The sequence below is a fragment of the Nocardiopsis sp. M1B1 genome (assembly GCF_052466615.1).
The window spans coordinates 229,058-340,463 of record NZ_CP196194.1; the positions used below are offsets into that span (position 1 = coordinate 229,058).

Consider the following 111,406-nt stretch of genomic DNA (forward strand, 5'->3'; position numbering starts at 1 on the left):
TTCGACATCCCCGCCGACCTGCCGGTCGGGCTCCGGACGCAGCTGAGCGACCTCGCCCTGGGCGTGTTCGAGGCGGTCGGCTGCTCCGGTCTGCTGCGCGTGGACTTCTTCCTGCGCGGGGGCACCGAACCCGTCGTCAACGAGGTCAACACCCTGCCCGGGTTCACCGCGCACTCGCAGTACCCCCAGATCTGGCGGGCGGCGGGCCTGGAGTACCCCGAGCTGCTGGACAGCCTCATCCGGACCGCGCTGGCCTGAGGGCCGCGCACGTTCCGGGCAACGCAGGGGCCCGCCACGCGTGTGGCGGGCCCCTGTCCGTGGCTGTGGGGGAGCGGGCTCAGTCCTTCCCCGGCTTGCGCAGGTGGTGCACCCACGCGGGCGGGACGTTGGCGAACACCTTCTCGGAGCCGATGCCGTAGCGGTCGATCCACTCCTGGACCAGCCAGCTCGTGCGGGCCTGGCGCAGGTAGTCCTCGCGGCGGGCGATGACCGCCTTGACCTCCTTGGTGTACAGGTACCCGTAGAAGGACATGGTGCCGCCCGGTTCGAGTACCTCGAAGTAGTAGTCCAGGATCTCCCGGACGGCGTCGGCGGTGAAGTTCGCGAACGGCAGGCCCGACACGATCACGTCGTAGGACCGGTCGGTGCCCATGTCGTTGACGAGTTTGGCGTGCACGCGGGAGGCGTCGGCCACCCGCGACATGACCGGGTCGGTCTTGAGCAGCCCCTCCACGTGCGCGGCGAACTCGGGGTTGGCCTCCACCAGGTCCAGGGTGTCCCCCGGCTGCATCGAGGCGGCGATCCCGCGGCTGATCGCGCCGGTCCCGGCTCCGGCCTCCAGGATGCGCAGCGGGCGGTCGGGTTCGGGTCGGCGCCGGACGTACTCGGCCATCGCACGCGCCAGCGCACCGCTGCTGGGGAGGATGGAACCGGTGGCGTGGAAGGTGCGCAGCGCCTGGCTGAAGAACAGTCGGGTGTCACGCAGGCGCTCGTCCAACCTCAGGGAGGAAAGGGGTCCGGCAGGGCTGTGGGTCTCGGACATACACGCACGCTAACGCCTCACCCCTCCCCGAAGGGAGTCGGCACGGCCGCGTTCTGGGAAAACCCAGGTGAAACCGTGTGTGTCCATACCCACCGCGCGAAGGGGAACTCCGGCGCGGAGGGGAGCGCCGCGCGGACCGGGGCGCCGCCGCGCGCCGCCGCGCGCGCACGCCGGTCCGGCGCCCGCCGGGGTCCCTGTCCCCGCGACCGGCGACGGCCTACCCTGGGGGGATGAGCGAACCGGCCAGCACCTCCGAGACCCCCGCCCACCCACGGACCGCGCTGGTCACCGGGGCCTCCACCGGGATCGGCGAGGAGTACGCCCGCAGGCTCGCCGAACGCGGCTACTCCCTCGTCCTCGTCGCCCGCCGGGGCGAACTCCTGGAGGCCCTCGCCGAGGAGATCGGCGGACGCTACGGGGTCGGCGTCCAGCCCCTGCCCGCCGACCTGGGCACCGACGAGGGCCTCTCGCTCGTCGTCGAACGCCTGTCCGCCGACGGTGGCGGCGACGAGGCCCCCGTGGACCTGCTCGTCAACAACGCCGGGCGGGGCGACGGCGGCCCCTTCGTCAAGCAGGAGCCCTCCGAGATCGACGCCATGATCGACCTCAACGTGCGCGCGGTCCTGCACCTGACCCGCGCCGTCCTGCCGGTCCAGATCGCCCGCCGCGGGAGCCTGCCGAGCCGGACCAGGCTCGGCGTCATCAACCTCTCCTCCGTCGCGGGCGAGATCACCGCCAACCCCGGCGGCTCGGTGTACGGGGCGGGCAAGAAGTTCGTGTCCCTGTGGAGCGAGAGCGTGGCCGCCGAGGTCGCCGAGCACGGCGTGCACGTCACCGCGGTCCTGCCGGGCTTCGTGCGCACCGACATGACCAGGGGCGTCCAGGAGAGCGGGATGCCCGCGTTCGCGTTCGTCCCCAAGGAGCAGGTCGTGCGCGAGTCCCTCACCGCCTGGGCGGCCGGGCGCTCCAGCGTCGTGGCCGGGGCCCAGTACAAGGCGGCCACGGGGCTGCTGCGCTTCATCCCCAAGCCGATCGTGCGCGCCGCCGCCCGCAGGGTGTGGTGAACCGGGCGAGGGCGCGGCGGACCGGGCGCGACGGCCGCCCCGCGCCGGGACGGTCCCGGCGGGGCGCGGCCCGGTGTGGCGCACGCCGCCGCCCACATGATGAGACATCCCCGCGAGGGTGCGGCATCGGGGCGCCGGACCGCCTACGCTGGTAGCGCATCTGTCTGTCGAGGAAAGACACCATGAAGACCTTCGAAGAGCTGTTCGCCGAGCTGTCCGAGAAGGCGCGTTCCCGCCCCGAGGGCTCCGGGACCGTCGCCCAGCTCGACGCCGGCGTCCATGCCATCGGCAAGAAGGTCGTCGAGGAGGCGGCGGAGGTCTGGATGGCCGCCGAGTACGAGTCGGACGACCAGGCAGCCGAAGAGATCTCGCAGCTCCTCTACCACCTCCAGGTCCTGATGCTGGCCCGCGGCCTGCGTCTGGAGGACGTCTACAAGCATCTGTAGGCCGACGCGCCGCCCGCGCGCATCCGGCCACCGACGCCACGTCCCCGTACACGCAGCCACGAGAAAGCCGTGAACATGCCCGACATGCTGAGAATCGCCGTGCCCAACAAGGGCCAGCTCTCCGAACCCGCCGTGGAGATGCTCCGCGAGGCCGGGTACCGGCAGCGCAAGAGCAGCCGCGACCTGGTCATGATCGACCCCGACAACGACACCGAGTTCTTCTTCCTGCGCCCCAAGGACATCGCCGTCTACGTCGGCGAGGGCATCCTCCAGGCCGGGATCACCGGCCGCGACATGCTGCTGGACTCCGGCGCCGCCGTGGACGAGGTCCTGCCGCTGGGCTTCGGCGGCTCCACCTTCCGCTTCGCCGCGCCCGGCGGCGCCGGCATGAAGGTGTCCGACCTCAACGGCAAGCGCGTCGCCACGTCCTTCGACGGCCTCCTGCGCTCCTACCTGGACGAGCAGGGCGTCGACGCCCGCGTCATCCACCTGGACGGCGCGGTCGAGAGCTCCGTCCAGCTCGGCGTCGCCGACGCCGTCGCCGACGTGGTCTCCACCGGCACCACCCTGCGCCAGGCGGGCATGGAGACCTTCGGCGAGCCGATCCTGGTCTCCGAGGCGGTGGTCATCCGTCCGTCCGGGGCCCCCGAGAACCCCAAGTTCGACACGCTGGTGCGCCGTCTGCGCGGGGTCCTGGTCGCCCGCGACTACGTGATGATGGACTACGACGTGCACGCCGAGCAGCTGGAGGCGGCGGTCGCGCTCACCCCTGGCATGGAGGGGCCGACGGTCTCCCCGCTGCACCGGGAGGGCTGGGTCGCGGTCCGCTCGATGGTGCGGAGCAAGGACGCCCAGCGGATCATGGACGACCTGTGGCAGCTCGGCGCCCGCGCCATCCTGGTCACCGACATCTACGCCTGCCGCCTGTAGGCGGTGTCCTGAACACCGGAGCGGCGGGGGCCGGCGGCTGTGCCGGCCCCCGCCGCTCCCGCGCGTTCCGGCGGATGTCCGCGCGCGGTGGCGTCGCCCCTCAGCTCGACGCGGCCCGTCAGTCCGTTTCCGCCCGTCAGTCCGGCTCCGTCCCGGTGCGCCGCTGACGGCGCGCGCGGGCGAGGCCGTGGGCGGTGCGCAGCAGCTCCCGGACCGCCTCCCCGGTCCGCGGCCCGGGGTTCACCACGGAGAGCCAGCCCAGGCCGCCGTAGACGGGGTGCGCCACCACCGTGTCCGCCGCACCCGGGTCCTCGCCCGGGTCGGCCGGTTCGCGCGGCTCACGGCCCGTCCAGCTGACGAAGGCCTCCCTTCCGGCGGCGACGTTCAGCCGGAAGACGCCGGGCCGGTCCAGGCGCGACGCCCGGTCGTCGGGGTAGTCCTTCGTCACGACGGTCGCGAAGGGCTGGGTCGCGGCGGGGACGGCGCCGTCGGGCGCGTAGTAGAAGAACGTGTCGCCCCAGCTGATCTCGGGCGAGCCGTCGCCCGGCCCCGGTCTGAGGGTCAGCACGCCCTCCAGGCTCCCGAGGAACGCGGTGATCTCTTCGATGCTCATGCGTTCCAGCGTTACATTCATGTGGTTGTGGAGACTTTTCCCCGAGGAGTGCGAGGTGGGGGAGTGGGAAGTCGCAAATCGACCGCCATGCGCACGGTCGACGTCGCCCGGCGCTCGGGGTACTCCGTCCAGCAGGTGCGCAACCTCGAACGCGACGGCGTGCTGCCCCCGGCGGCGCGCACGGCCTCGGGTTACCGGGTCTACGCCGAGGTCCACGTGTGCTCGGCCCTGGCCTACCGGGCCCTCGCGGCCGGGACCGGCCCGGTCGAGGCCGGGCGGATCGTGCGCGCCGCGCACGGGTACCCGGCCTCGGACCTGCTCGCCCTCCTGGACGCCGCGCACGCACGGCTCCACACCGAGCGACGGGAACTCGGGCTGGCCAGGGAGGCAGCGGAGGCGATCGCCGCGGAGCCGGTCGGGGACGTCCGCCCGGCGGACTCCATGGGCGTCTCCGAACTCGCCGCCGCGCTCGGTGTGCGGCCATCGACGCTGCGGCACTGGGACGCCGAGGGGCTCGTCGTGCCCGGCCGGACCTCCCCCGGGGGAGCGCGGAGGTACTCGCCCGCCGACGCCCGGGACGCGCGGATCGTCCACCAGCTGCGCATGGCCGGGTACCGCGTCGCACCACTGCGCACCCTGGTGCCGCAGCTGCGCCGCGCGCACCGGTGGGACGAGGTGACGGCCGCGCTGGCCGCCCGGGACGCGAGCATCGACGCCCGGTCGGCGGCCCTGCTCGAAGGCGCCGCCGCGCTCGGCGCCCTGCTGCGGTCGGCTCGGGCCCCGGGCACGGCGCCCGGGGACACGGATGTCTCGGGCACGGGAGCCGGGGACCCGGAGCCCCCAGGCGCGGAACCCGGGCCCGCGGGCCCTCACTCCGGAGCCTCCGCCAGGGGCCGCAACCCGACGGCGAACTCCACACCCCCGTCGTACTCCGACTGACGCAGGGCGCCCACGTCGGCGAACATGCCCTCGACCTCGTGCCCGAACAGGTGGGTCAGCGCCAGGGTGAGGCCGCCCAAGCTCTCCCGGCCGGGCATCAGCAGCCGGACCTCGGAGCCCTGCGCGTACTCCACCAGCTCCACGCCCTCCGGCAGCGGGGACGGGGAGGGCCCGGCCTCCGCGACCGGCACGCACACCCGGTAGCCCGCTTCGTCCGCCCCCGGCTCCAGGCTCTTCCACCACCGTCCGTCGGCGCGCCACCCGCGCTCGTCGGCCAGCGCGCCGAGCCGCTCGGCCAGGGCGTGCACCTCGGCGCGCGCCCGGTCCAGGTCGAAGTCCCCGTCCGGGGAGAGCGCGGTCACCCCCGTGAGGGCCGTGCGCGCCCGCCGGGGCCGGACCTCCACCTCCGGCTCCCACGCCAGGACCGCGAGGGCTTCCGCCAGCGCCCGGTCCTGGTCCTCCCGCTCGCGCCGGAGGTCCTCGGCGTGCCGGCGCAGCGCGTCCGGGGCCAGGCCGGGGTCGTCCACCACGCGTCGGACGGTGTCCAGGCCCATGCCCGCGCGGCGCAGGGTGACGATCTGCCCGGCGCGCTCGATCTGGTCGACGGTGTACCAGCGGAACTGCGTGTCCTCGTCCACGCGGGCCGGGACCAGCAGCCCGAGGGAGTGGTAGTGGCGCAGCGCCTTGTGTGAGAGGCCGGTGAGTTCACTGAAGGAACCGATGGGAAGCATGGTTCCACTGTGGCTCCTCCCCCAAGGGGAGGGGCAAGCGGGCGCTCCGGGCCCGGCGGCGCCCCGGCGCCCCGGCGCGGGCCACCGCCGGTCAGTCCTCCCGGTCCCCGCGGCGGGCCTGGAGGGCGGCCCAGACGAGCGGGATCTGGAGCGGAACGCGGCCCCAGGCCACGAGGCGGTTGTCGGCCGGGCCCCGGAGCCTGCCCGTGCCCGAGTCGAGGGCCATCTGGACGTTGGCGGGCCACACGGCGAGCAGCAGGGCCGCGCTCGCCGGTCCGGCCCACGCCCTGCGCGTCAGCAGCCCCGCGCCGCAGACCAGCTCGGCCGCGCCGCTGCCGTAGACCCACGCGCGCGGCGCGGGCAGGGAGCGGGGCATGATCGCCTGGAAGGGCCCGGGCGCCCCGAAGTGCAGCACGCCCGAAGCCACGAACAGGCCGCCGAGGGCGTAGGGGGCGGCCCCGCGCACCCGGTCGAGCAGTCCGCCGCGCCCGCGCTTCACCCGCATGGAGTCCTCCTTCGGTGGGGTGGATGCCGACCCTACTCTTCGGTAACCCCGCGATTCGCGACGACCCCCCGGGCGGAGCGCCGTCCGTCCCCTCGACGGGAACGCGGGCGCGTGCGCCGGGCGGGCACAATGTGGGGTATGGACCAGCCGACGACGTACACCGCCCCCGCCTTCCGTGAGCCCGAGGAGGAGACCGTCACGCTGGCGAGGGTGACCGGGGAGACCGGCGGCGACCTCGTGCTGCGCCGCGTGGGCGCGCACTACGAGATCTACTCCAACGGCGTCTTCCTCATGGACACCCGCGACGGCACCTCCGAGCGCGAGATGGTGCGCGCCGCTCTCGCCGCCCTCCCCGCGGGCCGCTCGCGCTCCCGGGTGCTCATCGGCGGCCTGGGCGTGGGCTTCTCCGCCCGAGAGGCCCTGGAGCACCCCCGGGTGGCGGTGGTGGACGTGGTGGAACTCGAACCCCACGTCATCGCCTGGCACGACGGGGAACTGGGCGAGGCCGCCGAGTACGTGCACCGGGACCCGCGGTGCCGGGTGGTCAACGCCGACATCGTGGCCTGGCTGGAGGAGGCGTCCTCGGCCGCGGACCCCGTCCGCTACGACGTGGTCTGCCTGGACACCGACAACGGTCCCGACTGGACGGTGGTGGAGAACAACAACCGCCTCTACGAGGCGGCCGGGCTGGAACAGCTCACCCGCCTGCTCGCCCCCGGCGGGGTCCTGGCCTTCTGGAGCGCCAACGCGGTGCCCGCCTTCGAGGAGTCGCTGCGGGACGGGTTCGCCTCGGTGGAGGTCATCGAGGTGCCGGTCGCACGCGGTGTGCCCGACACCGTCTACCTGGCGCGCGAGCCGCGCTGAGGCGGGCGGCCGCGTTCGCGGCGGTGCCGCCCGCGGGCGGCACCGCGGGGCGGCTCCCGCCGGGGGCTCAGCTCCTGGTGTCGGACATGTAGGCCGTGAACTCGTCCAGGGTGATCAGCCCGTCGCCGTCCTGGTCCATGGCCTCGATCGCGCCCAGGGCCTGCTCCTCGGTGCAGCTGTCCCCGAGGCGGTGCATCAGGTCGGCGTACTCCTGCGCGGAGATGCGGCCGTCGCTGTCGGCGTCGACGAACGCGAAGGTCGTCGCGTACTCGTTGGTGTCGGGCATCTGCGTTCGTCTCCAGGGAGTCGCGGTGGCGGGTCCGGCGCAAGATTACCGGTGAGGGGGCGGTTCGGGAAGCCGGCGGGACGCCGGCGCCCGCAGAGCCGAAGGGGCCGCGCACCGGAGGACTCTCCGGCGCACGGCCCCTCGGGGTCGGGTCGCTAGCGGCTGCCCACGGAGGCCCGCGAGCCGATCCACCGCGCGATCACGGTGAACAGCAGCACCAGCAGGAACAGGCACAGGGCGGCGCCCCACGCGCGGTCGATACCGGCCTCGAAGGGCTGCATGGCGCCCCGGTACAGCTGCATCGGCACGGCGCCCTGCGGCTCGCCCTGGAAGGCGGTCACGACCAGGCCGGTGCCGAACGCGGTCAGCAGCAGCGGGGCGGTCTCGCCGATGCCGCGGGCGACGGCCAGCATCGAACCGGTGGTCAGACCGGGGGCGGCGGCGGGCAGCACCGTGTGCACGATGGTCTGCCACTTGCGCGCGCCCAGGCCGTAGCTGGCGTTGCGCATCTCGTTGGGCACGAGCCGCAGCATCTCCTCCGCGGACCGAGTCACGATCGGCAGCATCATCATGGCGATCGCCAGGGCGCCCGCGAAGGTGCCGAAGCCCATCTGGCCCCAGCCGATGACGATCAGGCCGTACACGAACAGACCGACGAAGATCGAGGGGATACCCGTCATCACGTCGGTGAAGAAGCGGATCGCGCCGGTCAGGCGGTTGGGGCCGTACTCCACGACGTAGACGGCCGTGGCGATGCCGAACGGGATCGACATCACGACCGCGAGCGCCATGATGTAGAGCGTGCCGAAGAACCCGGCGGCGTAACCGCCGCCCTCGCGTCGCGGCGGGGGCTCGGTCGCGGTGAAGAACTCCAGGTTGACGACGCCGATGCCGCGCCGGGTGACCTCGAAGATGATGAGGACCAGCGGGATCATCGCCAGGACCATCGCGGCGGTCAGTGCCACCGACGCCGAGCGGTCCTTGAACCTGCGAAAGCCCGAGCCGGGCGGGCGCTGGCTCAGGGGGGTGTGCCGGGCGTCCGGAGGAGTGGTGGTTGCTGTGCTCATACGGCGGAGTCTCCCGTGAACTGCCCCAGGCGCCAGACGATGACGCGGGCCAGGATGTTGACGATCATCGTGACCAGGAAGAGGGCGACACCGATCGCCATCAGCGCCGTCCGGACCTCGGGCGAGGCCTCACCGAAGGACGCGGCGATGTGCGAGGCCATGCTGCTTCCGGTGCCGAACAGGCTGCCGCTCCACCCCTGGGTGCCGCCGATCAGCATCAGCACGGCGATGGTCTCGCCGAGGGCGCGGCCCAGCCCCAGCATGGCCGCGGCCACGATCCCGGAGAAGCTGGCCGGCAGGATCACCTTGGTGATGACCTCCCACCGGGTGGAGCCCAGGGCGTAGGCGGCCATCTGCTGCTCGATCGGCTGGACGACGACGACCTCGCGGATGAGCGCCGTCATGATCGGCAGGATCATGATGGCCAGCACGATGCCCGCGGGCAGGTAGCCGACACCGCGCACCGGTCCCTCGAAGAGGAAGAACCAGCCGAACGTGCTCTCCAGCCAGACGAAGAAGGGCCGCATCACGTTCGGCAGGAACCAGTGCAGGCCCCAGAGGCCGAAGATGACGCTGGGCACGGCGGCGAGCAGCTCGACCGTGTACGACAGCGGCTTGGCGAGGCGGCGCGGGGCCAGGTGGGTCAGGTAGACGGCGACCATGATCGCCAGCGGCAGCGCGATGACGATCGCGATGGTCGCCGTGACCAGGGTGCCGTAGATGAAGGGCCAGGCGCCGTAGACGCCGGTGATCTCCGTGCGCGAGCCGCCGCTCTGCCAGTCCTGCCCGAGGAGGAAGCCGAAGAAGCCCTCCTTGGCGAAGACCGGCCAGGCCTCGCTGGTGGTCCGGATGACCATCAGCGCCAGGATGATCAGGACGAGGGTGCCGCAGGCCGCGACGGCCCACTTGAAGATCGGATCGCCCAGGCGCCCCTTGCCGGACTTCAGCGTCCCCCGCCGGGAGTCCTCGGGGGCCTGGGGGGCCTCACGGGCCTCGGTGGACATGTGCTTCTCCTCTGTGGCTTTCGTGGGGAGTGGAGAGCGTCCCGCCCCGGGGCGGGGGCGGAGGTTGGGAAGAAGGCGTGCGGGGCCGGGACGACTCTCCCGGCCCCGCGGGGCGTTCCTACTCGGTGGTGGCTTCGGCCTCGGGAGCGCTCTCCTCGGCGCTCTCCTCGGCTCCGGCCTCCTCCTCGGCACCGGCGTCGGCGCCGCCCTCAGCGCCGCCCTCGGCGGAGTTGGTCTTCTCCAGCTCGGCGACGACGCGGTCGGTCAGCTCCTGGCCCAGCGGCGCGTAGCCCAGCTCACCGGCCAGGTCGCGGGCGCCCTCGTCGGTCAGCGCCCAGGTCCAGAAGTCGATGATGGCGTCGGCGTTGGCCTGCTCGTAGCCGCAGGTGTAGGTGAAGATCCAGTTGGAACCGGCGATCGGGTAGCCCTCGCCGCCGATGTTGTCGATCGCGAACTGGAAGTTCTCCGGGATCTCGGCCTCCTCGGAGGCCGCGATGGTGGACTCCAGGGTCGGCTCGATCGGGTTGCCGTCCTCGTTCACGATGTGGGCGACGGACAGGCCCGCCTCCTGCGCGAAGGACTGGTTCACGTAGCCGATGCCGCCGGGGTTCTGGGTGATGCCCTGGGCGACGCCGTCGTTCTGCTGGCCGCCGACCAGGCCGTCGGCCCACTCGATCTCCTTGCCCTCGCCGTACTCCTCGGCCCAGGAGTCGACCTCGGTGCTCAGGTAGTGCGAGAACACGTAGGTGGTGCCGGAGCTGTCGGAGCGGTGGACGGGGATGATCTCGTCGCCGGGCAGCTCCATGTCCGGGTTGAGCTCGGCGATGGCCGGGTCGTCGAACGTGGTGATCTCGCGGTCGTAGATGGCCGCGATGGTCGCCGGGTCCAGGACCAGGCCGTCCAGCTCGGGGTTGTTGAAGGCGATGACGACCGCGCCGAAGACGACCGGGAACTGCACGGCCTCACAGCCGCGAGCCTCGGAGGCGGCCGCGAGGTCCTCCTCGTTCAGGGGCTCCTCGGAGGAGCCGAAGTCGACGGTCTGCTCCAGGAACTGCTCCACGCCGGCACCGGAGCCCACGCTCTGGTAGTTGACGCTGACGCCGGGCTGGACGTCGTTGGAGTAGGTGTAGATCCAGTCCTGGAACAGGGGGTCGGGGAAGCTGGCGCCGGCACCGGTCAGGGAGGCGCTGAGGTCGCCCCCGCCGCCGCCGGAGCCGTCACCGGCGGTGTCGCCTCCGCTGCTGCACGCCGCCGCGAGCAGGGGGATGGCCGCCAGGACGGCGAGCTTGGAACGCCCGTTGCGCATGTCGTAGTTCTCCTCGTTGAATCACCGCTGTCGGGGCTGACGTGAAACGACAGTAAGTGCGCAGGAAGACGCGGTGTCATCGAAATGAAGGCGGGATGGTAGAAGAAGGGTGAATGCGAAGTGAATGGCGGTAACCATCTGATAACGGGTTCGTGTTTTCGGCTCCGCGCGGATTCTGTCATGTTCCAGGGACAGGCGGTGATGACCTGCGGGTATGGCCGTGGATGCCGGGGCGGGCCGGTGGTTCCCCGGTGGTGGAGGTGACACGTCGGATTGTTCGGCGGTTCATCTTCGCGTTCGTCTCGGACCGAGATGACGTGAAGATGAACAAGGGGTCTCGTCGGCATCACCGAAAGGACCCGGCGGAGGGGAATTCACGAACCCCGTCCCGCGCTTTCCCTCCGCTCAGGAACCGTTCGCCGTGTCCAGCCGGTAGCCGATTCCGCGGACAGTGTGGATGAACCTGGGCTGTGCCTCGGAGTCACCCAGCTTGTGCCGCAGGCGACGGATGTGCACGGCGATGGTGTTGTTCACCGGAGGCAGCGGCTTGTGCCAGACCTCGGTCCACAGTTCCTCGCGGCTGACCACCCTGCCGCTGTGCCTCAGCAGGAAGTCCATGATCCCGAACTCCCGCAGCGCCAGGTTGACCGGGTTGCCGTCCACGAAGAGCCGGTGCCCCAGCGCGTCCAGCTCCAGGGCGCCCGAACGCAGCGCGGTCGAGGAGACGGTGCCGTCCGGGCCGCCGTCCGGTCCCGGGAGGGAGCCGCGCAGCAGCGCCGCCAGCTCCGGAATCCGGTAGGGGCGGTTGACGCACGCGGTGGCTCCGGCCGCCAGCGCGCGCATCGCCCGCTGGGAGTCGCCGGGGCCCACCCCGATGAGGATCGGGATGTCCGTCGCCCGCCGGGTCACCCGCACCAGCGTCTCCAGGTCCACCTCGGGCGGAGTGGCGCTGGTGACCAGGGTGTCCGGTCGCATCATCCCCACCCGCAACAGCGCCTCGGCGCCGTCCACGCACACCGTGATGTCCACGTCGTGCCCGCTCAGCGACAGCACCAGCTGGTGCGACTGCTCCGACTCGGGCTCCACCAGCAGGACCCGGAGCGGTCCCTCCGACCGTTCCGAGCGCTCGACCAGTTCGTCCTCGACCGGGGTGCCCGGAAACGGGACGGATGCGGACGTTGTGAGCGCGGGCATGGGAGGTCCACTTCGTCGGAGGAACAATGGGGCGGATCCCCGGGAGGGTGCTCCGGCCTGACCGAAACGGCCCTCCGGTCGGCGGTCGCGACCGGAGGGCCCGCGGCCGTTGGAGAGCCGAAGGTCAGCGGTTTAGCCGAAGCGACCCCACCGATCAGCGGTCCCGGTCCGTGGGAGAGCCGAAGGTCAGCGGTTTAGCCGAAGCGACCGCTGATGTAATCCTCGGTCCTCTGGTCGGACGGCTTGCTGAAGATCGTGGCGGTCTCGTCGAACTCCACCAGGCTGCCGTAGCGGTCGCCAGCGTCGTCCACACCGGCGGTGAAGAAGGCCGTGCGGTCGGACACGCGCGCCGCCTGCTGCATGTTGTGCGTGACGATGACGATGGTGTACTCGCTGGCCAGCTCGTACATCAGGTCCTCGATCTTGAGGGTCGCGATGGGGTCGAGCGCCGAGCAGGGCTCGTCCATCAGGATCACCTCGGGGTTGACCGCGATGGTGCGCGCGATGCACAGGCGCTGCTGCTGGCCGCCGGAGAGGGCGAAGGCGCTGTCCTTGAGCTTGTCCTTGACCTCGTCCCACAGGGCGGCCTTGGTCAGCGTCTCCTCGACCAGATCGTCCATGTTGCCGCGGACGCCGTTGATCTTGGGGCCGTAGGCCACGTTGTCGTAGATCGACTTGGGGAACGGGTTGGGCTTCTGGAAGACCATGCCGATCCGGCGGCGCACCTCGATGGGGTCCACCTCCGAGGCGTACAGGTCCTCGCCGTGGTAGGTGACCTTGCCCTCGATGCGGGCGCCGGGGATGAGGTCGTTCATGCGGTTCAGGGTCCGCAGCACGGTGCTCTTGCCGCAACCGGACGGCCCGATCATCGCGGTGATCTGACGGGGGCCCACCTTCAGGTCCACGTCGCGCACGGCCTTGTTGGAGCCGTAGTAGATGGAGAGCCCGGAGACGTCGAAGACGGGGTCGCCCAGGTCGGGAACCTCGCGGTTGTACCGGACGGTGTCGGGGGCGACGCCGCGACCGGTCTCGGTGCCGCGAGGGGAGGCGGTGTTGCTGACAGACATGAGGCCACTTCCGGATCGGACTGTGCGTGCGCGGGAGGTGCGCGGCCGGAGCCGCGGAGCGCGGTCGAACCCATGCAAATATGTCCGTATGAAGCAACGGTGAACGAACCCCGTGGCGAAGGTGAACGTGGGCGGTGAACTCGGAGGCGTGGCGATCGCGAGGCGTTGTCCTCCCGTCACCGAAGGAGGTGCGGACCGCCTCTGGAGTGCGGTTCCTCCCGTCCGGGGGGAGCGGCCCCCGGGCGGGCCGAAACCCGCTGGGCGGGTGGACAGGTGACCGGCCGCAAACCTCTTGATGACTTTTCGGTCTTCCCAATCCCACCTTTTCGGTCCTACCGGGGCGGGGGTCCGGTCTCCTGCCGGGACGGGGCGGCGCCCCGCCCGGAGGCCGCCGCCGCGCCCGTCCGGCCGGGCCCCGTCCGGACGCGCGAACGCCCCGGACGCCACCCTCCGGGGAGGGGGCGTCCGGGGCGCGCGGAACCGGTTCTCGCCGCTCCGGGGAGTGCTTCCCCGGGAAGTGCTACTCCGGGGAGCCGCCCTGCTCGGCGATCTTCTCCCGCACCTCGTCCATGTCCAGCTCCTTGGCCTGCGTAATGAGGCTCTCCAGGGCCTCGGAGGGCAGGGCCCCGGGCTCGTTGTAGATGACGGTGCGCTCGCGCACGATCATCAGGGTCGGGATGGACTGGATCTTGAACTCGAAGGCGAGTTCGCGCTGCGCCTCGGTGTCCACCTTGGCGTGGACGATGTCGGTGTGCTTCTCCGAGGAGGTCTCGAACACCGGGGCGAACTGCCGGCAGGGACCGCACCAGTCCGCCCAGAAGTCGATGAGGACGAAGTCGTTGTCCTTCAGCGTCTCCGCGAAGTTGTCCTTGGTGAGCTCGACCGTGGGCACGTGGTCTCCTGTATCTGTTCGTTGGTTGGTGTCGACCGTCGGCCAACCGCCATCTCTCAGTGCTACAGCGGTCGTGCCCGTTCGTTTGTTCCGCATGCCTGCCTCGGCCGGTGAACCACCCCTCAACCCGGTTGTTTTACGCCATAACACGCCTTACATACCTGTTTGGGAGGAAAGAGGGACGACGGCTAGTGTCGACTGGAGGGACGCGGGCCCCACGGGGCGGGCCCGGCCCGGTTCGGGGTCGAATCCGGGATCGTCCCTGGTGAAAGGGGGTGCGGGATGGGTTCCGAAGCCTCTCCGCGGGACGCGGAGGGTCCCGTGGACTACCGGTTCACCCTCGCCAACGAGCGGACCTTCCTCGCCTGGGTGCGCACCGCGCTGGCCCTGCTCGCCGGCGCCGTCGCCGTCCTGCACCTGCTCCCGCTGGGCTGGGCGGAGGGGCCGCGCACCGCGGTCGGCCTGCTGCTGGCGGTGCTGGCCGGGGTCATCACCGTCTACGCCCCGCTGCGCTGGTACCGCGTGCAACGGCTCATGAGCCGTGGCGCGGCCCTGAAACTGAGCGCGCTCCCGCTCGTCACCGCCCTGGCGGTGGGGCTGGTGTGCGCCCTGGTCCTGCTGGGCCACCTGCTGTGACCACTCCCGTCGAACGCGACCCCGGCATGCAACCGGAGCGCACCCTGATGTCCTGGCACCGCACGATCGCCCTGCTGGTCGTGGTGGGGCTGCTTTTCCTGCGCGGCTCCCTGGCCCCCGGCGACGACACCTTCCCGCAGGCTCCGCCCGAGGTGCGCGTGGCCACCACGGTCGGACTGCTGCTCCTGGCGGGGGTGCTGGCCGCGCACGTGTGGCTGAGGTGGCGGGCCGGCGGGCACGGCGCGCCCGTTCCGGGAACCGGTCGGCCCTCGCCGTCCGTGGCGGGCCCGTGGGCGATGGCGCTCCTGTGCGCGGGCGTGCTCGCCCTGAGCTGTGTCCTGGTGGTGTCGGTGCTGCTGGCGCTCTGAGGACCCGGCCCCCTCGTCCGCGCCGCCCGGAGGCGGACGCACCCGTCCATGCCCTCGGCGGGCCCGCGGTCCACCGGCGCCGGTCGCCCTCGTGCGGGCATGGGGGAGCACCGGGACCCGGCCGGGACGCGCGACCGTCCCGTCGGGGGAAGGGCCGGAGCCGTGGCCCTTCGTCGTCCTGTCTCGTGTCGGTCGGCCGAGGCGGAGAGGGCGCCCCGGACCGGTCCCTTCCGGTTCGGTTACGCCGGCTGCGGTACGGAGCCGACCGCGCGGCGGTGCTCCATGATCGAACGGATGATGTCGTTGAGGTCGCGCTCGGGGCGGTACCCGATCAGCCGCGCCGCCAGCGAGGTGTCCGGGTAGCGGCGCTGCATGTCCTCGTAGCCCTCGCCGTAGGCCTCCTCGTAGTCGACGTAGGTGATCGCGCTCCTCGAACCGGCCAGCTCCACGACCCGGTCGGCCAGGCCCTTGATGGAGACCTCCTCGTGCCCGCCGAGGTTGACGGCCTGGTTGTAGGCCTCGGGGGTGTCCATCAGCCGCAGGAGCGCGGGCACCACGTCGAACACCGAGCCGAAGCAGCGGCGCTGCGTCCCCGTCCCGTACACGGTGATGGGCTCGTCCGCCATCGCCTGTTCCACGAAGCGCGGGACCACCATCCCGTACCGGCCCGTCTGGCGGGGGCCGACCACGTTGAAGAAGCGGGTGATGACGCACGGCACGCCCGACTCGACGCCGTGCACGTAGGCGACGAGCTCGTCCAGCCCCTTCGCCGCGGCGTAGGACCAGCGGCTCTTGGTCGCCGGACCGTAGACGCGGTCGTCGCCCTCCTTCAGCCCGGCGGCGTCGTTCTTGCCGTAGACCTCGCTGGTCGAGGCGACCATGTAGGGCACGCGGTGCGCCACGGCCGCCTCCACCACGTTCTCCGTCCCGTGCAGGTTGATCCGCAGGGAGCGCAGCGGGTTGTCGACGATGTTGTACACGCCCACGGCCGCCGCGAGGTGGAACACGGCGTCCGCCGGGGCGACCAGGGAGTCGACCAGCTCCCGGTCCAGGACGTCCCCCTCCACGAACCGGAACCCGGGCGAACCCTGCGCCTGGGCCAGGTTCGCCGGGGACCCGGTCGACAGGTCGTCCAGGACGGTGACCTGATGGCCCCGGGCGATCAGGTGGTCGCACAGGTGCGAGCCGATGAAGCCGGCTCCTCCGGTGACTACAGCCTTCATGGTTTCCCCTCCACTCGGTGTTCTCTCTCGCCGCTCCCCGACGGGGAGCGGCGTGTGTGCGCGGTCGTCGCGGCCGCGCGCACGGTGGGGCGGCGCACGGCACCGCCGACCGCGGTCTCGGGAGCGCTCAGGCCAGGCAGCGCAGCACGTGGAAGCCCTCCCCGAGCGCCACGCCCGCCTGCATGCCCCGCAGGACGGCGAGGCTGCGCAGGGTGGGCTCGGAGCGCGTGTGCGGGTGCTGGTGGGACTGGGAGCCGTACAGCTGCATGCCGTGGAGCTTGTCGACCACCTGCACCTCGTCCAGCTCGACGATGAGGTTGGGCGGGCACAGCGGCTCCGAGCGCCAGTGGTCGGCGGCCTCCTCGTAGGCCAGGGCCAGGCGCGGGTGGTGGCGCAGCGCGGTGTTGGACGGGCGCAGGGCGGTGTGCACCGCCTCGGCCACGGCCCGGTGGTCCTGGTTGTAACTGGAGTGGTGCGGTCCGAGCACCACGGTCGGGCGGAGCCGCTCGATGGACAGCGGGCTCTCGCGCTCGATCAGCTGGGCGAGGTCCACCCGGGCGACGGAGTCGAGCCTCAGGTGGTACTGGTCGCCGGGCAGGGCCATGTGCCAGTCGTCCCAGCGGAAGTGGTCGGCGACCTTCTTGATCTCCGCGTAGCGCTCCTCCGCCGTGGAGAAGCCCTTGGGAGACATGTCGGCCGTGTCCCCGACGGTGAGGAACTGGACGAACACCTCGGCGCCGGCCGCCTTGGCCTTGCTCATGAGGCCGCCGCAGCCGAGCGTCTCGTCGTCGGGGTGGGGCGCGAACACCAGGATGCGTTCCTGGGACCAGTCCGTCGTCATACCGTTTCCCGTCCTTTGCCTAGAGAGCGATCGGGTTTTTCCCGAGGAGCGGCGCCGCGCCCGGTGGCGCGGCGCTGTGGTGGACCCGTGTCCGGGTCAGCTCTGGGTTCTCGCCTGCCTGAGCACGTGCAGTGCCTCCGGGCCGGTGTTGAGGAGAAGGTCGATCGCCGACAGACGGGGGACGAAGTCGGCCGGGGCACGCCCGTGCTGCGGGTACACCGGGTGGCGGAAGTCCTGCCACCGGACGCCGATCCCGTAGCGGCGCAGGGTCTCGGGCTCCAGGTAGTCCCGGGCGCCGTCGCCCGAGAGCATGGTGTGCGCGCCGGTCTTGGCGCAGATCTGGGCGAGGAGCTCGCTCTTGCGGCCGGGGAAGTCCCCGATCTCACTGGCCAGCAACAGCGGCGTGTCGATCCCGAACCACCGCATCAGCATGCGCGTGGTCGCTACGCACAGGTCCGCGAGACCGTCCCACTCCTGTTCGTACAGGTGGGCGATTTCGTCGCGGTAATCCTTCCAGTAGGGCGCTTTGCGGTAGCAGTGTTCCGCGAGTGCCTTGTAGTGTCTTGACTTCCATTTCTGACTGTTGTCAACAACCTTGTCCCGTATGAGGTCGTTCCGGCTGCCCTGGACGACCGGAATGGTCAGCAGGACGGGTTTTCCGCCGCCGCCGACGTAGTTGCGGTTCTGCCATCCGCGGCGCTCGAACTGGACGTTGTCGAGGATGATGAAACGGTCGGAACGGTCAATTTTATCCAAAAGCCCCAGCCACGGAAGGTAGTGCGGCTGGTGCAGTGCCACGGTGCGTGACGCACCGTCCTGGCTGCTCATGGCGGAGTAACCCCCCGGGCTGGTGGCCTGTGGGATTCGAGTGGAACCGGATGAGGATGAGGACGGAACGCCGATCACTCCGAGCATTCTCCTTCTCTCCGCTGGTCACTTTCCGCAGATTTTTCCAGAATCTGGACAATGTTGGACAAACCACAGACGAGCCGTAGCTACTGCTCACAAATATCCTCTTATGGTTACCATCTTCCGCAAGCCCGTGTATACGATTTGCGTGGCCTACATAGGACAGCGAACCCGGGTGAACCTCTCGGTGTCGTAGGGCGTCAAGCTAACACCGACTTTGCGGGTTGATGTCGGTCCGAAACCGAGAACTTCGGAGGGTCCTAGCGCTGTGCGTACCGCACGTTTCATAGGCGGCCTGCTGATCGGGCTCATCGCCCTCGCCCTGGCCGCGGCACTCTTTGTCTACTGGTTCGGCTACGCGACGGACGTGGCCGAGGCCTCCGGCCTCGGCGCCCTGGGTTACGTGTTCCTGTGGTTGGCCTTCGGCGCCAACCTGCTGCTGTGGACCGTCGTCGGACTCGTGCGCCTGGGCGAGGACTCGGTGCGCGCCGTGCTCCGGTCACCGCGCGCCGGACACCGCGGCGCCGTCGGGGGCGGGGCCCGCGAACGCGTCCTGGTGGGCGCGGGCGGTTCCGGCGGCACCGCACTCGCCGAGCGGGGCGGCGACGCCTCCGAGGGGGGCGCCTCGGCCGCGGTGGCGGCCCGGACGGCGGATCCCGGGCGGGAGGTGTCCCTGGCCGTCATCATCCCGGCGCACAACGAGGAACCCGTCATCGGCGGCGCCATCGCCTCCGCGACGGGGCTGTTCGACCGCTGGGACGTCTACGTGGTCTCGGACTCGTCGAGGGACTCCACAGCCCAGATCGCGGCCAAGACCGGCGTGAACGTCCTCGAACTCCTCACCAACCGCGGCAAGGCCGGGGCCATCGAGGCGGTCATCGAGGAGTTCTCGCTGACCGACAACTACGACGGCGTCCTCATCCTGGACGCCGACACCGAGCTCGACCCCGGGTACGTGGAGGGCGCCCGGCGGCAGCTGGCCGACCCGTCGGTGGCGGCGGTCGCGGGCTTCGTCGTCTCGGAGTGGAAGCCGAAGGAGCGCGGCTTCGTCGGCCGGATGATCTCGGCCTACCGGGACCGCCTGTACTTCATGCTCCAGTACCTCATGCGTTTCGGGCAGACCTGGCGGCACGCCAACACGGCCTTCATCGTGCCGGGCTTCGCCAGCGTCTACCGCAGCGAGGCGCTCAGGGAGATCGAGGTCAACCCCAAGGGGCTGGTGATCGAGGACTTCAACATGACCTTCGAGGTGCACCACAAACGCCTCGGCAGGGTCTCGATGAACCCCGACACCAAGGCCTACAGCCAGGACCCGTTCACCTTCCGGGACTACTACAAGCAGGTCACCAGGTGGACGCTGGGCTTCTGGCAGACCGTCCGGCGCCACCGGGTGTGGCCGAGCCTGTTCTGGGCCTGCCTGGCGCTGTACATCCTGGAGGTCGTCCTGGTCTCCGCCGTGCTGTTGGTCACCACCGTGGTCGGCCTGTTCGTCCTGGCGGGGACGCTGGGCGGCGAGTTCTTCCTGAGCCTGCCGTTCGCCGGGGAGGCCTTCACGGCGGTGACGGCCTTCCTGCCGCTGCTGGCGATCGCCATCGGCCTGTTCATCCCGGACTACATGCTCACCTGCCTGATGGCGGCCATCCGGCGGCGGCCGTCCTACCTGGTCTACGGCCTGCTCTTCCTCCCGATCCGGCTCGTGGACGCCTATCTCGCGCTGCGGATGATCCCCAAGGCGTGGACCACCGAGTCCGACGGCCGGTGGAGCAGCCCGGACCGCGTCTCGGGCAGGTGACCCGACCTGCGGTGATGTGAGATCGTCCGGCCCCGGGTACCCCGGGCGCCCGGGGTACCGGACAGCGTTTAGGCTGATTTCCGCCCGCCCGCGGACCTGTCCCGCCGGAGCGGGGACGCAGTCGTCTGAGGGGGATCAGCCGTGGACAAGAGGCGCGTGTCGTTCGCGTTGTACCGGGTGCTCGCGTACGTGACCGGAGTCTTCCTGCTGGGCCTGACCTTCGTGGCCATGCCCGCCAAGTACCTGGTGGGAGAGACCGCCCGGTTCTCCCTGGTGGGCGCGCCGCAGGGCCTGGAGCACTGGTTCGGCCCCGAGTCGCCGCTCATGCTCTACATCGCGATGCCGCACGGCTACATCTACATGGCCTACGTCTTCGTGGTCCTGTGGGTCGCCCTGGACCGCCGCTGGAGCGCCTCCCGCACGCTGGGCGTGGCGCTCGCGGGCACCATCCCCGTGCTCGGCTTCGTGGTCGAGCACCGGATCGTGCGCTCGGAGCAGGCCAAGGACCGCGAGGCCGGACGGGCTCAGGAGCCCGCTACCGCGGGCTGATCCTCCCGGGAGCCGCCCTCGCGCAGCTCCCGGCGCATCAGCAGGACCCAGAAGACCACGGCGGAGACGCCGAACATCGCCCACTGCACGGTGTAGCTGAGGCTGCGCCAGTTGACGGTGAACCCGGTGGGCGGCTCGGGCGGCGGCGCCGGGACGAGCGAGGCCGTGGCCGGGTCCGTCTCGGGCAGGGTGACGTAGCCCTCGTAGAGCGGGTGGTCCCACTCGTTGACGAGCACGGACGTGGCGATGCGCTCGACCTGGCCCTCGGAGACGTCCACCGGCACGACCCCCTCCGAGCCCGCCGGAGGCAGCAGCCAGCCGGTGACCGTGACCTCGCCCCCCGGCGCGGGCGGGATGTCCTGGCCCTCCTCGGCCCAACCCCGGTTGACGGTGACGGCGGCGCCGTCGTCGGTGACCAGGGGGACGATGACGTCGTAGCCGAGCACGCCGTCCACGACGCGCGGCACCAGCAGCTGGGCGTCGGCGTCGTAGCTGCCGCTGGCCTCCACCGCACTGTTGGCGAAGGAGTCCGGGTGCATGTACTGGCCCGGTTCGAGCAGGTCCGAGACGGGCACGGCGCCGGCCAGGTCCTCGACCGGGTTGGTGATGACCTCGCGGTCGGGCTCGAAGGCGCGGACGAACTGCCAGGCGGTACCGGCGACGCAGACGACGCCGACCAGCACGGCGAGCAGGTGGATGCCGAGCCACCGTGGGCTGAGGAGCGGTGATCTCACCAGACCAGGCTAAGCGCGGTCCCCGAGCGCCCCGTCATGACCCCGGTTTGACGCTGCGCACACACGCTTGGCCCGCCGCCTGCCGAGGAATGACGATCACTTTAAGTAGTTCCCCGTGACTCAGGGTTGTTCTTCGAGGGTGTGGTGGGTAGTGTCTCCATCAACGCGGAACGACCGGGTCGTTTCCGCGGCAGGCCTTCAAGGCCGCGACTCCAGGGGGGAGGAGTCGCCGGCCGCTTCCCAGCGCGAGGGTCGCTTCCGTACTTTGAGGGGGGATGCGGAAGCGACCCTCGCCACCTCGTAACCGGGGGCGTTCCCACAGGTCAGTGGGGGCGCCCCCGTCGTTTCCGCTGTCCGGGCGGCCTTTCGGAACGCGGATCTCAGCGGGGGCGTGCGCGGAAGTCGCTCCAGAGGTCTACGGCCTGTTCGAGGTCCAGAGCCGCCACCTTCTCGGGAGCTATGCCGACGCTGTGGACGAGGCGTTCGGCCAGCCATTTCGGGACGGGTTCCCTCGGGGGAACCGGTTCGTGGGCCACGCCGCCCGCCGGTTTGCCGAGGCGCTCGATGACGGCCGCGAGTCGCCGGGCTACGGGGGTCGCGTTCGACGCCTCCCGAACCCGTAAGGAGGCTTCGGCGTAGACCTGGGCGTCCGCACGCTCGCCCACGGCCCAGACCTCGCAGATCTCCACGTCTTTCCCGTCGGTCACGCGGTACACGACACGCCAGGTGTTGCGTCCCACGACCAACTTGCGGAACCCCGTGAGTTCACCGCCCAGGGGGTACCCGGCTTCCGGGTTCTCCTCCAGGAGGAGAACCTTCTTCAGGACCTTGGGCACCGCGTCCGGACCGAGTCGCCGCAGATCGTCGATGGCGGCGTCGGTGAAGGAGATCTCGGCCATCAGTCCTCGGGAAGTTCTTCGAGCGAGGCACGGCTGTGCCCGAAAGCGTTCAGGACGTCGTCCAGGGAGGTCCGCCGCCCGCTGTCGGTGAGATCCCGTGCCATGACCAGAGCGAGGTCTCTGAGGTCTGCTTCGGCCTGCTCCAGTTCTGTGAGCCGGGAGAACGCGACCACGGCCGCGACCGGCTCACGCCTCCGGGTCACGATGACCTCGGACCCCTGTTCCGCGTCGTGGACGATGCCGGCGACGCCGCGTCTCGCCGCGTCGGTGACGCTGATCTCCTGGGTGTGCTCGAGAATCGCCATTCCTCAACTGTACAGAAAAATATACAGAAGGGCGGCGGTGGGGAACTGGACTCTCTGCTCCGTGAGTGTTCCCCGCCGCCGGTACCGCCCGGAAACCGGGTCGGGTGAGCGGCCTCGTCAGCCCATGCTCTTCTGGCCGTCCAGGGCCTCGCGCAGGATGTCGGCGTGCCCGCAGTGCTGCGCGGTCTCGCGGATGATGTGCAGCAGCACGTCGCGGGCGGACCAGGAGGCGCCCTCGGGGAACCACGGCGCGTCCGGGAGCCGGTGGCTGACCTCCAGGTCCGGCAGGCCGTTGACGAACGCCTCGGTCTCCCGCGCGGCCAGCGCGTAGTCGGCCAGGACGCCGTCGAGGGTCTCGCCCTCCAGCAACCGGAAGCTGTCGGCCTGCTCCTCCCAGGTGGCCGGGTCCTCGTAGTCCGTCTTCGGGTAGACCTCCCCGTCGCGGACGAACCCGATCCAGTTGCGCTCGGCCCGGGTCACGTGCTTGACCAGTCCGCCGAGGGTCAGTTCGCTCACCGTGGTGCGCCGCGCGGCCTGTTCGTCGTCCAGGCCCCGGACCGTGAGGCGCAGGAAGTCGCGCTGGTCCTCCAGGAACCGCAGGAGGCTCGCGCGCTCCACGTCCACCGTGCTCGTCGTCGTGACCACCATGACCACCGCTTTCTCGCCCTGTCCGACTCGGTACACGAGGACTCTAGGAAGTGTGGAGGTCAGTTACGGTCCTCCACTGGACGGAAAACGGGAGAAAGGGTGCGGCCCCGAACGGGACTCTGCCGATAACCTGGCGTTCTGGCGACTCGGAGGTTCCATGACCTTGATTCCGCTCCAGTACCGGCTCGACGGTCCCCGGCACGCGCCCGTCGTACTGCTCGTGCCGCCCTTCGGCACCACGATGTCGATCTGGGAACCGCAACTGCCCGAACTCACCTGCGACCACAGGGTCCTGCGGGTCGACCACCGGGGGCACGGCTCCTCTCCGGCCCCGGAGGGCCCCTACACCCTTGAGGAACTCGCCCTGGACCTGCTCGGCGTCCTGGAGGCCCAGGGGCTGACCCGGGTCCACGCGGTGGGCGCGGGGCTCGGCGGGGCGCTGCTGGTGTGGATCGCGGCCAACTCGCCGCGCACCCTGGAACGCCTCGTGCTGCTGGCCGCGGCGCCCCGCACCCCGCGGACGCACCGGTGGGACCTGCTGGCCTCCCGGGTGCGCTCGTCGGGCCTGGAGTCGGTGACCGCGGATGTGGTGCGGCCCTGGTTCACCCCGGACATGGGCGAGGAGCGGCCGCGGGTCGTGGCCCGGCTGGCCGAGGAGTTCGGCGGACTCGACCCCGAGGGCTTCGCCGCGGTGTGCGACGCCGTGGCCGGGATGGACCAGCGCCACCTGGTGGCCTCCGTGCGGGTGCCGACCCTGGTGGTGTCGGCCGCCCACGACCCGATGCTGCCGCCCGGCCACGGCCGCAGGCTGGCGGACGGGATCCCCGGCGCCCGGTTCGAGGTCGTCTCCGGCGCCGCGCACCTGCTCGGGGTCGAGCGCGCGGACCGGGTGAACGAGCTGGTGGTGGAGCACCTGTCCGGCTGAGGGGAGCCCGTCCGGGGAGGCGGGATCAGACCTCCGCCACGGGGATCAGCGGGCTGTTGATCTCCAGCAGGTAGCCGTCGGGGTCGCGGAAGTGCGCCGCGCGGATGCCCCAGGCGGTCCAGTCACGCGGCTCCATCACCTGCCGGGCGCCGTCCGAGACCAGTCTGGCGGCCGTGGCGTCGACGTCGTCCACCTCGAAGATCACCGCGAACCGGTCCTGGTTCGGCAGCGCCGGGTCGGCGGTGTCGGTCTCCAGGGCCTCCGCCATCACCTCGCGCTGGTTGATCGCCAGCCGAGTCCCCGACTCGACGTCGAACTCCGCGTAGCGGCTGCCCTCGTCCCCGCGCAGCACGGGGAGCTTGAGCACCTCGGAGTAGAAGCGGAAGCAGGCCTCGTAGTCGTTGACGAGGAGCCTGATGTAGCTGCAGCGCATGGGGTCTCCTGCCGTTCGGCGTCGTTGTCGGCACCATTGTCCCGTTCCGGGAGCCGCGTGGGGGGTTGTCCACACCCGTTTTTCCTCTTCCCCGGCACCGTGTTCGAAACGCGTTCTCCGCGTCGCGGCTCGGCTCCCCGCTCGGGGGCGGTCCACCGCGTTCCGTGGTCCGCCTTCGACCCCGCCCTGTATCCCCTGTTATTCAGGATGTAGTATATGTACTATCAATAGCAGCAGGAGGATGACGGAACGGAGGATCGATGTGATGAGTGCGGATGCCCGGTCGGGCGCCGAGGCGGTCCGGGAGAGGGCGGTGCGGAGTGTCCGCTGAGAGCGGCGGGGCGGCCGGCCGCCGCCCCAGGGCCGCGGCCGGAGGCGGCGAGGCCGTCTACAACCGGATCGCGATGCTGCGGGCGGAGCGCGGCGTGTCCCGCCGCCAACTGGCCGAGGCGCTGGGCGTGCACTACCAGACGGTCGGCTACCTGGAACGGGGCGAGTACAGCCCCAGCCTCCACCTCGCGCTGCGCGTCGCGCGCTACTTCGAGGTTCCGGTGGAGGTCGTCTTCTCCACCGAGCCCTTCCCCCGCATCGGTCAGTAGCCCCCCAACCCGAGGAGAAACCCGCATGTTCGTCAGCAAGCCCGGTTCGCAGAAGCAGGAGCGGCTGCGCGCCTACATCGAGAACCCGCGCCGTCGCCGTTTCTGGGCCGCGCGGTCCCGCCGCCGCCTGACGGTGGCCGTGTTCACCCTCGTCACCGTGCTGGCCGCGGCGTCCTTCGCTGTTGGGCTCATGGGCGAGGTGTCCGGGTCTTACGTGCCGTTGACGCTCTACGGCCTGCTGCTGGTGGGTTCGGCCCTGCTCGCCACGCACGTCAACGTCGCCGTGCGCTGGGTGGGCGGTTACGAGGGGCTGGACGAGTTCCAGCGCGCCGAGATGGACCACGCCGCCCGTGTGGGACACAACGTGACCATGGTCCTCCTCTGTGTCCTGCTCGTGGTGGGCGGTGTCTTCGGCAGCTGGGTCAGCAACCTGGAGCTGAGCGCACGGCTCCTCATGGCCGTCCTCGTGCCACTGGTGGTCCTCACGACCATGTGCCACGCGGCCTTCCCGGCCTGCTACCTGGCCTGGACCCGCCCCGACGAGGTGCTCGACGACACGGACGACGAGGAGGTCTGACGGCCGGGGATCGCGGAGAACCCCTGAGCCCTTCCCCGTATCGGTCAGTGACCCGAAGGAGACCCCCGATGTTCCTGTCCAACATCCTCCCGAAGCTGCGCTCCACCCAGATCCGGGAGGACCGTGAACGCGCCGCCCGGCTGAGCGCGGAGAACCCGGGGCGCCGCGGGTTCGAGGAGAAACCGAAGCTCCGCAGGCTCCGGGCCTCGCGGTCCCGGCGACGAAACCACACGGTCCTGCTCGTGTTGGTCTTTCTGGCCGCCACGGTGCTCCTGACCGCCGCCCTGTTCCAGCCCGGCACGACGCTGACGATGACCGTGCTGCTGCCCGCCTTCCTCGTGCTCCTCGTCGCGGCGGTGGTGGTCAACACGCGACTGAGCCGGGCCACTGGGGTGAGGGCCGGTTACCGCAACATGGACGAGCGCCAGCGCGCCGAGCTGGACCGGGCCACCCGGACCGGGCACGGGGTGACGTCGGCGCTCATCCTCGCAGCGTTCCTCGCGGTCGCTGTACTGGAGGGGCCAACGCCCGATCACCTGTACTTCCCGGAGGAGCTGTTCCTGCCCGTGCTGTGGGTGATCTACATGGCCCACGTCGCGGTTCCCACCCTGTACCTGGCCTGGACGCAGCCGGACGAGATTCCTGACGACGACGAGGTCTGATCAGAGGATGTCCGGGCCCGCCCAGCCGTAGGTGTCGCGCTCGCGGACCCGGGCCAGCTCGTCCTCGGACAGCACACGGGGCTCGCCGAGCTGGCGGGCCCTCAAGTACGCGCCGCTGAGCCAGTCGAGCAGCCGCAGGTTCTCCAGCGCGTGCCCCAGGTCGCGGCCCAGGGCGAGGCCGCCGTGGTCGGCGAGCAGCGCGGCGTCGCGGCCCTTGAGCGCTTTGACGGCGTGGTCGGCGATCTCGCCGGTGCCGTAGGTGGTGTACGGGGTGACGGCGACCGCCCCGCCCAGACCGGCGGCGCGGTGGTGGATGGCGGGCAGCTCGGCCAGGACCGAGGACACCGCGACGGTGTCGGTCGTGAACGCGTTGACCACGGCGGTGACGTCGCGGTCGTGCTCGGCGGACAGGCGGTGCACGGCCATGTGCAGGGTGGCCTCGGCGGCGGGGTCGCGCCTCCCCTCCAGCACGCGGTCGTCGAGCGACATCACCGGGCAGTCGGCGGGCTGGATCTGGTCGAGGCGGACGCCGTGGGGCGTGACGACCACCAGGTCGCCGCTGCGGACGCTGACGGTCCCCGACTCGCCGGGCGCGGTGTCCGGGTCCGCAGCGAGGGCGCGGGCGGTCAGGCAGACGTCACGGCGTTCCTGTTCCAACAGCATGGGCGGTTCCTCAAGGGGTGCGCGGTGGGCGCGGTCCGTGCCGCGGGGGCTCGGGAGTCCGGACGAACCCGCTTAGGTATGCCTCAACTAAGGGCACACCTCAATGTACGTCAAACTCTCGTCCCCGTCTTCCCCAGGCGCGGGTGTTCCGCCGCTCCCCCGATCGTCACCCCGAGTAGTTGTTGGCCCGGGTGTGACGCGGGCCGGACCACGGGCGACCCCGCTGGTCGGGTCGTTCGCGCAGATCAGTCCGGTCTCCAAGGCGGACATGGCGGAAGATTCGGATGAGACGAGGCTGTTTGTGACTAACGATCCGGGGCAAACCGGACCCGTGAACGAGCTCTACGTAACCCTTCCGTCCGTGCCTTACCTGGCGGAACCGGGGTCGGCGACGGCCACCAGCCTCTACATCGACGGCCGGTGGCGGGCGGCCGGCAACGGCCGGGTGCGGGAGATCCTGAACCCCGCCGACGCCTCCGTCCTGACCATCGTCAGCGAGGGCGGAAGGGCCGACTCCGAGGAGGCCATCGCCGCGGCCCGCCGCGCCTTCGACGGCGGGGAGTGGCCCCGCACCCCCGCCGGGGAGCGCGGACGCGTCCTCGACCGCATCGCGGACCTGCTCCAGCGCGACCGCGAGGAGATCGCGGTCATGGAGTCCCTCGACACCGGCAAGACCATCGAGGAGGGCGGGATCGACGTCGACGACGTCACCGGCGTCTTCCGCTACTACGCCGGTCTCGCCGACAAGGACGCGGGCCGCCTCGTCTCCGCGCCCGAGGGCGTGCACAGCAAGGTGGTCTACGAGCCCGTCGGCGTCTGCGGCATGATCACGCCCTGGAACTACCCGCTGCTCCAGCTCGCCTGGAAGATGGCCCCGGCCCTGGCCGCGGGCAACACCATGGTGGTCAAGCCCAGCGAGATCACGCCGGTCACCACCGCCAAGCTGGTCGAGCTCACCACCGAGGCGGGGGTCCCGGCGGGCGTGGTCAACCTGGTCACGGGCAGCGGGCCCGACGCGGGCGCCCCGCTGTCCGAGCACCCCGACGTGGACCTGGTCTCCTTCACCGGCGGTCTGGCCACCGGCAGGCGGATCATGGCGGCGGCCTCCGAGACGGTCAAGAAGATCGCCCTGGAACTCGGCGGCAAGAACCCCAACATCATCTTCCCGGACGTGGACCTGGACACCGCCGTGGACTACGCGCTCAGCGCCGCGTTCTTCCACTCCGGACAGGTCTGCTCGGCCGGGGCCCGCCTCATCGTGCACAACGACGTCCACGACGCCTTCACCACCGAACTCGCCCGCCGCGCCGAGGCCATCCGCATCGGCCGCGGCCAGGACGAGGGTGTGCGCTGCGGCCCGCTGGTGTCAGCCGAGCACCGCGCCAAGGTGGAGGCCGCGGTCGCGCGCGGAGTCGAGGAGGGCGCCCGGATCATCGCCGGGGGCAGGCGGCCCGACGACCCGGACCTCGCGCAGGGCTACTTCTACCGGCCCACCGTGTTCGTGGACTGCGACCGCGCCATGGACATCGTCCAGACCGAGGTGTTCGGCCCGGTCGTGACCGTGGAGCGCTTCGAGACCGAGCAGCAGGCCGTCGAGCTGGGCAACGACACCGACTACGGCCTCTCCGGCGGCGTGTGGACCGACGACACCGCCCGCGGGGAGCGCGTCGCGGCGGCCCTGCGCCACGGCACCGTCTGGATCAACGACTACGGCCCCTACTTCCCCGGCGCCGAGTGGGGCGGCTACGGCCGCAGCGGGATCGGCCGCGAACTCGGGCTCGCGGGCCTGGACGAGTACCGCGAGGCCAAGCACGTCTACCGCAACCTTTCCCCCGAACCGCAGCGCTGGTTCGGCTGACGGTGACGAGCGACGAGAGGAACCGGACCGTGAACCCGACCGAGAGCACCTATGACTACGTGATCGTGGGAGGCGGCACCGCCGGATCGGTGATCGCCAACCGGCTCACCGAGGACCCCGGCACCACCGTGTGTTTGGTCGAGGGCGGTCCCGACGACCGCGGCCTGGAGCACGTCCTGCGCCTGCGCGACTGGCTGAGCGTTCTGGACGGGGAACTCGACTACGGCTACACCACCGTCGAGCAGCCGCGCGGCAACTCCCACATCCTGCACTCGCGGGCCCGCGTGCTCGGCGGGTGCTCCTCGCACAACACGCTCATCAGCTTCCGGCCGTTCGCCGAGGACCTCGACGACTGGGTCGCGGCGGGCGCCGAGGGCTGGGACAACGCCACCGTGCAGTCCTACGCGGACCGGATCAAGTGCAACATCGTCCCGGTCGCCGAGAAGGACCGCAACACCATGGTCAAGGACTGGGTGGCCTCGGCGGCCGAGGCGGCCGGCGTCCCGGTGGTGGAGGACTTCAACGCCCTGACCTCGCACGGAGGCGGCTTCGCGTGCGGGGCGGGTTTCCTGTCCATCGCCTACGACCCCTACACCGGCCACCGCTCCTCGGCCTCGGTGGCCTACCTCCACCCGATCATGGACGTGCGCGACAACCTCACCGTCATGCTGGAGACCTGGGTGGACCGGCTGCTGTTCGACGGCGACCGCGCCACGGGGGTCAGCGCCACGGCCGCGGACGGCACGCGCACCACCGTCAGCGCCCGCCGCGAGGTGATCCTGTGCGCGGGGGCGGTCGACTCGCCCCGGCTGCTCATGCTCTCGGGGGTCGGCAACGCCGGGGAACTGCGAGAGGTGGGCGTCGAGCCCCGCCACGACCTGCCCGGCGTCGGCGAGAACCTGCTCGACCACCCCGAGTCGATCATCATGTGGGAGACCAGCAGGCCGGTCCCGACGAACACGGTGATGCACTCCGACGCGGGCCTGTTCGTGCGGCGCGACGACTCCGACCCGCGCCCGGACCTGATGTTCCACATCTACCAGGTCCCCTTCGACGACAACACGAAGCGGCTGGGCTACGAGTCCCCGCCCGACGGATACGCGGTCTGCATGACGCCGAACATCCCCCGCGCGCGCTCGCGCGGCAAACTCCGCCTCACCAGCGGTGACCCCCGTGAGAAGCCCGCGCTGGACTTCCGGTACTTCACCGACCCCGAGGGCTACGACGAGAGGACGATCGTGGACGGCCTCAGGATCGCCCGCGAGGTCGCCGCCACCGAGCCGTTCCGGTCCTGGATCACTCGGGAGGTCGCCCCCGGCCCCGGTGTGCGGAGCGACGAGGAGCTGTCCGAGTACGGCCGCCGCGCCGCCCACACCGTCTACCACCCGGCGGGCACCTGCCGGATGGGCGCCGCCGACGACGACGGCGCCGTGGTCGACCCGCGCCTGCGCGTGCGCGGGCTGCGCGGCCTGCGGGTGGCCGACGCGTCGGTGTTCCCCACGCTGCCGACGCCCAACCCCATGGTCATGGTCCTGGCCCTGGGCGAGCGCGCCGCCGACCTCATCCGCCAGGACGCCCTGGCCGGGGAGGACCCCGCGGGCCGCTGAGCAGGCCGAGCGGAGCGGCCGGGGCAGGGGAGGACCCCCGCCCCGGCCGCTCCGCCGTGGTTCCACGATCCGACGGCCCGCAGGATCGGCAAGCTCCTGGGCATCTCCGGCACGGGCGACATCGTGGACGCCATGGTGGTCCTGGTCGCCATGGAGACGGGGGCGACGGTCCTCACCTCCGACCCGGTGGACATCGGCAAGACCGCCGAGGCCGTGAAGGCACGGATCCCCCTGGTCACCGTCTGAGCAGCCGGTGAGCCGCTCCGCGCCGGGGACGGGGCCCGTGCCCCCGCCCCCGGCGGCACTTCCGGGAACCGGTACCGCTTGACCCCCTTGCCACGGCGGGCGCGGAACATGAGAATTCCTCGTGTCCACCGAGGAAGCGGAGGGCCATGCGCCGGGACCTGCTCGCCGCCGCCGTCGGGACCGTGCTGCTCCTGGACGCCCTCCGGGTGTTCCTGCCGTCCCTGATCACCGTGTTCGGTCAGGCCGGGACGACCGATCCCGCGCCGATGGGCGCGTTCGCGCTCGCCTGGTTCCTGGCCCCGTTCCCCTTCGTCCCCCTCGCCCGCCGGATCCCTCCCACGGCCCTGGCGGGCGCCGCCGCCGTGGTGATGGCGGCGGGGCGTCTGGCGCTCCAGGCCACCGAGGGCGGCGACCCGCAGCTGTACGTCTCCGCGGCCACGGTCGGCGCGGGAACCGTGTGGCTGGTGTGCACCGCGACGGCGTCCGCCGTCGACGGACGCCTGCGCGGACGCGAGGTGGTGACCGGGGTCGTGGCCGCGATCGCGGCCACCGCGGTCGTACGCTCCCTCTTCGGCGTGATCGACCTCGTGTGGTGGCCGACACCCCTGGCGTGGGCGCCGGTCACCGCGGAGGTCGGGTTCCTCCTGCTCCTGCTGCTCAACGTCCGGGACACCGCCCCGGAGCCTGCCCGTCCCGTGCCGCCCCGGGCATGGCTGGTGCTGGGGCCCCTGTTCTTCCTCACCGGCCTGTACACCGCCAATCCGGCGGTGGGCCAGACCCTCGCGGGGTCACCGCTGGGCGCCGCGGCCGTCGCCACGGGCGCCGTGCTGTCGGTGGGCCTCGTCCGGCGCCCGCTCCTTCTGGGCCGGAGCCGGTGGTCGGCCCCCGCCGTGCTCCTGGCCGCGCTGGCGTGGCTGGCGTGGGCCTCCTCGGACGGTGCGTCCCCGGGGGCGGCGGCCCTGCCGTCCACGGCGGCGCTGGTCGCCGGTCAGCTCGCCCTGGCCGCCTGCGCGGGCCGGGCCGTGCTCGCCGGGCCCGAGCGGGCGTCGGCGGCGCGCAGCGGATTGGCCGCCGCGTCGGGCCTGCTGGCGTTCGTGGTACTGGTGTTCGCGTTCTACTCCGCCTACGACCTGTACGTGCCCAACGCGTACGTGCCCTTCCTCGCCGCGGTCCTGCTGCTGCCCGCCGTGTCCTCCCCGGTTCCGGAGACCGGTGGGCCTCCGCGCCCGCGCGCACTCGCGCTGACCGCGGGGGCGGCCGCGCTCACCCTGGCGGCCACCGCTCTCTGGCCCGGGTTCGCGGCCCGGGCGTTCGCGCCCGCGCCCGCGAGCGGGGCCGAGGGGCTGCGCGTGGCCGCCTACAACGTGCGGATGGGCTTCGGCATGGACGGCCGGTTCTCCGTCACCGAGCAGGCCGAGGCGCTGCGCCGCCTGGACGCCGACGTCGTCGTCCTCAGCGAGGTGGACCGGGGCTGGCTGCTCAACGGCGGCAACGACGGGCTGTCCCGGCTCGCGCTCGAACTCGGCATGGCCGCACACTGGGGACCGGCCGACGGGCCGCTGTGGGGCGACGCCGTGCTCACCTCCCTGCCGGTCACCCGCGAGCGGCGGCACCCGCTCACGCCGAGCGGCCCCACCGGCGCCCAGGCGCTGGAGGTGACCGTGGACCACGGCGGCACCGCGGTCACCGTGGTCTCCACCCACGTGCAGCCCGCCGATTACGACTTCCGCGCCGAGTCCTCCCGGCGCCAGCTGAGCGAGATCGCGGAGATCGCCCGCCGGGCGGGGGAGCGCGGAACGCCCGTCGTGGTGGCGGGGGACCTCAACATCGAACCGGACGACCCGGCGTGGGGCCTGCTCACCGAGCACGGACTGCTCGACGCGTTCCGGGACGCGCGTCCCTTCCCCACCCTGCCGGGGGAGACCGGCTCCGACCAGCAGATCGACCACGTTCTGCACACGGGCGACCTGGCGCCGAGCGATCCGGCCAACCCGGACGTGCCGCACTCCGACCACCGGCCGGTGGCCGTCACGCTGACCCCGGTCGCCTGACCGTCAGGGGGAGCGGTGCTCGTACCTGCGGCGCCTGGACACCCAGTACACGTTCACGCACGCGGCGACGAAGCCCGCGCCGAGCAGGACGACCAGCCAGACCTGGTCGGTCCACACGTACGCGGCGATCGCGCCGAACAGCAGTACCAGGGCGCCGAACACGGCCAGCACCGCACGGAAACCCAGGGCGCTCGCCGGACGCTCGTGGCTGCCCAGGGGACCCTTCAACCTGCCGCGTCGCATGACACGCGCTCCCTTCCGTCGCCGTACGCTCCCGGTTCCCGCGTGGGACCCGGTCTGCCGGTTCTTCCCGGTCCCCTACCCAGCCAGCGGCAACCACGCGGAAAACCTCCTCCGGGCGCCGTACACGAAGACGCGGGAGCGGCCACCGGTTCAGGGAGGGACGTCCTGGACCGTTACGTCTCCGCGCTGGGCGGGACCCTGGTGATCGTCGCCGACTTCGGTGACGAGCAGATGAGGGTCGGCTGAGACGACGCGGCGGGGACGCCCCGAAGGACGCCCCCGCCGAGAACGGTCAGTGTCACACGCCGTCCATCAGGGCGGGCAGGGCCGCCTCGTAGGAGGCGCGCAGGTCGGTCAGCGCGATCTCCACGGCGCCGCCGGGGTGGGTGACCGACAGGGCCTCGCCGCCCACGACGCCGATCTGCTCCACCGGAACGCCGTGCTCGTTGGCCAGCGCCACGAACGCCTCCTCCTCGCCCGGCCGCACCGCGACGACCGCGCGTGCGCCGGACTCGCTGAACAGGGCGGTGAACACGTCCCCGTCCACGGTCACCCGCACGCCCCGGCCGCCGCGCATCGCCGACTCGGCCAGCGCGACCGCCAGGCCGCCGTCGGACAGGTCGTGCGCGGCCTCGGCCAGGCCCCGCTCGGCGGAGGCGGCCAGCACCTCGCCCAGGGCGGCCTCGGCGGCCAGGTCCACCCGCGGCGGCAGCCCGCCCAGGTGGGCGTGGACCGTGTCGGCCCACGCCGAGCCGCCGAACTCCGGCCGGGTCTCGCCCAGCAGGAACACCCGGGCGCCGTCGGTCTCGAACGCCGTCCGCAGCCGGGTGCGCACGTCGTCGATCACGCCGAGCACACCGATCACCGGGGTCGGGTTGATCGCCACGTCACCGGTCTGGTTGTAGAAGCTCACGTTCCCGCCGGTCACCGGAGTGCCCAGCTGCTGGCAGGCGTCGGCCAGGCCGCGGGTGGACTCGGCGAACTGCCACATCACCCCGGGGTCCTCGGGCGAGCCGAAGTTGAGGCAGTTGGTCACCGCCAGCGGGCGCGCGCCCGTCGCGGCGACGTTGCGGTAGGCCTCGGCGTAGGCCAGCTGCGTGCCCGCGTACGGGTCCAGCCGGGTGAAGCGGCCGTTGCCGTCCGTGGACAGGGCCACGCCGCGCTGGGAGTCGTCGGAGACGCGGATCATCCCGGCGTCGTGCGGGGTGGAGACCACCGTGTCGCCGCGCACGTAGCTGTCGTACTGCTGGGTGACCCACGCCGGGTCGCCCACACCCGGGGCGCCCAGCACGCGCAGCACCTGCTCGCGCAGCTCTGCGTCGCCGGAGGGCCGGGGCAGCTTCCCGGCGTCGTCGGCCTGGAGCGAGTCCTGCGAGGCCGGGCGCGCGTACGGGCGCTGGTAGACGGGGCCCTCGTCGGAGGCGGTCCGCGGCGGCATGTCCACCACGGTCTCGCCGTGCCAGGTCATCACCAGGCGGCCGCCGCGCTCGGCCTCCTCGGGGGTCACGTCGGTGACCTCGCCGATCTCGGTGGCCAGGATCTGCCACTTGTCGCAGATGGCCAGGAACTCGTCCAGCTTCGCGGGCTCGACGATCGCCATCATGCGTTCCTGCGACTCGCTCATGAGGATCTCCTCGGGAGTGAGCCGGTGGTCGCGCAGCGGGACCCGGTCCAGCTGGACGCGCATGCCGCCGGTGCCGCCCGCCGCGAGCTCGGTGGTGGCGCAGGACACGCCCGCCGCCCCCAGGTCCTGGATGCCGACGACCAGGTCCTTCTCGAACAGCTCCAGGCTGCACTCGATGAGCAGCTTCTCCATGAACGGGTCGCCGACCTGCACGCTGGGCCGCTTGGCGTGCGACTCGTCGTCGAAGGTGGCGCTGGCCAGCACCGAGGCGCCGCCGATCCCGTCGGGGCCGGTGGTGGAGCCGAACAGCACCACCTTGTTGCCCGGGCCGGGCGCCTGCGCCAGCTTGATGTCCTCGTGCCGCATCACGCCGATGCACAGCGCGTTGACCAGCGGGTTGCCGATGTACCCGGCACCGAAGCCGATCTCACCGCCGATGTTGGGCAGCCCCAGGCAGTTGCCGTAGAAGGAGATGCCCGACACCACGCCGGGCAGCACCCGCTTGGTGTCGTCGGCGTCGGCCGGGCCGAACCGCAGCGCGTCCATCACCGCGACGGGGCGGGCGCCCATGGTGAGGATGTCGCGCACGATGCCGCCCACGCCGGTGGCCGCGCCCTGGTGCGGCTCCACGTAGGAGGGGTGGTTGTGCGACTCGATCTTGAACGTGACCGCGCGGCCGTCGCCGACGTCCACCACGCCCGCGTTCTCGCCCATGCCGACGAGCAGGGCGTCGTTCTCGGGCGCCTTCTCCCCGAACTGGCGCAGGTGCACCTTGGACGACTTGTAGGAGCAGTGCTCGCTCCACATGACCGAGTAGATGGCCAGCTCGGCGGAGGTGGGACGGCGGCCCAGGATCTCGCGTACCCGCTCGTACTCGTCCTTGGCCATGCCCAGTTCGGCGTACGGCTGGGGTGTGTCGGGGTTGTCGTGCGCCACGGCGACGGTGTCGAGACCAGGTGCTTCAGACATGCGTGGTTCCGTTCGGGATGTGCGGGTGGAAGCCGGGCCGTGGCGTCCGACCAACGGCGCGGAAGGTCGGGTCAGGGCGTTTGGGGCCCGCTCGCGTCGCCGAGCATCAGCGTCGCCGGGGACTCGGACTCGTCGTGGGCGGAGGTGTCGGCCAGCATGTGTTCGCCGTCGCTGAGGAAGACCTGCTCCGCGGGCGCTCCCTGGGGCTCCTGCTCCTCCCAGCCCCGGCTGAGGAGGTGGGAGACCACCGTGTCGACGGTCTCGCGCGAGTCCTCGGTCAGCTCACCGTCCTCGGTCATGACCATGACCAGCCGGACGCACTCGGTGCCCTCGCAGTAGACGTCGGCCTCCGGGTCGGAGACGTAGCTCAGACCGGAGGGCGCCTGGCCGAGCACGTCCACGTCCGGCGGCGGGTTCTGGGACGGGGCGCCGCCCCGGCCCCCGTCCTGCTGGCCCTGGGGAGGGGGCGGTGAGGCGACGGGCGCAGAGCCGATGGCGTTGAACAGGCCGATGCCCGCGGACACCACCAGTCCGACCACGACCAGCCCCACGAGGACGAACATCGTCCTTCTGGAGCGCAGCAGCCCCATCATCGGCCAACCCTCCAGTTCGGGATGCGACTCAGGCGTTCACCGGCGAACCGGCGGCCAGGTGGGCGAGGATCGAGGAGAAGAAGCCCAGGCCCTCGTCGGAGGGGCCGGTGAGCGCTTCGACGGCGTGCTCGGGGTGCGGCATGAGGCCGACGACGTTCCCGTGCTCGTTGGTGATCCCGGCGATGTCGCGTCGGGAGCCGTTGGGGTTGCCGCCGACGTAGCGGACCACGACGCGGCCGGTGGCCTCCAGCTCGTCCAGGGTGTGCTCGTCGGCGACGTAGCTGCCCTCACCGCTCTTGAGCACCACCAGGACCTCCTGGCCCTCGGTGTAGGCGCCGGTCCACGCGGTGCCGGCGTTCTCCACGCGCAGCACCTGGTCGCGGTTGACGAACCGCAGCGAGGAGTTGCGGGTCAGGGCTCCGGGCAGCAGGTGGCTCTCGCACAGGATCTGGAAGCCGTTGCAGATGCCCAGGACCGGCAGCGCGCCCGAACGGGCGGCCGGGACCAGCTCCGACATCAGGGGGGCGAACCGGGCGATGGCCCCGCAGCGCAGGTAGTCGCCGTAGGAGAAGCCGCCGGGCAGCACCACGGCGTCGACGCCCCTGAGATCGGCGTCCGCGTGCCAGAGCGAGACGGGTTCGGCGCCCGCCAGCGCGACGGCGCGCGCGGCGTCCTTGTCGTCGAGGGAGCCGGGGAAGGTGACGACGCCCACACGGGCTGTCATGAGCACACTCCGAGAGATCGGGTCGAGTCCGTCCCCGCGTGCACGGGGAGAGTGCGGCGAGGGAGACGCCGCTGCCTGGCCCCGTCCCTGGGGACGGTGCGTCCGCACTCCGCAGCGTACCCGCTCACCTGTGGTCGGGTACGACGGCGGAGCCCCTCGGGGGCCTTTTCCTTGGAGGAAGCTCCGAACTCCCGCGGTCACCCGCCGCGTTCCGGTGTGGCATTCCACAGGCGGAACCGGCGCTGCGGGCAGCGCCCTGTGTGATGCGTCACGGGGTGGCCCCCGCTCGCGGCGGGGCGGTGGACACGCGCGCCGTCGGCGCGGTCTCGGCCCTGGCCGCTGGCCGCCGCGTCCCGGGGCCGGGGGACACGCGGCTCGGCCTGCTCACATCAGGGCGTAGCGCTGGGCCGGCACCTGCTCGGCGGCGCTGTCCTCCGGCGGTCCGTCACAAGCCGTGAGCCGCTTGCGCAGCAGGACCGTCGTCCTTGGTTCCCCCTCGAAGGCGACCTCGTCCATGAGGTAGCGCATCAACAGAATGCCCCTGCCCGATTCCGCTTCCAGACCGGGGAGGGGCGTGTGGTCGGTGGTGAACCGCTCCGCGAGCGCCACGGGATCGGGCGCTCTCCCGGTATGGGATATCCGCAGTTCACACCATCGCCCGCCCATCTCCGCCTCGACCCTGTAGTCACGGGCCGGTCCGCCGTGGTCGATCGCGTTGGCACAGGCCTCGGAGACGGCCAGGAGGATGTCGTCGACGCAGTCCCGGCACACTCCCGCGCGAACGAGGAGGGTGCCCAGGACATCGCGTGCGACGGCGACCGTGTACGCCTGCCTAGGGAGGGAGATCGAGAAATCGGCGTCCATTCGTACACCTCTCGTGCTCCGTTGTCGTGTTCATCCCGGCATGTTAGGAACCTTCCCCGAGGGCGGACGGAGTAAAACGAACAGCCGCGTCCCCGGCGGGGGACACGGCCGTTCTCTCCGGCGCTTCAGGCACGTCGGACGCCGTGCGGACGAATTCCCGCGGATTTCTCCGCGGGTTTCCGGCGGCGGCGGATTCCGGGAGGGGCGCGGCGCGAGGAGTGCTCCGGATCACACGCTCGGAGGTCAGTCCTCCACGCGCACGCTGTACTCCTCGATGACGGTGTTGGCGAGGAGGGTCTCGGCCAGGCGGCGGACGTCGGCGAGCTTGGCCTCGTCCACCGCGCCCTCCACCTCGACCTCGAAGCGCTTGCCCTGGCGGACCTGCTCGATCCCCGCGAAGCCCAGCCGGGAGCAGGCCCCGGCGATGGCCTGGCCCTGGGGGTCCAGGATCTCGGGCTTGAGCATGACGTCAACAACGACGCGGGCCACAGGGTCCTCCACAAGGAAAAGGGGTGTGCCGCACGTGCCTGCGGCGGGCGGGCCGCCTCCCCGGACCGGCGGGGAGGGGAACGTCGCAAGCGTACGGCACGCGCAAACGGGTAGGCATCCTGACCAGGAGGCGCGCCGGGCCTTTACCTCACGTTGGACAGTGCAGGTGACTGTTTCGGGGGTCCCGTGACTCGTATCACGCGGATTGATGTCATCATTGGAGGCCTTCGGCGGCGTCTTACAGAGTGGAAGTGACCGTCCGGTCGTCCTGAGGGGGAATCTTGACGACTATCGAAATGGACCAGGCCTCCACGACCGGTGAGACCCGCGACGGGGAGCAGACGCTGGACTTCGCCACCGCGGTGACACCGTTCGCCGACCAGCTCTACCCCACGGCCCTGCGGATGACCCGCAACCCCGCCGACGCGGAGGACCTCGTGCAGGAGACCTTCGCCAAGGCCTTCGCGAATTTCCACCAGTTCCGCGCGGGTACGAACCTGCGAGCCTGGCTTTACCGGATCCTGACCAACACCTTCATCAACAGCTACCGCAAGAAGCAGCGCGAACCGCGCCAGGAGACCACCGACGAGATCAAGGACTGGCAGCTCGCCGCCGCCGAGGCGCACACGTCGTCCGGCATGAGGTCGGCCGAGAACGAGGTCCTGGACCACCTGCCCGACTCCGACATCAAGCAGGCGCTCGCCCGTCTGCCCGAGGAGTTCCAGGAGGTCATCTACCTCGTCGACATCGAGGGCTACGCCTACAAGGAGGTGGCCGATCGGATGGGGACGCCCCTGGGGACGGTGATGTCCCGGCTGCACCGCGCCCGCCGCCAGCTCCGCGAGATGCTCGCCGACTACGCCCGCGACCGCGGCATGAGGGTCCCCGCCTCCAGGGCGCACGCCGCCGCCGGGTAACCGGCCGCGAAGGGCCCGCCCCCCCGAACCCGGAGAGCGGGTGCGCCCCGGGTCCGACGCTCCCGTCCGGTACCCGAGCCGGGCCCGTGGACAGGGCCCGCCTTCCCCCTGACCGATCACGCGTTCCGTTCCGCCGGGGTCGGGGCCGACTCCACGGGGGTCGCCTCCGGTCCCGTCCTTCGCGTGCGCAGCCACACCACGGCCGTGACCGCGACGAGGAGGACGCAGGGCACGAGCATGACGGGCGACCCGGCGCCCATCGACCGGTCCATCCCCTCCATGACGTCGGTGCGCGTGATGACGGTGATGAGGAAGGCGAGCGTGTTGTTGACCGCGTGGATGACCACGGCGATCTCCAGACCGCCCGTGCGCCACGTGACGAGAGCGAGGGTGACGCCCATCGTGAAGTAGTACAGGTTGAGCCACGGGTCGAAGGCCAGGTGGGCCAGCATGAACAGCAGACTCGACACGAGGACGCCGAGGACGAGGCCGGTGCGCGCGCTCCGGCCCCAGCTCGCGGCGACACGGAAGACGAGCCCGCGGAAACCGTACTCCTCACCGGCCGACTGCAAGGGCGCCAGCAGCAGGATGACGGCGAACATGGCGATGAGGTCGGTGAACAGCCAGGATGTCTCGGGATAGGGCGTGAAGACCGAGAACACGGCCAGATAGACCGTCCAGACGGGCAGGATCACCAGGAGGGTCCGCCCGAACACGTCGGCCCGGAAGAGCGACCGCACCGAGTGCAGCGAGGCGCCCCGCACACCGTAGAGCCACCGTTGGATGAGCATGCTCCACGGCAGCAGCAGGGCGAGCCCGAGCAGGGCGGAGGCCTGGGCGACGGGGGTGAACTCGTCCCCGCCCAGCATCACGCTGGAGCGGCCGAGCGCCAGGTCGACGAACGCGCCGAGGAGCCCGGCGGCGAAGGAGAAGACCAGCATCCCGCCGACGAAGAGGACGAGGGCGGCGATGCCGCGCCAGACGCGCCGCTTCTCGTGGGCGAGGACGCGGTGGTAGGGCACACCCGGCGGGACCGGGCGGGGGCCGCGCCGCCTCTTGGTCCCGGGAGGCGGGTTGGTCCCGGGTGGCGGGTACTCGGCGCCCGGGGCCGGGGGAGCCGTCCGGGTCGGCTGTGCGGAGGGGTGTTCGTCGTCGCGGTCCATGTTCCGAACCTACGTTTCGGCGGACGACGCGCAGTAGTACCGCCGATCATCCGGTTCTTCCGCGTTTCACAGCGATCGTCGCATGACGGATGTCATGCGGGCGGGTCCGGAGGGGCCGCGGAACGACGACTCCCCGACGGTGCCGGAGAGCCGGATGCGTGGTTCCCCGCGTCCGGGGCGGCCGGTCTCCGGCGTGTCGCGGCCACGCTCTCGAAAAGTCGTTGGAAACCCTTGTAAGTGCTAGGAAGCCCTGGTAATCGCCCTGGTCGTCGATCGGGGATCATGGGGCCCGCAGCTGAAAAGGTGACGCTGAGGGCTTGCGCTCTCCATGGTGAGGTCTGTCACGATATGGAGAGGGCTGTCCAACTCCCGCCCACCACCCCGGGTGGGACGAGGACCGTGATTCGGCCGATCAGCGTTCACCCACGCGAATTCGGCCCCGAGAACCCGAGGGAGCAACGTGTCGGACACGACCGTGCACGAGGAACCGGAGCTGATCCAGCTCCTGACACCGGAAGGGGAGTTGACGGGGCACCCCGACTACCCCCTGGACATCAGCGCCGAGGAGATCCGCGCCCTTTACCGCGACCTGGTCCTGGTGCGCAGGTTCGACAGCGAGGCGGTCTCCCTCCAGCGCCAGGGCGAGCTGGGCCTGTGGGCCTCGCTGCTGGGCCAGGAGGCCGCGCAGATCGGCTCCGCGCGCGCACTGGGCGCGAAGGACATGGCGTTCCCCTCCTACCGCGAGCACGGCGTCGCGTGGTGCCGGGGCATCGAGCCCCGCGAGCTGCTCGGCATGTTCCGCGGTGTCACCAACGGGGGCTGGGACCCCCACGAGCACGGCTTCCACCTGTACACGATCGTCATCGGCAGCCAGGCCCTGCACGCCACCGGCTACGCCATGGGCGTCCAGCGCGACGGCGCCGTCGGCGAGGACGGCACCGCCGTCATCTCCTACTTCGGCGACGGGGCCACCAGTCAGGGCGACACCAACGAGGCGTTCAACTTCGCCTCGGTCAACAACGCCCCGGTGGTCTTCTTCTGCCAGAACAACCAGTGGGCGATCTCCGAGCCGCTGGAGCGCCAGGCCCGCGTGCCCATCTACCGGCGCGCCGCCGGGTTCGGCTTCCCCGGCCTGCGCGTGGACGGCAACGACGTCCTGGCCTGCCTGGCCGTGACCCGCGCCGCGCTGTCCAACGCCCGCGAGGGCAACGGCCCCACGCTCGTGGAGGCGTTCACCTACCGGATGGGCGCCCACACCACCAACGACGACCCCACCCGCTACCGCGCGTCGGCCGAGCTCGACGAGTGGAAGGCCAAGGACCCGATCCTGCGGGTCCGCCGCTACCTGGAGCGGGGCGGCCACGCCGACGAGGAGTTCTTCGCGTCCGTGGACGCCGAGGCGGACCGGCTGGGCGAGCAGGTGCGCACCGAGTGCCGGTCCCTGCCCGACCCCGAGCCCCTCGACATCTTCCACGAGGTCTACGCCGAGCCCAACGTCCACATCGACCAGCAGCGGTCCGAATTCGCCGACTACCTGGCCTCCTTCGAGGGCGCGGGCGCGGAAGGGGGCCGCTAGGCCATGGGAACCAACCTCACCATCGGCAAGGCCATCAACGCCGGCCTGCGCGCCGCCATGGAGCACGACCCCAAGGTCCTGGTCATGGGCGAGGACGTCGGCAGGCTCGGCGGCGTCTTCCGGGTCACCGACGGCCTGCACAAGGACTTCGGCGCCGACCGGGTCATCGACACCCCCCTCGCCGAGTCCGGCATCGTCGGCACCGCGATCGGCATGGCCATGCGCGGCTACCGACCCGTGGTGGAGATCCAGTTCGACGGCTTCTTCTTCCCGGCCGCGAACCAGACCTTCACCCAGCTTGCCAAGATGCGGCGCCGCTCGGCGGGCACGCTCAGCATGCCCGTGGTCATGCGCATCCCCTACGGCGGCGGCATCGGCGCGGTCGAGCACCACAGCGAGTCCCCGGAGGCCTACTTCACCCACACCGCCGGGCTGCGCGTGGTGTCGGTCGCCAACCCCGAGGACGCCTACTGGATGATCCAGCAGGCGGTGCGCTCCGACGACCCGGTGATCTTCCTGGAGCCCAAGCGGCGCTACTACGAGAAGGCCGAGGTCGACACCGGGGCGTCCATCGCCGAGGCCGCCCCGATGGGCGCCGCGCGCGTGGTCCGTCCCGGCACGGACGTGACCCTCCTGGCGTACGGGCCCATGGTCAAGACGGCGCTCCAGGCCGCCGAGGCCGACACCGACCACTCCGTCGAGGTCGTCGACCTGCGTTCGCTGTCCCCCGTGGACTACCCGACCCTGTTCGCCTCGGTGAAGAGGACGGGACGCCTGGTCGTCGCCCACGAGGCCCCCCTCTCCGGCGGCCCCGGCGCGGAGATCGCCGCCCGGGTCACCGAGGAGTGCTTCTACCACCTGGAGTCGCCGGTCATCCGCGTGGCCGCGTTCGACACCCCCTACCCGCAGTCCCGGCTGGAAGAGCACTACCTGCCGGACCTGGACCGGGTCCTGGACGGGGTCGACCGGGCGTTCGCGTACTAGGGATCGGGGAAACCGAAGGACATGGCGATTTCCAAGAACGCACCCGCCGTCGGCGGAGTGCAGTCGTTCAAGCTGCCCGACGTCGGGGAGGGCCTGGTCGAGGCCGAACTCCTCACCTGGTACGTCAAGCCGGGTGACGAGATCACGGTCAACCAGATGATCTGCGAGATCGAGACCGCCAAGGCGGTCGTCGAACTCCCCAGCCCGTTCGCGGGGACGGTGCGCGAACTGCTGGCCGAGGAGGGCCAGACCGTGGAGGTCGGCGCGGTGATCATCACCGTGGACGACGGCTCCGGCGGTTCCGCCCCGGAGGCCGCCCCGTCGGCGGACTCCGAGGAGCGGGAGAAGCCGCTGGTCGGCTACGGCGAGAAGGCGGCCTCCACCCAGCGCCGCCCGCGCCGCCGCCCGGGCCCCTCGGCACCGGCGTCGCCGCCCGTGCCGCGCGTCAGCGAGCCCGCGCCCGCCAACACGCCCGCGGTGCGGGAGACGCAGGCGGCCCCTGCCCCCGCCCCGGCCCCGGGATCGGGCCGCCCGCTCGCCAAGCCGCCGGTGCGCAAGCTGGCCAAGGACCTCGGCGTGGACCTGGCGTCGGTCACCCCCACGGGGGAGAACGGCGTCGTCACCCGCGAGGACGTGCGGGCCGCGGTCGGTCGGGCTCCGGTGGGCCCGGAGGCCGCGGAGACGGCGGAGACCGTGGAGGCCGCCCCCGCGGCGGCCGTGGACCGCACCGCGCGCGAGCGGCGCGTGCCCGTCAAGGGTGTGCGCAAGCACACGGCCGCGGCGATGGTCAACAGCGCGTTCACCGCTCCGCACGTCACCGAGTTCCTCCAGGTGGACGTCACCAGGACGATGAAGGCGGTCGCGCGCCTGCGCGAGCGGCCCGACTTCGCCGACGTCCGGGTGTCCCCGCTGCTGCTGGTCGCCAAGGCCCTGCTCATGGCGGTCCGGCGGCACCCGGAGGTCAACGCCTCCTGGGACGAGGAGAACCAGGAGATCGTGGTCAAGAACTACGTGAACCTGGGGGTCGCGGCGGCCACCGAGCGAGGCCTGGTGGTGCCCAACATCAAGGACGCCGACGCCATGACCCTGCCGGAGCTGGCGGCGGGGCTGAAGCGGCTGACCGACACCGCCCGGGCGGGCAAGACCAGCCCGGCGGACATGTCCGGCGGCACCATCACCATCACCAACGTCGGCGTGTTCGGCGTGGACGCGGGCACCCCGATCCTCAACCCGGGCGAGGCGGCCATCCTCGCCTTCGGGCAGATCCGGGACATGCCCTGGGTGCACAAGGGCAAGCTCAAGGTCCGCAAGGTGACGACCCTGTCGCTGTCCTTCGACCACCGCCTGGTCGACGGGGAGCTGGGCTCCAAGGTGCTGCGCGACATCGGCACGGCGCTGGAGGACCCGGAGCTGACCGCCCTGGCCTGGGGGTAGGGGCTTTCGGGACAGCGGGAAGGGGGCCGGTGCGAGATCGTCGCACCGGCCCCCTTCCGTGCGCGGAGCCCGTCCCCGGAGGGCCTGGGAGGGCTACGGGGTGCCGTCCCCGCAGTCGACGTAGTCGGCGATGCTGGCCGTGTACTCCTCGTGGGAGTCGAGGGTCTCCCAGAACTCCTCCATGTAGGCGTCGACGATCTCCTCCCCTCCGATGGGTTCGCCACACCAGGCGACCTCTTCGAAGTTGATGGCGCCGTGCAAGGATCTGTCGATCATCGTGGTGCCGCCGACCTCGTCGTCCTTCCATGCGTCCTTGTCGAACTCGACGAAGTACCTGTCCTCGCCCTCCTTGAGGATGTGGGCTTCGAAGAGGGTGTTCGGACTTTCGGTGATGTCCTCGACGTCTTCCGCCGGTTCGTTCTCGATGAGCATGCGGTCGAGGACATGCAGCATGACCTCCCGTTCGACCCATGAGCGGGAGACGTAGCCGGGCGGTAGCCCCCCCATGTCCGGTTCCTCGGGCTCGGGCGTGGAGCACGCGGTCAGCGCCGCGCACATGGCCAGAGCGGCTACCAGGTATGCAGGTGTACGGCCCTCACGACGATTCAACGTTCCTCCGAGGTGGGTCGGGGTGGGAACGGTGCGGTGGCCCGCGATTTCATTACTCCTCGGATTCACTTTCTGGTTTGTCGAAGCCTTCGACATCACCATTGAAGTATTCTCGTGTCGTGTCGTAGGCATCGGTGTATTCCCGCGTGAAGTCATCCACCCACTTGTCGCTGGGATCGTCTCGCTCGACAAGTTGGCCGAACGGGTCAACGTACTCTCCACGGATGTGTGTCGTGTCCATGATGTTCAGTAGGGCGTCGTCGACGTTATGGCGATCGTCGGCTACGAACTGTGACCAGTCGGTACTCTTGTCGACGCTGACCGTGACACCTTGATCGAAGGTGAAATCGTTGGTGATGTCGGAGGCGCTGAGTACCTGCCCGTCGCGTTCGATGGTCACGACGCCGCTGTCTACTAGAACTCTGAAATCGCCCCGTTGGGTTTCCTGGAAAACTTGAGGGTTGTTCTGTGTCAGGTGGTCGAGAGCTTCCACCTGGAAGTCCCGTTGAATGGTGTCATTGCTGGTGTAGAGGAGAGATCGGGGCGAGACTTCGTACTCGCCGTTGATGACCGCGTTAACGATACTGTCCTGGCCGAGTTCCAGTCCCATGGCCACGGCTGTTCCGATGGTCGGAATCTTCTCGGATAGTCCTGCCGCCTCACCGACCACGAACTCTGCGATCTGTGTCTTGCGCTCGATGGTTTCGTCCAGGTCGGCGCTGCGGTCCTGCGACTCCAGCCACAGGGCCCGTTCCAATAGCCCCTGGAGCTGCCCGGCACCACCCGCGGTGGTCGTTTCGTTTCCGTTTTCCAGAAAAGCGATCGACTCGAGCTGCTGGTAGGTGTGCACGGAGCTGAAGACACGCCCGGCGGTCTCGTCGTTGCCCATGAGGAGTTGCATGTACATGGCCCGCTCGTCGGGCCCCATGTTCACGAAGCTCTTGTCAGCCTCGAACTTCCCGATACCTGAGTTCGGCACGTCACCGCCGTCGAGCACCTCACCGTTGGCGAAGCTGTAGATGTGCGCGTCGAAGACGTCGGCGAGGCTGTCGGCCAGCTCCCCGTTGAACTGGGTGAACGAGGCGTCGGAGTACTCGTTGTCCCCCTCGGTCACGTCCACGCCGGTGTTGACGAGGGCCGTGTGCATGTCCTTGTCGGTGATGGTCTCCATGAACCCGGCGAAACCGTCCCCGGCCCGCTGGCGCACGTCGGGGTCCTCGCTGTGGATGTCCTCGGCCAGCCAGTCGGTGAGCTGGCGCGCGGTGCGCCCGTCGTCGTGCCACTCGTGGGTGAGCGTGCCCTCCAGCGCCCGCGTGCGCAGGTCCTCGTCGCCGTGGTCGACGCCCTCCTCACCGTTGAGGTGGTCGCCGGTGAGCATGTAGTAGTTGGCGTCGGTGTTGCGGCTGGCCACGTCGATGATGTGGGAGACCTGCTCGGAGTCGGGCAGCACCCCGTCGGGGTCGGGGTCGTCGCCCCAGGCGTCGAGGAACGCGCCGGTGGTCAGGTGCAGGTTGGTCGACAGCCCGTAGCCGCCCTGGAGGCCCTCGTCCGTGTGCTCCATGAAGGCGGAGAGCGCCTTCATGTCCATCCCCATGCTCACGGGCGTGCCGGGGAGCTTGTTCTCGGCGTCGGGGTTGATCCAGGAGCCCTCGACGGCGTACCGGAAGCTCTCGGGCAGGTTGTCGTACCCTCCGCCGAGCGCGGGGTCCGAGAGCGCGAGCAGCCCGTTGCCGAGGACGCCGAGGGCGTCCTCGCGCTCCTCGTCGCTCATGTCGGACTCGGCCATGAGCTCGGGGTAGACCATGATGCCCGCCCCGGCCCCGTCCCTGCGGTAGGGCTCCTCCAGCTGGGCGTAGAACTCCTCCAGGAACGCGATCTCCTCGGGACTGAGCTGCGTGCCGTCCTGCTGGTTCTGCCGGGCGCCGGTCCCCACCATCGTGAGCACGAGCATCATCTCGTGGTAGCGGTCGTCCAGCGGCTTGTCACCGGACCAGTAGGCGGCGAGCTCGTCGGCGTACTGCTCGGCGTTCTCGGGCGTGAGCTCGCTGTCGTCGATGAGCGAGGAGTACCGGGAGGGGTCGAGGTTGAGGAACGCCCAGCTGGCGTTGCCCGAGTCCATGAGCTTGCGGACGTTCTCCGGGGTCGGCCCCTGTTCGAGCATCGTCCGGATCTCCTCGGCGCCGTCTTGGAGCTTCTGCCAGTTGGTCTGCTCCCGGCTGATGAGCCCCTCCTGCACGGTGACGAGCTCGTCGTAGAGGGCCCTGCACCGCGCCTCGTCCCCCGCGCCCCAGTCCGTCCACAGGAAGCCGTCGGCCTGCGGGTGGGACGCGGTGATGTGGTCGTCCTGGTACTTGGAGGGGACGGCGTTCTCCTTCGCCGTCCTGCTGCTCTCCCACTCGGTGATCTGGGCGTCGCGCTCGTCGTGGAAGGCCTTGACGACGTCCCCCCACCTCTCGGCGGCCGACGCGGCGTAGGTGACGGAGACGGCGGCGTCCCGCCAGTTCTGGAGGTCCTCCTCCGACAGGCTGCGGACGTCCCAGGCGATGACGTCGGTGAACTCGCCCGCGGCGGAGTCGAAGCTCCCGTTGAGGTCGTCGGCCCGGCCGAGGACGCGCGCGTTGAGGATCTCCAGGTCCGCCGCGCAGTCGTAGACGGGCTTGGAGTCGTAGTAGAAGTCGCGGGGGACGAAGATGACGGAGAAGGTTGCCACGGTCTTCCTCGGAGGGCTGCGGGCGGGGCGAAGGGGGGAGGGGCGGGTCGGCGGGGGAGCCGTCAGCCCTGGAAGTTGATGTCGCGGTGGGACTCCCATGGGTGGTCGAAGTCCTCCGAGCTGTCCAGGTCGTTCTGCGCGATCTCCGCCGCGCCCGCCTGGACGTTGTCGGCCAGCGTCAGCCCGAGCGCCTGGACGTCGATGAGGGCCTGGGCGGTGTTCTCCTTGAACGTGCTGAACCCGGCCCTGACGTCGTCGTGGCCCGAGGCGCTCTCGGCGTCCTCCATGAGGAGGTCGAACGCGTCGGCGAGTCCGGCCATGGCGGCCGCGAGCGTTTCGGCGTACTCACCGCCCCGCATCCCCTCGATCGGGTTGCCGCCCGCTTCGTTGGTCATGTGGGGGTCTCCTCTCCTCGAACGCGGAACCCGCGGGGAGGGGCACGACGCCCTCCACGCACGGAAGGCCCGCTCGCGGCCGTGGAGGCCACTGGAGCGGGTCCGGATGACGGGTGGGACGCGCGGCCGGGGGCAGGAGTTCCGCCGTTCCCCTGAACTGTGGGGATGCTACCCGGAGAGACGCCGCGTGTGTACCTTTCGCCTCGGTTCGTTAGCTCCTGTTCAGCTGGAGCCGGGGCCGGAGGCGGGTCCGGAGCCAGGACGGGGCTCCGGACCCGGGCCCGCTCAGGACACCAGCCACACGAAGCCGTACTGGGCCCCCGTCAGGATGACGGCCGTCGCGGCCAGGACGACCAGCGAGAGGTGGATCCGCCCGGCCGGGCGCAGCCACCCCCTGACCCAGGCGGTCACGGCCACGGCCGCGGTGGCCAGGGTGAGCGGGACGGCGACGGCGAGCGGCAGCGTGAGCGCGGGGGACTCGCTGAAGATCCACTGCTGCAGCGTGTGGCTGTCGAACAGTCCGTACACGACGAGCCCGACGGCGACGAAGCAGCTCAGCGCGGTCAGCGAGGCCAGCACGCGGGCCAGGACGGTGAACCGGTCCGGTGCTCGGCGGAACTGCACGAACGCGGTGAACAGGACGAGCAGCCCGGCGGCGGCGACCACGCCGTGCGTGATCGGGCTGGTCAGCGGGGTGGTCCGCTCGTAGACCTGGGTGGCGTTGGTGTCCGTGGCCAGGGCGACGACCTCGCCGTCCTCCTCCAGGAAGGTCAGCCGGTCCGCGCCGTTCTCCGCGGACATCCGTCCCCCGCCGAGGGGCAGCCAGCGGTCGTCCGCCGCCATCGAACCGCTGACGGAGAGGGTCCCGTCCCCGGCGTCGCGCACGGTCATGTTGTCGAAGAGGGAGACGATCTGGCCGGGCCCGCTGGCGGCGCGGCGGCTGCTGACGTAGGTGCCCGTGTAGGCGCCGAGGTCGGCGCCGGTGTCGGCCTCCCCGGTCGGCGCGGCCTGCGGGTCGAACGTGTCCCAGAACTCCTGGGCCACCGTCATCCGCAGGTCCTCCAGGGGGTTCCCCGGAACGGAGTCGTCGCCGTTGACCGCGACGAACATCCCGGCGTCGATCCCGGGGATCAGGGTGTAGGCGGTGTGCATGCCGTCCAGGTCGCCGGCGTGGCCGATGACCGGGGAGTCCCCTCCCCGCCACTGGTAGGTGCCGTAGCCCACGGCGGGGGCCTCCGGGTGGGACTCGTGCTGGCTCGCCAGCATCTGCTCGGCCACCCCGGCGGGCAGCACGCGCTCGCCGCCGATCTCGCCGTCGCCCAGCAGGGCCAGCATGAACCGGGCCATGTCGTCGGTGGAGGCGAGGGAGGCGCCAGCGGGAGCCTGGGAGACGTGCAGGTCCCCGGCCGTGCTGCCGTCGGGCAGGTGGAACGTCGGGACCTCGTAGACCTCGCGGGCGTCGTAGATCTGGAGGAACGCGCTCCTGTCCATGCCCAGCGGCTCGAACAGGTTCTGGGCGACGTACTCCTCGAACGGCTGGCCGCTCACCTCCTGGACGACGTACCCGGCCAGGCCGTTCCCGTGGTTGGAGTAGGCGGTGAACCGGCCGGGCTCGTAGAGCTCCTCGGGCTTGAGGGTGCTGTACACCTCCTGGAGGCTCATGTGCCGTTCAGTGTCCCCGGCCGAGGGGAAGTCGAGCACGTCCGCGAACCCGGCGGTGTGGGTGAGCAGGTGGTGCATCGTGACGCCGTCCATGGGCAGCCGGGCTGCCTCGGGCAGGTAGGCGTTGACGTCCTCGTGCAGGTCGATCTCCCCCTCCTCGGCCAGGAGGAGGGCGGCGGCCGCGGTGAAGGACTTGGACACCGAGCCGGTGGGAAGCGTGTGGACCGTGTGGTCCATGGGGGTCTGGGTGGCGAGGTCGGCGTACCCGTGGGAGGCGGAGGCGACCTGCTCGCCCCCGGCCACGACGGTCACGGCCACGCCGGGCGCCCCGTGCTCCTCCAGCAGTTCGGCGACGCGGGTGTCCACGAACTCCCGCGCGGTCTCGGGGTTGAGCGGCACGGCCTCGGCCGGGGCGGTCGACGGGGCGGTGGGGGCGCCGGGCGCGGCGGCGGCCGAGGCCGCCCCGGGCGCCAGGAAGGCGGCGATCATCAGGGGTGCGGCCAGCATCGGCAGGACGCGTGGAACTCGTGGCATCAGGGGCTCCCGGGGTGTTTTCGCTACCCCTCGAACCTAGGATTCGGCGCTGTTCGGAGCACTGGTGCGGACGGGCGTTCCGGTACTACAGCCAGCTGCACCACCGGGGGTCCCGGGCACGGAGCGGAGGGGGAGCGGGCGGGTGCGGCCGGGGAGGACCTACCAGCTGGTCGCGGTGTTCGCCGCGCTGCCCGGCGGTCTCGGGAGCCCGGCGCGGACTCCGCCCCGGCTCACCCCAGCAGGAAGGTGACGGTGAGCAGCGCGGGGATGGTGAGGAAGGTGGTCACGAGCACCACCTCGCGGACCATCACCTCGCCGGTGCGGTACTGGGTGGCGTAGTTGAAGACGTTCTGGGCCGTGGGCAGGGCCGCCAGCACGACCACGGAGAACAGGCTGGAGGCGTCCAGGTCGAAGACCAGGGCGCCCAGGGCCCACGCCACCAGCGGCTGGACCGCGGACTTGAGCGCCACGGCGAACAGCATCGGCACCCGTTCCGGACCCCGGCCGGGGAACGGGCTGCCGTGCAGGGAGATCCCGAAGGCCAGCAGCATGGCGGGGACGGCCATGCCGCCGATCAGGTGGAAGGGCTCCATCAGGGGTTCGGGCGGAACCCAGCCCGAGGCGGAGACGGCCACGCCCGCCAGGGACGCGATCACCACGGGGTTGCGGACCGGCGTGCCCAGCGCCCGCCGGAAGACGGGGCCCACCCCCCGCACGTCGCCGTCGGCCAGGTCCAGGAGGGTGAGGCCGACCGGGGCCAGGATCAGGAGCTGCGTGAGCAGGATGGGCGCGACCAGGGACGCGTCGCCGAGCACGTAGACGGAGATGGGGATGCCCAGGTTGCCCGCGTTGACGTACGAGGACGCGAGCGCGCCGACCGTGGTCGGGCCCACGCCTTGGCGCCGGACGAGCCCGAACACGACGAAGGCCAACGCCACGACGGCCACGCTGATGACGCTGACCACGACGGGCCCGGACACCAGGACGGAGAGGTCGACGTCGGCCAGGATCGTGAACAGCAGCGCGGGGCTGGCCACGTAGAAGGCGAGTTTGCTGAGCACCTCCCTGGCCCCGGGTCCGAGGAGGGGGAGGCGCCCGAGCATGTAGCCGATGACGACGACACTGGTGATGACACCGAAACCGATCAAGACCCCGGACAAGAGGCGCTCCCACTGCACACGCGCGACACAACCCGAAGACGCTATCCGAGGACGGGTTCCGGCGATACGTCGCAGATCACACCGGTGCGGGTGGATCCGGCGGACCAGGACGCCGCTCGGGGTGCGCGGCGGGGGTCCGGGACGCGGCCGCTCCCGGGCCGGTCCGGGTTCCGGCGCGGCGCATCATTCCGCGGGCTCCTCCGGATCGGGGGACGGCGAGGGCTCCTCCTCGGCGGCCTCTTCCTCCTCCGCCTCCCGGGCGGCCTCCTCCTCCGCGGCCTCCTCCTCGGCAAGGCGCTCGGCCTCGGCGCGGTCGGCGGCGCGGGTCGTGCAGACCTCCTCGGCGGCGGACGCGGAGCCGTCCACGGCGATCACCGTGAAGCAGTACTCCATGCCCGTGTAGCCGGTGGTGACCTGCGCGGTCACCACTCCGGGGCCGGTCCGGGCCAGGGTGGCGGCCTCGTGGCCGAAGGGGCCGCCCAGCACGAAGAAGGAGGCGGTGCCGCCGCTGTTGTCGGTCCAGCTGAGTTCGACGGCGTTGAGGCTGTCCGCCAGGAGGACGCCGGTCGGCGCGGAGACCTCGGGCGGCGCCGAGGGGTCGACGACCGGTTCGGCGGCCTCCTCGTCGGCCGCTGGTTCCGGTTCGGCCTCCTGTTCGGCGGCCGCGACCACCGGGGCCGGTGACTCCAGCGCGGCGAACACCCCGGAGACGCTGGTGACCATGAGGATGCCGCACACGGTCACGGCGATGTGGAGGTGGCGGCGCCACCGCGGCTGGTGCTCTTCGGTCTCGGCCACGGGACCCCAGGAGGGGGTGTCGTCCTCCGCGCGCTCGGACTCGTCCACGGGCAGGGCGGAGGATTCGGCGGTGCCCGTCCAGCCCTCCAGGCGCGACCAGGCACGCAGCGCGGAGATCTCCTCGCCGCGCAGCTTGGCCATCATGATCTCGGCGGTGCCGCCCGCGTCGACGGCCGGGAGCCTGCTCCCCTCCAGCCCGGTGGGCCGGGGCCTGAGTTCCCGTGACCGCGGCGGCTGTGGCCGTTGAGGCTGTTGCGGCCCGGTCGCCGGGTGCTGGGCCGCCTCCCCGGGGAACGGCGGCGCGTGCGGCGGGACGTGCGGGGCGGCGGGCGCGTGCGAGGCCTGGGGGCCCGAGGGCCGGAACCACGCCGTGGCGGGCGGGTTCTGCGGACCCGACGGCGGGAGGGCCGTGCCAGGTGGGGTGTCGGTGCCGGGCGGGGTCTGCGGTCCGGGAGGCACCGGAGGAGGGGCCTGCGGGCCCGTCCAGGGGCTGTAGGCGTCCTGCTGGGGACCGGCGGCGTACGGCGGAGGCGGAAGCTGGGGCCCGCTCATCGGGGTCTGGGGGCCCGACACGGGAGCCTGCGGATCGGGTGTGTGGGGGCGCTGCTCCCACAGGGCGGCCTCGTGGCCCGGCACCGGATGCTGCGGGCCAGACGCCGCCGGGTCCGGCGCGTACGACGGGCTCTGGGCACCGGGCATGGGAATCTGCGGCGGCGCCATCGGGTACTGGGGTCCGGAGTGCGGAGCCCGCGTGTCCGCGGCCGGGGGGTGGAAGTCCTCCATGGGCGCCTGGGCACCGGACATGGGGGCCTGTGCCCCTGACATGGGGGCCTGTGCCCCTGACATGGGTGCCTGCGGCCCGCTCATCGGAGCCTGGGCGCCCGACACGGGAGCCTGGGGCCCGCTCATCGGGGTCTGCGGCCCCGACATCGGCGCCTGCGCACCGCTCAGGGACTCCTGGCCGCCGGTCGCGCCCAGCGTCGCGGAGGGCCGGGACATGCGCGCCTGCTCGAAGGCCGAGGCGAACGCCGCCGGGGTCGCGAAGCGCTCCTCGGGCAGCTTGGCCAGCGCCCGGGTGAGCACACCCCGCAGCTTGCGGGAGATGTCGGAGCGGGGAACCGGCTTGGGGTCCTGCGTCAGGACGCGCTCGGCGTAGTCGCGGGGGTCGAACGGCGTTCCGTCCGTCGACGAGAACGGCGTGTACCCCACCAGCATCGTCCAGACGGTGGACGCCAGCTGGTAGACGTCGGAGGCGGGCGTGCGCGGCTCGCCCCGCAGCGCCTCGGGCGCCGCGTGCAGGAACGACTCCGTCGCCGGGTCGGGCGGGGGCAGGGCCTCCCCGGACCGGTGGACGGAACCGAAACCGGTCAGCACCGGCGTCCGGCCCGCACGCAGGATGTTGCCGGGGCACACGTCCCCGTGCAGCAGCCCGTGCCCGTGCATCGAACCCAGCGCAGCCGCCACGCTCCGCGAGACGGCCGCCGCCTCCTGGATCGGAGCGGGTCCCCTCCGGGCGAGCATGTCGCCGAAGGAGCCGTCCGCGTAGAACGGCAGCACCACGAACAGGTCACCGTCGGCGGTGGTCCCCGCGTCCAGCAGGGGGACCACACCGGGAACCCCGCTGAGCTCGCGCAGCTGGTTCAGCTCGGCGCGCCCCAGGTGCTCGGGCAGGACCTTGAGCACGACGTCGGCACCGCTCGTGGAGCGCGTGGCCCGCACGATCCGGGCGCGGCGCCCCTGGCGGAGCAGGGCCGGGTTGCCGTAACCGGGCGCCCAGGCGGCGTGCTCGGAGCCGGACATGGGAGAGCGACCCCCTGGTGGTGTTCGTGGTGTGGAGGATCCCCGTCAGACGACGGGGAGGACGGCACCGGGTGCTACGGAGACGAGGGCGCCTCGGTGGCCGGGCTCTGGAACATCTGCTGGCGGGCGCCCCAACCGCGCTCCTCGTTGACCTCCTGCTGCCTGCCGAAGGCCCCGATGAGGGCGATGACACCGCAGATCAGCGCGACGAGGATGAGCCCGCCGATCACCGCGGGCCACACCTGCTGCCGCCGCCGCCAGTACCGGCTCGAACCGTACATGAGGGCCGACCGCAGCTGCCGGTGCCGCAGGGCGTCCGCCTGGAGGACGTACTTCTCCTCGTTGGGCGTGTAGTGGAACGCCTCGGGGAGCTGCGGATCCGGGTCCGCCGGGGCGGACGCGGGGGATGGGGACGACATCGCCGCTCAGCCTACTAGAACAGTCCGTCGAGGTAGCGGGTCAGCCTGCCGTAGTTGTCCGCGGTGTTGCTGGTCGCGGCGATCACCTTGGCGAAGGCGGCGTTGACCTCGGAGAACTGGGTGTCGAACTCCGTGGCCTTGGCCTGGAACTGGGCGCTGCCCGAGCCCTCCCACTGGCTGACGGTGCTCTCGGACTGCTCGTTGATCTGGCTCATGATGGCGGAGAAGCGGCCGAGGTGGGCCTGCTGGTCCTCGGCCAGGCCCTGGAGGCCCGCGACGTCGCCGTACACGTCGAACTGACTCATGGGAAACCTTTCTGGGGAGAGCGTGGGGGAGGGGGACGACTCAGGCGTTGACCGGGCGGGAGAGGCCGCCGAGGTCGCTTCCGGCCTGGGAGTAGTCGGAGCTGGAGTCGGAGTCGGTGATGTTGAACTGCCCCTGGCCCTCGTTCAGCTTGATGCCGTTCTGGCTGCACCAGGACATCAGCTCGTCGAAGCGCTCGGTGAGCTGCTCGCGGGCCTCGCGGAAACGGGCGAGGGCCTCGCCCTGGAGGGCGTCGGCGTCGTTGCTCATGTCCTGGATGAGCTGGTTCATCTGGGTGCGGATGCCCTCGGACTCCTGTCCGAGCTGCTCACCGCCGACCGCGAGGCTGTTGACGTTTTCAAGACCGGCGTGGGACATCTGTGCCTTTCCCGGGAGTTGGGGGTGGAAGGGGCCGCCTCTTCGTTCCGTCTCGGGCCGCGTTCGCATGGGAATTCGTGTGGCCACGATAAAGAGGGGAGATTACGGACGATAGTAAGGATCGCACCTTTCGGTCAACGGAGGTGCGCTTCTTGTGACATCGGTCGTCGGGCGGCGATCGGCCTGATCGCAGGCAGTGCCCCGCAATCGCAGGCAGTGCCACCCCGCATGCGGCGGCTGACCGCTTCCGGCCACGGGCCCGGCCCGGACCGGGGCCCGGCCGCCCTCACCCGCCGCCGCCCGCGCCGGGGCTCGCGCTCGGGTCCGCACCCGGGTCCGCGGTCACGGGTTCCGTCACCCAGCGCACCGCGAGCGGCCAGCCGTCCATGGACGAGTCGTGGAAGCGGGGGAAGAGCTCCGCGGCCTCTCCCGGCTCGCCCTCGGCCAGGTCCACCCGGTGCCAGGACCCGCTGGTCTGGAGCAGGACCGCGTCTCGCTCGGGCGAGGGCGCGTACTGCACCACCGGCCCGTCGCCCTCCTCCAGCAGACGTGCGGCCATGTGCCCCTGCTCCTCCATGGTCACCAGGTACGCGCCCGCCGGGGGCTCCCCGCCGCCAGCGGGGGCGTCGGGGCGCAGCAGCGCGGTGCCCCCGCCCCAGACCAGGGAGTTGTCGAAGGTCTGCCACTGGCCTCCGTCGACGTTGAGGGTCGCGTTGACGACGCTGTCCGCCGTCTCCCGCACCACGAGGGTGCCGCCGTCCACGGCGTTGCTCTGCCGGGTCTGCACGCTGTTGCGGATGTGCAGCGACCCGTCCGGGGTCAGCGCCCAGTCGCTGGGCCGCTGGTTCTCGCCGATCAGGAGGCTGCCCTCCTGGTTGGGGGTGCCCGTCGGGGCCTCCAGGGGCACCGACAGCACCTGCGGGGGCACGCCGTCCTGCGGGGTGTCGGAGACGAACCACAGCCGGTCGCCGTTGATCACCGGACGGGACAGGACCTCCCCCTCCGAGGCGGGCACGGACTCGACCTGCTGGTAGGAGACCTCCTCTGCGCCGGACTCCCGCGGATCGGTCAGCGCCGCCACCTGCACGGCGTTGGGCTCCTCGGAGACGTAGGCGAAGTACGTCCAGTCGGCGGAGAACTGCGCGTGCACGGCCAGGTCCCGGGCCATCGGGTCGACCGCGCCGTCGGGCAGCGCGATCCGCTGGAGCGGCTGCCCGGTCGCGGGGTCGTGGAAGACCAGGACCTGGTCGGTCTCCGGGTCGCCGCCCTCGAAGCCCCGGTGCAGCAGGGCCAGGCCGGACAGCCCCTCCTCGGCCAGCTCCTCCCCGGTCCCGGGTTCGCCGCCGGAGTCGCCGGACGTGCCGGTGCACGCGGTCAGGGCGAGCAGGCACACTGCCGAGGTCAGGGCGAGGGGGCGCCGCATGGAGCTGCCTTTCGGGGGGACGGGGTCGGTCGGGAGGCCGCGGGGGCACGGGGTGGGACTGTCCCGGGGACGCCGAGGTTCGCTCCGGGACGCGGTACCCATTATCCGGTTCGCGACGACACGACGCCCCGGCCGGGTGCGCCGCGCCGGGACCCGCACCGCCTGGAGGCCGGTGCCGCGAAGCCCCTACCAGGGCAAGGCCCTCACACCCGGGGGTCCGTACTGCCTGGAGACCCGCGCCGCGCGCCGCGCGCCGCGCCGCGGGCCCCCGGGTCACGCGGGCGGTTCGCTCCACCCCACCTGGACCAGGTCCGGGCGCTGGCCGCGGCGGGCCAGCTGGGCGCGGCCGACCGGCAGCTGCTTGGACGCCGTGCCGTTGGCCAGGCGCCCCTCCATCCGGTCACCGGAGAAGAGCACGCCCGGCGTGGCCATGTCGCTGAGCGCCTGGAGCACCGGCTCGAACATCGCCCGCGCCGAACCGCCCGTGCGGCGGGCCGCGATGATGTGCAGCCCCAGGTCGGAGCCCTGCGCGATGAAGGGCACCAGCGGCGCGAGCGGGTTCGCCCTCGCCCCCAGCATGTCCATGTCGTCCACGACGATGAACAGGTCCAGGCCCTTCCACCAGCTACGCTCACGCAGCTGCTTGGGGGTCACGTCCGGCCCCGGCAGACGCTGCTTCAGCGAACCCGCGAGGTTCGCGGCGACCGCCTGGGTCTGCTCCGCGCTCGTGCAGTAGGCCAGCAGGTGGTCCTCCGGGACCAGCTCCAGGTGGCTGCGGCGGAAGTCCACCATGACCACGCCGATCTCCGTGGGCGGGCGCTGCACGATCTGCTTGACCAGCCCGCGCAGGAGGGCGGTCTTGCCGGTCTGCGGGTCGCCGTACACCACCAGGTGCGGGTCCCGGGCCAGGTTCGTGGTGACCGGCGCCAGCGTGCTCTCGGCCAGGCCCACCACCAGTTCGGCGGCGCGGCCCTTCGGCGCCCGGCGGCCCTTGAGCAGGTCGGACAGCTCCACCTTGGAGGGCAGCGTCTTGACGCCCTGGACGGCCTTCTGCGGCCAGCGCTCCCCGATCCGCTTGACCAGGTCCCGGATCCCGTCGGTGACGTCCTCGTCGCTGGCCACCGCGTCCACCCGGGGCAGGGCCACGTGCGTGTGGTGCTCCTCGGCGGTCAGGCCGCGCCCCGGGGTGTCCTTGGGCAGCGCCTCGGCGATCTTGCGCCCGATCCCCGAGTCCATCGGGTCGCTCAGCCGCAGCTCGAACCGGCCGCCGAACAGCGCCTGCAACCGGGACCGGATCTGCGAGGAGGCGGCTCCGGTCAGGATCGTGTGCACGCCCAGGGACGGGCCGCGGGTCGCGATGTCCATCAGGACCTCGTCGGCCTCGTCGAAGGTGTCGCGCACCGAGGACCAGCCGTCGACCAGCAGGAACAGGTCGCCCACCACGTTCGCGGGCACCGTCCCGTCCGCGCGCGCCTGGCGCAGCGCGGCGGGGGAGTCGAGCCGGTACTTGCGGAACACGCGCTGGCGCCGGTCCAGCTGGGCGCGCACGTCCACCAGCACCCGCTGCACCTTCTCCGGGTCGGCCCGCCCGGCCACGCCCGCCACGTGCGGCAGCTCCTCCATCGCCTGGAGGGCGCCGCCGCCGAAGTCGATCGCGTACACGCCCACGCGGCCCGGCGGGTACCGCCACGCCAGGCTCGCGACCACCGTGCGCAGCAGCGTCGATTTTCCGGACTGGGGGCCGCCCAGGACGATGACGTTGCCCTCGGCGCCGGTGAAGTCCATCTCGGCCGGAACGACGCGCTGTTCCCGGGGGATGTCGGTCAGGCCGATGACGGCGCGCATGTCCGACGGGCGCGGCTCGGTTCCGGGGCCCTCCAGGTCCTCGCCCTCGCCCAGGTCCTCCAGGACCCTGTCGAGGGTGAGCAGCCGCGGCAGCGGCTCCAGCCAGATCGGCCGGACCTTCTCCGCGCCCGAGGCCACCAGCCGGTCCACCGTGACCTGGAGCGTGGTGCGCTTGTCCTCCCCGCGCCCGGACTCCTCGCCCCGGCCGCGGATCGACTCCACCAGGGACTCCACCAGCGAGCCCGCCCCGGTCACCTTGTTCAGCCCGTTGAAGGAGAGCAGGGGCAGCACCGGTTCGTGCTCCTCCTTCTCCTCCCGGACCGGCGGCTCGTAGGGCTGCGACACCATCGCCGCCTTGAACCGCTCGAAGACCGACGTGTCCACCTTCAGGTAGCCGGAGCCCGGCTCGGGCGGCAGGTGGTAGGCGTCGCCCACGCCGATGGCCTCGCGGCTCTCCGCCTCGGAGAACGTGCGCAGGCCCACCCGGTAGGACAGGTGCGACTCCAGGCCCTTGAGCTTGCCCGACTCCAGGCGCTGGGTGGCCAGCAGCAGGTGCACGCCGATCGACCGGCCGATGCGCCCGATGGCCACGAACAGCTCGGCGAAGTCGGGGTGCGCCGTGAGCAGTTCCGAGAACTCGTCGATGATGATCAGCAGGTGCGGCAGCGGTTCCAGACCGGGGTCGTTCTCCCGGGCCGCCTCGTAGGCGTGCAGGTTGGGCAGGTTGCCCGCGTCCTTGAGGATCTGCTGGCGGCGCACCAGCTCGCCGTAGGTGGCCTCGCGGAACCGCAGGACCAGCGAGTCGTCGTCGGCCAGGTTGGTGATCAGGCCGGTGCTGTGCGGCAGGCGGTCGGTGTCGGCGAAGGTCGCGCCGCCCTTGAAGTCCACCAGCAGCAGCGCGAGCGACTCCGGCGAGTGGTTGATGACCAGCGAGGCCACCATGGTCCGCAGCATCTCCGACTTGCCCGAGCCGGTCGCGCCGACCACCAGGCCGTGCGGGCCCATGCCGCCGAAGGCCGACTCCTTCAGGTCCAGCAGCACCGTGTTGCCGCTCGGCCCGACGCCGATCGGCACCCGCAGGTAGTCGCCGGTGCTGCGCCTGCGCCAGGTCTGCCGGGTGTCCAGCTGGGCGACGTCGGCCACGCCCAGGATCTCCGGGAGCCCCACGGTGGCGTGCATGGCGTCGTCGCTGTCGGTGACGGCGATGCCGTACGGGGCCAGGAGGCGGGCCAGGGAGGTCAGGTGCGCGACGTCGGACCGGTCCGCGCGGCCCTGAAGCGGGACGCGCGGTGCGTCCTCGGAGGTGTCGGCGTGCTCGGTGTCCTCGGTCAGCGTGCCGTCCGCGTCGATGCGCAGCCGCAGGTCCACGCCCTCCGGCTCCTCGCGCCGGTCCGCCACCAGGGCGATCACGTGGATGCCCAGGTCGGCCAGGGAGGTCACCGGCGGTTCGGCGTGCAGACCGGACAGGGTCGACTGGTACTCGCCGTCCAGGACGACGACCAGGCGCTGGGTGCCCGGACCGGGCGGTGCGCCGCGGCGCCGCTGGAGGTCGACGGTGCGCCGTTCGATCTCGTCGGAGAGCAGTTCGGCGATCTGCACGGTGTTGACGGCGACGAAACGGGCGGGCATCGGCCCGTCCTTGGCGTCGTCGAAGGTGTTGTGCGGCAGCCACTTCAGCCACTCCCAGTGGGAGCGCAGCTTGTTGTCGCGCACCACGCCGATCCGCAGGTCGTGCGGGGAGTGGAAGGTGGCCATCTGCGCGACGAGCGAGCGGGCCAGCCCCCGCCCGGCCTCGCGGTCGCCCACGACCGACACCACGCCGTGCTCGCGCAGCGGCAGGACCAGCGGCATCTCGGGGACGTTCGCGTACAGCTCGATGAGCTGGTCGGCCGCCCCCTGGCACACGGGGTCGTAGACGATCAGCGGCGAGGAGGTGTCGACCTTGAGCCTGAGCCGCCGCGCCAGCGGGCGCGTCCCGGTGCCCGCCCGCAGGTCCAGGAAGTCCGGGTCGGCGGCCCGCCGCTCCCAGCGGCGCGTCCGCGACCGCGCCGGGTCGACGAGCAGCTGCGGGTCGGGGTGGCGGAACGCGCTGTCGGCGCGCTGGACGGAGGCCACGTCCCGGACGATCTCGCGGAGCTGGTCGAGGTAGTCGACGTAGCGTTCGCGCTGCTCGCGGATGCGCTTGCGCGGGCCGTTGTGCTGGGCCACGAACATGATGATGCCGACGACCACGCTGGCGATCATGATCATCACGCCGGCGACGGCCATCAGCGGACGGTGGCCCATGGTGATGGACATCAGCAGAGAGCCCGAACCGGTGATGATCGGCATGATGATCATCGCGCCGGAACTCGACGAGGGCGGGTTCTCCGGCATCTGGGGAGGGGTCGCGATGACGAGCGGAGTGTTCCCGGGGGCAGTCGGGACGCTGCGAGCTGGGCGGGGTACGGGTCTCGTCGCCACGGGGATCTCTTTCGGTCCGCCTACGGGGGCTGGTGTCTGGGTGGCTACGCTAGGAATGATCTCGCGATCCCCGCGAATCGCCTAATTCGCGTCCGTCTCCCCCCGAGGGTGACAACCGCCCACGACGAACGACAAAGGAATTCTTGGTGTGAGTGGATACTGCCGGGTCACGGTGACCGGACCGGAACGCTGGGCCGATCTGGCACTCCCCGGAACGGTTCCCGTGGCCACACTGATGCCCCGCATCCTGGAGGTCTGCGCACCCGAGGAGGAGGGCACCGAACCCGCCGCGTGGACGCTCACCACAGTGGAGGGCGACCCCGTCCACCCCGACCAGCCGCTGGAGAGCGCGGGCGTCTACGACGGCGACGTGCTGATGCTGGACCGCCGCACCGCGCCGGGCAGGCCCGCGCACGTGGACGACGTCCGCGGCGCGGTCGAGGACCGCGTCGACGCCACCGCGCACATCTGGAACCCCACGACCACGCTGTCCTTCGGCCTCCTCGTCGCGGCCATCGGCCCCCTGCTGCTGTTGGGGCTGATGATGCGGCTGAGCCCGTCCGCCTGGCACCTGGGGATCGCCGCGGCGGGAACCCTGTTCACGGTCGCGGTGATGCTGCTCGCCGCGCGCAGGCCGCTGCCCGCCGTCGCGCACGTGCTGTTCGCGACGGCCTGCGCGTGGGGCGCGGTCACCGCCGTGCTCGCCGCGAACCTGCTGACCGACGCGAACTTCCTGGTGCAGGCGGCCTTCGCGCTGTCCGGCGCACTGCTGGTGGCGGTGATCGGCTGGACGATGCACGAGACGGGGCTGGCCTACATCTGCGCGCTCGGCGTGGTCGCGGTGACGGCCGGAGTGCTCGTGGTGGTGGGCGTCTTCGTGGAGCCGGTGCAGGGGGCGCGGTCCATGGGGCTGGTCCTGGCGCTGTGCGTGGGCGCGCTGCCGCGCGTGGCGATGGTGATGGGCGGGCTGTCCGGGCTCGACTACGAGGTGGGGCGCTCGGGGCAGGTCACCACGGACCGGTTCGAGGACACCTTCGGCAACACCGACCGCATCCTGCTGGGCGTCGTGCTGGGCGCGGCGGTGAGCGGCGGCGCGACGACCGTGCTGCTGGCCTACCTGGCCACGGGCCTGCCCGACCTGCTGCTGTGCGCGCTGCTCTCGCTGCTGCTGGTGCTGCGCTCGCGGCTGTTCGACCGGATCCGGCACGTGCTTCCGCTGCGCCTGGCGGGGGTGCTGGGCCTGGGCGCGGCGGGCGTCGCGACGGTCGGCGAGTACGCGTTCCTGGCGCCGTGGCTGCCGCTGGTCGCGCTCGTGGCGGGGATCGCGCTGGGCGTACTGAGCTGGGTGCGGCTGACCGACGTGCCGCGTGCCTCGCTGCGCCGCCTCCTCAACTGGACGGAGATCCTGGTGATCATCGCGATGTGCGCGGTGTTCGCCTGGGGGATGGGCCTGTTCGCGTTCGTGGAGCGGATGACCTCGTAGCGCGCTGACGGGGAGCCCTCCGGGAACGGGCGGGACGTACGGGTGTCCGCGTCCGGCGCGACGCGGTTTCCCGAGGGGGCAGGGGAGCCCCGCGACGGCCCGGCGCCGTCCGGAGGCGGCTTACGGCGCGGCCGGTCAACCGGTGTGCTCGGCCTCGCAGGAGGTCCGCGCGGCCTCGTGGGTCTCCCGCGTCGCGGTCAGGGCGCGGCGGCGGCGCGCCTCGCGCAGCGAGACGCCCACGACGCGGGTGGCCGCGGCGGCCGTCACCACGGCCAGCGGGATGACGAGGAACGAGGCGGGCTGCCGGATGGGGCGGTACCGCGCCCCCTCCCGGTCGATCAGCAGGAAGCCCGCGGGCCGCACCCGGACGAAGCCGCTGCCCCCGGCGCCGTCCCCGCCCGCGGCGAACAGGCGGCTGGAACCCCCGCCCATGATGGTCAGCGCGGTCACCCGCGCCACCGGGACGACCGTGGAACCCTCCGCGACCACAGCCTCGCCGAACGCCGACGAGGACCGCGCCGAAGCGCCGGTGTTCTCGATCAGCCTGGCCAGCGCGGACAGGGCGGGACTGGTGCGGCGGGCGCGGCGGCCCAGAGCGGTGTCCGGCATGGCGGCGGGTCCCTTCGTGGCGGTTGCGTACCCGCCCCATTGTGTAACGCGGCCGCGGTGCCCGGAACGTTCCTGGCCTGTTCCGGACACCGGGTCGCGGCCTGTGGAAGGCGGCGTTGTCCGGGACGCTGTGTGACGGAATGTGAGGGGAGGGCGATATGGTGTCCGCCGTCCGCGTTCCCTAGGAAGGAAACCCCCGGTGTCCCCTGCGCCCCACACGACGAAGACCGCGACCGCGCTGGTCCTGGCCCTCATGCTGACCGCCTGCGGCGGCGCGGAGCCGGAGCAGGCCGCGGACGCTCCCGACACCGCGGCGGCCGACGCCCAGGCCTCCCCGCCCGAGGGGACCCCCGAGGAGGCGGTCGAGCTGGTGGACCCGATGGAGCTGGCCCCCGACGACCTGTGCCAGGTGCTCTCCGAAGAGACCAGCACCGAGCTGCTCGGTCCGCCCGAGGACCGGGCCGGCAACCAGGAGACCGATGCCGGTGTCCCCGACGCCGAGGACGTGGAGAGCTTCGGCAGCCTCTCCATGACGTGCATCACCGTGGCCACGAGCATCGGTCCGCCGCCGCGCAGCCACAGCATCACCTACCGCCTGGAGATCAACGAGGGCCTCTACAGGGAAGACACCTCGGCACCCGCGGAGGAGGACGCCGACCCCTCGATCGAGATCGGTGACTACGCGGTCGTGGAGGTCGACCCGGAGGGCACCGACGTCGACCTCCAGGTGGTCCAGGGCCAGGTCGGTGTGAGCGTCGACTACTCGGCGACGGAGGTCGTCGACTACGAGGGCGTTCCCTACGTCGACGAGGAGGAGATGGTCGCGCGCGCCCTCAGGGCGGCGGAGGAGATCCTCGCCGCCACCGGTGTGTAGCGTCTCCTGAGGTCAGCGCAGCGGCGGCCCCAGCGCCTCCGGGGTCCCGGGTCCCACCGGGGCGATTCGCTCCTCGGGGGTGGCCGCCGCTTCCCGGACGGTGATCGTGCCGCCGTCGTCGGTGCCCCCGTGCTCGGGGGCCGCGAACACCGCGCGCCCGCGGCCCGGCTCAGGGCGTGAGCACGTTGAGCAGGTTCAGTTCGGTGTCGTAGACGGCGACGTCGCCGGTTCCCGTGCGCAGGCCCGCCACCCGGGACCCGTCCTGGGACAGGGCCATGGGGAACACGCGGGGCAGCTCCGGGCCCAGCGCGACCTCGGTCGCCGAGGCGTACCGCCACGCCACCATGTCGCCTCGGCCGGTGGCGGGGTCCAGGCGGGCGGCGAACACGCGGCCGCTCGCGGCGCTGTAGGCGACGTCCACCAGGATGCCCTCGTCCGGGCCGGGGACGACGAACTCGCGGACGATCGCTCCGGTCCCGGGCACGACGAGGAGCACGGAGCCGGAGCGGATGAGCAGCACGGCCGAGCCGTCCGGGACGAGGTCGAACGAGGCCGCGCCCACACCGGCGCGCTCGCGGATCAGGCCCCGCAGCGAGAGGCTCCCGGCGTCCCACACGGCGATCCCGCCGCCCTCCTCGCCGCCCGCCACCACGCTGCCGTCGAGCGAGTACCTGATCGAGCCCAGCACGCCCGAGCCGGACAGCCGCGCCTCCAGCTCCCAGGTGCGGGTGTCGTGCAGGTGCAGGAGCCGTCCGTCGGGGTCGCTGCGCACGCCCAGCGCGAGTGAGGAGCCGTCGGGGCTGAAGGCGATCGACCGCACGCCCCTCTCCTCACCGACGTCCTGCCTCCTGCCGGTCTCCAGGTCGACGACGGAGGCGCCGTCGAGGGTTCCGTAGGCGAGCAGGCACCCGTCGGGGCTGAACGCCGCCGGGGTCGGCGGCACTGCGGAGGAGTCGTGGTCGATGCGGGCGATGGCGCGCGACTCCCGCCAGTCCCACAGGGTCACCGTGTCGATCTGGGAGACGGCCAGGACGGAGCCGTCGGGCGAGAAGGACAGCGCGAGCGGGACGTCCTCGGGGAAGGAGGTCATCGGGGTCCCGGTCGGCGCGAGGCTGTCGGAGAGGGCCGATCCGGTCGCGGAGCAGTCGGCGGCGCCCTCGGCCGCCTCGGGGTCCCACGAGGGGGCGGTGAAGGAGTACAGCCCCACACTCACCAGGAGCACCACCACACCGGCCAGCGCCGCCGCGCGCAGGAGGGAGCGGCGGCGTCGTTCCCCGAGGTGTGAGGGTTCTTCGGGGTGGAGGGGGCGCATGGGTCCTCTGGGGGGTGTTACAGGGATGAGCGAGGACGGCCCGTCGTTTCCGGGCCGGTGCGTGTGTGGTTGTCAGCAGCCACCGTAACCCCAGAAGACCGCTGGTGGGGAATGGTTCTGGAGGGTTCGGGCAGGTTATGTGCCCTTCTGTCAGTTTTTGGTGCCGTAGGTCCGAAGATCTCTCGGCCGGAGGAGGGCCGGGGGCACGCGCGGCGGGCGAAAGGCCGACCGGGGTCCGTGGAACCGGGGCGCGGGAACGCCCGCGTACCAGGGGGTTTCGGCTTTACGCCGGACCGGGACGTGTCGAGTCCTTCTGCACGGGTAGGCGAAGGGACGAGGAATCGTCCGCACGCGCGCCGGACAGGTGGCCGAGGGGCGTGTGCGGGGAAGAGGGTCGTCTCCACGGGAGAACGGCGCCGCGCGGGGCGACGGGTCCGCGCGCGGGGCCCGGGAACGCCGACAGGCGTGTCGGGCGCGTTCGGCGCCCCTGAGAGGGCCGTGCACCGGACAGGGGAGTGCGCGGACGGGGTACGTGTGCGGAGCGGGTTCCGCGGGCGGCAGCCGAGGGCTCAGCGGCTCCGCTGACCGGGAGGTCTCAGAGTCGGCCGCGCGGCCTCAGGCCGCGACCGTGTGGTTGATGACGCTGCCGTGGCCGTAGACCGGCTCGGGCCCCTGCGCGAAGGGGTTGAGGAGCTCGGCGGCGCCGACGGGATCGCTCGCGGGATGCGAGACCGGGCCGCCGTGGAACAGGTCGTTCCAGAAGAAGCGGCCGTCGCGACACCAGACGTTGACGTCCCGCTGGACCGAGACGACGGCCAGCTCGGAGCTGCCCGACCAGTAGAACTGGCGGGGGGTCACGGAGGCGAGCTCGCCCAGGAGTGCCGTGATCGCGCGCTGGGCGCAGAAGGCGTGGCGGGGCTTGTGCTTGATTCGCCTGGCGAGGGCCGATTTCGCCCGGGAGGCCCGGGGGTTGTTCAGGCGCCAGTGACTCAAGGTCGTCTCCAGTGGTCTAGGTTGCCGCGGTGCCGTGTTCGCTTGTGCGGCCACGTCGCCGCGGTCCGAGGTGCTCCGCCTCAGGTGGCCTTGGCGGGTTCCCTCCACAAAGTTGGTGAGGCGTGAACGATGTCGTTACCTCGTAGTTATTCTTTGCGCTCCGGATGCTAGCAGCAACTGACCCCTTGTAGTCGAGGCTTCTGTAAGTGACCAATATCACATTTAACGAATGTGTCTCGACTTCACCAAACCAAGAACCTCCAGGTCAGAGCATGTATTCCGAACGCCTGGACGTTTTTTGGGCGTCGCGAAAAGTCTGTCCGCTTGCGTGGGAGATGTCGCCAGTGTCACTCGTTGTGGCGACTCTTGGCGTGTTTGTCGTGACTCTCCGCGACTTAGTGCAGGTTACGGGCCCTTGACCCGGTCAAACCCAGGCTTTGCCGTCCGCGTCCCCTCCCGACATGCCGGTGTTCCCGTCGGTTTTGCCCGCGCTTTCACCCCGGTGTAAGGGCTGGTCCCGTATGTGGAGGACACTGGAACGGTCGTACGAAACGGAGAGAAGTCGTCCAGTGACACAGACCGAGACATCCGGTGACCGGACTACCGCACGGGAGGGCGCCGTGGCCTCCGAACCCGCTGGCGGCGCCAGGGCCTGGCTCGTGTGGGGCGTCGCCGTGGGCGGGTACTTCCTGGCGATGCTGCACCGCAACGGTCTCGGTGTGGCCGCCCTGGAGGCCCAGGCCCGCTTCGACGTCGGACCGGCTCTGCTGTCCCTCCTGCCGATGCTGCAACTCCTGGTGTACGTGGTCCTCCAGGTGCCCACCGGGCTGCTGGCCGACCGGCTCGGCCCCCGCTACACGCTCGTCATGGGCATGGCGGCGATGACGGTCGGCGCGTGCCTGTTCGCGCTCGCCCCCGGTATAGAGGTGGCGGTGGCCGGGCGGTTCCTCATCGGCCTCGGCGACGCCCTGGTCTTCCTCAACGTCATCCGACTGGCTGCCCTGTGGTTCCCGCGTTCGCGCTACGCCCTCGTCAGCGGGCTCACCGGCGTGGTCGGCGGAACGGGGCAGGTGGCCAGCGCCGCGCCGATGGCCTGGGCCCTGGAGGGCTTCGGCTGGGTGGCCGCCTTCCTGGCCACCACGGCCCTGACCGCGCTGATGGCCCTGCTGATGCTGGTGGTCGTGCGCGACCGCCCGGCCGGGGCGGCGGGCCGCTCCACGGTCGCCGACCCGATCTCGGTGTGGGCCGCGCTCAAGGAGGCGCTGCGCTCGCGCGGCCCGCAGATCGGCATGGCCCACCACGCGGCCGTCATGGCCCCGTTCACGATGATGATGGTGCTGTGGGGCTACCCGTTCCTCGTGGGCGGCCTGGGGCTGCCCGAGGACACTGCTGCCCTCACCCTCACCGCCCTGGCCGCGGGCGGACTGTGGATGGCTCCGCTCGCGGGTGTCGTGATCGGGCGCAGACCCGGCGTGCGCCGGTGGCTGGGGCTCACCCTGAGCACGACGCTGAGCCTGGGTTGGTTGCTGCTGGTGGCGTGGCCCGGGGGAACCCCGGTGGCGGTGGGGTTGACGGTGCTCGCGGTGAGCGCGATCGGGCAGACCCTGGCGCCGACGGTCTCCTTCGACTTCGCGCGCGACGGCATCCCCGCCAGCCGGACCGGCGTCGCCTCCGGCCTGGTGAACATGAGCGGGTTCACGACCGCCGTGGTGTGCACGGTGGCGGCGGGCGCGCTGCTCCAAGCGCTGCCGGAGGGCCCCGAGGCCTACCAGTTGGCGTTCGTGCCGATGGCCGTCGCCACGGTGTGCGCGACCGCGGCGCTGTACTACTTCGTCCTCCGCCGTCCCCGGGCCTGACCCCTCGGGTCAGTACGTCCGGGACCCCGTCTCACGCGCGTGCGTGCGCGCGGGGAGGAGAGGAGCGGAGTCCCCGGTCCGCGGAGCCGAGGACTTTCGGGGGCGTTCGTACGCGTGGAGGCCGGTCCGACGACCGGCCTCCGCCGTGTGTACGGCCCCGTACGCGCCTGGGGACGAGGACGAACCGCCTCCCCGGTGGGCGCGGCGGGCCCCGCGCGCGTGCGCGGGGACGAGAAGCGTCCCCCGAGACCTGAGGGCCCGCTCGGGGCCTCGCGCGCGTGCGCGCGGGGGCGATGGGAGAAAAAGGGTCGTGCGCGCCTCTTGTGCCGTCCGGGGTCGCGTGGGATTTTCTCTGTCATGAGGTGGAGTCCCGAACGGTCCAGGGAGATGTTCGCGCGGAGCCGGGTCGCCAGGCTGGCCACGGTGGGCGAGCACGGGCAGCCCCATCTGGTGCCCGTGGTGTTCGCGGCCTACGGCGACACGATCGCGATCCCCGTGGACCACAAGCCCAAGACCACGTACCGGCTCAGGCGGCTGCTCGACATCGAGGGCAACCCCCGGGTGTCGCTGCTCGCGGACGAGTACTCCGACGACTGGGACCGGCTGTGGTGGGTCCGCGCGGACGGTGAGGCGCTGGTCCTGCACGACGGCCCGGCCTGGACTGAGGCACGCGACAGGCTGGTTGAGCGCTATCCCCAGTACCGGGACACGCCGCCCGAGGAGGCGATCATCCTGGTGGAGGTCCGCCACTGGTCCGGGTGGTCGGTCGCGGAGGAGCCCGACGCGGAGTCCGGCACGTCGGAACTCTGAGGACGCGCCGGGACACTCGACACGTCGGAACGCTGACGGCACGCCGGGAACGCTGACGACGCGCAGGAACACCCGACACGCCGTAACGCTGACGGCACGTCGGGACACTGACGACGCGGGGCGCTGAGGCGCGGTGCGAGTGCGTGCGGCGGCGGCCCCGCTTCCGGCGCCGCAGTCGGCCGCCGACCGTAACGCCGGGGACCGTGACGTCGGGAACGGGACCGCCCCCTGAGCGGGAGGAACCGCCGCGCACGGTCCGCTGGGTGGCGCCGGGGCGGGCCGGAGCCACCCAGCGGACCGCGGCGGCGGATTCCGGGGGCGGGCGCGGGTCAGCCCGCGCGCCAGGTGGCGTCCTGGAGCGCGCCCCCGGCCTGCGGGCCCATCAGGGAGAGCCCGCCGTCCACGAACAGCGAGGCGCCGGTGACGTAGGACGCCTCCGGCTTGGCGAGGAAGGCCACGGCCTCCGCCACCTCGTAGGCGTGGCCCGGCCGGGGCAGCGGGTACCCGGCGCGCGAGTCCAGCGCGGGCTCCTCCTCGTGCTGGCCGGTCATGGGCGTGGCGATCTCGCCCGGCGCCACCGCGTTCACGGTGATGCCGTACAGGCCCAGTTCCAGGGCCAGGACGCGGGTGAGCAGCTTCAGGCCGCCCTTGGCGGTGCAGTAGGCTCCCGCGGTCACCCGGGGGAACTCCTCGTGCACGCTGGTGACGTTGACGATGCGGCCGCCGCGACCGGCTTCGCGCATGTGCGTGGCCGCGATCTTCGAGCACAGGAAGGGCGCGTCCAGGTCCACGGACATGACCTCGCGCCAGCGCTCGTAGCTGGTCTCCAGCAGGTGCTCCCCGGAGCCGGTGCCCGCGTTGTTGACCAGGACGCCGATACCGCCGAGGTCCTCGATCAGCTCGGCGACGGCCTCCGAGCCCCGCACGGGGTCGGAGAGGTCGTGCTGGCGAACGGACACCCGGCGGCCGGTCTCGCGGATCTCGGCCTCCGTGCGGTGCACGCCCTCCGCGTCGCTGTGGAAGGTGACGCCGACGTCGAAGCCCTGCTGCGCGAGGCGGATCGCCGTCGCCCGGCCGATTCCGCTGTCCGCGCCCGTCACCACCGCCACGCGGTCGTAGTCGTCGAACTCCCCTGCTCCCTCGACGCGGTCGTCGCGTGCCATGCTCTGCCCCCTTCCGTGCGCCTCCCGGCGGCGCACGCGCTCGGGTGAGCGGCTACCCAGCGCCACCCCCCGTACACGTGGGACGGGTGGCGCGGACGTGCGGCGGAGGTGCCCGAACGGGTGCGTTCCGTGCACGTGGGACCGGAGTCGGGAAGCCGCGCCCGGCGCGTCCCGCGCACGGGACCGGAGCCGCAGCGTCGGGGACGGTGCGCCCCGTATGCGCGGAGACCGAGGCGATCCCGGCACCGGTCGGCTCGTCCTCGTCCGGCGCGTCTTCTACGCGTGGGAATCGTGGGGCGGGGCGGCCCGGTGGCCGCCCCGCCCTCTCTCGGGGTCCGACGTGATTGGAAGGCGGACTCGGGGACGTCCATCAGGTCCACCGTCACGTCCTCTGCGACGGGACTTCGGGATGATTCTCGGATACCGCTTGGAGGTGGTCCCATGGCCGACGTGCTGATCCGAAACGTGCCGGAAGACGTCCTGGAAGCCATCGACGCGGACGCCAGGAGACAGGGGTTGTCGCGTGGCGAGTACCTCAGACGCCTGCTGGAGCGGACAGCGCACGCCTCCGGCGGCGCGGTGACCGTGGACGATCTGGCACGCTTCTCCGAAGCTTTCCCCGACCTCGCCGATCCGGAAGCCATGAAACGGGCGTGGGAATGATCGGGCTCGTCGGCGAATCCGCGTTCGTACGACTGGTGGCGAGCCCCGACGCACAGGAGCGGGCTCCGGGCATCCCCGACCTCCTCATCGCGGCGGTGGCCGAACGCGCCGGGCTCACCCTCCTCCACCTCGACAAGGACTTCGAGCTGATCGCGGAGATCACGGGGCAACCGGTGGAGCGGCTGAGAACGGTCTGACTAGGCATCCGCCGAAGGGGTGACTGAAGGGCGGGGCGGCCCGGTGGCCGCCCCGCCCTCTCACCGGGTCCGACGTGGTTAGAAGGCGGACTCGGGGACGTCCATCAGGTCCACCGTCACGCCCTCGGCGATGCGGCGCTCGGCGGCGATGCGCGGCAGGAACTGCTCGGCGAAGAAGCGCGCGGCGGCGATCTTGCCGGTGTAGAAGTCCTTGTCCTCGTCGCTGGCGCCGTCGATGCTGTTCAGGGCCACCTCGGCCTGGCGCAGCAGCAGCCAGGACAGGACGACGTCACCGAAGGCCATGAGCAGGCGGGTGGAGTTCAGGCCCACCTTGTACAGCTCGCGTGCGTCCTCGGCGGAGCCCATCGCGTGGCCGACCATGAGCTCGACGATCTTCTCGACGTTCTCGGCCGCCTCCAGGAGCAGCGCGCGCTCCTGCTTGAGCTGGCCGTTGCCCGCGTCGCTCTGCGCGAAGGCCTTGATCTCCCCGGCCAGTTTGCCCAGCGCCTGGCCGCCGTTCTTCACGATCTTGCGGAAGAAGAAGTCCTGGGCCTGGATCGCGGTGGTGCCCTCGTAGAGGGTGTCGATCTTGGCGTCCCGGATGTACTGCTCGATCGGGTACTCCTGGAGGAACCCGGAGCCGCCCAGGGTCTGGAGGGACTCGGCGAGCAGCGCGTAGGAGCGCTCGGAGCCCACGCCCTTGACGATCGGCAGCAGGAGGTCGTTCATGGCCTCCAGCTCCGCGGCGTCCTGGCCCGTGCGGTGCGCGATCTGGATCGCGTCCTGCTGGGTGGCGGTGTAGAGCACCAGGGCGCGCATGGCCTCCACGTAGGACTTCTGCGTCATGAGGCTGCGGCGCACGTCCGGGTGGTGGGTGATGGTCACCTTGGGGGAGTCCTTGCCCGCGGCCAGGTCGTTGCCCTGCACGCGCTCCTTGGCGTACTCCAGGGCGTTGAGGTAGCCGGTGGACAGGGTGGCGATCGCCTTCGTGCCGACCATCATGCGCGCGTACTCGATGACGAGGAACATCTGGCGGATGCCGTCGTGCTTGTCGCCCACGAGGTAGCCGATGGCGGGGTGCTTGTCGCCGAAGGTCAGCTCACAGGTGGTGGAGGCCTTGAGCCCCATCTTGTGCTCGACGTTGGTGACGTAGGCGCCGTTGCGCTCGCCGGGCGAGCCGTCCTCGTTGACGAGGTACTTGGGGACCAGGAAGAGCGAGAGGCCCTTGGTGCCGGGGCCAGCGCCCTCGGGGCGCGCGAGCACCAGGTGGAAGATGTTCTCGGTCATGTCCTGCTCGGCCGAGGTGATGAAGCGCTTCACGCCCTCGATGTGCCAGGTGCCGTCGCCCTGGTCGACGGCCTTGGTGCGGCCCGCGCCGACGTCCGAACCGGCGTCCGGCTCGGTGAGGACCATGGTGGCGCCCCAGCCGCGCTCGATGGCCAGCTCGGCGAACCGCTTCTGCTCCTCGTTGCCCTCGGCGTGGAGGATGCTCGCGAAGCCGGGACCGGCGGAGTACATGTGCACGGCGGGGTTGGAGCCGAGGACCAGTTCGGCGGCGGACCAGACCAGGGAGCGGGGGGCGCCCAGGCCGCCCAGCTCCTGGGGGAGGTCGAGGTTGTACCAGCCGGCGTCCATGTAGGCCTTGTAGGACTTCTTCAGGCTCTCGGGGATCGCGACGGTGTTCGTCTTCGGGTCGAAGACCGGGGGGTTGCGGTCCGCGTCCTCGAAGGACTCCGCGATGACGCCCGTGGCGAGGCGGTTGACCTCGTCCAGGATCGTGCGGGCGGTCTCCTCGTCCAGCTCCTCGAAGGGGGCCTGCCCCAGGACGTCCTGGCGCCTGAAGACCTCGAAGAGGTTGAACTCGATGTCGCGAAGGTTGCTCTTGTAATGCGTCATGGACAGCTCCGCTGTGTCCCTGGCCGCGGTGTCTGTACACGCGGATCTACCGACTAGTAACAAGTCAATGTTACTACCCAGTAGCGACCGGCGCCAGTGGGAGGGAGGGAGTTGTGTCCCAGGGGATACCAAAAGGAGGGGCGGGTTTTCGGGAGGCGCGCTGAACGGGCTGTTCGGGGGCTCGCGCGGGGCGGGGAGGCGCTGGCCGGGGCCTCCCCGCCCGTTCGGAGTCCGGCCTCAGTCGATGAGGACGTAGGGGCGCGTGGCGGGCGGAGCGCCGCCCGGGGGGACCCTGAAGGTGGCCCACACGTGGGTGCCCAGGTCGGCCCAGGGTGTGAGGCGGAAGTGTCCCCAGGCTGTGGACAGGTTCTGCACGAGCAGCAGCCCGCGCTGGCCCTCGGCCCAGCTCCACTCGTCCTCCGTCCGCTCCTCCGGGACGGCCGGGATTGCGCCGCCTCCACCGCAGTCGCTCACCGAGAAGCGGAGCGTTCGCGCGTTGGGCATCGACAGCGCGCGGACGACCTCGCCGTCCCTCTCTCCTGAATCCGTGTACTTGACGGAGTTCGCGAACAGCTCGCTGGCGCACAGCCGCACGGTCTCGACCAGGTCCCCGTCGAAACCGGCCAGATCGGCCGCGAGGTCGGCGCGGACACGCGCGAGCTGGTCCAGCGCTCCCGGGTAGACGCGGTGCTCCCAGCGGACGAGGGGGCGCGGAACCTTGGGCGTGGTCAGGAAGATCATGCCGGGACCGCCTGTCGGTGGTGCTCCGTGCGGGGCTGAGGTGCCTGCTGTGCTCGCTGCGTCCGCTCAGCTCGTTGCTGCTGCTGGTCGAGCCAGACGCGGGCGAGCCGGGTGAACGCGCGCCAGTCCTCGGGGTCCTCGCACGCGGGGGACGGAGGGCGAGGAGCGGGTGCCGGGGCGGATCCGGGCTCGAAGGCCTGCGCGGAAACCCGGGCGGAGGCCCGTGTTGGGGCCGGAGCGGGAGCCTCGGTCGAGGCCGCTGCGGGGGCCCGTGTCGGGACCGGGCCAGAGCCGGTCGCCAGGAGGTCGCCGGAGAACGGGGTGTTCGTGCTGGTTCGCTGGTCGAGGCGGATGGTGACCTCGTGCCGGACCCGCGCGGCTCCGGGCTCGCGGGTTCCTGCGCGAGCCTCTGCGCGGGCCTGTTCTCGGGCCGCGTAGTAGGGGCGGACCAGGGCGATGTCGTCGGCGGGGAAGCGCGCGCTCGGCGGGGCCAGACGGGGCGCGGCGGCTGGAGCGGGAGCGGCGGCGGGGACGGAGCCGGGAACAAGGCCGGGAGCGGCGGGGCGCTCGGGGTGCCTGGGTCGCTCGGGGCGTTCGGGAGCCCGGTCGGTTCGTGCGGGAGGTGTGGTGGCCTCGACCGGAACGCGGACCTGGGCGGGGGCCGGGACGTAGCGGCGGACCCGGGTGGAGCGGCGGCGACGGCCGCCGGTGGCGGAGTGGCGTCCGCACGGGGGCGCGAAGAGGGCCTTGACCATGCCGAAGGCGCGGATCAGGGCCGCAGCGCTAAACTGGCGCATGCTGGCAATCCTTGCTCTAAAAGGTTCGAAGTTGCTGGCCACGGCCCCGGACGGTGACTAACCGTCGCGGGGTCATTGTGTGGATGGAGTTGTGTGTCCGGTGCCAGATTAAGGGCAGGGGCGGAGTGGAAGCGAACTTTTCTGCGAACTACTCCAGGGTAATTTCGGGTTGACGGCATCGCCGCAGTTCAGTGGGCGCGGGCAACGCTTTCCTGGCTCTCCTGGAGTTCTGTGAAAATGGCCCTGAATGTCGTTATTGGTGGTATTTGTTGAGAGTGCCCGCCACTGCATGGGCGCACGGGAAAGGCGTCGTCTCGTGGGATGCCGTTTCCCGGCCGTCGCGGCTTGACGCCCAACCCAGTCGGCCTTTCGGTCGCCGCACTAGCCTGACCCGTATGGGGCTCAGGGGCTGTGGCCACGCGAATGTGCGGTTGCCTTCACCGTTGGAGGAGGTCAACGACGAACGCCTGCGCGAGCACGGGGTCCGTCTGCTGCTCAAACGCGATGACCTCATCAGCGCCGAGGTGCCGGGCAACAAGTGGCGCAAGCTCCACCTCAACCTCCAGGCGGCGCACGAACAGGGTCGTTCCGCGCTGCTGACCTTCGGCGGCGCCTACTCCAACCACATCCGGGCGGTGGCCGCGACCGGAAGGGCGTGCGGGTTCTCGACCATCGGCGTCATCCGGGGAGAGGAGCACCTGCCGCTCAACTGGTCGCTCGCCTACGCTGCCGCGCAAGGGATGCAACTGGAGTACCTCGACCGAACCACCTACCGGGCCAAGCACACGTCCGAGGCCATCAACGGGTTGCGCGAGCGGTTCGGTGACTTCTACCTGCTGCCCGAGGGTGGAAGCAATGCCCTGGCCGTGCGCGGCTGCGCCACGATCGCTGACGAGATCGACGAGAACTTCGACGTCGTCTGCTGTGCGTGCGGTACGGGCGGAACCCTCGCTGGCCTGGCGGCGGGGTTGTCCGCCGGGCAGGAGGCTATTGGTTTCTCGGTGCTGAAGGGCGGTGGCTTCCTCAACGAGGAGGTGCGCCGGTTCCAGGAGGACGCGGGTGCGGTGACCGGCAACTGGTCGATCGAGACCGGCTATCACTTCGGGGGGTTCGCCAAGTACCCGCCCGAGCTGGCCGCCTTCATCCAGGAGTTCCACACACGCCACGGGGTGCTGCTGGAACGGATCTACGTGGCCAAGATGCTTGCCGGGGTCTACGACCTGGCGGCGCGAGGAAGGTTCCGCCGGGGAAGCACCGTGGTCGCGCTCATCACCGGCCCGCCAGAGGATACGGATGACCAGAACGCGGGAGGACGGGCGGAGGCCTGAAAAGGGCGGTACCCCTGGCGGAGTACCGCCCTGTAGCTCCCGGTGGCTAACCGAAGCTCTTGAGCGAGTCCACGAGCGCGGTCCACTCGGTGGCCGCGAACGACAGGTGTCCCAGCTCGCGGTTCTGCGTGTCCCGCACGGCGGTGGTGGCACCCTCGGCGACCTCGACGCAGTTGGTTTCGGCGATGCTGTAGCTGCTCTTGTGCCATGAGGGGGTGTTCAAGCGGGCCTCCAGGCAGTTGGTTTCAGCCTTGCTGTACGTGGACTTGTACCACGTTCCTTCGATCATCACTCAACTTCTCCTTGTGCTTTCTTGAGCAGCGACCGTGACTGATCCGGAGGGAGTGCGAATCCCCGCAGGTCTCCCATGCGGGATACGTGTTCTTCGACAGTGTCCGTGTCGACGATCACGCCTCCAACTGACCCGGTCTCCAGGTAGAGGAGCATCCCGGCGTCCGGGACCCTCAACAGCATGAAGCCGTTGTCGAGTCCCGGGTGGTCCCAGGTATCGGCGGGGACGACCAGGATCTCCACTCTGCTCCGCGTGGAGACCTCCAACAGGTACCCAAGCTGTTCCCTCATGGTGTCAGGGCTGCCGAGACGCCGGTACAGCACGGTCTCGTCTAGGACGACCGAGAAGAAGGGGGCGTCATCACGGGCCAGGATGACCTGTCGCTCGGTGCGCTCCTTCGCCTTCGCTTCCACCGCTGTTTGCGAGTCAGCCCGGTTTCCTGCCCGGATCGAGGCGCGCATGTAGTCGCGCGTTTGTAGAAGTCCGGGGATGAGCAACGGGTGGTACTGCTGAATCTGGGTGGCTCGCTGCTCCACGATCGGCAGTTTCCTGTACCAGTCCGGCGGCGTGTAGGCCTCGTGCTGTTCCTCCCACACGGTGACCAGACGGCCTTCGCTGTTAAGCGCCTGGTCAATTCGTTCCGCTGTGTCCTTTTTGGCAGGCGTCTTTCCCAGCTCGATATCACTGACCGTCGCCTGGGACGCTGGTAGCAGGCTTGCAAGCCTGCTCTGCGAGAGCCCCGCCTGTTCGCGGAATCGGCGCACCTCGGCGCCGAACTTCCGAGCCTTCGGATCGACCTCGTTCGCCATGCACAGATTCTTATCAGTCCGCTATCAGGCGCCAACAGGGTTTACCTGAGAATTTCGCATTTCCCGCCGATCTCTAGATCAGGCAAACCTTCTGATGAGACTGTGACGACGGCCGAAGAAAAGTCCCGGCGGCTGTACTGACAACCCCGGGACCTGGTCCGGAACCCGTGCTTCTCACGACAACAGGTACGAACATGAACCAGGCTATCCCTCGTCAGTCCACCCCGGAAGGCGTTCCCGGCCGCCGAACGCTGACGCTCCAACCGCCCTGGCGGATGCGGTTCGAGGACTCCGACCGCTGCGGCATCGTCCTGGGCAGCGACCCCCGCCACGTCGGGATCGCCCGGAACTGGGCCTACCGCAACGCCCGCTCCCCGCGCCGTGCGGCCTTTCCGCTGGTGCTCGCCGTGAGCCTGCTGGTCACCAACGCGCAGCAGCACAGTCGATCCGGCGACCCCGGCGGCACCGTTCGGGTCACGCTGCACCGCAAGCCCCACACCTACACCCTGACGGTCACCGACGACGGACCCCGGCCGGACCAGCCCATCCGCTTTCCGTGTCCGCGAAAGCCCACGGAACCGCTGGAGGCCACCGGCAACGGGCTGCTGATGCTGGACGAGCTGTCGGTGTCCTGGGACTGGACAGGGAACGCGGGCGAATCCCTGACGGTGCGCGCCCTCATCGACCGCGCCGGGCACCAGTGGACCGGGGCTCCCACCACCGAGGCCTGAGGAACGGCACTGCCTCGCGCCACGCCCACCCGTCGAACACGGAAAGCGCCTCATGCCCGACTACAGCTACCTCCTTGACGGCCGCCCCGACGTTTTCACCCCCGGCGAAGTCGCCCAACTGTTCAACATCCGCCCCCGCAGCCTCCACCGAGGCGACTGGGACCGCGTCCTCCGGCCCTTCCGAACCCCGGGCGGAGCACGCCGCTACCCCAAGGAACACATCGCCGCCCTCCTGAACCAGCCGGACGCTTCCGGTCCCTACCTGTAGGGCCACCACGAGCCGGTCCGCGCGTCCTCGACGGCCCGCCGACCTGGCCGAGACCCCGTGGGAGATACGGACTCAGCGGCACGGCGAAAGCTCCCCGGTTCCGCGGGCACCGTCCGAGTGGAACTGGTGGAACCCCGCGCTGACCTGGTGCGGGGTATCCGAAGCAAGGAAGGAACTCCCTATGTCCTCCACGAACCCCGCGACACTGCTGGAGTCGTCCGACGGCGAGTCCCGCACGCAGATCGCCTGCCTCATCGACACCCTCCGCACCACTACCTGAACCGACCAGAGGACCACATTTCCCCCGACCGCACCCGGTCACACGGACAGACCGATCCCGGCCAATGCCCTGACGCAGCGTGCTGGCATGACTACCTTCACATCAACCGCCCCTTTACAACCGAGGAGACCGCCATGGGCAAGCATGAAGACGACTCGAACAGTGACGGCCACAAGCCCGACCGCCCCATCCCGCCGCCCTCCCCCAACGACGGGGGCAGTGGCGGAGGAAAGCACGAGCGCGACGGCAAATGATGGGTGCCGAAAACCTTCGGTCCCGCCTGGCTGAGGAGATCAACCCCTCCTCAGCCTGGCGGGGCGCCTTCGAGCGGGTTCTCCGCCACCGCTTCATCCCCGACCGGATCTGGGTCGAGGACGGGGACGAGCTGACAACCCTCGACAAGTCCGATGACCCGGACGGGTGGTTGCGTGCCTGCTACGCCGACCGGCCGGTCATCACCCAGATCGACGATGGAGACCCGACCGGGCGCGGACACAGTTCCTCGTCGGCGTCCATGCCGAGCATCGTGGCGCTGATGCTGGAGGCCACCGACCTCGCCGCCGGACAGCGGGTGTTGGAGATCGGTACCGGAACCGGGTGGAACGCCGCGCTGCTCGCTGACAGGGTCGGCGCCGGGAACGTGACGTCGGTGGAGATCGACCCGGCCGTGGCCGCACGTGCCCAGGAGAACCTCGAGGGCCGCGGTGTCCATGTGGTCGTCGGGGACGGTGAGAAGGGGTATCCGCCCGACGCCCCCTACGACCGGGTGCTGGCGACCGCCGCCGTCCAGCGGGTTCCCTACCCGTGGGTGGAGCAGACGGTGCCCGGCGGGCGGATCGTGACCCCGTGGGGGACGAGCTTCCACAACGGCACGCTGCTGCGCCTCCAGGTGGGGGCGGACGGGACGGCGTCGGGGAGGTTCGGCGGGAACGCGGGCTTCATGTGGGTCCGCGGCCAGCGGACGCCGCACGGCACGCTCGAAGAGCGCGTCCGTCCCGACCACGAGTACACCGAGAGCACCACGGACCTGCACCCGTACGAGCCGGTCGGTGACTTCGACGCGAGCTTCGCGATCGGCCTGCGGGTTCCCGGGATGAAGGACCTGCTGGTCTTCGACGACGACGTGCCGGGCAACCCGGACTACACGGTGTACCTGATGGACCCGGGTTCGAGTTCGTGGGCCTCGTGGCGGGTCCGGTCCGGCGCTCGTGAGTTCGTGGTCCGCCAGCACGGCCCGCGCTGCCTCTTCGACGAGCTGGCCGGGGCCCACACCTGGTGGCGGGAGGCGGGCCGCCCGGAACACTCCCGGTTCGGTGCGACCGTGACCCGCCAGGGCCAACGCGTGTGGCTGGACGACCCCGGCAACGTCCTGCTCATGGGGCAGATCGCCGCCGGACAAGCGGAGAACGGCCAGGCATGACCCGAGTCGTTCACGAACCCTCGTCCACACTCATGGCCCGCCTGGTCGAGGAGGGCGCGCACCGGTGGTGGCTTACCAACGGCCAGCCGGACTGGAGCGCCTTCGGCGTCACCGTCACGCCGGGGGACCAGCACGTGTGGTTCGGTTCGGCGGAGAGTGACCAGCGCTGGCCGCTGCCGCTCCCGTAGGAAACGACCTCCCTCCTCTCGGGGGCCGGTGTGTGCACGGCCGCCGCGCGGAACGGCTGTGGCAAGGCAAAGGGGCGGCGCTCCGTGGAGGAGTACCGCCCCTTTGAACCCGGTCACCCGCTGACCTGATCTCCGGGGATCAGGCCTGGAACTCGGTGATCGTCTGTGCGATGCCGTTCTCGACCTCGACCCCGGCCAGGACGACGGTCCCGTCCTTCAGTTCGGCCTCGAACTCCTCCATGTCGCACTCCACGGTCCCGGTCATGTCGTCGTTTGGGACCTCGGGTGCGCAGGTGTACAGGCCGCCGAGGATCTCGGTGTCCTCGGTGACGTAGAACGCCTGGTCACCGACGAGGTACTCGTACGGAGCCAGGTGCACGACCTCGCCGGAGAGGGTTCCGGTGAACCCGTCGGCACCGGCCTCCACACCCTGGTTCCCGGCTCCTTGCTGCTCGGCGGCCGCCGCCGGGCTGAAGCCGGTCGCGCCGAGGGTGAGCAGACCGGCGGAGAGAACGGCCAGCGCGCTGGTGCGGATGTCGCGATTCATCGTGTGCCTTTCCTATGGAGAGCGGTGAGTGAATGGACTCGCCAGGGATTGGGGGATGAGTGCGTTATGTGACGGCATGCCCTCAAATGGGCTGATCAAACACGGATCGGGATGTCGGTGAAAATCCCGGGGGTGCTGTGGTGGCATCAGTCCAGACAGATCAGAGGGTTCGACATCGAATTTCAAGGATTGATCGTGGCGGAGCGGTTTGTGCTGACCGGGTGAGGGAAGGATGGCCCTTCGCCTGTTCGGCTTCGCTGTCTGTGCAGGCTGGCGTGACCCCAGGTGCTCTGTGTCCGAGAGGGGACCTCGCCGCCTGTGTCCATGATCAATGACGGAAGCTAAATATCCCGTTAAGCATTGCCGGTTTTCCTGATTTAACCTCGGTAGGGCGATCAGCTCTTACCGGAGAACGCGCAAGTGATTGAAATCGGCCTGATTTGCCTTGGATGCGCGTTCGGGCTCCGTGGTTCTCTCCTCCGTGAGAACGCGCGGATTATCCGGTGCGAACTCCGGGAAATCCGCCCCGCCCGAACGGTCCCCGGAAGACCCTGGGCCGTCCCGCCGCCCGCCGCCCGCCGCCCGCCTCCACCAGCCCCCGCCTTCCGCCCCTGGCTCGTGCGCTCCCGGCGCGCTCGTATCCTCGGACCCGGACCCGTCACCCGAGGTGGAGAGCGACGACGCGATGCTGGAGATGCTGCCCGGACTCGTCCGGATCTACGAGGAGTGGGCGGAGCGGTACCCCGACGTGCAGCCGCTCACCATCCAGTTCGCGCCGGACGGGAAGTCGGACAAAGGCCTCGACGGGGTGCTCGCCTACCCCCTGGACGGCCACTGGCTGCTGGTGTCCTTCGGCCTGACCGAGCTGGGGGAGAAGACCAGCGAGGAGCCCCGCGTCTCCGGGTCGGGCTTCGAGTTCACCTGCCGCCTCCCGCGCGAGGACGGCGACGAGGCCGTGCCCGCCTGGATTCTGCGCGTCATGCACGCCCTGGCCGACCGCTTCGTCGCGGGCAGCGACCTGGACGTGGGCCACTGGATCGTCACCCCGTCCCCGCTCGGCGGCGAGCCCGCCAACGGCGACATGACCTCGCTGGTCATCGTCCCCGACACCGAGATCCGCGCCATGGACACCCCGAACGGGATCGTCCTCTTCTTCCAGCTCGTCGGCCTGCTGGCCGAGGAGGGCGAGGCGGTCCAGCAGGCGGGGACCGCCGCGCCGCTCGTCGCGCTCCTGCGCGACCGCGACCCGAGGATGGTCACCGACCCCTCGCGCGAACCCGTCCGCCTCTGATCCCGACGCCGATGGGCCGCCACCCGCAGGGGGTGGCGGCCCGCACGTGTCACCCGGCCAGCGCCCGGAGCACCGTCCCGCCCGATCGCGGTGCCGGTCCCGCCCACAGGAGCCCCCCGCCCCCGCTCGGAACGCCGGAAACCGGCTGAGGACACGCGAAGGGCGGTACCCCTGGAGGAGTACCGCCCCGGCGGGCCCGGTCGCCCGCTCTCCCCGTGTTCCGGAGATCAGGACTGGTATTCGAGAATCGTCGTGGCGATCCCGTCCACGATCGCGACCTCGGCGTAGACGAAGGTTCCCTGCTCAAGGGCGGTTTCGAGCTCGCCGAAGGGGCACGACAGGTTTCCGTGGCCGTCCTCGTGCAGGCCCTCCGGGCCGGCGCAGACGTAGATCCCGCCGACGTGCTCCGTGCTCTCGTCGACGTAGAACGCCTGGTTGCCGACGAGGTACTCGTACGGGGCCAGGTAGGTGACCTCACCCGTCAGGGTCGTGGTCACCCCTTCGGCCGGGGCCGCGTCCGCGGAACCGCCCTCGGGGTCACCGTGGCCGTCCGTCTGGTACTCGCTGATCGACTCGGCGAACCCGTCCACGATCGCGACCTCGGCGAGAACGACGGTTCCCCCCTGAACGGCGGCGTCCAGCTCGTCGTAGGAGCACTCCACGGTTCCGTAACCGGTCTCGTCGACGCCGTCCTCGGCGGGGCAGACGTTGATCCCGCCGAGGACCTGCGTGGTCTCGTCGACGTGGAACGCCTGGTTCTCGACGAGGTACTCGTTCGGGGCCAGGTACGTGAGCTCGCCCGCCAGGGTCGTGGTCACCCCTTCGCCGTCGTTCGCGCTCTGGCTCTCGGTGCTCTGGGCCTCCGCGTCGGCCGCGTCCTGACTGAAGCAGCCGGTCGCGCCGAGGGTGATCAGGCCGGCGGTGAGAAGGGCGAAGAGGGAGGAACGGGTGCTGCGGCTCATCATGTTCGTTTCTTTCAAGGAGTGGATGCGCGAGAGGTTCACACCGGAGTTCGAGAGCTTTGGTCGACCGCTTCCGCGGGCTGCCGGCCTTCCCGAAACTTCTGGCGAAGGTGAAGGAGTGAGTCACAGGGTCATGGGAACCGCGCCCGCCCTGACAACTCCTTGAATGTATCACTGAATTCCGGGCGCCTTTGTCCTGGAGGGCCCTTTTCTCTTCGGCGCGGGGCGGTCCGCATTGTGGATCGGGCAGCGGCGCCGGGCGGGCCGCCCCGCGGGGCCTGGTGGCGAAGAAGCCGGGAGGTCGAACCCAAATTTCCCCATAAGACCAGTTCAGGGCCTGTATGGGTTTCGTGGGCAGGCCTCTTGTCGCGTGTTCGACCGGTCACGGTGCGTTCCACCGAAAAAAGTTCTGATAAAAAGGGTCCAATCTTTCGAGGTGCGGAGAAGGGATTCGGGCGGGCGGTGCCGGTTCCTTTGGTTTGTTGCTGTGAAGCAGATCACTCTTTTTGTTTTGCCGGTGGTCTCCGGCTTTCCCTTTGCGGGGAAGAGCGCTTTAGACGGCTGTCCGGGCCGTAAGGTTCTTGATTTCTGCGGTTGTCCGGGCGGCCCCGTGCGGGTCGGCCGCCGGGGACCGCCGCGCCGCTCCTCGCCCTCCCGCGAGAGCGCGCCCCGAGGACGGTCACCGACCCCTCGCGTGGACCCGTCCGCCTCTGGGTCCGTCGGAGACGACAGGCCAGCGGCCTGCGCACGGAATCCTGTACAACCGTGAAGGTGTGACGGCGGAACCAGGAGGCGCAGCGATGAAGACCATGAGCTACTCGGAGTCCCGTGAGAACTACGCGGCCACGCTCGACTCCGTCGTGAACGACCGCGAGGAGGTCATGATCACCAGAGCCGGACACGAGCCGGTGGTCATGATGGCGCTGTCCGAGTACGAGAGTCTCAGGGAGACCGCCTACCTCCTCCGCAGTCCGGAGAACGCGCGACGCCTCGTCACCGCCATCGAGGAGTTGGAGTCCGGGTAGACGGTCTCCGGTCACCGAAACGCCGACGGGCCGCCACCCGTAGGGGGTGGCGGCCCGCACGTGTCATCCGGTCAGCGCCCGGAGTCCCGTTCCCGCCCGATCGCGGCGCCGATCTCGCCCACCCGGTCGGCCAGCAGGCCCATAGCGCCGATGGCCCTGGTCATCGGGTCGTCCTCGGCGCCGCCCAGCGCGCGGCCGCGCCGGAAGGCCTCCTTGACCTCCGTCCACCGGGCCTCCTGCTCGGGGGTCATGACCCCGCGCAGCTCCGCGAGCTTGAGCAGGTTGGCCTCCGCGCCCGAGGTCAGGGTCTGCGCCTCGCCCAGGTAGTGGTCGTCGATCACGGCCTCCACCTCGGCGTCGTTCATGACCGGCACGATCCGCTCCGCCAGCCGGTTCATGTTGCGGTACGAGCCCTGGAGCCGGAACGGCGGCTCGGTGCGCGCCTCCTCCGACTGCGCGGCGGAGGCGATGTAGGCCGCGTTGTTGGTCATCACCACCTCCTGCACCCGCAGCAGCTTGCGCAGCACCGACACGATCCGGTCCGCCTCGACCGCCGAGTAGGGGTGGTCGAGCTGGTCCGCGCCCACCGAGTCGTCGCCCCGCGCCATCCGCACGAACCGGTACACGTCCTCCCTGCTCCGCGTGGACAGCGGGGCCAGGGTCGGGTTCGAGGTGAGCGCGTTCTCGACGTAGCTCAGCGCGAACAGCTCCTCCCTGCCCGCCAGCACGTCGCCCAGGTTGTACACGTCGGCGCGGTTGGCCAGCATGTCCGGAATCCGGAACCGCTTGCCCTGCTCCGTGTACGGGTTGCCCGCCATGCACACCGCGAAGCGCTTACCCCGCAGGTCGTAGGTCCGGGTCCGCCCGTTCCACACCCCCTCCATGCGCCGCTGGCCGTCGCACAGCGAGATGAACTTCTGGAGCAGCTCGGGGTTGGTGTGCTGGATGTCGTCCAGGTACAGCATCGTGTTGGCACCCATCTCCAGCGCGAAGGAGATCTTCTCGACCTCCTGGCGGGAGGTGGCGTCCGGCGCCTCGTCCGGGTCCAGCGAGGTCACCGCGTGCCCCAGCGCTGGCCCGTTGACCTTGACGAACACCAGCCCCAGACGGCTGGCCACGTACTCCATGAGCGTGGTCTTGCCGTAACCGGGCGGGGAGATGAGCAGCAGCAGGCCGCTCTGGTCGGTGCGCTTGTCGTCCCCGGCCGCGCCCAACTGCTTGGCCAGGTTGTCGCCGATCAGCGGCAGGTACGCCTCGTCCAGCAGCCTGTTGCGGACGAACCCGCTCATCACCTTGGGCCGGTACTCCTCCAACCGCAGCCGCTCGCGCTCGGCCGCCACCAGCTCGTTGCGGCGCCGCTGGAAGTCCCGGTAGGCGGGCACCTCCTCCAGCCGGAACCGGCGGGTGCGCGGCAGGAACTCGTCCAGCCGCAGCTCCAGGGAGCGTTCGCGCACGCGCGGGTGCGACCCCAGCAGCCCGTCCACGTCCTCCGCGACGGCCGCCGACGACTCGTACCGCTCCAGGGCGCCGCCGGTCAGCTCGATCGCGGCGGCCTCGGGCAGGTCGCCCGGGTCCACCTCGTCCAACGTGGTCGCGAACGCCTCCAACCAGGCCGCCACCAGCTGGTGGCGCGCGTTCAGGTCGCCGTCGAGCGCGCGCAGGTCCTCCTCGAAGGCCCTGCGGGTGCTCTCCCGCGCACTGCCCACCGCCCGGTGGAACCGGTCCAGCAGCAGACGGGCGCCCGCGCCGGTCACGAACCCCCGCTCCCCGGGCCCCTCCGCCGCGATCTCCTCGAACAGGTACTCGCCCACCAGGTCCAGGTCGGCCTCCTGGTGGAGCCCGGTTTCGGTGAGGAACCCGTCCACGGCCGCCGCCAGCTCCGCGCGCAGCGCGTCCACCGCGGCCGACCCGCGCACCCCGAACACCTCGCGGGCCCGCGCCAGCGAACCGGCCCGGGTCCGCCACGCCGACCGCCGCTCCTCGTCGGCGCCGAAGGCCCAGAACACCTGGGCCGCGGCACGCGTTCCGCCCGGGTACCGCAGCAGCCCGGCTCCCGCGCGCAACCGCAGCAGCACCGACAGGATCCGCGCGGCGTCGTGGTCGTGCACGCCCCGCTCGTACCCCTCGTCGTAGCGGGCCTCGGCGAAACCGCGCACCAGGTCCAGCAGCGACGACCCGTCCAGGCCCCCCGCCTCCGCCTCGGCCAGCCGCTCCGGCGTCAGCCCCCGCGCACCCTCCTCGGCCGCGGCCAGGACCGACGCGGCCAGGTACTCGGCCCGGTACACCTGCGGGCTCTCCGACACCAGCACCCGGTCCCACAGGTGACGCGTCCGCCCGAACCCCTCGTCGGTGACCGGCGCGCGGAAGTCGGTGCCGGTGATCGCCACCGACATCTCCCCGCCGTGCGGGGTGAGGGTGAGGTCGATCGGCTGGGTGTTCACGGCGAAGCGGTGCCGGCCCAGCCGGATCGTCTCGCCGCCCGCGCCGCCCTCGAACAGGTCGGCGCGGTCCCGCAGGGCCCGGCCCGCCTCCTGCCGGGCGGCCAGCACCTGCCCGTCCAACTCCTCCGCGCGCACGGTCTCACCGAGCGCGCGCAGCTCCTCGGAGGTGCGCCGCAGCCGCGCCACCATCGCGTCCGACGCGAAGTAGGTGTTGACGTCCTCCAGCGTGTCCAGCGTCGCCACCCGGCGCTGAACGCTCTCCAGCACGCGGGCGGCCGACGACGCCAGGCGGTCGGCCCGCCGCGCCCGCTCGTCCACCAGCCCCTGCTTGCGGGTGGAGAACGCCTCGTACACGTCCTCGCGCTTGTCCGTCAGCTCCCCGAGGAAGTCGTCGAACTCGGCGAACCGCGTCTCCAGGTTCTCCAGCTGGAGCATGATCCGCCCCAGCTGCTCGTCGCACCGGTCCGGGGTGTCGGCGGCGGCCAGCGCCCCCGTGATCGCCTGCCCGAGCAGGGCGAACTCGGCCGCGAACTCCGCCCGCCCCTCCAGGGCGAGCAGTTCGCCGCGCCGTGCCTCCAGCGTGGCGCGCGCCCGGTTGATCCCGGCCATCACCTCGCTGACCCGCTCCAGGATGCGCGTGCGCACCTGGGCGTCGCCGATGTCCAGCGAGCCGACGACCTCGGTGACCACCTGGAGGCCCTCGGTCTGCTCGGCGATGCGCTCGCCGACCGCCGTCGCCGCGCTGACCGCCCCGATCCCCTCGGCGTCCTCGACCAGCCGCGACACCTCGTCGTGGTACCCGGCGAAGGCGTCGTCGCGCTCCAGGAAGGCCACCGTGCGGCGGCCGGTGGCGTCGATCTCCTCGGCGAGCCTGCCGTCCAGCTCCTCCAGGCGATCGGTGTCCACGTAGCGCGTCTCGCGCAGCGTGGCCGCCCGGCCCTGGGCGCGGCGCAGCCCGGTCAGCCGCGCCACCCAGCCCTCCGCCGTGCGCGGGGCCTCCCCGCGGGCGGTGCGGATGAGCGAGGCCGCCTCCTCCTCGGCCCCGGCCAGGGTCTCGGCGGCCTGCCGGGTCAGGGTCTGGACGGTCTCGAACTCCTCCAGCACCCGCGCGGCGGTGTCGCGCACCTGCGACAGGGGCGCCGCCAGGTCGCCCAGCTCCTCCTCGCCCAGCCAGTGGAACCGGTCCGACACCCGGCGGCAGGCGGCCATGAGCGCCTCGAACACCTCGGTGGAGGGCCGCATGTCCTCGGCCATGCGCGCCACCGACAGGCACTCGGACACGCCCCGCACCAGCTCGGCGTTGCCGATCCGCTCCAGCGGCCCGGTCCCCACCGGCTGCGCCGCCGCGTACACGTCCGACGCGTACGGCGTCTGCCACACCTGCATCGGGTGCACCCGGGTCGGCTCGCCCGAGTTGTCGCGGAACACCGTCATGGTGCCGTCGTCGAACAGCGAGTACCCGTGGCAGACGATCGGGGTGGCGACCTCCTTGCGGATGGTGTTGTAGGGCAGCAGCAGGCTGCGGCCGTCCGCGCGGGAGTGGAAGACGTAGAGCACGTCCTCGCCGTTGGGCGAGCGCACCACGCGCTCGAACTCCAGGTCGGTGACGTCGGTGTCGAAGGTCCGCGCCACCCCGGTGGCCAGGTAGTAGCCGCCGGGGAAGATCAGCCCCTGGTCGTCGGGCAGGCGCTGGCAGGACTGGCCGATGCCGTCGAGGCGCTCGACCTCCTTGGTGCGCGTGTTGAAGACCAGGTGGCGCCACTCGGTCTCGTTGTAGGGCAGCACGCGCAGCAGGATGAGCGGGCCCACCCGCGCGTGGTGCACCGACGCGTCGGCCAGGCTCTGCAACGGCTCGTCCACGGGCTCGCTGTAGACGCCCTCGCCGACCTCGGTGTTGTTCTCGACCTTGATGGTGAGGTCGCCGCCGACGGTCTCCACGAACAGCTCGTCGAGGATCGAGATGTGCGGGTGGCGGCCCGCCACGTGGTCCTCGCGGGTGGCCTCCACCCACGTGAAGTCGTGCGCGGGCGGGAACACGTGGTCGCGTTCGCCGCGCGCGTCGAGGTAGGCGATCTCACCCGTCGGCGACACCGACCACCGCAGCACGCGCACGTCCTCGGTGCGCGGGCCGGTCTGGAACACGGCCAACAGCCGCTCCTCGACCCGGCGCAGCTGGAGCAGGCGCGCGTCGCGGTAGTACCGGTAGAGCTGGCCGAAGTCCTGCTGGAACCGCTCGTCGTCGAGCAGCCCGGGGACGGCGCCCCCGTCGGCGTCGGCGAAGGCGAAGCCGTCGTCGGCGCGCTCGTAGCGGTGCAGCGAGAACACGTCGGGGACGTGGGTCTCCCGCTGCATGCCGATGAACACGTTGTAGCCGAACAGGATCACGGCGCCCTCGGCGCCGTCCGCGGCCGGACGCCCCACGCTCACGATGTCCCGGGGCACGCAGTTGTGCTCGGTGCGCACGCGCTCGGTGCCGAGCAGGGTCAGCTCGGTGCCGCCGAACACCTCCAGCCGTCGCGCGTTGAGCCGTTCGGTCCGCCGGGCCAGCTCGCCGGTCTGCTCGCGCAGCCGGGCGCGGAGCACCTCGTAGGTGCCCGCGTCCAGCGAACGCGCGTCCCCGGCGTCCGGCCCCTCGGTCTCCTGGGACAGGGCCTCTGTCACGAAGGTTCCCCTACTGCTTGGCGAGGGCGGAGGCGGGCAGCTGGTCCACGCCCAGGGAGCGGGCGGTGCCGAGCAGGCCGTCGAGCTTGTCGGCCTGCGGGCCGCCCGCGCCGATCAGCTTGAGCAGCAGCGCGGAGACGGTGAGGTTCTTGACGTCCTCGGTGGACACCGAGTCCATCACCCTGCGCATGTCCGCGGCGAAGTCGCCCTCGCCGTTGAGCCAGTTGCCGCCCAGCGCCTGCACGGTCTTGGAGTTGCCGACGAAGCCGTCCACGGCCTTGCCCAGGCCGATGGAGCCCACCATGCGGTCGAAGAAGGCGCCGTCGCCGCCGACGATGTTGATGTCGGCGTTCTCCAGGCCGGTGGCCAGCACGGTGGCCTGGGCCTCGGCGACCTCGCGCTGCACGTTGATCCCGGCCAGGCGGATCTCCTTCTCGGCCTCCAGGCGCAGGCGGTACTCCTCGTGCTCGCGGGTGACCTGGTCCAGGGCGGACATGGCCTCGGCCTTGTCGGTGAGACCGGCGGCCTCGGCGCGCAGCTTCTGCTCCACGGCCTCGGCCTCGACCCGGGCCTTCTCGCTGGCCACGGCGGCCTCGGCGCGGCCGACCTTCTCGATGGCCTCGGCGTCCTGGTGGCGGACCTGCACCTCGGCCAGACCGGCCGCGGCGGCCTCGGCCTGGATGCCCTCGGCGAGGCGGATCTTGGCGCGGGTGTCCAGTTCGGCGGCCTGCTGGCGGGCCTCGGCCAGGGTGAGCTCCTCGGCGGCCCTGTGCCTGGCGGCGGCCTCCGCGGCCTCGGCGGCCTTGATGTCCTTGACCAGGTTCTCCTGGGCCTCGGCCTCGGCCTGGATGATGACGGCCTGGCGGGTGCGCTCGGCCTCCTCGACGGCGCGCAGGCGCTTGATGGCCTCCTCCTGCTCGGCCACGGTGCGGTCCACGGCGATCCGCTCGCGGACGACGTCGGCGACCTCGCGCTTCTCGGCCTCGACCTCCTTGTCCTTGGCGATGCGGCTCAGCTCGGTCTCGCGCTCGCGCCCGATGACCTCCAGCAGGCGGTCCTTCTCGATGCGCTCGCTCTCGATGGCGATGACGCGCTCGCGGTTCTTCTCGGCCACCGCGATCTCGCGCTGCTGGTTCTGGTGCTGCACGCCCAGCGCCTCGGAGGTGCGGATGTTGGCGGTCTCGGCCTTGAGGCGCTCCTCGGCCTGCACGCGGGCGGTCTCGGCCTCCTCGCGGGCGCGGATGATCTCGATCTCGCGCTTGGCCTTGGCGGCGGCCTCCTCGCGGCGCTTCTCCAGCTCGGCGAGGGTCTCGGCCGTCTCGGTGTTCTGCCGGTCGAGTTCCTTGCGGCGGTCGTTCTCGAACTCGTTGGTGCGCTTGTGCTCGATCGCGGTGCGCTCGGTGATCTTGGAGATGCCCTGCGCGTCGAGGATGTTGTTGGCGTCGTGCTGGTGCAGCGGGGTCTGCTCCAGCTCGTCGATGGCCACGTCCTCCAGGCTGTAGCCGTTGAGGTCGGTGCCGATCAGGGAGATGATCGCCTGGCGGAACTGCTCGCGGTGCGTGAACAGCTCCTCGAAGTCGAACTGCTTGCCGACGGTCTTGAGGCCCTCGGAGAACTTGGAGTTGAACAGCTCCTGGAGCGTGTCCTGGTGGCTGGCGCGCTCGGTGCCGATGGACTTGGCGACCTTCTTGACGTCCTCCGCGGTCTCGTTGACCCGGACGTAGAAGTACACCTTGATGTCCGCGCGGATGTTGTCCTTGCAGGTCAGGCCCTCGCGACCGCGCCGGTCCACGGTCAGCGTCTTGAGCGAGATGTCCATGATCTCGGCCTTGTGCAGGACCGGCAGGACGATCGCGCCAGTGAAGGTGACGTGGACGTCGCGGACCTTGGAGATGATCAGCGCCTTGCCCTGCTCGACCTTGCGGAAGAGGCGGGTGACCATCAGGAGCAGGGCGATGAGGACGACGACGCCGACGGCAAGGGCGACGCCGACGGTCAGGAAGGCCGCGTCCGCGGCCTCCTGGCCGTTCGCGGTGGCACTCAGCAACACGTGGGGGTCTCTTTCTGCAAGGGGATGTGCGTAAGAGGGGGAAAGCGCGTCGGGAGCGGGGGGTACGGCGGCGGGGATCCGGCCCCCGGTCGGGGGCGCTCGACAGATGTGACGCGGCGCGGTCGCGAACGGTTCCGCGTACCACCTTCTACTTGACGGCCGGAAAGCCGCGGATGGAGCGCAGGGGGCGGAGGGGGCGCCTGGACACGGGACGGAGCACCGAGGAGGTGTTGTCCGGGCGTCCGCGGGGTTCTGGAGGTGTCGGACGTGCGATCGCGAGGAACGAGCCATCGCGCGGAAGACGCCGAAGGTTCCCGCTCTTTGGACGCCCGGACACGGGGTGAAGCGGAGCGGAGCCCCAAGGAGACGCGTCTCAGCCCTGTCCGGGGTCCAGCGCGGCGTCGAAGTAGGTGACCAGGAAGACGTCCTGCTCGGCGCTGTGGTCGAAGATCAGGGCTGTGCTGCCCACGGGCAGGACCTCGCCGCCGGTGGTGCGCACCGGGATGGAGATCGCCGCGCCGCCCGCGGTGGTGATCTCGGCCTGGCCGAAGCCCTCGTTGGCCTCGCCGATGCGGATCACGCAGGTGCGTCCGACCAGTTCGTTCTTGGAACCGCTGCCACGGCTGGGCAGGAAGCGCTGCACCGACATGACCAGGCCGCTGGTGACCGCCCACGCGGCCACGAGCGCGATCAGCAGGACCACCAGGCCCAGGGCGATGAGCAGGGGGGTGGAGGTGGTGTGGAGGAGGCTGGTCATGATGCTTCCCATCATGCTCACGAACCAGGCGACGCAGACCAGGGAGCTCAGCGCCACGGTGACCGGGACCCTTCCCAGTCCCACGCGGCTCATCAGGGAGCTCAGACCCGCGGCCTCACCCGAGTCGTCCACGCTGTCGAGCGCGTCGGAGCCGGTGGCGCCGACCGAGACGAGCAGCCAGTAGACCGCGACGACGACCAGCAGCGGGGTGAACAGCACGGTCGGGAAACCGAAGGCGGTGTCCAGGAACATCCCCACCCGTCACCCTCCTCCGCGCCGCACCGTGCCGGAACTCTACCGAACCGCCCGCTCCGCGACGCGGGCGGGCGTCCCCTTGGCCGTTTGCGGCCACCGGAACGCGTCGCGGACCCGGCGGAAGGACGCGTCACGGACCCGGCGAGCGGTGCGGCGCGGGCGCGGAGAAAATCCCCGAGAAAAAAATCCGGGGAGGTGTCGATCCGGTGCGGTGCCGTTCGACGTGTGGATGAGAGCGGGGGAACGGACCCCCACACCGCACGAGAGGCGAACACCATGCGCTACATGATGACGATCATGTCCACCGCCGAGTCCGAGGCCGTCGACTACGAGCCCAGCCCGGAGGTCTTCGAGGAGATGGCCGCCTACAACGAGCAGATGGTCAAGGCCGGTGTCCTGCTCGCCGGGGACGGCCTGGCCCCCGCCTCCGAGGCCACCCGGGTCACCTTCAGCAACGGAGCCGCGACCGTCACCGACGGGCCCTTCGCCGAGGCCAAGGAGTTCGTCGCCGGGTACTGGGTCATCCAGGTGTCCTCGCACGAGGAGGCCGTGGAGTGGGCCAAGCGCTGCCCGCACCCGCCGGAGGGCGACGACACCGAGATGAACCTGGTGCTGCGGCGGATCTTCGACACCGACGACTTCGGCGACGAGATGCCCGAGCACCTCAAGCAGCGCGAGCGCGAGCTGCGCGCCGAGGGGTACTCGCACGGCGGCTGACCCGCCCGTGCCGGTGCGGCCCGCGGTGCCCCGGCGCACCCGCGGGCCGCGGCCCGTTCCGGGCCTCGCGTACGGCCCGCACGGCCCGCACGGCGGCCGACGACGGCCGCCGCGCGGGCTTGCGGCGGGGTGCCCGTGGTGCTGAGATTGCCCCGTGAGCCACACCGACGCCACGCGCGCGGTCGAGGCGGTCTGGCGTATCGAGTCGGCCCGCCTCGTCGCAGCGCTCACCCGCATGGTCGGCGACGTCGGCCTCGCCGAGGAGCTCGCCCAGGACGCGCTGGTCAGCGCACTGGAGAAGTGGCCCGGCGACGGGGTTCCCGACAACCCCGGCGCCTGGCTGACCACCGTCGCCAAGCGGCGCGTGCTCGACCGCTGGCGCCGCGACGAGCGCTTCCAGCGGCGCATGGCCGACCTCGGCCGCGAGATCGCCGAGCACGACGGGCAGGCCGAGTTCGACGCCGTCCTGGAGGAGGACTTCGGCGACGACCTCCTGCGGCTGATGTTCGTGTGCTGCCACCCGGTGCTGTCCACCGAGGCACGCGTCGCGCTCACCCTGCGCCTGCTCGGCGGGCTCACCACCGAGGAGATCGCCCGGGCCTTCCTGGTGCCCGAGTCCACCGTCGCCCAGCGCATCGTGCGCGCCAAGCGCACCCTGGCGAAGAGGAGGGTGCCCTTCGAGGTGCCCGTCGGCGAGGACCGCCAGGCCCGGGTGGCCTCCGTGCTGGAGGTCGTCTACCTGGTGTTCAACGAGGGCTACACCGCCACCTCGGGCACGGAGTGGACGCGCCCCACGCTGTGCGAGGAGGCCATGCGCCTGGGCCGCGTGCTCGCCCAGCTGATGCCCGGGGAGCGCGAGGTGCACGGGCTGGTGGCGCTGATGGAGCTGCACGCCTCGCGGCTGCGCGCCCGCGTCGGACCCGGCGGGGAACCCGTCCCCCTGGCCGAGCAGAACCGCGCGCTCTGGGACCGCCTGCTCATCACACGCGGAATGGAAGCCCTGCTCAGAGCGCTGCCGCCGGACCGGAGCCGGCCCGGCGGGCCCTACGTGCTCCAGGCGGCCATCGCGGCCGAGCACGCCAGGGCGGTCACCGCCGCCGACACCGACTGGACGGTCATCGCCGGACTGTACCTGGCCCTGGTCCGGGTCACCGGATCGCCGGTCGTGGAGCTGAACCGGGCGGTGGCGGTGTCGATGGCCTCGGGCCCGGAGGCCGCGCTGGAGATCGTGGACGCGCTGCGGGACCAGCCGGGGATGGGCGACTACCACCTGCTGCCCGCCGTGCGCGCGGACCTGCTCGTGCGGCTGGACCGCCGGGCCGAGGCCCGCGCCGAGTTCGAGCGCGCCGCGTCCCTTACCCGCAACGAGCGCGAGCGCTCGCTGCTCCTGGACCGCGCCCGCGTCTGCGAGGACTGACCGTCCCGGTCCGGGGGCTCAGAGGGTTCCCGCCGGAACGACCCACATCGTCGGTTGGCCGGTGATGTCGGCGATCAGGTCGTAGTCCTTGTCGTAGTGGACCACCGTCGCGCCGTGCAGCTCGGCGGTCGCGGCTATGACGAGGTCCGGCAGCGCACGGCGGTGCTGGCCCTTGCGAGCCAGCTCGTGCTGGACCTCGATGGCTCGGCGCATCGCCCGGTTGTCGGTCTCCAACCAGGGAAGCCGCTCGTAGCTCTCCCGCAGGCGTTCGTAGTCCCTCGTGTTGCGGGCCGAGTACAGCAGTTCCAGCGCGATCATCTCGCACATGGCGATCGCACCGTTGGCGGCCACGAGGGAGTGGAGCGCCTCGCGCGCCTCCTGACAGCGCTTGACCATCTCGTAGGCGGACTTGTCCACGAGGTAGAGGTTCAACGCCAGGCCTCTCCCATGGTCTGCTCGTCCAGGTCCAGCTCCATCTCCCCGATGAGGTCCAGGAACTGGTGGGAGCGCCTGCGTGCGGCCACCTCGCGAAGGGCCCGGTTCACGGTCTCGACCTTCGTCGTGGTTCCGAGCTCCTCCGCTGCGACGGCCAACGCGTCCTCATCGAGGTCAATGACGGTTCTGGACATCGGCTTCATCCTCTCAAGATATCCTTTCCTGGTGTTCGATGATATCGAACCTCTCTTTCCTTTGGTATTGCCTCGAAGATTTCCCGGCACAGAAGAGGATCGGAACTCCCGCTCGCCGGGCCCGCACGCGGTTCTGCTCTGAGCAGGCGGCCCTGGCGGGTCGGGCCGCCGACCGGCAGACTCCCGGACATGAGACTTCTGGTTCTGGGCGGTACCGAGTTCGTGGGGCGGGCGGTCGTGGAGGACGCGCTCGCCAGGGACTGGGACGTCACCGTCTTCCACCGCGGCAGGCACCCCGCGCCCCCCGGTGCCACCGCCCTGCACGGCGACCGCACCGAGGCGGGCGGGCTCGGCGCGCTGACCGAAGGGCGCTGGGACGCCGTCGTCGACACCTGGTCGGGAGCCCCGTCCGCGGTGGCCGCCGCCGCGAAACTGCTCGCCGACCGGGCCGGGCACTACTCCTACGTCTCCAGCCGCTCCGTCTACGCGTCCCCCGCCCCGCCCGGGCTGGACGAGGACGGGCCGGTCGTGGACGCCTCGCCCGAGGCCGCGAGCACCGACTACGCGCGGGACAAGCGGGGCGGCGAGCTGGCGGCGGAGGCGGCCTTCGCGGAGCGGGCCCTGTCCGTGCGCGCGGGCCTGATCCTCGGGCCGTACGAGAACATCGGCCGCCTGCCCTGGTGGCTGGAGCGGATCGCCCGGGGCGGCCCCGTCCTGGCGCCCGGACCGCGCGACCTGCCCCTTCAGTACGTGGACGCGCGCGACCTGGCCGCCTGGACCCTCGACGCCGCCGAGGCCGGACTGGGCGGCCCCCACAACCTGGTGAGCCCGCCGGGGCACACCACCACCGGGCAGCTCCTTGAGGCGTGCGCGGCGGTCACGGGGTCGGACGCCGAACTGCGCTGGACCGACCCCCGGGTCATCCTCGACGCGGGCGTCCAGCCGTGGACCGAACTGCCCGTGTGGGTGCCGCCCGGCGAGCTGTACGACACCCTGCACCGGGGGGACGTGTCCAGGGCGCTCGCGACGGGGCTGCGCTGCCGCCCGGTGACCGAGACCGTCGCCGACACCTGGACCTGGCTGAGGGGCCTGGAGGGCGGCGCGCCCCAGCGCCCGGACCGACCCCGCGTCGGCCTGGACCCGGAGGTGGAGGCCCGCCTGCTCGCCGGGGCCTGATCCGGCCGCGGACACGGCGAAGGGCCGCCTCCCTGGAGGCGGCCCTTCGCTTCCGTGTTCGGGTCGGCCTCGGATTGTGATGTAGCACAGTGAGACACGCCGAGCTACACTGGGAGCATGAAGACCATCACCCAGCGCGAGTTCCGTAACAACGCGGCCTCCGTCATGGACCAGGTGGAGGCGGGCGAGAGCTTCCACGTGACCCGCAACGGGGTCGAGGTGGCGCGGGTCAGTCCTGTCGTACGCCATCGGCGCCTCAGCGCGGAGGAGCTCGTGGAGCGTCACCGCAGACTCCCCCGGGTGGACTACACGCAGATGCGCGAGGAAGCCGACGAGTTCTTCGGCGGAGAGGATCGGATCGGGGACGACGAACGTGGCTGATCGGCCTGACCGAGGCGTCCTCGACACGTGCGTCTTCATCGACCTCGGTGAGATCGATCCGGTCGGACTTCCCAGGTTTCCCGACATCACCTCCATCACGATGGCTGAGCTCAACCAAGGCGTGGCTATGGCGAAGGATCCGGTGGCCCGGGCCCAACGCACGGAGAAGCTCCAGGCCGCGGTGGTGGACTTCTCTCCCCTGCCGTTCGATGGCGAGGCCGCGGCCCGCTACGGAACGCTGGTCGCCCTCACTCTCGCGGCGAACCGCGATCCGAAGCCGCGCCGTCTGGACCTGATGATCGCCGCCGTGGCTTCGCTGCACGGACTGCCCCTGTACACCCGCAACGCCGACGACTTCGTCGGCCTCGACAGCGTCGTACGGGTCATTCCGGTCTGAGAGCCAACCGGCCGGCCGCGGACACGGCGAAGGGCCGCCCCTCCTGGGAGGGACGGCCCTTCGCGCTGCTTCTCCGTGTACGACCCGGCGCCCGGCTCAGGCCACCGGCGCCTCCTCGGCGCCGCGCGAGGTCACCCGGAGCCTGTCCGCGCCCTCGTCCACGTCCACCTCCACGGTGGCGCCCTCGGCCAGGTCGCCCGACAGCAGCTCGCGCGCCAGCGGGTCGCCGATCGAGGACTGCACCAGCCGGCGCAGCGGACGCGCGCCGTAGTTGGGGTCGTAGCCGGTCAGCGCCAGCCACTCGCGGGCGCCCGCCGTCACCTCCAGCCCCAGCCGCCGGTCCGCCAGCCGCCGGGCCAGCTTGTCGACCTGAAGGTCCACGATCCGCGTCAGGTCCTCGGTGGACAGCGCGTCGAACATGATCACGTCGTCCAGCCGGTTGAGGAACTCCGGCTTGAACGTCGCGCGCACCACGTCGAGCACGCGGTCGCGGCGCACCGACTCCTCCAGTGACTGGTCCACCAGGAACTGCGACCCCAGGTTGGAGGTGAGGATCAGGATGGTGTTGCGGAAGTCCACCTGACGGCCCTGGCCGTCGGTCAGGCGGCCGTCGTCCAGCACCTGGAGCAGGGTGTCGAACACCTCCAGGTGCGCCTTCTCCACCTCGTCCAGCAGCACCACCGTGTACGGGCGGCGGCGCACGGCCTCGGTCAGCTGGCCGCCCTCCTCGTACCCCACGTAACCGGGGGGAGCGCCCACCAGCCGCGACACCGAGTGCTTCTCGGAGTACTCGCTCATGTCGATCCGCACGATCGCGCGCTCGTCGTCGAAGAGGAACTCCGCCAGCGCCTTGGCCAGCTCGGTCTTGCCCACGCCCGTGGGGCCCAGGAACAGGAACGACCCCGTCGGCCGGTCCGGGTCGGAGATGCCCGCCCGCGCCCGCCGCACCGCGTCCGACACCGCGGCCACGGCGTCCCTCTGCCCGATGAGGCGCCTGCCCAGCTCGTCCTCCATGCGCAGCAGCTTGGAGGTCTCGCCCTCCATCAGACGCCCCACGGGGATGCCGGTCCACGCCGACACCACGTCGGCGACCTCGTCGGCGCCCACCTCCTCCTTGACCATGGTGGCGTCACCCCGGCTGGCCGCCCTCTCCTCGTCCCGGCTGGCCTCCTCGACCTGCTTCTCCAACTGCGGGATGTCCCCGTACATCAGACGGGAGGCCTCGCCGAAGTCGCCCTCGCGCTGGGCCAGCTCGGCCCGCGTGCGCAGGTCGTCGAGCTGCCCCTTGAGCTCACCGACCCGGTTGAGACCGGCCTTCTCCTGCTCCCAGCGGGCCACGAGCCCGTTGAGCTGCTCCTGCCGGTCGGCCAGGTCCGCGCGCAGCCGCTCCAGCCGCTGGCGGCTGGCCGGGTCCGACTCCTTGTCGAGCGCCATCTCCTCCATCTTCAGGCGGTCGACGGTGCGCTGGAGCTCGTCGATCTCCACCGGGCTGGAGTCGATCTCCATGCGCAGCCTGGACGCCGCCTCGTCGATGAGGTCGATCGCCTTGTCCGGCAGGAACCGCGCGGTGATGTAGCGGTCGGACAGGGTCGCGGCGGCCACCAGGGCCGAGTCGGCGATCTGCACCTTGTGGTGCGCCTCGTAGCGGCCCTTGAGCCCGCGCAGGATCGCGATCGTGTCCGCGGCCGAGGGCTCGCCCACCATGACCTGCTGGAAGCGCCGCTCCAGGGCGGGGTCCTTCTCGATCTTCTCCCGGTACTCGTCCAGGGTGGTCGCGCCCACCATGCGCAGCTCGCCGCGCGCCAGCATGGGCTTGAGCATGTTGCCCGCGTCCATGGCGCCCTCGGCGGCGCCGGCGCCCACCATGGTGTGCAGCTCGTCGATGAACGTGATGACCTGGCCCTCGGACTCCTTGATCTCCGAGAGCACCGCCTTGAGCCGCTCCTCGAACTCGCCCCGGTACTTGGCGCCCGCCACCATCGCGGACAGGTCCAGGCTCACCAGCCGCTTGCCCACCAGGGACTGCGGCACGTCACCGGCCACGATCCGCTGGGCCAGGCCCTCCACGACCGCGGTCTTGCCCACGCCCGGCTCACCGATGAGCACGGGGTTGTTCTTGGTGCGGCGGCTGAGCACCTGGATGACCCGCCGGATCTCGCCGTCGCGGCCGATCACCGGGTCCACCTTGCCCTCGCGGGCCCGCTCGGTCAGGTCCACCCCGTACTTCTCCAGGGCCTGGTAGGTGTCCTCCGGGTTCTCCGAGGTCACCTTCCCCGAGCCGCGCACCCGCTCGAACCCCTCCAGGAGCGCGTCGGGGGTGGCGCCGGCCTCGGTGAGCAGCTTCGACGCCTCGCCGCCGTCCGCGGCCAGCCCCACCAGCAGGTGCTCGGTGGAGACGTACTCGTCCTCCATCTGCTGCGCGCGCTGGGCCGCGGTGTTGATGGAGACGATCAGCTGGCGCGAGGAGCTGGGCGAGCTGACCGTGGAACCGGCCGCCTTGGGCAGCGCGCCGACGGCCGCCTCGACCTTGTCCCGGAGCGCGTCCGGGTTGGCCCCGACCTCCTTGAGCAGCGGGCGGGTGATGCCCTCCGCCTGGTCCAGCAGGGCCGCCAGCAGGTGCACGGGCTCCGTCTGCGGACTGCCGTCCGTGGTGGCCCGGCGGATCGCCACCGACAGGGCCTCCTGGCTCTTCTTGGTGAGCTTGTAGTTCATGCGCGGTGACTCCTTTCGCAAGTCGTGTCACGGGGGGTGGTGTCCGACGGCCGACCGCGCCCCCGTGTCGCCGTGGCGGAGTTCCGTCAGTCCTGCTCGTCGTCGGTGCGGCCCGGGGCGCCGCGGCCCCTGCCCCGCTCCTCGTCGTCGTTCCTGGGCTCGGCGGTATTGAAGATCGTCACGCGGGTGCGGCGCACCAGTTCGCCGCGCACCCCCGTGCCGCCGTCGGCCGGGCGGCCCCGGCGGGCCACCGCCCGGCGGGCCGCCTCCAGCTCGTTGGCCAGGTGGAACACCTGCTCCCGCAGCTGCTCGACCTCGTGTTCCAGTTCCAGGATCCGCTTGATCCCGGCGAGGTTGATGCCCTCCTCCTGGGAAAGCCGCTGCACCTGGCGCAGCGTCTGCACGTCGCGCATGGAGTAGCGGCGCCCGCGGCCGGACGCGCGGCCCGGCGAGACGATCCCCAGTCGGTCGTACTGGCGCAGGGTCTGCGGGTGCATCCCCGCGAGCTCCGCGGCGACCGAGATCACGTAGACCGGAGCGTCAGCGCCGAAGGAGTCGTTCACGTCGTTCACGCACCCTTCGCCCGCGTTTCGAGTCCGTCGCGCGGGTCGTAGTCGGAGGTCGCGGCGCGGAACTTCTCCAGAGCCTCGCGTGCGTCCCCGTTGAGAGTCCTCGGTACCGCCACCTCGATCGTGACGAGCATGTCGCCGGTGGTGCCGTCCTTGCGGTTCGCGCCCTTGCCGCGCACCCGCAGCTTGTGCCCGTTCTGCGTGCCCGGCGGGACCTTCACGGTCACCGGGAAGCCGTTGAGGGTGGGGATGCGCACGTCCGCGCCGAGCGCCGCCTCGGGGAAGGTGACCGGGACGGTGATCGTCACGTTGTCGCCGCTCCTGCCGAACACCGGGTGCTCCTTCACGTGGACGACGACGTAGAGGTCACCCGTCGGGCCGCCGTTCTCGCCCGGCGCGCCCTTGCCCTTGATCCTGATCCGCTGCCCGTCGGTCACGCCGCCGGGGATGCGGGTCTGGACGGTGCGGGTGCTCTTGCCGCGCCCGCTGCCGCTGCACGTGGGGCAGGGGTCGTCCACGACCAGGCCGCGGCCCTTGCACTCGCTGCACGGCTCGGACAGCGAGAAGCCGCCCAGGTTGGTGTTCTCGTGCCCGGTGCCGGAGCACTTGGGGCACATCCGCGGGGCGGTGCCCGACTTGGCGCCGGTGCCCTTACAGGTGGGACAGGCCGCCTCGCTGGCCAGCTGGAAGGAGCGCGTGGCCCCCTCGGCCGCCTCGCGGAAGGTCAGTGTCGTCTCGGTCTCGATGTCGGCGCCGCGTCTGCTGCGGGTGGTGCCGCCGCGCCCGCGGCCGCCGAACAGCCCGCCGAAGAGGTCGCTCAGCCGCTCGCCGCCGCCCGCGGTCCCCGTCCCGCCGGTGCCCTGGCCGAACAGGTCGCCCATGTCGAACCCGCCGGGACCGGTGCCGCCGCCGGGGCGGTAGGAGCCGCCGAACAGCGACCGCGCGTTGTCGTACTCCTTGCGGCGCTTCTCGTCCGACAGGACGTTGTAGGCCTCGGAGATCTCCTTGAAGCGGTCGGCCGCGCCGGGGTCGTCGGCGTTCGCGTCCGGGTGGTTCTCCCTGGCCAGCTTGCGGTAGGACTGCTTGATCTCGTCCTTCGAGGCGGTCTTTGAGACTCCCAGGACCTTGTAGTAGTCCTTCTCCAGGTAGTCCTTGGTGCTCATCGACTGGTGCCTTCCCCCGCTGGTGCCGGTTGCGTCCGATGCTTCCATGTGACCCCGCACCGTGTCGGGCCGGGGTCCGGCTCCGGCCGCGGCCGCCGCTCACGCGGGGCCGCGGCCGGAGGATCAACGGGCGGACCCGTTACCTGTCGTCTTCCCCGCCGTCGGCGCCGTCCGCGGCCGGGGACTCCCCGCCGGGGGCGTCGCCCTCGGCGGCGGAACCGGACGCGGCCTCCTCGCCGCCGTCGGCGGGATCGCCGACGACCACGCGGGCCGGGCGCAGGACCCGCTCACCGATGCGGTACCCGGGCTGGAACACCTCGATCACGGTCTGGACCGAGATGCCCGGGACGGGGACCAGGGTGAGCGCCTCGTGGATGTTGGGGTCGAACTCGTCGTCCTTCTCCGCGTACCGCTCCAGGCCCAGCTTGGTGACCACGGCCTCCAGGGCCTCGCCCACCGCCTTGAACCCGCCGTTGAGCTCGTCGTGCTCACGGGCCCGGCCGACGTCGTCCAGGATCGGCAGCAGTTCGCCGAGGACCTGGGCGGTGGCCATCTCGCGGACGGCCACGCGGTCGCGGTCCACGCGCTTGCGGTAGTTGGCGTACTCCGCCTGCACCCGCTTGACGTCGTTGGTGAGCTCGACGACCCGCTCGTCCGCGTTGATCGCCTCCGACACCACCGACTCGGGGGTGTCGGGGACCTCGACGTCCTCCAGGTCGGCCTCGACGACCTCCTCCTCGGCGACCTCGGGGATCTCCTCGGTCGCGTCGCCCTCGGCCTCGGGGTTGCGGACCTGCCCGGTCTCCGGGTCGATCCGGCGGTTGTCCCGGATCACCGGCCCCTGGCGCTCCTCACCGTCGCCGGTGCCGTTGGTGTTCTCCGACGGTGCCATCTGAGACACGCCTCCTTCCTCGACTCGAACCGGGATCAGGACTGCTGGTTGCCCTGGGTGCCCTTGTTGTCCTCGTCGACGATCTCGGCGTCCACGACGTCGGCGTCGTCGGCGGAGCTCTGGGCGCCCTGGGCGGCGTCGCCCTCGGCACCCTGCTGGCCCTGGCTGTAGATGGCGGAGCCGATCTTCTGGCTGGCCAGCGCGACCTTCTCGCTCGCGGTGCGGATGGCCTCCACGTCGGAGCCCTCCAGCGCGGTCTTCAGCTCGGCGACGGCGGCCTCGGTCTCGGAGCGCACGTCCGCCGGGACCTTGTCCTCGTTGTCCTTGATGACCTTCTCGGTCTGGTAGACGAGGGACTCGGCGTTGTTGCGGACCTCGGCCTCCTCGCGGCGCTTGCGGTCCTCCTCCGCGTACTGCTCGGCCTCGCGGACCATCTTGTCGATGTCGTCCTTGGACATCGCGGAGCCGCCGGAGATGGTGACGGACTGCTCCTTGCCGGTGCCCAGGTCCTTCGCGGTGACGCTCACGATGCCGTTGGCGTCGATGTCGAAGGCGACCTCGATCTGCGGGACGCCGCGCGGCGCCGGGGGCAGACCGGTCAGGTCGAAGACGCCCAGCTTCTTGTTGTACTGGGCGATGTCGCGCTCACCCTGGTACACCTGGATCTGCACGGACGGCTGGTTGTCGTCGGCCGTCGTGAAGATCTCGGAGCGCTTGGTCGGGATGGTCGTGTTGCGCTCGATGAGCTTGGTGAACACGCCGCCCTTGGTCTCGATGCCCAGCGACAGCGGGGTGACGTCCAGCAGCAGGACGTCCTTGACCTCGCCCTTGAGCACACCGGCCTGGAGCGAGGCGCCGATGGCCACGACCTCGTCCGGGTTGACGCCCTTGTTGGGGTCCTTGCCGGTCATCTCCTTGACCAGGTCCACGATGGCGGGCATACGGGTGGAGCCGCCGACCATGACCACGTGGTGGATCTGGTCCAGGCTGATCCCGGCGTCCTTGAGGACCTGCTGGAACGGGGTCTTGGTCCGCTCGACCAGGTCGGCGGTCAGGCGCTGGAACTCGGCGCGGGAGAGCTTCTCGTCCAAGTGCAGCGGGCCCTCGGCCGAGGCCGTGATGTAGGGCAGGTTGATCGCCGACTCGCTGGAGCTGGACAGCTCGATCTTGGTCTTCTCCGCGGCCTCGCGCAGGCGCTGGAGGGCCATCTTGTCCTTGGACAGGTCCACGCCGTTGGAGTTCTTGAAGCGCTCGACCAGCCAGTCGACGATGGCCTGGTCCCAGTCGTCGCCGCCCAGGTGGTTGTCGCCGTTGGTCGCCTTGACCTCCACGACGCCGTCGCCGACCTCCAGGAGGGAGACGTCGAAGGTGCCGCCACCGAGGTCGTAGACCAGGATGGTGGCCTCGTCCTCCTTCTCCAGGTGGTAGGCCAGCGCGGCCGAGGTCGGCTCGTTGATGATGCGCAGGACGTTGAGGCCCGCGATGGTGCCGGCCTCCTTGGTGGCCTGGCGCTGGGAGTCGCTGAAGTAGGCCGGGACGGTGATGACCGCGTCGGTCACGTCCTCGCCCAGGTAGGCCTCGGCGTCGCGCTTGAGCTTCTGGAGCACGAAGGCGCTGATCTGCTGGGGGTTGAAGGTCTTGTCGTCGATCTTCACCGTCCAGTCGGTGCCGATGTGGCGCTTGACCGAGCGGATGGTGCGGTCGACGTTGGTGACCGCCTGGCGCTTGGCGACCTCGCCGACGAGCACCTCACCGTTCTTGGCGAAGGCGACGACGGACGGGGTGGTACGGGCGCCCTCGGCGTTGGCGATGACCGTGGGCTCGCCGCCCTCCAGGACCGCGACACACGAGTTCGTCGTACCGAGGTCGATTCCGACCGCACGTGCCATGGTTGCTTCCTCCGTCAAAGTTGAGTCGTTCAGACGTAATTTTGCTTCGTCGGGTGAGGGCTGTCAAGTCACTTGAGTGGACCCGACTCAAGTTGGTTCCTACGTCCTGACAACGGGCGGCCGGACCGGGATGTTCCCGACCTGGGCACTCCGATCGGGGATATGGGCGAACCCCGGGACAAGTCGGGGAGAACCTTGACCCGCAAGATCAGGGAGGGTCGGGGTTCCCCTGGGGTGGCTTCGGGGGCGCGGTCGCGGGCGGCCCCGGAAGGCGCGGTCACCGGAGGGGCGCCTTCCGGTCAAGCGGAGGGAAACGCCCGTGTCGCGGCGCCGGGCGTCGGCGTTCGGCGGCCGACGATGGCCCTGCCGCCGACGCGCCGGTGCCGAAGCGCCGGTGCCGCCGGGCGGCGACCGCCGCGGCGGCTTCCCGCCGCGTCCGCCGTACCCCTGAAACGGAGACGCCCGTGACGCCCAAGGCCCTGCTCGCCTCCGCGCTCGCCGCCGCGGTGCTGCTGCCCGCGCTGGGTGCCGCCCCCGCGTCCGCCCAGGACGAACCGCGCCTGATCGGGGACACCACCGCACCCGCCGGTGAGGTCCGGACCCCCGCCGCGGAGGCCCCGCCGTCCAGCGGTGACGTTACGGTGCCGCCGGGGGAGGCCGCCGTGCCCTCCGGCGAGGCCGCCGCGCCAGCCGAGGACGCTGACGCGACCGCCGGGGAGGGTTCCGGGTCGGCCGCGGAGGGCGCCGCCGGGACCGCCGGGGACGGCCCCGCGTCCGGGGGAGACGTCGGGGACGCCTTCTCGTCCACGTACCGGCACAACACCTTCGAGCGTCCGGCGGCGGGCACCGCCTACACCCTCGACGAGTGGGAGAAGGACGGCTGGTACGCCTCCAGCGCCAGGGGCCTGGAGGAGCGCGCCGTCATCGACGACTCCGTGCCCGCCCACGGGGGCGGCCAGTCGCTGCGCGTGCTCTACCCCGAGGGGAAGATCGGCGCGCAGGAGTCCGGCGGGCTGGCGCCGTTCCAGCTCTCCCCGGCGCGCGAGTACTACCTGTCCTTCTGGGCGCGCCTGGGCGAGGACTTCAGCTGGGGGACCACCTCGTTCGGCGGGAAGCTGGGCTTCGGGCTGGCCGGGGGCGCGGGCTGCTCGGGCGGGGACGTGTGCACCGGGGAGAACGGCTACAGCTCGCGCGTGGTCTGGCGCCGCGACGGCAAGGCGGAGCTGTACTACTACCACATGGACAAGGCGGGCGAGTTCGGCGACTCCGAGCCCCTCGTCGCGGACGGGTCCGTCGTCCACCTCCCCCGGGGCGAGTGGGTGCACATCGCCCAGCGGGTCCGCGTCAACACGGTCACCGACGGCCGGGCCGAACCCGACGGGGAGATCGAGGTCTTCTACAACGGCGAGCCCGCCGCGCTGGTCACCGGCCTGCGCCTGGTGACCGACGACGACCTGGTGGACAAGGCCTACCTCTCGTCCTTCTTCGGCGGCTCCACCGAGGGCTTCGCCCCGGCCCACGACAGCTACGTCTGGTACGACGACCTGAAGGTGTCCACCTCGCGCGCCGACATCTGCGAGCTCGGCGGCTGCGCCTGACCCCCGACCGGCCCCGCCCGGCCCGCTCCGTCGGGGGCACCGCTCCGGGGAGTCGTCCACAAGCGAAGGGCGGGCGTTGCCGGAGGCCGTGTCCCTTCGCGAGACTGGAAGACGGGGGGTCCCAGGGCGTCCCGGGCTTCGCCGTGCCCGCGCGCCGCACCGCTCGCGAGGGCGGAACCCGCGCTCGACCCCCGGCACGGCCCCCGTACCCGGCTCTCCGGCACGGCCCTCCGGCACGGTCCTCGGGGGCGGCCCCGGGGAGGGCGCCCGGGAACGATCCCGGCGACGGCTCCGAGCGCGCCCCCGCCGGAGGGCCCCGGAGGTTGTCCACAGCCGCGGATCCGTGGTTGTTCCACTCCCGGCGATGCCGCAACCTGGTAATAGGGGAGAGACGGTGAAGTCACCGATACCCCCGTCGAGTCGTCCCGCGTCCGTCGTCCGCTACATATAGGACGTGCGGTGCGCCCGAGACCTGTTCGGGCACACCCGCGCGGTCCTGTCACACCGGTACCGGCGCCAGCGCCGGACGGCACCGACGCGGGCGCGCCGACCGGGTTCCGCGACCCGGCGGCCCGCGGCGACGGCGGCGGGGCGTCCGTCCCACGAGCGGTCGGGCATCCGGTGGCGACCGCGGCATTACTCGCTAGTAACATATAGTTCGACCCCCGGTGTGTGGCGCACCGGACGACGAAGCAGGATGGGAGGCCACGGACGATGCTGTACCTGACACTGGGCATCATCACCTCGGTCTTCGCCGTGGTCGCGTTCACCATGTTCGCTCTGGGTATCCGCCAGATCGTGCGAACCGTGGGTGTGGGCCGCTCGGTGGAGCCGGAGCGCAAGGGGCCGTTCGGACAGCGGTTCACCATGGCGCTCATCGAGATCCTCGGGCACGGGCGGATGCTCAAGCGGCCCTGGATCGGCGTCGCCCACTGGTTCGTCATGGTCTCGTTCCCGCTGCTGGTCTTCACCGTCGTGGAGGCCCAGGGCGAGGTCTTCGACCCGCACTTCAAGCTGCCGATCATCTACGACTGGGCCCTCTACGGCCTGGCCATCGAGTTCATCGCCGCCGCCAGCCTCGTGGGCATCGTCGGCCTGACGGTCTACCGCCTGCTCAACGGGCCCAAGCGCCTGGGCCGCGAGTCCCGGTTCACCAACTCCCGGCACTGGACCGCGTACTACGTCGAGGCCTACCTGTGGGGCCTGCTGATCTCGATCTTCGTGATCCGCGGTCTCAAGTCGGCCATGGGCGACTTCCCGTTCCCGGCCTGGGCGACGCCCATCTCCACCGGCCTCGGCGCGATCCTGCCCGGCGACCCCGCGATCGCCGAGCCCGCCATCGCGCTGGTCGCCGCGTTCAAGCTGATCATCAGCTACCTGTTCTTCGTGGTCATCGCCCGCGTGCTCACCATGGGCATCGGCTGGCACCGCTTCCTCGCGCCGGTCAACATCTACTTCAAGCGCAACGCCGACGGGTCTCCGTCCCTGGGCGCGGCCAAGCAGATGATGGACAAGTCCGGCACCAAGCCCCTCGACTTCGAGGAGGCCGACCCCGACGAGGATCCGTTCGGCGCGGGCAAGCTGGAGGACTTCACCTGGAAGGGCCTCCTGGACTTCACCACCTGCACCGAGTGCGGGCGCTGCCAGTCCCAGTGCCCCGCCTGGAACACCGGCAAGCCGCTCTCGCCCAAGAAGGTCATCCTCGACCTCCAGCAGCACACCTACGAGAAGGCCCCGTACCTGCTCCAGGGCATCACCGAGGAGACCCTCGCCGAGAAGCCCGACGAGAGCCACGCGGGCGTGGACGTCCTCGCCCTCCTCAACCGGCCGCTGGTCGGCACCGAGGAGGAGAACGGCGTCATCCACCCCGACGAGCTGTGGGCCTGCACCAACTGCGGCGCCTGCGTCGAGCAGTGCCCGGTGGACATCGAGCACATCGACCACATCCTCGACATGCGCCGCTACCAGGTGATGGTCGAGTCCAACTTCCCGTCCGAGGCCAACACGCTCCTCAAGAACCTGGAGAACAAGGCCAACCCGTGGGGCATGGCCGAGGACCGGCGCATGGACTGGATCGAGGAGCTGGCCTCCCGGGAGGAGAACCCGGTCGAGGTCCAGGTCGTCGAGGACAAGCTCCCCGAGGGCACCGAGTACCTGTTCTGGGTCGGCTGCGCCGGTGCCCTGGAGGACCGCGCCAAGAAGACCACCAAGGCCATCGCCGAGCTGCTCGACATGGCGGGCGTCGAGTTCGCCGTGCTGGGCGGCATGGAGGCCTGCACCGGTGACCCCGCGCGCCGCCTGGGCATGGAGTACGTCTTCCAGATGCTCGCCCAGCAGAACGTGGAGACGCTGAACGAGGCCGGTGTCACCAAGATCGTGGCCAGCTGCCCGCACTGCTTCAACACGCTCGCCAACGAGTACCCGCAGCTCGGCGGCACCTACGAGGTCGTGCACCACAGCCAGCTGCTGGCCAAGCTCGTGGAGGAGGGCAGGCTCACGCCGGTCAACTCCGTGGAGGAGAACATCACCTACCACGACCCCTGCTTCCTGGGCCGCCACAACAAGGTGTACACGCCGCCGCGGGACATCATGGCGCAGGTGCCGGGGGTCAAGACGCAGGAGATGCACCGCCACAAGGAGCGGGGCTTCTGCTGCGGGGCCGGCGGCGCCCGCATGTGGATGGAGGAGCGGATCGGCAAGCGCATCAACACCGAGCGGGTGGACGAGGCGCTGACCACCAACCCCGACACCGTCTCCACCGCGTGCCCGTTCTGCCAGGTGATGCTCGGCGACGCGATCAACGAGAAGAAGTCGCAGGGCGAGGCGAAGGAGACGCTGGAGGTCGTGGACGTCTCCCAGCTGCTGCTGCGCTCGGTCCGCGGGGAGGCCCCCAAGGAGGAGGCCGAGACCGCCGACGCCCAGGGCTGACGCGAGGGCCCGGACGAGGGCACCGGACCCGTGCGGGGGCCGGGGAGCCGACCATGCGGTCGGCGCCCGGCCCCCGCGCCGTTCACCGGCGGTCCGGCGCGGGACGGCTCCGCACGCGGGCCGGAACCGCTCACGGTCGGGTACGGGGGCGTCCGCAGGGCGGAGCCGGGGCCGTTCACGGCCGGGGACGGGGGCCGCTCGCGGCCGGGGGCGGAACCGCTCAGGGCGAGGCGGCGAGGTGTTCGCCGAGGAACCCGTCCAGACCGTGCCGGGTGACCTGGCTGGCGAACCCTCCCCAGTTGAGGTCGAATATGTGCTCCGCCCAGGGGATCTCCAGGTGCCGGTGCGCGACCCCGGCCGCGGCTCACCCGCACCGGCGGACGATCCGGGTCCGGGGCCCGGGCGGGCGCCCAGGTCACCGGAGTCGTGGCGGCCCCGAGCCGAAGGCCGTTCCCTGTCCCCTTCCCTCCGCGCGAACGCACCGCCCCCGCGGGTGCGGTCCGGGGGAGGGGCTTCCGGAGAAGGGGGATTTAGGTTAGCCTTACCTGACTGTCTTCTATTCGAGGTGGTCGCCCGTGAACGCCCCCGTTCCCCCTCCCGCCGATCGCGCCCGTTCCACCCTGGCCCGCGGCGGTCCGGTGACCGTGGCGGCGGCCTCGGACCGGCTCGGCGAGGCGGGGACCGTGCACCTGGAGGACGCCCCCCGCCACGTGCACGCCGACGGAGCCGTGAGCCTCCTGCTGCCCGACGGCCACCCGCTCACGGACCCCCGTCCCAGGGGCCCTGTGGTGATGGCGGAGTTCACCGACCTGTCACCCGTGCTGATGCGCGACAGGGTGCGGGCGGTGCTGTGGGTGAGCGGCGCCGTGGAGGCGCTGGAGCACGCCGACGCCCGCGCCCGCGCGGCCCGGCTGCCCGAGGCCGCCACCGACGACCGGCTACTGGAGATCGGGCACGGCCTGACGATGGTGGTCCTGCGCACCGCCCTGGTGGTCCAGTCCGACCACGACGGGGCCCACGTGCTCGATCCGGCCGAACTGGCCGCCGCGCGCCCCGACCCGTTCTCCCTGTGGGAGGCGCCCTGGCTGCGCCACCTCGACGAGGACCACGCGGATCTGGTGGGCGACCTGCTGGCCGCCGTTCCCGGCGCCGCGCGCGGAGGCCGGCCCCGTCCCCTGGGCGTGGACCGCCTCGGGCTGCGGCTGCGGGTGGAGACCGCGCGGGGGTACCACGACGTGCACCTGCCCTTCACCCGTCCGGCGCGCACCCCCGACGACGTCGCCGTCCAGGTGCACCGGCTGGCCGGACACCCCGTCCCCCAGGGCTACGACCGCGGATGAGCGGACGCCGGAGGGCGGGCGCGGCCGAGGAGGCCGGGGGAGCCGCCACGACCGCGGACGAGCGGCCGCCGCACCGGCCCGATGACATTTGTCAGTGTGCGCGCCGGTAGGTTCCCCCGGGCGGCCGGTGATAACGGCGTCTGTTCCGCGTGAGCCGTTCCGCGGGAACCTGGGGACATGACGACGACAGCGAGCACCGCGGCCACCGGCCCCGGCCGACAGGACGCCACCGGCCCGGCGGTGGTCGTCCGCGACCTGCACCAGCACTACGGCGACTTCGAGGCGGTCAAGGGGGTCTCCTTCGAGATCCACCCCGGCGAGCTCTTCGCCCTCCTCGGGACCAACGGCGCGGGCAAGACCACCACCATCGAGACGATGGAGGGCTTCCGCCGCCCCAGCTCCGGCAGTGTCCGGGTCTTCGGCCTCGACCCCTACGGCCAGCCCGCCGGAGTCCGGGAGCGCACCAACGCCGTCCTCCAGGGCAGCGGCCTGCTGGAGGACCTGAGCGTCGCCGAGACCCTGCACCTGGCCCGCGACCTCGCCGCCACGCCCAGGGACACGGACGAGACGCTGGAGCTGGTCGGCCTCGCCGACAAGCGCGGGGTCGCGGTCCGCCAGCTGTCCGGGGGGCAGAAGCGCCGCCTGGACCTGGCGCTGGCACTGCTGACCAGGCCCGAGGTCCTGTACCTGGACGAGCCCACCACCGGCATGGACGCCGAGGGCCGCATCGAGACCTGGCGCATCGTCAACGACCTCAAGCGGGAGGGCGTGGCGGTCCTGCTCACCACGCACTACCTGGAGGAGGCCGAGCGGCTCGCCGACCGGCTGGCGATCATGCACCGCGGCGAGGTCCGCGTGGAGGGGACGATCCAGGAGGTCCTCGCGGGCTGGGGCGACCGGGTGAGCTTCGTGCTGCCCCCGAACGTGCGCACCGCCGACCTGCCCCGTGTCGAGGGCGCGGACGTCTCCGTGGAGACGCGCGGCCAGGCGCTGTGGGCCACCTACACGGTCACGCGGGGGAACGTCGAGGAGCGGGCGCACCACGCGGTGTCCGCGCTCATGTCCTGGGCCGTGGAGAACGGCACCGTCCTGCGCAGCCTCCAGGTGCGCAGCGCCTCCCTGGAGGACGTGTTCCTCCGGGTCGCCGACGGCGCCGCCGACCTGGTCTGACACGGGCCGCAGCGCTCCGTGCCCCCCCTGCCCCGCACAGTCCTTCGAGGAGACACCGCGATGACCGCGAACACCGCCGCCCCCACCACCGACGCCACCGGCGTCCGGCCCGGCGTCAGCTGGACCAAGCAGGCCGTCCGCCTGGCCCGGACCGAGTTCACCCTGTTCGCGCGGTACAAGACCGCCTGGATGTACCTGGCCCTGCCGCTCTTCTTCGCCTTCATGACCACGAACCTCCCCAATGACGAGGTCGTCCCCGGCTTCGGGATGGGGCAGATGGCCATGGTCGCCACCATCGGTTCCATCGGGCTCATCCTGGGCGTCGGCCACCCCTCCAACGTGTTCACCGCGCGGAGGGAGTCCCTGGTCCTCAAGCGGCTGCGGGTCAGCGGGGTGCCCCAGCTGGCGGTCTTCGGCGGCGTCATCGGGGCCGTGGTGGTCTTCTCCCTGGCGATCACGGTGGTGGTGGCCGCCCTGGTCCTGGTCTTCTTCGGCAGCCTTCCCCGGGACCCGCTGATGCTCGCCGTCGCGGTCGTCCTCAGCTCCGTCATGTTCTCCCTGATGGGGCTGCTCATCACCCCGATCGTCCGCAACGCCGAGTCCGCCCAGATGATCTCGATGCTGCCCATGCTGGTCCTGCTGTTCGTGGGCGGCGGTCTCATCCCGCTGGAGTTCCTGCCGGAGACCGCTCGCGTGATCATCGGCTTCGTCCCGTCGGTCCCCGCCGGGGAGATGGCGCAGACCGCCTACTCCGGCTACGACGCCTTCCGGGGCTTCGGGGACGGGGAGGAGAAGGGCTACCTCGCCCTGTGGGTCGCGGCCCTGCCCTCCATCGGGATCATGCTCGCCTGGATCGCGGTGCTGGCTCTGCTGGTGCGCCGCTACTTCAGGTGGGACCCCCGCCAGCCGTAGGGCGGGCGCGGGGCGCCGGGGAGGCCGGGGACGGACGGCCTGCCCCGGCCTTTGCCCGCGCGGGCCCGGAAACGCCCGTGGACAAGTGTTCGGCGGGGTCCGGACGGGCTCTCCCGACGCGCCCCCGCGCGAAGGTGGCACACTGTCGGCGACCCGTACGGACGACGGCGGTTTCCCGCGCGGGGCCAGCCGTTCTTCCGCTGTCCGGCGGAGTCCAGCACACCGAGGAGTCACGTTGAGCGACCACGGCACGCCCCCCGCCG

The 111,406-nt window shown here is 71.3% G+C and carries 105 protein-coding genes and 1 pseudogene (2 of these 106 cut by a window edge); 46 read left to right on the top strand and 60 right to left on the bottom strand.

Annotated elements, in window-relative coordinates; translation table 11 throughout:
* Positions 1-258, top strand: the final stretch of a protein-coding gene (locus ACSTA4_RS00985; protein ID WP_444962110.1) for a D-alanine--D-alanine ligase family protein. Its footprint begins 795 nt before the window's first position; 258 of the gene's 1,053 nt are visible here — the last part of the coding sequence; the start codon falls outside the window, past its left edge; the stop codon is at positions 256-258.
* Positions 259-337: 79 nt separating this feature from the next.
* Here ACSTA4_RS00985 and ACSTA4_RS00990 read toward each other — a convergent pair whose 3' ends face one another.
* Positions 338-1,042, bottom strand: a complete 705-nt coding sequence (locus ACSTA4_RS00990) for a class I SAM-dependent methyltransferase (protein WP_248773033.1) — start codon at positions 1,040-1,042, stop codon at positions 338-340.
* A gap of 230 nt (positions 1,043-1,272) precedes the next feature.
* On the opposite strand from ACSTA4_RS00990, the gene ACSTA4_RS00995 reads away from it, so the two are divergent.
* The 3 genes from ACSTA4_RS00995 to hisG all read left to right on the top strand — a co-directional run bounded on the left by ACSTA4_RS00995 (position 1,273) and on the right by hisG (position 3,482).
* Entirely contained in the window at positions 1,273-2,106 is an 834-nt protein-coding gene (locus ACSTA4_RS00995; protein ID WP_444962111.1) for an SDR family NAD(P)-dependent oxidoreductase, read from the top strand.
* Between the two features lie 182 nt (positions 2,107-2,288).
* Entirely contained in the window at positions 2,289-2,552 is a 264-nt protein-coding gene (locus ACSTA4_RS01000; protein WP_013156366.1) for a phosphoribosyl-ATP diphosphatase, read from the top strand.
* Between the two features lie 75 nt (positions 2,553-2,627).
* The gene (gene hisG / locus ACSTA4_RS01005) at positions 2,628-3,482 is read left to right on the top strand and encodes an ATP phosphoribosyltransferase (RefSeq protein ID WP_444962112.1); all 855 of its coding nucleotides are present in this window, start codon (positions 2,628-2,630) and stop codon (positions 3,480-3,482) included.
* A 136-nt stretch (positions 3,483-3,618) separates the two neighbouring features.
* Here the strand turns inward: hisG and ACSTA4_RS01010 are convergent, their stop codons facing one another.
* On the bottom strand, positions 3,619-4,095 hold the full coding sequence (locus ACSTA4_RS01010) for a DUF6194 family protein (RefSeq protein WP_444962113.1): 477 nt from the start codon (positions 4,093-4,095) through the stop codon (positions 3,619-3,621).
* A gap of 63 nt (positions 4,096-4,158) precedes the next feature.
* Between ACSTA4_RS01010 and ACSTA4_RS01015 the strand changes: the two genes are divergently transcribed.
* Entirely contained in the window at positions 4,159-5,034 is an 876-nt protein-coding gene (locus ACSTA4_RS01015; RefSeq protein WP_444962114.1) for a MerR family transcriptional regulator, read from the top strand.
* On the opposite strand, the gene ACSTA4_RS01020 is transcribed toward ACSTA4_RS01015, so the two are convergent.
* Together ACSTA4_RS01020 and ACSTA4_RS01025 are read right to left on the bottom strand one after the other, a co-directional pair.
* Positions 4,965-5,765 (bottom strand): MerR family transcriptional regulator, encoded by an 801-nt coding sequence (locus ACSTA4_RS01020; RefSeq protein ID WP_248773037.1) that lies wholly within the window; start codon positions 5,763-5,765, stop codon positions 4,965-4,967. The two genes, ACSTA4_RS01015 and ACSTA4_RS01020, sit on opposite strands and share 70 nt — an antisense overlap.
* A gap of 91 nt (positions 5,766-5,856) precedes the next feature.
* Positions 5,857-6,270: a DoxX family protein gene (locus ACSTA4_RS01025; RefSeq protein WP_444962115.1), complete on the bottom strand. Its 414-nt coding sequence runs from the start codon at positions 6,268-6,270 to the stop codon at positions 5,857-5,859.
* A 138-nt stretch (positions 6,271-6,408) separates the two neighbouring features.
* Here ACSTA4_RS01025 and ACSTA4_RS01030 point away from each other — a divergent pair, with 138 nt between their 5' ends.
* Positions 6,409-7,134: a spermidine synthase gene (locus ACSTA4_RS01030; protein WP_372491806.1), complete on the top strand. Its 726-nt coding sequence runs from the start codon at positions 6,409-6,411 to the stop codon at positions 7,132-7,134.
* Positions 7,135-7,201: 67 nt separating this feature from the next.
* Here ACSTA4_RS01030 and ACSTA4_RS01035 read toward each other — a convergent pair whose 3' ends face one another.
* The 7 genes from ACSTA4_RS01035 to trxA form a co-directional block, all read right to left on the bottom strand.
* A complete protein-coding gene (locus ACSTA4_RS01035) occupies positions 7,202-7,420 on the bottom strand; it encodes an EF-hand domain-containing protein (RefSeq protein ID WP_274975813.1) in 219 nt (72 codons plus the stop codon).
* A 155-nt stretch (positions 7,421-7,575) separates the two neighbouring features.
* A complete protein-coding gene (pstA, locus tag ACSTA4_RS01040) occupies positions 7,576-8,487 on the bottom strand; it encodes a phosphate ABC transporter permease PstA (protein ID WP_130396041.1) in 912 nt (303 codons plus the stop codon).
* Positions 8,484-9,491, bottom strand: a complete 1,008-nt coding sequence (gene pstC / locus ACSTA4_RS01045) for a phosphate ABC transporter permease subunit PstC (RefSeq protein ID WP_444962116.1) — start codon at positions 9,489-9,491, stop codon at positions 8,484-8,486. Before pstC ends, pstA begins: the two co-directional genes overlap by 4 nt.
* A 118-nt stretch (positions 9,492-9,609) precedes the next feature.
* Positions 9,610-10,797, bottom strand: a complete 1,188-nt coding sequence (pstS, locus tag ACSTA4_RS01050; protein ID WP_444962117.1) for a phosphate ABC transporter substrate-binding protein PstS — start codon at positions 10,795-10,797, stop codon at positions 9,610-9,612.
* Positions 10,798-11,202: 405 nt separating this feature from the next.
* Entirely contained in the window at positions 11,203-11,991 is a 789-nt protein-coding gene (locus tag ACSTA4_RS01055) for a response regulator transcription factor (protein WP_444962118.1), read from the bottom strand.
* 194 nt (positions 11,992-12,185) lie between these two features.
* Positions 12,186-13,058 (bottom strand): phosphate ABC transporter ATP-binding protein PstB, encoded by an 873-nt coding sequence (gene pstB / locus ACSTA4_RS01060; protein WP_444962119.1) that lies wholly within the window; start codon positions 13,056-13,058, stop codon positions 12,186-12,188.
* Between the two features lie 520 nt (positions 13,059-13,578).
* On the bottom strand, positions 13,579-13,950 hold the full coding sequence (gene trxA, locus ACSTA4_RS01065) for a thioredoxin (RefSeq protein ID WP_013156378.1): 372 nt from the start codon (positions 13,948-13,950) through the stop codon (positions 13,579-13,581).
* A gap of 282 nt (positions 13,951-14,232) precedes the next feature.
* On the opposite strand from trxA, the gene ACSTA4_RS01070 reads away from it, so the two are divergent.
* Entirely contained in the window at positions 14,233-14,586 is a 354-nt protein-coding gene (locus ACSTA4_RS01070; protein ID WP_378634623.1) for a YidH family protein, read from the top strand.
* Positions 14,583-14,954 carry a DUF202 domain-containing protein gene (locus ACSTA4_RS01075; RefSeq protein WP_444962120.1) on the top strand — a complete coding sequence of 124 codons (372 nt, stop codon included), beginning with the start codon at positions 14,583-14,585 and terminating at the stop codon, positions 14,952-14,954. Before ACSTA4_RS01070 ends, ACSTA4_RS01075 begins: the two co-directional genes overlap by 4 nt.
* Before the next feature lie 239 nt (positions 14,955-15,193).
* Here ACSTA4_RS01075 and ACSTA4_RS01080 read toward each other — a convergent pair whose 3' ends face one another.
* The 3 genes from ACSTA4_RS01080 to ACSTA4_RS01090 all read right to left on the bottom strand — a co-directional run bounded on the left by ACSTA4_RS01080 (position 15,194) and on the right by ACSTA4_RS01090 (position 17,846).
* Positions 15,194-16,177: an NAD-dependent epimerase/dehydratase family protein gene (locus ACSTA4_RS01080; protein WP_248773047.1), complete on the bottom strand. Its 984-nt coding sequence runs from the start codon at positions 16,175-16,177 to the stop codon at positions 15,194-15,196.
* 127 nt (positions 16,178-16,304) lie between these two features.
* Entirely contained in the window at positions 16,305-17,018 is a 714-nt protein-coding gene (locus ACSTA4_RS01085; protein ID WP_248773048.1) for a PIG-L deacetylase family protein, read from the bottom strand.
* A 96-nt stretch (positions 17,019-17,114) separates the two neighbouring features.
* Positions 17,115-17,846, bottom strand: a complete 732-nt coding sequence (locus tag ACSTA4_RS01090; protein ID WP_444962121.1) for a WbqC family protein — start codon at positions 17,844-17,846, stop codon at positions 17,115-17,117.
* A 349-nt stretch (positions 17,847-18,195) separates the two neighbouring features.
* Here ACSTA4_RS01090 and ACSTA4_RS01095 point away from each other — a divergent pair, with 349 nt between their 5' ends.
* Together ACSTA4_RS01095 and ACSTA4_RS01100 are read left to right on the top strand one after the other, a co-directional pair.
* The gene (locus tag ACSTA4_RS01095; RefSeq protein ID WP_444962122.1) at positions 18,196-19,719 is read left to right on the top strand and encodes a glycosyltransferase family 2 protein; all 1,524 of its coding nucleotides are present in this window, start codon (positions 18,196-18,198) and stop codon (positions 19,717-19,719) included.
* A gap of 141 nt (positions 19,720-19,860) precedes the next feature.
* The gene (locus tag ACSTA4_RS01100; protein WP_013156385.1) at positions 19,861-20,268 is read left to right on the top strand and encodes a DUF3817 domain-containing protein; all 408 of its coding nucleotides are present in this window, start codon (positions 19,861-19,863) and stop codon (positions 20,266-20,268) included.
* On the opposite strand, the gene ACSTA4_RS01105 is transcribed toward ACSTA4_RS01100, so the two are convergent.
* The 4 genes from ACSTA4_RS01105 to ACSTA4_RS01120 form a co-directional block, all read right to left on the bottom strand.
* Entirely contained in the window at positions 20,244-21,002 is a 759-nt protein-coding gene (locus ACSTA4_RS01105) for an SURF1 family protein (protein ID WP_444962123.1), read from the bottom strand. The genes ACSTA4_RS01100 and ACSTA4_RS01105 overlap by 25 nt on opposite strands.
* A 380-nt stretch (positions 21,003-21,382) precedes the next feature.
* Positions 21,383-21,901, bottom strand: coding sequence for a type II toxin-antitoxin system RelE family toxin (locus tag ACSTA4_RS01110; protein ID WP_019610813.1), 519 nt, complete (start codon positions 21,899-21,901; stop codon positions 21,383-21,385).
* Entirely contained in the window at positions 21,901-22,206 is a 306-nt protein-coding gene (locus ACSTA4_RS01115; protein ID WP_019610812.1) for a type II toxin-antitoxin system Phd/YefM family antitoxin, read from the bottom strand. The genes ACSTA4_RS01110 and ACSTA4_RS01115 overlap by 1 nt, the downstream gene beginning before the upstream one ends.
* Positions 22,207-22,323: 117 nt before the next feature.
* Positions 22,324-22,854 carry a DinB family protein gene (locus ACSTA4_RS01120; protein ID WP_444962124.1) on the bottom strand — a complete coding sequence of 177 codons (531 nt, stop codon included), beginning with the start codon at positions 22,852-22,854 and terminating at the stop codon, positions 22,324-22,326.
* A 157-nt stretch (positions 22,855-23,011) separates the two neighbouring features.
* On the opposite strand from ACSTA4_RS01120, the gene ACSTA4_RS01125 reads away from it, so the two are divergent.
* Positions 23,012-23,779 (top strand): alpha/beta fold hydrolase, encoded by a 768-nt coding sequence (locus ACSTA4_RS01125; protein ID WP_444962125.1) that lies wholly within the window; start codon positions 23,012-23,014, stop codon positions 23,777-23,779.
* Between the two features lie 25 nt (positions 23,780-23,804).
* Here ACSTA4_RS01125 and ACSTA4_RS01130 read toward each other — a convergent pair whose 3' ends face one another.
* On the bottom strand, positions 23,805-24,212 hold the full coding sequence (locus tag ACSTA4_RS01130; RefSeq protein ID WP_248773055.1) for a VOC family protein: 408 nt from the start codon (positions 24,210-24,212) through the stop codon (positions 23,805-23,807).
* Between the two features lie 320 nt (positions 24,213-24,532).
* Between ACSTA4_RS01130 and ACSTA4_RS01135 the strand changes: the two genes are divergently transcribed.
* The 3 genes from ACSTA4_RS01135 (at position 24,533) to ACSTA4_RS01145 (ending at position 26,050) form a co-directional block, all read left to right on the top strand.
* Complete coding sequence (locus ACSTA4_RS01135; protein WP_444962126.1) at positions 24,533-24,811, top strand: helix-turn-helix transcriptional regulator; 279 nt, start codon at positions 24,533-24,535, stop codon at positions 24,809-24,811.
* A 25-nt stretch (positions 24,812-24,836) separates the two neighbouring features.
* Entirely contained in the window at positions 24,837-25,388 is a 552-nt protein-coding gene (locus ACSTA4_RS01140; RefSeq protein ID WP_444962127.1) for a hypothetical protein, read from the top strand.
* Between the two features lie 68 nt (positions 25,389-25,456).
* Entirely contained in the window at positions 25,457-26,050 is a 594-nt protein-coding gene (locus ACSTA4_RS01145) for a hypothetical protein (protein WP_444962128.1), read from the top strand.
* On the opposite strand, the gene ACSTA4_RS01150 is transcribed toward ACSTA4_RS01145, so the two are convergent.
* Positions 26,051-26,713, bottom strand: a complete 663-nt coding sequence (locus ACSTA4_RS01150; protein WP_444962129.1) for a class II aldolase/adducin family protein — start codon at positions 26,711-26,713, stop codon at positions 26,051-26,053. It lies immediately after the preceding gene.
* 331 nt (positions 26,714-27,044) lie between these two features.
* On the opposite strand from ACSTA4_RS01150, the gene ACSTA4_RS01155 reads away from it, so the two are divergent.
* The 4 genes from ACSTA4_RS01155 to ACSTA4_RS01170 all read left to right on the top strand — a co-directional run bounded on the left by ACSTA4_RS01155 (position 27,045) and on the right by ACSTA4_RS01170 (position 32,475).
* Complete coding sequence (locus ACSTA4_RS01155) at positions 27,045-28,571, top strand: aldehyde dehydrogenase family protein (RefSeq protein WP_416027448.1); 1,527 nt, start codon at positions 27,045-27,047, stop codon at positions 28,569-28,571.
* Positions 28,572-28,600: 29 nt separating this feature from the next.
* Positions 28,601-30,178: a GMC family oxidoreductase gene (locus ACSTA4_RS01160; RefSeq protein WP_444962130.1), complete on the top strand. Its 1,578-nt coding sequence runs from the start codon at positions 28,601-28,603 to the stop codon at positions 30,176-30,178.
* Between the two features lie 123 nt (positions 30,179-30,301).
* Positions 30,302-30,424, top strand: a complete 123-nt coding sequence (locus ACSTA4_RS01165) for a hypothetical protein (protein ID WP_444962131.1) — start codon at positions 30,302-30,304, stop codon at positions 30,422-30,424.
* Between the two features lie 146 nt (positions 30,425-30,570).
* On the top strand, positions 30,571-32,475 hold the full coding sequence (locus ACSTA4_RS01170; RefSeq protein ID WP_444962132.1) for an endonuclease/exonuclease/phosphatase family protein: 1,905 nt from the start codon (positions 30,571-30,573) through the stop codon (positions 32,473-32,475).
* Between the two features lie 3 nt (positions 32,476-32,478).
* Here ACSTA4_RS01170 and ACSTA4_RS01175 read toward each other — a convergent pair whose 3' ends face one another.
* The 6 genes from ACSTA4_RS01175 to purS form a co-directional block, all read right to left on the bottom strand.
* Entirely contained in the window at positions 32,479-32,718 is a 240-nt protein-coding gene (locus ACSTA4_RS01175) for a hypothetical protein (RefSeq protein ID WP_248773064.1), read from the bottom strand.
* A gap of 298 nt (positions 32,719-33,016) precedes the next feature.
* Entirely contained in the window at positions 33,017-35,311 is a 2,295-nt protein-coding gene (gene purL / locus ACSTA4_RS01180) for a phosphoribosylformylglycinamidine synthase subunit PurL (protein WP_444962133.1), read from the bottom strand.
* Between the two features lie 71 nt (positions 35,312-35,382).
* Positions 35,383-35,904: a hypothetical protein gene (locus tag ACSTA4_RS01185; protein ID WP_444962134.1), complete on the bottom strand. Its 522-nt coding sequence runs from the start codon at positions 35,902-35,904 to the stop codon at positions 35,383-35,385.
* A 28-nt stretch (positions 35,905-35,932) separates the two neighbouring features.
* Entirely contained in the window at positions 35,933-36,628 is a 696-nt protein-coding gene (gene purQ, locus ACSTA4_RS01190; protein ID WP_444962135.1) for a phosphoribosylformylglycinamidine synthase subunit PurQ, read from the bottom strand.
* Between the two features lie 384 nt (positions 36,629-37,012).
* Positions 37,013-37,492: an ATP-binding protein gene (locus tag ACSTA4_RS01195; protein WP_248773068.1), complete on the bottom strand. Its 480-nt coding sequence runs from the start codon at positions 37,490-37,492 to the stop codon at positions 37,013-37,015.
* Positions 37,493-37,735: 243 nt separating this feature from the next.
* The gene (purS, locus tag ACSTA4_RS01200; protein ID WP_444962136.1) at positions 37,736-37,981 is read right to left on the bottom strand and encodes a phosphoribosylformylglycinamidine synthase subunit PurS; all 246 of its coding nucleotides are present in this window, start codon (positions 37,979-37,981) and stop codon (positions 37,736-37,738) included.
* A 281-nt stretch (positions 37,982-38,262) separates the two neighbouring features.
* Between purS and ACSTA4_RS01205 the strand changes: the two genes are divergently transcribed.
* Entirely contained in the window at positions 38,263-38,898 is a 636-nt protein-coding gene (locus tag ACSTA4_RS01205; RefSeq protein ID WP_444962137.1) for a sigma-70 family RNA polymerase sigma factor, read from the top strand.
* Positions 38,899-39,014: 116 nt separating this feature from the next.
* On the opposite strand, the gene ACSTA4_RS01210 is transcribed toward ACSTA4_RS01205, so the two are convergent.
* Positions 39,015-40,061 (bottom strand): lysostaphin resistance A-like protein, encoded by a 1,047-nt coding sequence (locus ACSTA4_RS01210; RefSeq protein WP_444962138.1) that lies wholly within the window; start codon positions 40,059-40,061, stop codon positions 39,015-39,017.
* A gap of 460 nt (positions 40,062-40,521) precedes the next feature.
* On the opposite strand from ACSTA4_RS01210, the gene pdhA reads away from it, so the two are divergent.
* The 3 genes from pdhA to ACSTA4_RS01225 are packed head-to-tail and all read left to right on the top strand — an operon-like array spanning position 40,522 to position 44,055.
* On the top strand, positions 40,522-41,637 hold the full coding sequence (pdhA, locus tag ACSTA4_RS01215; protein WP_019610798.1) for a pyruvate dehydrogenase (acetyl-transferring) E1 component subunit alpha: 1,116 nt from the start codon (positions 40,522-40,524) through the stop codon (positions 41,635-41,637).
* Between the two features lie 3 nt (positions 41,638-41,640).
* Entirely contained in the window at positions 41,641-42,621 is a 981-nt protein-coding gene (locus ACSTA4_RS01220; protein WP_019610797.1) for an alpha-ketoacid dehydrogenase subunit beta, read from the top strand.
* 21 nt (positions 42,622-42,642) lie between these two features.
* Positions 42,643-44,055 (top strand): dihydrolipoamide acetyltransferase family protein, encoded by a 1,413-nt coding sequence (locus ACSTA4_RS01225; protein ID WP_444962139.1) that lies wholly within the window; start codon positions 42,643-42,645, stop codon positions 44,053-44,055.
* Between the two features lie 93 nt (positions 44,056-44,148).
* Here ACSTA4_RS01225 and ACSTA4_RS01230 read toward each other — a convergent pair whose 3' ends face one another.
* From ACSTA4_RS01230 to eccCa, 11 genes are all read right to left on the bottom strand, one after another.
* Complete coding sequence (locus ACSTA4_RS01230) at positions 44,149-44,562, bottom strand: hypothetical protein (protein ID WP_308211743.1); 414 nt, start codon at positions 44,560-44,562, stop codon at positions 44,149-44,151.
* A 154-nt stretch (positions 44,563-44,716) separates the two neighbouring features.
* Entirely contained in the window at positions 44,717-47,374 is a 2,658-nt protein-coding gene (locus ACSTA4_RS01235; RefSeq protein ID WP_444962140.1) for a TPR repeat region-containing protein, read from the bottom strand.
* A 62-nt stretch (positions 47,375-47,436) separates the two neighbouring features.
* Entirely contained in the window at positions 47,437-47,769 is a 333-nt protein-coding gene (locus ACSTA4_RS01240) for a hypothetical protein (RefSeq protein WP_274975843.1), read from the bottom strand.
* A gap of 285 nt (positions 47,770-48,054) precedes the next feature.
* Complete coding sequence (locus tag ACSTA4_RS01245) at positions 48,055-49,965, bottom strand: serine hydrolase domain-containing protein (RefSeq protein WP_444962141.1); 1,911 nt, start codon at positions 49,963-49,965, stop codon at positions 48,055-48,057.
* Positions 49,966-50,195: 230 nt separating this feature from the next.
* Positions 50,196-51,125 carry an AEC family transporter gene (locus tag ACSTA4_RS01250; protein ID WP_444962142.1) on the bottom strand — a complete coding sequence of 310 codons (930 nt, stop codon included), beginning with the start codon at positions 51,123-51,125 and terminating at the stop codon, positions 50,196-50,198.
* Between the two features lie 183 nt (positions 51,126-51,308).
* Complete coding sequence (locus ACSTA4_RS01255; RefSeq protein WP_444962143.1) at positions 51,309-53,723, bottom strand: serine/threonine protein kinase; 2,415 nt, start codon at positions 53,721-53,723, stop codon at positions 51,309-51,311.
* A gap of 74 nt (positions 53,724-53,797) precedes the next feature.
* Positions 53,798-54,142, bottom strand: coding sequence for a hypothetical protein (locus ACSTA4_RS01260; RefSeq protein WP_061079668.1), 345 nt, complete (start codon positions 54,140-54,142; stop codon positions 53,798-53,800).
* Between the two features lie 14 nt (positions 54,143-54,156).
* Positions 54,157-54,447 (bottom strand): WXG100 family type VII secretion target, encoded by a 291-nt coding sequence (locus tag ACSTA4_RS01265; protein ID WP_013156413.1) that lies wholly within the window; start codon positions 54,445-54,447, stop codon positions 54,157-54,159.
* Positions 54,448-54,487: 40 nt separating this feature from the next.
* Positions 54,488-54,823, bottom strand: a complete 336-nt coding sequence (locus ACSTA4_RS01270) for a hypothetical protein (RefSeq protein ID WP_013156414.1) — start codon at positions 54,821-54,823, stop codon at positions 54,488-54,490.
* A 286-nt stretch (positions 54,824-55,109) separates the two neighbouring features.
* Positions 55,110-56,246, bottom strand: coding sequence for a hypothetical protein (locus ACSTA4_RS01275; protein WP_444962144.1), 1,137 nt, complete (start codon positions 56,244-56,246; stop codon positions 55,110-55,112).
* Between the two features lie 273 nt (positions 56,247-56,519).
* Positions 56,520-60,485: a type VII secretion protein EccCa gene (gene eccCa / locus ACSTA4_RS01280; protein WP_444964068.1), complete on the bottom strand. Its 3,966-nt coding sequence runs from the start codon at positions 60,483-60,485 to the stop codon at positions 56,520-56,522.
* A gap of 217 nt (positions 60,486-60,702) precedes the next feature.
* Here eccCa and eccD point away from each other — a divergent pair, with 217 nt between their 5' ends.
* The gene (gene eccD, locus ACSTA4_RS01285; RefSeq protein ID WP_444962145.1) at positions 60,703-62,037 is read left to right on the top strand and encodes a type VII secretion integral membrane protein EccD; all 1,335 of its coding nucleotides are present in this window, start codon (positions 60,703-60,705) and stop codon (positions 62,035-62,037) included.
* A 135-nt stretch (positions 62,038-62,172) separates the two neighbouring features.
* On the opposite strand, the gene ACSTA4_RS01290 is transcribed toward eccD, so the two are convergent.
* The gene (locus ACSTA4_RS01290; protein ID WP_444962146.1) at positions 62,173-62,646 is read right to left on the bottom strand and encodes a GerW family sporulation protein; all 474 of its coding nucleotides are present in this window, start codon (positions 62,644-62,646) and stop codon (positions 62,173-62,175) included.
* A gap of 199 nt (positions 62,647-62,845) precedes the next feature.
* On the opposite strand from ACSTA4_RS01290, the gene ACSTA4_RS01295 reads away from it, so the two are divergent.
* Complete coding sequence (locus ACSTA4_RS01295) at positions 62,846-63,520, top strand: hypothetical protein (RefSeq protein ID WP_444962147.1); 675 nt, start codon at positions 62,846-62,848, stop codon at positions 63,518-63,520.
* A gap of 12 nt (positions 63,521-63,532) precedes the next feature.
* Here the strand turns inward: ACSTA4_RS01295 and ACSTA4_RS01300 are convergent, their stop codons facing one another.
* From ACSTA4_RS01300 to ACSTA4_RS01310, 3 genes are all read right to left on the bottom strand, one after another.
* Complete coding sequence (locus ACSTA4_RS01300; RefSeq protein ID WP_444962148.1) at positions 63,533-63,670, bottom strand: hypothetical protein; 138 nt, start codon at positions 63,668-63,670, stop codon at positions 63,533-63,535.
* A gap of 19 nt (positions 63,671-63,689) precedes the next feature.
* Positions 63,690-64,832, bottom strand: a complete 1,143-nt coding sequence (locus ACSTA4_RS01305) for a WD40 repeat domain-containing protein (protein ID WP_444962149.1) — start codon at positions 64,830-64,832, stop codon at positions 63,690-63,692.
* Positions 64,833-65,447: 615 nt separating this feature from the next.
* On the bottom strand, positions 65,448-65,825 hold the full coding sequence (locus ACSTA4_RS01310; protein ID WP_019609224.1) for a hypothetical protein: 378 nt from the start codon (positions 65,823-65,825) through the stop codon (positions 65,448-65,450).
* A gap of 569 nt (positions 65,826-66,394) precedes the next feature.
* Between ACSTA4_RS01310 and ACSTA4_RS01315 the strand changes: the two genes are divergently transcribed.
* Together ACSTA4_RS01315 and ACSTA4_RS01320 are read left to right on the top strand one after the other, a co-directional pair.
* Positions 66,395-67,681 (top strand): MFS transporter, encoded by a 1,287-nt coding sequence (locus ACSTA4_RS01315; protein WP_444962150.1) that lies wholly within the window; start codon positions 66,395-66,397, stop codon positions 67,679-67,681.
* Between the two features lie 357 nt (positions 67,682-68,038).
* The gene (locus tag ACSTA4_RS01320; RefSeq protein ID WP_444962151.1) at positions 68,039-68,491 is read left to right on the top strand and encodes a TIGR03668 family PPOX class F420-dependent oxidoreductase; all 453 of its coding nucleotides are present in this window, start codon (positions 68,039-68,041) and stop codon (positions 68,489-68,491) included.
* A 329-nt stretch (positions 68,492-68,820) separates the two neighbouring features.
* On the opposite strand, the gene ACSTA4_RS01325 is transcribed toward ACSTA4_RS01320, so the two are convergent.
* Positions 68,821-69,654 carry an SDR family oxidoreductase gene (locus tag ACSTA4_RS01325; RefSeq protein ID WP_444962152.1) on the bottom strand — a complete coding sequence of 278 codons (834 nt, stop codon included), beginning with the start codon at positions 69,652-69,654 and terminating at the stop codon, positions 68,821-68,823.
* 441 nt (positions 69,655-70,095) lie between these two features.
* Here ACSTA4_RS01325 and vapB point away from each other — a divergent pair, with 441 nt between their 5' ends.
* Together vapB and ACSTA4_RS01335 are read left to right on the top strand one after the other, a co-directional pair.
* A complete protein-coding gene (gene vapB / locus ACSTA4_RS01330; protein WP_444962153.1) occupies positions 70,096-70,317 on the top strand; it encodes a type II toxin-antitoxin system VapB family antitoxin in 222 nt (73 codons plus the stop codon).
* Positions 70,318-70,370: 53 nt separating this feature from the next.
* A pseudogene (locus tag ACSTA4_RS01335) lies at positions 70,371-70,514 on the top strand (PIN domain-containing protein); the annotation flags it as partial.
* A 78-nt stretch (positions 70,515-70,592) separates the two neighbouring features.
* On the opposite strand, the gene ACSTA4_RS01340 reads toward ACSTA4_RS01335, so the two are convergent.
* The 3 genes from ACSTA4_RS01340 to ACSTA4_RS01350 form a co-directional block, all read right to left on the bottom strand.
* On the bottom strand, positions 70,593-72,410 hold the full coding sequence (locus tag ACSTA4_RS01340; protein WP_444962154.1) for an acyl-CoA dehydrogenase: 1,818 nt from the start codon (positions 72,408-72,410) through the stop codon (positions 70,593-70,595).
* Positions 72,411-72,647: 237 nt separating this feature from the next.
* The gene (locus ACSTA4_RS01345) at positions 72,648-73,151 is read right to left on the bottom strand and encodes an ATP-binding protein (protein ID WP_444962155.1); all 504 of its coding nucleotides are present in this window, start codon (positions 73,149-73,151) and stop codon (positions 72,648-72,650) included.
* Positions 73,148-73,948, bottom strand: coding sequence for a hypothetical protein (locus ACSTA4_RS01350; protein WP_444962156.1), 801 nt, complete (start codon positions 73,946-73,948; stop codon positions 73,148-73,150). The genes ACSTA4_RS01345 and ACSTA4_RS01350 overlap by 4 nt, the downstream gene beginning before the upstream one ends.
* Positions 73,949-74,373: 425 nt before the next feature.
* Here ACSTA4_RS01350 and ACSTA4_RS01355 point away from each other — a divergent pair, with 425 nt between their 5' ends.
* Complete coding sequence (locus ACSTA4_RS01355; RefSeq protein WP_444962157.1) at positions 74,374-75,276, top strand: 1-aminocyclopropane-1-carboxylate deaminase/D-cysteine desulfhydrase; 903 nt, start codon at positions 74,374-74,376, stop codon at positions 75,274-75,276.
* 46 nt (positions 75,277-75,322) lie between these two features.
* On the opposite strand, the gene ACSTA4_RS01360 is transcribed toward ACSTA4_RS01355, so the two are convergent.
* Positions 75,323-75,568 carry a DUF397 domain-containing protein gene (locus tag ACSTA4_RS01360; RefSeq protein ID WP_444962158.1) on the bottom strand — a complete coding sequence of 82 codons (246 nt, stop codon included), beginning with the start codon at positions 75,566-75,568 and terminating at the stop codon, positions 75,323-75,325.
* Positions 75,565-76,377 carry a helix-turn-helix domain-containing protein gene (locus tag ACSTA4_RS01365; RefSeq protein WP_444962159.1) on the bottom strand — a complete coding sequence of 271 codons (813 nt, stop codon included), beginning with the start codon at positions 76,375-76,377 and terminating at the stop codon, positions 75,565-75,567. Before ACSTA4_RS01365 ends, ACSTA4_RS01360 begins: the two co-directional genes overlap by 4 nt.
* Positions 76,378-76,571: 194 nt before the next feature.
* Between ACSTA4_RS01365 and ACSTA4_RS01370 the strand changes: the two genes are divergently transcribed.
* From ACSTA4_RS01370 to ACSTA4_RS01385, 4 genes are all read left to right on the top strand, one after another.
* Positions 76,572-77,108, top strand: a complete 537-nt coding sequence (locus ACSTA4_RS01370) for an ATP-binding protein (protein WP_444962160.1) — start codon at positions 76,572-76,574, stop codon at positions 77,106-77,108.
* A 52-nt stretch (positions 77,109-77,160) separates the two neighbouring features.
* A complete protein-coding gene (locus tag ACSTA4_RS01375; RefSeq protein WP_061079694.1) occupies positions 77,161-77,376 on the top strand; it encodes a hypothetical protein in 216 nt (71 codons plus the stop codon).
* Between the two features lie 530 nt (positions 77,377-77,906).
* Positions 77,907-79,076 (top strand): methyltransferase domain-containing protein, encoded by a 1,170-nt coding sequence (locus tag ACSTA4_RS01380; protein WP_444962161.1) that lies wholly within the window; start codon positions 77,907-77,909, stop codon positions 79,074-79,076.
* A complete protein-coding gene (locus ACSTA4_RS01385) occupies positions 79,073-79,264 on the top strand; it encodes a hypothetical protein (RefSeq protein ID WP_444962162.1) in 192 nt (63 codons plus the stop codon). The genes ACSTA4_RS01380 and ACSTA4_RS01385 overlap by 4 nt, the downstream gene beginning before the upstream one ends.
* Positions 79,265-79,403: 139 nt before the next feature.
* Here the strand turns inward: ACSTA4_RS01385 and ACSTA4_RS01390 are convergent, their stop codons facing one another.
* Positions 79,404-79,811, bottom strand: coding sequence for a hypothetical protein (locus tag ACSTA4_RS01390; RefSeq protein WP_444962163.1), 408 nt, complete (start codon positions 79,809-79,811; stop codon positions 79,404-79,406).
* Between the two features lie 685 nt (positions 79,812-80,496).
* Here ACSTA4_RS01390 and ACSTA4_RS01395 point away from each other — a divergent pair.
* Positions 80,497-81,102, top strand: coding sequence for a suppressor of fused domain protein (locus tag ACSTA4_RS01395; RefSeq protein ID WP_444964069.1), 606 nt, complete (start codon positions 80,497-80,499; stop codon positions 81,100-81,102).
* Positions 81,103-81,329: 227 nt separating this feature from the next.
* Here ACSTA4_RS01395 and ACSTA4_RS01400 read toward each other — a convergent pair whose 3' ends face one another.
* The gene (locus ACSTA4_RS01400) at positions 81,330-82,064 is read right to left on the bottom strand and encodes a hypothetical protein (protein WP_444962164.1); all 735 of its coding nucleotides are present in this window, start codon (positions 82,062-82,064) and stop codon (positions 81,330-81,332) included.
* Positions 82,065-82,864: 800 nt separating this feature from the next.
* On the opposite strand from ACSTA4_RS01400, the gene ACSTA4_RS01405 reads away from it, so the two are divergent.
* Positions 82,865-83,089 carry a type II toxin-antitoxin system Phd/YefM family antitoxin gene (locus ACSTA4_RS01405; RefSeq protein WP_444962165.1) on the top strand — a complete coding sequence of 75 codons (225 nt, stop codon included), beginning with the start codon at positions 82,865-82,867 and terminating at the stop codon, positions 83,087-83,089.
* A 71-nt stretch (positions 83,090-83,160) separates the two neighbouring features.
* On the opposite strand, the gene ACSTA4_RS01410 is transcribed toward ACSTA4_RS01405, so the two are convergent.
* From ACSTA4_RS01410 to ACSTA4_RS01420, 3 genes are all read right to left on the bottom strand, one after another.
* A complete protein-coding gene (locus ACSTA4_RS01410) occupies positions 83,161-88,191 on the bottom strand; it encodes a DNA repair ATPase (protein ID WP_444962166.1) in 5,031 nt (1,676 codons plus the stop codon).
* A gap of 10 nt (positions 88,192-88,201) precedes the next feature.
* Complete coding sequence (locus ACSTA4_RS01415; protein WP_416027525.1) at positions 88,202-90,241, bottom strand: SPFH domain-containing protein; 2,040 nt, start codon at positions 90,239-90,241, stop codon at positions 88,202-88,204.
* Positions 90,242-90,614: 373 nt separating this feature from the next.
* On the bottom strand, positions 90,615-91,256 hold the full coding sequence (locus ACSTA4_RS01420; protein WP_444962167.1) for a DUF1449 domain-containing protein: 642 nt from the start codon (positions 91,254-91,256) through the stop codon (positions 90,615-90,617).
* A gap of 273 nt (positions 91,257-91,529) precedes the next feature.
* Here ACSTA4_RS01420 and ACSTA4_RS01425 point away from each other — a divergent pair, with 273 nt between their 5' ends.
* Positions 91,530-91,970, top strand: a complete 441-nt coding sequence (locus ACSTA4_RS01425) for a YciI family protein (RefSeq protein ID WP_444964070.1) — start codon at positions 91,530-91,532, stop codon at positions 91,968-91,970.
* A 154-nt stretch (positions 91,971-92,124) separates the two neighbouring features.
* Positions 92,125-93,387 (top strand): RNA polymerase sigma factor, encoded by a 1,263-nt coding sequence (locus ACSTA4_RS01430; RefSeq protein WP_444962168.1) that lies wholly within the window; start codon positions 92,125-92,127, stop codon positions 93,385-93,387.
* A gap of 18 nt (positions 93,388-93,405) precedes the next feature.
* Here ACSTA4_RS01430 and ACSTA4_RS01435 read toward each other — a convergent pair whose 3' ends face one another.
* Together ACSTA4_RS01435 and ACSTA4_RS01440 are read right to left on the bottom strand one after the other, a co-directional pair.
* A complete protein-coding gene (locus tag ACSTA4_RS01435) occupies positions 93,406-93,819 on the bottom strand; it encodes a PIN domain nuclease (protein ID WP_444962169.1) in 414 nt (137 codons plus the stop codon).
* Positions 93,816-94,016 (bottom strand): type II toxin-antitoxin system VapB family antitoxin, encoded by a 201-nt coding sequence (locus ACSTA4_RS01440; RefSeq protein WP_094800445.1) that lies wholly within the window; start codon positions 94,014-94,016, stop codon positions 93,816-93,818. The genes ACSTA4_RS01435 and ACSTA4_RS01440 overlap by 4 nt, the downstream gene beginning before the upstream one ends.
* A 189-nt stretch (positions 94,017-94,205) precedes the next feature.
* Between ACSTA4_RS01440 and ACSTA4_RS01445 the strand changes: the two genes are divergently transcribed.
* The 3 genes from ACSTA4_RS01445 to ACSTA4_RS01455 all read left to right on the top strand — a co-directional run bounded on the left by ACSTA4_RS01445 (position 94,206) and on the right by ACSTA4_RS01455 (position 95,970).
* Positions 94,206-95,192 (top strand): NAD-dependent epimerase/dehydratase family protein, encoded by a 987-nt coding sequence (locus ACSTA4_RS01445; RefSeq protein ID WP_444962170.1) that lies wholly within the window; start codon positions 94,206-94,208, stop codon positions 95,190-95,192.
* A 117-nt stretch (positions 95,193-95,309) separates the two neighbouring features.
* Positions 95,310-95,573 (top strand): type II toxin-antitoxin system Phd/YefM family antitoxin, encoded by a 264-nt coding sequence (locus tag ACSTA4_RS01450; RefSeq protein ID WP_248773129.1) that lies wholly within the window; start codon positions 95,310-95,312, stop codon positions 95,571-95,573.
* Positions 95,566-95,970 (top strand): type II toxin-antitoxin system VapC family toxin, encoded by a 405-nt coding sequence (locus ACSTA4_RS01455; protein WP_248773130.1) that lies wholly within the window; start codon positions 95,566-95,568, stop codon positions 95,968-95,970. The genes ACSTA4_RS01450 and ACSTA4_RS01455 overlap by 8 nt, the downstream gene beginning before the upstream one ends.
* 96 nt (positions 95,971-96,066) lie before the next feature.
* Here ACSTA4_RS01455 and clpB read toward each other — a convergent pair whose 3' ends face one another.
* The 5 genes from clpB to dnaK form a co-directional block, all read right to left on the bottom strand.
* Complete coding sequence (clpB, locus tag ACSTA4_RS01460) at positions 96,067-98,682, bottom strand: ATP-dependent chaperone ClpB (protein WP_444962171.1); 2,616 nt, start codon at positions 98,680-98,682, stop codon at positions 96,067-96,069.
* An 86-nt stretch (positions 98,683-98,768) separates the two neighbouring features.
* Positions 98,769-99,254 carry a heat shock protein transcriptional repressor HspR gene (locus ACSTA4_RS01465; RefSeq protein WP_248773132.1) on the bottom strand — a complete coding sequence of 162 codons (486 nt, stop codon included), beginning with the start codon at positions 99,252-99,254 and terminating at the stop codon, positions 98,769-98,771.
* Complete coding sequence (dnaJ, locus tag ACSTA4_RS01470; protein WP_248773133.1) at positions 99,251-100,414, bottom strand: molecular chaperone DnaJ; 1,164 nt, start codon at positions 100,412-100,414, stop codon at positions 99,251-99,253. Before dnaJ ends, ACSTA4_RS01465 begins: the two co-directional genes overlap by 4 nt.
* Before the next feature lie 139 nt (positions 100,415-100,553).
* Complete coding sequence (gene grpE / locus ACSTA4_RS01475; RefSeq protein WP_444962172.1) at positions 100,554-101,306, bottom strand: nucleotide exchange factor GrpE; 753 nt, start codon at positions 101,304-101,306, stop codon at positions 100,554-100,556.
* Between the two features lie 35 nt (positions 101,307-101,341).
* A complete protein-coding gene (gene dnaK / locus ACSTA4_RS01480; protein WP_248773134.1) occupies positions 101,342-103,195 on the bottom strand; it encodes a molecular chaperone DnaK in 1,854 nt (617 codons plus the stop codon).
* A gap of 464 nt (positions 103,196-103,659) precedes the next feature.
* Between dnaK and ACSTA4_RS01485 the strand changes: the two genes are divergently transcribed.
* The 6 genes from ACSTA4_RS01485 to ACSTA4_RS01510 all read left to right on the top strand — a co-directional run.
* Positions 103,660-104,793, top strand: a complete 1,134-nt coding sequence (locus ACSTA4_RS01485; protein WP_444962173.1) for a polysaccharide lyase — start codon at positions 103,660-103,662, stop codon at positions 104,791-104,793.
* A gap of 714 nt (positions 104,794-105,507) precedes the next feature.
* The gene (locus tag ACSTA4_RS01490) at positions 105,508-107,721 is read left to right on the top strand and encodes a (Fe-S)-binding protein (protein WP_444962174.1); all 2,214 of its coding nucleotides are present in this window, start codon (positions 105,508-105,510) and stop codon (positions 107,719-107,721) included.
* A gap of 575 nt (positions 107,722-108,296) precedes the next feature.
* Entirely contained in the window at positions 108,297-109,061 is a 765-nt protein-coding gene (locus ACSTA4_RS01495) for a DUF2470 domain-containing protein (RefSeq protein ID WP_444962175.1), read from the top strand.
* Between the two features lie 177 nt (positions 109,062-109,238).
* Positions 109,239-110,231 carry an ABC transporter ATP-binding protein gene (locus tag ACSTA4_RS01500; protein WP_444962176.1) on the top strand — a complete coding sequence of 331 codons (993 nt, stop codon included), beginning with the start codon at positions 109,239-109,241 and terminating at the stop codon, positions 110,229-110,231.
* Between the two features lie 60 nt (positions 110,232-110,291).
* Positions 110,292-111,143 carry an ABC transporter permease gene (locus tag ACSTA4_RS01505; protein ID WP_444962177.1) on the top strand — a complete coding sequence of 284 codons (852 nt, stop codon included), beginning with the start codon at positions 110,292-110,294 and terminating at the stop codon, positions 111,141-111,143.
* Between the two features lie 235 nt (positions 111,144-111,378).
* On the top strand, positions 111,379-111,406 hold the beginning of the coding sequence (locus ACSTA4_RS01510) for a sensor histidine kinase (RefSeq protein ID WP_444962178.1). Its footprint extends 1,187 nt past the window's final position; only the first 28 of its 1,215 coding nucleotides appear in the window; it begins with the start codon at positions 111,379-111,381; its stop codon lies off the right edge, out of view.

What these genes read in the sequence shown, in the direction of transcription:
- ACSTA4_RS01090 (WP_444962121.1), bottom strand. Translation starts at nt 17,846, where the DNA reads ATGAGCAGCCAGGACGGTGCGTCACGCACCGTGGCACTGCACCAGCCG.
- pstS (WP_444962117.1), bottom strand. Translation starts at nt 10,797, where the DNA reads ATGCGCAACGGGCGTTCCAAGCTCGCCGTCCTGGCGGCCATCCCCCTG.
- ACSTA4_RS01270 (WP_013156414.1), bottom strand. Translation starts at nt 54,823, where the DNA reads ATGTCCCACGCCGGTCTTGAAAACGTCAACAGCCTCGCGGTCGGCGGT.
- ACSTA4_RS01500 (WP_444962176.1), top strand. Translation starts at nt 109,239, where the DNA reads ATGACGACGACAGCGAGCACCGCGGCCACCGGCCCCGGCCGACAGGAC.
- ACSTA4_RS01070 (WP_378634623.1), top strand. Translation starts at nt 14,233, where the DNA reads ATGGGTTCCGAAGCCTCTCCGCGGGACGCGGAGGGTCCCGTGGACTAC.
- ACSTA4_RS01345 (WP_444962155.1), bottom strand. Translation starts at nt 73,151, where the DNA reads ATGATCTTCCTGACCACGCCCAAGGTTCCGCGCCCCCTCGTCCGCTGG.
- ACSTA4_RS01385 (WP_444962162.1), top strand. Translation starts at nt 79,073, where the DNA reads ATGACCCGAGTCGTTCACGAACCCTCGTCCACACTCATGGCCCGCCTG.
- ACSTA4_RS01110 (WP_019610813.1), bottom strand. Translation starts at nt 21,901, where the DNA reads ATGGCCGAGATCTCCTTCACCGACGCCGCCATCGACGATCTGCGGCGA.
- ACSTA4_RS01290 (WP_444962146.1), bottom strand. Translation starts at nt 62,646, where the DNA reads ATGCCGGACACCGCTCTGGGCCGCCGCGCCCGCCGCACCAGTCCCGCC.
- ACSTA4_RS01175 (WP_248773064.1), bottom strand. Translation starts at nt 32,718, where the DNA reads ATGCGACGCGGCAGGTTGAAGGGTCCCCTGGGCAGCCACGAGCGTCCG.
- ACSTA4_RS01185 (WP_444962134.1), bottom strand. Translation starts at nt 35,904, where the DNA reads ATGATGGGGCTGCTGCGCTCCAGAAGGACGATGTTCGTCCTCGTGGGG.
- ACSTA4_RS01170 (WP_444962132.1), top strand. Translation starts at nt 30,571, where the DNA reads ATGCGCCGGGACCTGCTCGCCGCCGCCGTCGGGACCGTGCTGCTCCTG.
- ACSTA4_RS01325 (WP_444962152.1), bottom strand. Translation starts at nt 69,654, where the DNA reads ATGGCACGCGACGACCGCGTCGAGGGAGCAGGGGAGTTCGACGACTAC.
- ACSTA4_RS01425 (WP_444964070.1), top strand. Translation starts at nt 91,530, where the DNA reads ATGCGCTACATGATGACGATCATGTCCACCGCCGAGTCCGAGGCCGTC.
- ACSTA4_RS01450 (WP_248773129.1), top strand. Translation starts at nt 95,310, where the DNA reads ATGAAGACCATCACCCAGCGCGAGTTCCGTAACAACGCGGCCTCCGTC.
- hisG (WP_444962112.1), top strand. Translation starts at nt 2,628, where the DNA reads ATGCCCGACATGCTGAGAATCGCCGTGCCCAACAAGGGCCAGCTCTCC.
- ACSTA4_RS01020 (WP_248773037.1), bottom strand. Translation starts at nt 5,765, where the DNA reads ATGCTTCCCATCGGTTCCTTCAGTGAACTCACCGGCCTCTCACACAAG.
- ACSTA4_RS01085 (WP_248773048.1), bottom strand. Translation starts at nt 17,018, where the DNA reads ATGACGACGGACTGGTCCCAGGAACGCATCCTGGTGTTCGCGCCCCAC.
- dnaJ (WP_248773133.1), bottom strand. Translation starts at nt 100,414, where the DNA reads ATGAGCACCAAGGACTACCTGGAGAAGGACTACTACAAGGTCCTGGGA.
- ACSTA4_RS01130 (WP_248773055.1), bottom strand. Translation starts at nt 24,212, where the DNA reads ATGCGCTGCAGCTACATCAGGCTCCTCGTCAACGACTACGAGGCCTGC.
- ACSTA4_RS01245 (WP_444962141.1), bottom strand. Translation starts at nt 49,965, where the DNA reads ATGCCACGAGTTCCACGCGTCCTGCCGATGCTGGCCGCACCCCTGATG.
- ACSTA4_RS01405 (WP_444962165.1), top strand. Translation starts at nt 82,865, where the DNA reads ATGAAGACCATGAGCTACTCGGAGTCCCGTGAGAACTACGCGGCCACG.
- ACSTA4_RS01265 (WP_013156413.1), bottom strand. Translation starts at nt 54,447, where the DNA reads ATGAGTCAGTTCGACGTGTACGGCGACGTCGCGGGCCTCCAGGGCCTG.
- ACSTA4_RS01035 (WP_274975813.1), bottom strand. Translation starts at nt 7,420, where the DNA reads ATGCCCGACACCAACGAGTACGCGACGACCTTCGCGTTCGTCGACGCC.
- pstA (WP_130396041.1), bottom strand. Translation starts at nt 8,487, where the DNA reads ATGAGCACAGCAACCACCACTCCTCCGGACGCCCGGCACACCCCCCTG.
- ACSTA4_RS00990 (WP_248773033.1), bottom strand. Translation starts at nt 1,042, where the DNA reads ATGTCCGAGACCCACAGCCCTGCCGGACCCCTTTCCTCCCTGAGGTTG.
- ACSTA4_RS01150 (WP_444962129.1), bottom strand. Translation starts at nt 26,713, where the DNA reads ATGCTGTTGGAACAGGAACGCCGTGACGTCTGCCTGACCGCCCGCGCC.
- ACSTA4_RS01260 (WP_061079668.1), bottom strand. Translation starts at nt 54,142, where the DNA reads ATGTCGTCCCCATCCCCCGCGTCCGCCCCGGCGGACCCGGATCCGCAG.
- ACSTA4_RS01115 (WP_019610812.1), bottom strand. Translation starts at nt 22,206, where the DNA reads ATGGCGATTCTCGAGCACACCCAGGAGATCAGCGTCACCGACGCGGCG.
- ACSTA4_RS01010 (WP_444962113.1), bottom strand. Translation starts at nt 4,095, where the DNA reads ATGAGCATCGAAGAGATCACCGCGTTCCTCGGGAGCCTGGAGGGCGTG.
- ACSTA4_RS01400 (WP_444962164.1), bottom strand. Translation starts at nt 82,064, where the DNA reads ATGAGCCGCAGCACCCGTTCCTCCCTCTTCGCCCTTCTCACCGCCGGC.
- ACSTA4_RS01120 (WP_444962124.1), bottom strand. Translation starts at nt 22,854, where the DNA reads ATGGTGGTCACGACGACGAGCACGGTGGACGTGGAGCGCGCGAGCCTC.
- ACSTA4_RS01505 (WP_444962177.1), top strand. Translation starts at nt 110,292, where the DNA reads ATGACCGCGAACACCGCCGCCCCCACCACCGACGCCACCGGCGTCCGG.
- ACSTA4_RS01210 (WP_444962138.1), bottom strand. Translation starts at nt 40,061, where the DNA reads ATGGACCGCGACGACGAACACCCCTCCGCACAGCCGACCCGGACGGCT.
- ACSTA4_RS01225 (WP_444962139.1), top strand. Translation starts at nt 42,643, where the DNA reads ATGGCGATTTCCAAGAACGCACCCGCCGTCGGCGGAGTGCAGTCGTTC.
- ACSTA4_RS01080 (WP_248773047.1), bottom strand. Translation starts at nt 16,177, where the DNA reads ATGAAGGCTGTAGTCACCGGAGGAGCCGGCTTCATCGGCTCGCACCTG.
- pstB (WP_444962119.1), bottom strand. Translation starts at nt 13,058, where the DNA reads ATGTCTGTCAGCAACACCGCCTCCCCTCGCGGCACCGAGACCGGTCGC.
- ACSTA4_RS01350 (WP_444962156.1), bottom strand. Translation starts at nt 73,948, where the DNA reads ATGCGCCAGTTTAGCGCTGCGGCCCTGATCCGCGCCTTCGGCATGGTC.
- ACSTA4_RS01055 (WP_444962118.1), bottom strand. Translation starts at nt 11,991, where the DNA reads ATGCCCGCGCTCACAACGTCCGCATCCGTCCCGTTTCCGGGCACCCCG.
- purQ (WP_444962135.1), bottom strand. Translation starts at nt 36,628, where the DNA reads ATGACAGCCCGTGTGGGCGTCGTCACCTTCCCCGGCTCCCTCGACGAC.
- purL (WP_444962133.1), bottom strand. Translation starts at nt 35,311, where the DNA reads ATGTCTGAAGCACCTGGTCTCGACACCGTCGCCGTGGCGCACGACAAC.
- ACSTA4_RS01490 (WP_444962174.1), top strand. Translation starts at nt 105,508, where the DNA reads ATGCTGTACCTGACACTGGGCATCATCACCTCGGTCTTCGCCGTGGTC.
- grpE (WP_444962172.1), bottom strand. Translation starts at nt 101,306, where the DNA reads ATGGCACCGTCGGAGAACACCAACGGCACCGGCGACGGTGAGGAGCGC.
- ACSTA4_RS01375 (WP_061079694.1), top strand. Translation starts at nt 77,161, where the DNA reads ATGCCCGACTACAGCTACCTCCTTGACGGCCGCCCCGACGTTTTCACC.
- ACSTA4_RS01000 (WP_013156366.1), top strand. Translation starts at nt 2,289, where the DNA reads ATGAAGACCTTCGAAGAGCTGTTCGCCGAGCTGTCCGAGAAGGCGCGT.
- ACSTA4_RS01275 (WP_444962144.1), bottom strand. Translation starts at nt 56,246, where the DNA reads ATGCGGCGCCCCCTCGCCCTGACCTCGGCAGTGTGCCTGCTCGCCCTG.
- ACSTA4_RS01380 (WP_444962161.1), top strand. Translation starts at nt 77,907, where the DNA reads ATGATGGGTGCCGAAAACCTTCGGTCCCGCCTGGCTGAGGAGATCAAC.
- ACSTA4_RS01145 (WP_444962128.1), top strand. Translation starts at nt 25,457, where the DNA reads ATGTTCCTGTCCAACATCCTCCCGAAGCTGCGCTCCACCCAGATCCGG.
- ACSTA4_RS01030 (WP_372491806.1), top strand. Translation starts at nt 6,409, where the DNA reads ATGGACCAGCCGACGACGTACACCGCCCCCGCCTTCCGTGAGCCCGAG.
- pstC (WP_444962116.1), bottom strand. Translation starts at nt 9,491, where the DNA reads ATGTCCACCGAGGCCCGTGAGGCCCCCCAGGCCCCCGAGGACTCCCGG.
- ACSTA4_RS01445 (WP_444962170.1), top strand. Translation starts at nt 94,206, where the DNA reads ATGAGACTTCTGGTTCTGGGCGGTACCGAGTTCGTGGGGCGGGCGGTC.
- ACSTA4_RS01340 (WP_444962154.1), bottom strand. Translation starts at nt 72,410, where the DNA reads ATGACGCATTACAAGAGCAACCTTCGCGACATCGAGTTCAACCTCTTC.
- ACSTA4_RS01230 (WP_308211743.1), bottom strand. Translation starts at nt 44,562, where the DNA reads ATGGGGGGGCTACCGCCCGGCTACGTCTCCCGCTCATGGGTCGAACGG.
- vapB (WP_444962153.1), top strand. Translation starts at nt 70,096, where the DNA reads ATGGCCGACGTGCTGATCCGAAACGTGCCGGAAGACGTCCTGGAAGCC.
- ACSTA4_RS01440 (WP_094800445.1), bottom strand. Translation starts at nt 94,016, where the DNA reads ATGTCCAGAACCGTCATTGACCTCGATGAGGACGCGTTGGCCGTCGCA.
- ACSTA4_RS00995 (WP_444962111.1), top strand. Translation starts at nt 1,273, where the DNA reads ATGAGCGAACCGGCCAGCACCTCCGAGACCCCCGCCCACCCACGGACC.
- ACSTA4_RS01125 (WP_444962125.1), top strand. Translation starts at nt 23,012, where the DNA reads ATGACCTTGATTCCGCTCCAGTACCGGCTCGACGGTCCCCGGCACGCG.
- ACSTA4_RS01395 (WP_444964069.1), top strand. Translation starts at nt 80,497, where the DNA reads ATGCTGGAGATGCTGCCCGGACTCGTCCGGATCTACGAGGAGTGGGCG.
- clpB (WP_444962171.1), bottom strand. Translation starts at nt 98,682, where the DNA reads ATGAACTACAAGCTCACCAAGAAGAGCCAGGAGGCCCTGTCGGTGGCG.
- ACSTA4_RS01255 (WP_444962143.1), bottom strand. Translation starts at nt 53,723, where the DNA reads ATGTCCGGCTCCGAGCACGCCGCCTGGGCGCCCGGTTACGGCAACCCG.
- dnaK (WP_248773134.1), bottom strand. Translation starts at nt 103,195, where the DNA reads ATGGCACGTGCGGTCGGAATCGACCTCGGTACGACGAACTCGTGTGTC.
- ACSTA4_RS01195 (WP_248773068.1), bottom strand. Translation starts at nt 37,492, where the DNA reads ATGGACGCCGATTTCTCGATCTCCCTCCCTAGGCAGGCGTACACGGTC.
- ACSTA4_RS01370 (WP_444962160.1), top strand. Translation starts at nt 76,572, where the DNA reads ATGAACCAGGCTATCCCTCGTCAGTCCACCCCGGAAGGCGTTCCCGGC.
- ACSTA4_RS01365 (WP_444962159.1), bottom strand. Translation starts at nt 76,377, where the DNA reads ATGGCGAACGAGGTCGATCCGAAGGCTCGGAAGTTCGGCGCCGAGGTG.
- ACSTA4_RS01390 (WP_444962163.1), bottom strand. Translation starts at nt 79,811, where the DNA reads ATGAATCGCGACATCCGCACCAGCGCGCTGGCCGTTCTCTCCGCCGGT.
- ACSTA4_RS01220 (WP_019610797.1), top strand. Translation starts at nt 41,641, where the DNA reads ATGGGAACCAACCTCACCATCGGCAAGGCCATCAACGCCGGCCTGCGC.
- ACSTA4_RS01140 (WP_444962127.1), top strand. Translation starts at nt 24,837, where the DNA reads ATGTTCGTCAGCAAGCCCGGTTCGCAGAAGCAGGAGCGGCTGCGCGCC.
- ACSTA4_RS01305 (WP_444962149.1), bottom strand. Translation starts at nt 64,832, where the DNA reads ATGCGCCCCCTCCACCCCGAAGAACCCTCACACCTCGGGGAACGACGC.
- ACSTA4_RS01025 (WP_444962115.1), bottom strand. Translation starts at nt 6,270, where the DNA reads ATGCGGGTGAAGCGCGGGCGCGGCGGACTGCTCGACCGGGTGCGCGGG.
- ACSTA4_RS01240 (WP_274975843.1), bottom strand. Translation starts at nt 47,769, where the DNA reads ATGACCAACGAAGCGGGCGGCAACCCGATCGAGGGGATGCGGGGCGGT.
- ACSTA4_RS01320 (WP_444962151.1), top strand. Translation starts at nt 68,039, where the DNA reads ATGAGGTGGAGTCCCGAACGGTCCAGGGAGATGTTCGCGCGGAGCCGG.